The following is a 115,343-nucleotide window of genomic DNA, read 5'->3' on the forward strand; positions in this document are numbered from 1 at the left end:
TTTTTTTCTTGCCTATGACGATCGCCTTCGTGCTGCTTTGAGCAACAATGGTTTATGCATTGTGCAGAGAAAGGAAAGAGCTAGTGGATTTTCAATCAATAATTTTGGAGTTACATCGTTTTTGGCGCGATCGCGGTTGTTTAATCGCCCAGCCCTACGACATGGAAAAGGGAGCCGGAACTAAGAATCCCCACACTTTTTTAAGGGCTTTGGGACCAGAGCCTTGGGCTGTCGCATATATAGAACCTTGTCGTCGTCCCACAGATGGACGCTATGGCGAAAACCCAAATCGGTTTCAACATTATTATCAGTATCAAGTTTTGATCAAACCTTCCCCGGATAACATCCAAGAAATTTATTTAGATTCCCTCAGAGTATTGGGAATTCATCCTGAAGACCATGATGTGCGCTTTGTCGAAGATAATTGGGAAGATGCAACAGTAGGTGCTTGGGGTACTGGTTGGGAAGTTTGGTTGGATGGGATGGAAATTACCCAGTTTACTTATTTCCAGCAGTGTGGAGGAATTGATTGTCGTCCGGTTTCAATTGAAATCACCTATGGTTTGGAACGATTGGCGATGTATCTTCAAGGTGTAGATGCGATGACTAAAATCCAATGGGCGGAGAATATTACCTATGGGGATATTCACTTGCAAGGTGAGATTGAGCAGTGTGTGTATAATTTTGAAGCATCAAATCCGGAGATGCTGTTAAATCTATTTAATTTGTATGAAGAGGAAGCACAGCAATTAAATAATCGGGGTTTAGTTTTACCAAGTTTGGACTATGTCATTAAATGTTCGCATATGTTTAATTTACTGGATGCAAGAGGTGTAATTTCAGTAACAGAACGAACACGATACATCGGTAGAATTAGACATTTGGCGCGAAAGGTTGCCCAAATGTATGTGGAACAGCGCGAAAAGCTTGGTTATCCATTGCTCAAAAATACAGCTAGTTAGAAATTATTGGATGTGCCCTTTTCCAATGGAAGAGGGTTATTTATTCAGATATTGTCGAATCTGCTGACTTTTCGTACAAATAAATTCAAGATGTAAAAATTAATACAGTTTCCCTGAGAAGAAGACTCAAAAATACCTGGTACAGAGGTATGGAGAGATATAGGGAGATGGATGTCAGCATATCTTGGAGAAGTTTCGTCAGAGGTTCTCGCTTGCAAAATCTCCATATAAGAATCTATGCTGTTTACTGGGATTAAGTTTTATTACAGAAATTTGAGAGCAGAATGGGTACTAAGTTAGCTGATATTTTAGAACCGATCGCAGCATGGTTTCGCAGTTTCAATGTTCCGGAACCGATTATCCATTGGGGACATCCAGTCATGATGGGTATTGTGATTTTTGTTTTGGGTAGTTACGTGGTTTATGCGGGTTGGCAAGGAAGATTGCTCGAAGATAAGGAAGTGGCAATTAAAAGTCGTAGTGAGCATCGCAAACTTGCTCCTTTAATGTTTACGTTTATGGCTTTAGGCTATACGGGTGGTTTGTTATCTTTAGTGATGCAAAAACAGCCGATTCTGGAGAGTCCACATTTTTGGACTGCTTCAGGTGTTTTGGTATTATTAGCAATTAATGGTGCGATTTCTAAATTTTTTGCTGGAAATGCTGGTTTACGCAACCTTCATGCTTATTTGGGTAGTACAGCATTTTTAGTTTTGATTGTACATGCTGTATTTGGGTTGAAGTTAAGTATTAGTATTTAGGTTGAACAGTAGCATTATGTATAATAAAATTCACCAACTCAAAATTTAAGGTTGGTTTGAGGGTACTTTGAGATTATAGAGATTAAGCCTGCTTGTGCAGGCTGATTTTTTTGATAGTGACAATAAGGCTCAAATTTTTGAGATAAGAAGTCCCATGATTCAGGCGAGTGGTGTAATTATATGTCTTGGCTATATTCTCGGATTGCTATTTAGTGCAATTCCTGGGGGTGGTTTTTGGATATTCGGTTTGGGTTTGATAGGTGTAATTCTCTTTAGAAGAGGGCGAAATCATAGCCGTACAATACCACCCAGTAAAACAAGAGGATTGGAAAAATCAAGACATGTACCCTCATTACCACGAGTTTATCCGCATCCGAGAATATGGTTAATTGCAGGTTTACTGGGTTTGTTGGCAAGTTTTTATCTACAGTATCGGGTTCCCCAACCAACAACTAATGATGTAAGTAAGTCGGTGCCTCCAGGGAATAATAGCAATCAAGAGCAACTTTTTGTAGTACGGGGGACTGTAACTAGCACTCCACGTTTGACTCGTACTTCCAAGGGACAGTTTTGGATGGAAGCAAAGCAGTTAGATGAGGTGAAAAATGCAGATGGTGGTGGAGGTAAGGGAGTTTCGGGCAAATTATATGTAACTCTACCTTTACTACAGGCAACTGGATTATATCCGGGACAGCAAATTGCTGTGACTGGTGTTTTGTATAAACCAAAAGCTGCTGCCAACCCTGGTGCTTTTGATTTTCGAGAATATTTACAGAAAGAAGGTGTGTTTGCGGGGTTAAGTGGACGACAGGTAAATATTCTGAATGAAGATAAAAAGTGGGGATGGTGGAAGTTTCGTGAGCAAATTGTGAAATCTCAAGTTAGTTTTTTGGGTGTTCCCGAAGGTCCACTTGTCAGTGCTATGGTTTTAGGTAGTAAAGCTGTAGATTTACCTTATGATATTCGCGATGGATTTGTGCAGGTAGGTTTAGCCCATGCCTTAGCGGCTTCTGGGTTCCAAACTTCGTTAATTTTGGGTATTGTCTTAGGCTTAACGAAACGTGCTACAAGGAAAACTCAATTTACAGTAGGGTGTTTAGCTTTACTAACGTTTTTATGTTTAACTGGGTTTCAACCGGCGGTATTGCGTGCCGTGGTGATGGGGTTTGCAGCTTTAATAGCTTTACTGTTAGGTAAAAAAGTTAGACAGCTAGGTTCTTTATTAGTAGCGGCAACTTTATTATTAATCTTTAATCCTTTATGGATTTGGGATTTGGGTTTTCAATTGAGTTTTTTGGCAACCTTAGGGTTAATTGTCACAGTTCCCGCAATCACGACAAGATTGGGATGGCTACCACCAACGATCGCATCTTTGATTTCTGTGCCTTTAGCTGCTACAATCTGGACTTTACCCTTACAGTTGCATGTTTTTGGGGTTGTACCATCCTATAGTTTGGTGTTAAATATTGCCAGTACACCATTGATTTCGGTAATTAGTATTGGTGGATTTATTAGTGCGATCGCATCTTTGATTGTACCTGGGATTGGGAGTGCGATCGCGGGTATTTTGCATTATCCAACTGACTGGTTGTTGAGACTAGTAGATTTTTTTAGTAATTTACGAGGAAATTCATTTGCTGTTGGTAGCATCACTGTTACGCAAATGTTTATTATCTATATAATATTAATTTTGATTTGGTTGGTACGTTGGTGGCAACGTCGTTGGTGGATAGGATTAGGAATTGCACTAACTTTAGTATTAATTCCAGCTTGGCATCAAGCCAATACGTTATTTCGAGTGACGATGTTAGCGGCTAGTAGTGAACCGGTTTTAGTAATTCAAGACCAAGGCAAGGTAACGTTAATTAATAGCGGTGATGAAGGTACGGGACGCTTCACAATATTACCTTTTTTGCAACAGCAGGGTGTGAATCAAATTGATTGGGCTGTTGCTTCTGATTTTCAAGGGAATGGAAGTAGGGGTTGGCTAGAGTTATTGCCAAAATTACCAGTTAAAGTATTCTATGATTATGCAGCTAGAGCTGATAATGTTCTGACTAGTGGAGTCATTCAGAAGCAATTACAACAAAACCAAGCTACATATCAAATTCTTAGTGTTGGTCAAAGTATAAACATCGGTTCTGCGATTCTGCAACTAGTTAATGAACAATTACCGATTTTACAGATGCGAATTCACGATAAAGATTGGTTATTTGTCGGGAATCTCAAACCAACTGAATTACGACAATTAATTAAAGCTGGAAATTTACCTCGTCCTCAAGTATTGTGGTGTCAACCGCGATCGCTTAAGGAACTGGTTCCATTATTGCAGCCGGAGGTGACAATTACAACTAGTGCTGACATTGAGCCTAATATTGTCTCTGCATTAGGTGATGTGAAGACACAATTATTATTTACAGGTAAAGATGGAGCAATTCAATGGACACCAAATGGACAATTTGAAGCATTTATTCAAGCAATGGAAAATAAATCTTCTGTTTTTTAAAAGTTTTTGGCTGTCAGAAAACTAAAATTAAATTACTTTTGCCTGATTTATGGCAGCATCTACTGATTTCAAGAGCATTTCCAAACTTCGCGAATTATCCAAGACAACATCAGCAAGCTTTATTTTCTCTGATAAAGGCATTTGGCTCTGAATTCTGGCTTGCGCTTGTTCTAAAGTTAAATTATTTCTCTGCATTAATCTGGCTAATTGCTGTGCTTCAGAGCAACTCACAACCCAAGTTTCTGTAACTAAATTAGTCAAACCAACCTCAAACAACAAAGGAATCACTAAAATTAATGTTTCGCAAGTAAATTTAGTAATTTCTTGATTGAATTTTTCTCTCACATAAGGATGAATTAAGCTTTCAATCCAAACACGTTCATTATGGTTTTTAAAAACTATTTCTCCTAACTTTTGACGATTCAAACTATTATCTGCAAGTAAAATATTGTCATATCTTTGAGAAATTTGTTTTAATATTGGCGAATCAACAGCAACTGCATCCCGTGCATAAATATCAGCATCTAGAATCGGTAATTGATATTTTTCGGCAAGATACTTAGACACAGTGCTTTTACCCGTTGCAATCCCACCTGTTAAGCCAATCAGACGTTTTTTCATTAGTTATTTTTGTGAGACTAAGAGTGGGACGCACAATAATTTCATTGACATCAACATACAAATGCGATCGCACCTGCGGAAACCCTACATCTCTCCAATTCGACTTGTGCGCCCCTAAAAGCTATGATGATTAGATGATCGCGATCGCCTCACCAATTTTATTTTACTGACTTGCCCATTTAATCAAAGCTTGCGTTAATCCTGGCAAAGTGTATTCCTCAGCTTCAACATCAACACGTCCAATTAAATCTTGACAGCTTTTGGAAGTTTGGGGACCAATTGAAGCAATACAGATACCTTCCAAATAACTGCCCAACACATTTTCAGGGAACACTCTTGTTGCTAACTGGCAGAAAAATTTGACAGTTTTGGAACTTGCAAATGTAATGATATCGACATTTCCACTTTGCAAAGCCAATTCCGCCGAAGGAGGTATATGACTAGGACAGCAAGATTGGTAAGCTGCAACTTCAATCACTTCTGCACCTTTTTGTGTTAATTCTTTCACCAAAACTTCCCGTCCACCACTTTCGACACGGGGAAATAAAATCTTGAGATTAACCAGTTCTTCGGGAAAATTCTCAACTAACGAGTCAGCAACAAAATTAGGAGGGATAAAATCGGCTTGTATGCTATGTTTCTGCAAAGACTGAGCAGTTTTTTCACCCACAACAGCTATTTTTATACCAGTCAATGCACGCGCATCTTTACCTTGGGCAAATAATCGTTCAAAGAAATATTCAACGCCATTGCTAGAAGCCAAAACTAACCAGTTAAAACTCGATAAATTTGCGATCGCATTATCCAATTTATCCCAATTTGATGGGGGACCAATTTCTAATGCTGGCATTTCGACAACGTTTGCACCGGATTCAATCAGCAATTCACTAAAATAACTCGATTGTCCTGCTGAACGTGTCACCAATACTGTTTTACCAGCTAGAGGTTGCTGGGTAGAGGGAATAGGGGGCGTAAAGATGTTGGTAGGCATGATTTTGGAGTGTTGATTACCTAATTACCTATCAGAGTTTCATCTACCTCTATATTCTCAGGTTGAAGATATTTGCGTAACCCCACAACTTCACCAATTATAATTACTGTTGGCGAAAGCGACACACCTGCTGTAATTTCCAGTATTGTTTCTAATGTTCCCGTCCATATTTGCTGACGCGCTGTTCCACAATAACGCACCACAGCTACAGGCGTACTCCGGCTTTTACCATGTTTAACTAATTGGTGTACTACTTCTGGAAGATTTTTTCCCCCCATTAAAACCACCAGTGTCTCAATTCCCGCCAATGCTTCCCAATTCAAAGCTTCGGGTTCGTGTGCTGTCACTACTGCAAAACCTCGACTCAAGACTGCATCTGTCAAAGGAATACTGGCAAATAATGGGGCTGCCAATGCTGAAGAAATGCCTGGCACAATTTCAAAAGTACATTTTGCTGTTTTCAATGCTTCAATTTCTGAGGTACAGCGTCCAAAGATAAATGGATCACCTGATTTTAAGCGAATTACTTGTTTACCCTCTTGGCAATAATTAACTAGCAACTGATTAATTTCAGTTTGCGGTGTACTTGGTTTACCTCCACGCTTCCCTACTTCTAACTGTAAACAGTCTAAAGGTACTAAATTCAGCAATTCAGTATCCACGAGCGCATCGTAAATCAATACTTCAGCTTTCTCCAACAGTTTGTAAGCCTTGATTGTTAGGTAGGCAATATTACCAGGTCCAGCGCCGACAAGATAAACTTTACCTTTTTGCGAAGTCATTTTTTTTAGATTTAAAAGCCACACAAGTCAATTTTGATCAATCTATCACTGCCTAAATCTGTCTATATCTAATAGAGTTATTTAGAACAGTTACTTACAGCAGTTACTGGGTTTTTATCTACAGGAAAAGGCGAATTTAGTTAGAATATTTAGTTTTGATTAGTTTTCAGCTTTTGCAACAGTTGATTAACTTGTTCAGCTTGCTGCGGTTGTTTTTGTGTTTGGAATAAATCACGAGATTTTTCTAGATTAGTAATAGCTTCAGTCCTATTTCCCTGAGCAATAAAAGCGTTACTCAAACGTAAATAGGCATCAACTTTTTTGGGTGCGCGTTGAATTACATCCTGAAACTCTTTCATTGCCTCTTTGACTCTATCTTGTTGCATTAAGCAGTCACCTAATAACAGATGGACAACATCATTAGTGGAGTTAATTGCAATGACTTGTCGAAAAGTCGCTTCCGCAGCTTCGTAGTCTTTTTTTTGATAGAGTGTTACCCCTTTCTGATAGAGGTTTGAGGTAATTAAAGTTTTCCAGGCAAAATAAATCAGGATGGCAGCAGCAAAAAATACAATAGTCGCTGCTATTAAATTAGTAGGGCTTTGAAAAATTTCCATCGTTTGTCCTTAATTATGCTTTGATTTGCATATATGCTAATTCTTCGCAGTGTCAGTATATTAGCAGTTCTTAACAACTGCATAAACTGACTTTAATGACACCCATAACATGAGTAAGGCAGATATATGACTTGAGATGGTTGCAAATTCTTTTACTTTCGTGAATTATGTAAATTTTCAGGTTGCTACGGGAGAAGAGAAACACAAGGTTCAGCAGGTAGATTGAATTAAATATCAAACTAGAAGTGAGTGTGCTACAGACGCTTGATTGGTTTTGAGTGTAAACAGGTACTTAATATACTTCAGAGATATTAAATATTGGAAAGATGGAGATACAACGATATGTTGACATCTATTTGGCTATGGATTGGTTTATTCGCGTATTTTGCAGGAGTTGCGATCGCTTGGCGGGAATTTCAAGCTAGAATTCAAGAATGGGAGGAATATAGTAATTTTCCGATTATTTGGACAGCTAAGATAGTGATGACAGCTTGGTATTTTCTGAAATCTTTGATTTGGTTTTATGACTTGCTTTTGGAAGATGATAAAGCAGTTGATACAGTCATCAATAATTAGGAGCCAAAATAAATTAGACTTATCAAAGTTTTTTCAGTCTAATAAACAAGCGACAGGAAAAATTAAATACTCTAGAAAAAACAGTTTCCAAATAAACTGATAAAAACTAGCTATTGAAATTCTATCTTCTAAGTTAACTTGCTGACTACGCCACCACATTGCCACTAACGGAATTATATGGCTAAAAATTAGAAAATTTGAATTGATACCAGTAATTTGTAATAAACCAGCAAAAATTATGCCTAAATAACAAACAGTAATTACCCAAAGAGAAAGTTTAAAAACTGACTCCTTACCGAGTTTGATTGAGAGGGTAGATATATTATATTGTGCATCTCCTTCCATATCAGGAATATCTTTAAAAATGGCGATCGCAAATGTAAAGACTATTACAAATACTGTCAGCAACCAGACAGATACAGGAATATTAGGAATATTGATTGTTTGTTGGAAAAGAGAATTATAGTGCAAATACAATCCTAAATTAACAATTGCTCCCCGCACCGAAAAAATACAAATAGCAGCCCAAAATGGAAACCTTTTTAAACGAATCGGTGGCAAAGAGTAAGCAGTACCAATCGCCAAACTAACGGCAACCATCCCGAATAAATATTTACCTTGAGTCATGGCAATAATCAGCGCCAAAACTCCTGTGATTGCTACAATTAATTTTCCAGTTAGTAATGAAAAATCGCCCGATGCTAAAGGTAAATGGGGTTTATTGATTTTATCGATCGCAATATCTTCAAGTTGATTCAAGCCGACAATATAAACATTGCCGCACAAACAGGCAATCCACGCACCTAATAAAGGAATCACAGTAAAGCTAGCATCAGCTAAACCAATTGCTATCAAATATAATCCTAATGCACTTAAAGTAGTGCCAATAATCGTATGCGGACGTGAAAACTTCCACAAAGAATATAACCAAGCACCCTGAGATTGAAGTCCGAAAACATTGCTCATAAAAATACGTAATTTGTAATTTTTAATGACTAATATCTAACAGCAAACAGTAAATAATCAGCGATGAATAGTATCACTATCCCACATACAAATCATCCCAATCGCAAATGGCTTCCCTCTGTAACATCAAAAGCTGTTGAATACCTTTTTCAGAAAAATCCATAATTTGATTGAATTGTTGCCTGCTCAAATAGCCATCCTCAGCAGTTCCCTGAACTTCAATAATTCCCAAATGCTGATTCATCACTACATTAAAATCAGCCGTAGCAGTCACATCTTCAACATAATTTAAATCTAAAAACGCTTCCCCTTGCAATAACCCTACCGATATCGCCGCAATCTGTCCAATCAAAGGAGAACGTTCTAAAATTCCTTGCTGTAACAATTTAGAAATTGCATTCGCTAACGCCACAAACCCACCCGTAATTGCTGTTGTACGTGTGCCTGCGTCAGCCTGTAGCACGTCTGCATCGACTGTCAAGGTCTTTTCGCCCAAAATACTAAAATCTAGCGCAGCTCGCAAACTGCGCCCAATTAATCTTTGAATTTCCTGTGTCCGTCCCGATAACTTCATTAACTCGCGATCGCTCCGTTGCTGCGTTGCTGACGGCAACATCCGATACTCAGCAGTTAACCAACCTTTGCCACTACCTTCAAGAAACCTGGGTACTCCTTGACTCAGACTCACAGTGCAGAGTACATGGGTATCGCCACATTTAGCGAGTACGGAACCAGGCGCATACCGAGTAAAGTTTTGCTCAAAACTGACGGGACGAAGTTGTAATGGTTGTCTACCGTCGGGACGTTGCCAATTCATCGGATTTGCCTCCAATTTCTGCTTGATTTTAGGAGAATACAACCTGAAGGCGAAACTGTAAAATAAGGTTATAAGAATATTTATAAAAGACTAATCAAAGACTTTTATTCTATCTTCAATGACTATTGCATCATCTTTGGAAATTAGTTTGAATAATAATTCCTTAATCTTACAAGCAAAAGGTCGATCCGTAGAATCATATCAAACCACAAAACTTTTCTCGATATCAATTTCAACCCACAAGAGAAATAATCTTTTCCAAAACCATATCCGGTGATTGATCCCCATTGATGGTTAACAAACGGCGGCGACGGTCATAATATTCCAAAATGGGAATAGTCCTGTCATAAAACAATTCTATGCGACGCTGGACAATCTCCGGCTGGTCATCGGGTAAAGAACGCCCCAAGGAACGACTCACCATTACTGCTTCCGGAACCTGTAAATAAATTGCCCAATTTAACTTTTGTCCCAAATGATCAAGTAAAAAATCTAACTCCTCCGCTTGAAACGCAGTACGCGGATAACCCTCCAAAATCCAACCACGCCCAACATCAGCCTCCTTGAGACGCGATCGCACAAATTCTATCATCAACTCATCTGGTACAAGTTCCCCTCTCTCAATAAAAGGTTGAGCCAACTGACCTAATTCCGAATTACTGGCAATCGCAGCGCGTAAAACATCACCAGTAGCAACTAAAGGAATTTCCAAGTGACTACCAAGGTGTTGTGCCTGCGTACTCTTTCCTGAACCCGAACCCCCTAAAATCACTAATCTCACAAAAACACTCCTCTGATTCCAGTCAAAATTACAACGTTCTCAATCTGTTGTGCCCAAACAAACAGCAAATGTAACATTGACTAATTAGCTGCTACCACTCCCAGCTTGAATCAAATATTTACTTACAGAGATTAGTTTTTATTTTTACTCGCACTGATTGAGAAAAGTATCCAGAAAATGCGAATATATATCTTTACCACTCTTGACTTAGGTCCGAGCCTAATGTTTGACTAAGAATGCAACATGGTCAATAAACCATTTCTTCGCAAAATTACAGAAAACTTCAGATTTATAGGTAAGTTTTCCATGCAAATATCAGCAAATTCGCTTTAACTTATTGTGTATTTTTAAACATTTAGATATGGCTGTGCAGTTAGAGACTCCTAGCGTAAATTCGACCCTAAAATTACCGTATACCGTTGAGGGTCTTATACAAGTTTTTACTACCTCGCATCGTGACTTTTTTACTTCTGTAATGGCACAATCACTGAGAATTGCCGGACAAGGTACTTCTGTACTAGTTGTGCAGTTTCTCAAAGGTGGTATTAATCAAGGGCATGAAAAGCCAATACAATTAGGACAAAAATTAGATTGGATTCGTTGCGATTTGCCCCGTTGTATTGATACACCACACCTTGAAGAAAATGAAACCGAATCTTTACAGAAGTTGTGGCAACATACACAAAAAGTGGTATTGCAGGGTAAGTATTCTCTCGTTGTCTTAGACGAACTCAGTTTAGCGATTAATCTCGGTCTAATTTTAGAAACCGAAGTTTTATCATTTTTAGCCCAACGTCCTACCAATGTGGATATTATTCTCACTGGACCCGAAATGCCCAAATCGATTTTGGATGTGGCTGATCAAATTACTGAAATTCGCCGTAGCCAAAGACCTTGAAACCAATAGATTATGAGAGAGTATGAGTTGATTTTCCAATATTTCCACAAATATTTTAGAAATATATTGGCGATCGCTCCATTGCTTCCCCCATATTTCCACAAGTTTGCTATGGGCACACTCCCCAGTGACAACATTCGCAAGGTATTCTAATAACTCTATTCGGATACTTCGAGCCACTTGAAATTATTAAACGTGATTAAGAACGATATTTGGATTAAGGCAATGGCTCAACAGGGCATGATAACCCCCTTCGAGCCAAGTTTGATTCGCGAAACCAACGAAAATGATGTTACACGTCGTGTCATCAGCTACGGATTATCTTCCTATGGATACGATATTCGTCTCTCCCCTAAAGAGTTCCGTATTTTTCGTCATATTCCTGGAACTGTTATCGATCCCAAAAATTTTAACCCCCAAAATCTGGAATCAAGTCAACTTCATACTGATACTCAAGGTAGTTACTTTATACTTCCCGCTCATTCCTATGGTTTGGGTGTAGCCCTAGAAAAACTGGCAGTACCAGGTAATATTACGGTTATCTGTATCGGTAAAAGCACATTTGCTAGATGTGGAATCATTGCCAACCTCACCCCAGCTGAGGCTGCTTGGAGAGGTCATTTAACCCTAGAATTTTCCAATTCTTCGAGTGCTGACTGTCGCATTTACGCAAATGAGGGTGTGGTGCAATTACTATTTTTAGAAGGGGAGCCTTGTGAAACTAGCTATGATGCCCGCCAAGGTAAATATCAAGACCAAGATGAGATTGTGACGTTAGCCAAAGTTTAATCAGGATTATTCTACTGACTATATTTCGGAGGTGAGAAAATGACTGCATCGCATTAACCTGCGTCACAGATCAACCCTCCGAAGACTTCTTAAGGGGAAAGCCTAGCTTTACCCAGACGACTAGATTTATACCAAGCCGCAATAGCAGGTGTCCATTCCTCAAGGTGGGGAAACATCATTTCGCACAGTTTTTGAATTTCCAGTTGTGCGTCTTTTTTGTAGCGTAAATCGAGGAAGTGCAAAAGCGATCGCAAATTAAAGCTGACGACAAAATGCTGGCGATAATCAAAAGGAACTTTTCCCCTTGCGTGTTCTTCGGACATCCCCGCTTCAAAATCCGCTTTGTAACGTTTTGCAGCTTCCCAACACCACTGTAAATCTGCTGAACGCTGTTCGGGGGAATAATAATATTTTTTGCCTTGGCGATCGCTATAGTAACCGACTGGGCGCAGGTAGAAAACATCCTCAATATCTTTTTTACCATCAACTACATCGATTACTTGAATACCCGTATATCTATAGGACTGCACATCAAATGATACGCCCGTGCGATGCGTCCGTGCTTGCTGCATAACGCTGTGAGGAAAGTAACCACAGTTGAATACTATTTGGGGATGTTCAGTACATCCAAAGTGTCCTCTATCACCCGCCAATAAGCGTTTGACAATAATCTCGCCACATTTCTCTTCACTCGGAAAGCGATCGCGTTCATCATATACAAATGCCTCCGTGTAGTCTTGGTGCATGGCGGCATATATCACTTGCTGGGGATTTAGGGTTTTGGCAAGAACTTCTACACGGAATCGCTGCATGACCTACCTGGAAATTGGTTTTATCTAAATATTTTTCTCAGTCCTCCATCATATAACTCAAGCAGGAAACGGGAAAGAGGAAAACCCGGAAGAAAAATAATGATTAATCTTCTTTACAAAAAGATACAGTTTGCTTTACAATTAGTTACATAAAGAAAAAATATTTCAGGAAATCCCATGACTTATAAAGGTGCTATTGTTGACGAGACTGGTAAATTAAATAATTTTGCGGTTGAACCTAAGGTATATGTAGACGTTCAAGGCGATCGCACAGGCTTTACTCCCTATGCAGAGTTACTTAACGGACGTTTGGCGATGATTGGTTTTATCTCGCTGATTGCCTTGGAAGTATTTACCGGACATGGTATTTTTGGTTTTTTACAAAATCTGTAAGATGCAGATGGCGGATGGAAAAATTTAATAGAGCAAATTCTAGGGGTGCAAGAAATTGCGCCCACGTTTATTTATTAACCTTGATTTAGTTTTGTTAAGCTCCTCATCCCATAATTTGTGGATGTTCTCCTAGTGGGAAGATAATAAATAACAAGTGAAGTCTTTAAGACTGATAAGCTAGAGATTATGAATAAATCTAGATTATTGGATTAATTTATGGCTTTAACTGCGTCTACAATGCTGTCACTGGGAACAAAAGCATTAGATTTTGATTTACCTAATGTGGTGGCGGGAGAAAGAATTTCGCTGGCTAGTTTTGCCGATAAACAAGCAATCCTAGTCATGTTTATTTGCCAGCATTGTCCTTTTGTCAAGCATATTCAAAACGAATTATCAAAATTAGGAAAAGATTATTTGCATAGCAGTTTGGGTATTGTGGCTATCAGCGCCAACGATGCCGAGAAATACCCAGATGATGCACCCGCAGCTTTAAAAAAGATGGCGATAGAACTTGATTTGCAATATCCTATTTGCTACGACGAGACACAGGATATTGCCAAACTGTATACAGCAGCATGTACACCAGATTTCTTTTTATTTGATAGACAAAGAAAATTAGCGTATCGCGGACAATTAGATGACAGTCGTCCCAGTAATGGTTTACCTGTAACGGGTTCAGATTTACGTGCCGCAATCGATGCTGTACTTGCGGGTAAAGAAATAGTCAGGGAGCAAAAGCCAAGTATTGGTTGTAATATCAAATGGAAACCCGGCAATGAACCTAGTTATTTTGGCTAATTGTGAATAGGTGAACAGCCATGATTACTAGTGAATAGTTCATTAGTAATGGTTAACTAGGTCATAAGTAACGAGTAATAGGTAATAAGTCATGATTATTGGTTAATAGCAAATTATTGTAGTAGTCTTAAATTATACGTAAAAAAGAAATGATTCTGGAGGCAGTTATAGCCTCCAACATCTAGCTTTACGGACAATTTTTGCCTTATTAACTATTAACTATTAACCATTAACATCTAATGTTTAATTTCCAAATTCAAAATATAGCTACCCAATTGGAGTTCTCCAGACCATAATTCGTATTCAACTCGTAAATGTTCTGGTAGAGGATGTCCGCTTAAGCAAAGGCTACGGGTAAAGTTTCGCAAACGAATGGGTTCGTGGGGTTGGAATGATTCACTTGGTAGCCAATACCTGCTAATACCGTAAACTCCCTCTTCCCAGAAGTGACGGTAACTTAGCTGTGTATTCCCTTGCATTGTCATTGTGACACGATAGGGGGATATTTCTAGCCACAAGATTCTCGGACTACCGGGTGTAGGTATGTTACAGCTTGGATATAATTCATTTTGCGATCGTGAACTAGGGTTTTCGCTATTTTTTTGGTGCGGTGCGGTTAAAAGTAAATGAAAGCGATCGCTATCTTTTTGATACAATGTTGCGGCAGTTTCGACTACAGACCACACGGGTAAGTCTGTAGAAATAAGCGAAAGGCACACGGGTTTGCGTTGGTGAGTCAGCATGGGAGCGATACCGGCAATTAAATTCCAAGTTGGTGAGTATGCAAAATCGAACTAGTAGAGATAAAATCCAGACTTTGGCAAGCATCCTGATGACTTGGGTGATACCAGAAGATTGCAGAACAAGCTTCAAGCAAAGCAAAAATAAATTCAAATTAGGTAGAGCGTCACGGTCAAATAAAACGGTAGGATACTAGCGCAGTCACACGCCAGTTTATCCTAATGTCGCCTTCTGTTATAACCGTAGAAACAAAAGAAGACGTTTCGCAAGATTTAATTATTAACCTGTCACCTTCTGGAGTATCCTTACGAGGTTGCATCCGAGTACCGGGAGATAAATCTATATCTCATCGTGCCTTAATGTTAGGTGCATTGGCACAAGGTGAAACGAAAATTCAAGGATTACTTTTGGGAGAAGATCCTCGTAGCACCGCAAATTGCTTTCAGGCAATGGGAGCCGAGATTTCGCCACTGAATACTGAATTAGTCACCGTCAAAGGCATTGGCTTAGGAAATTTGCAAGAACCTCTTGATATCTTAAATGCAGGTAATTCCGGTACAACTTTGCGGTTGATGCTGGGAATTTTAGCTTCACACCCCGATAGGTTTTTTACTGTTACCGGAGATGACTCACTGCGTAGTCGTCCGATGTCACGGGTTGTCAAACCGTTACAGCAAATGGGGGCTGAAATTTGGGGACGCAAAAACAATTCTCTAGCACCGTTAGCAATACGGGGCAACTCACTCACACCTATCCACTACCATTCTCCCATTGCTTCGGCACAAGTCAAATCTTGTATTCTTTTAGCTGGGTTAATGACAGAGGGTAAAACCACTGTTACCGAACCAGCCCTTTCCCGCGATCATAGTGAAAGAATGCTACGTGCGTTTGGTGCTGAATTATCGGTAGACCCCGATAGTAAAAGTGTAACCGTCACGGGTGGCAAAACGCTATATGGTCAGTCAGTGATTGTACCCGGAGACATTAGTTCCGCAGCTTTTTGGTTGGTGGCTGGGGCAATTGTTCCTGGTGCGGAGTTGGTAGTTGAAAATGTGGGTGTTAACCCGACGCGCACGGGTGTTTTAGAAGCCTTGGCAATGATGGGGGCGGATATCCAACCAGAGAATCAACGGGAGGTTGCTGGAGAGCCTGTAGCTGATTTACGAGTGCGTTGTGTTGGCAGATTAAAAGCTTGTACTATTACTGGCGATATTATTCCGCGTTTGATCGATGAAATTCCCATTCTTGCAGTTGCTGCCGTATTTGCCGAGGGTACAACTGTAATTAAAAATGCAGAAGAGTTGCGGGTAAAAGAGAGCGATCGCATCACTGTTATGGCTCAACAATTGACAAAAATGGGTGCAAAGATTACGGAATTACCTGATGGTATGGAAATTACTGGCGGTACTCCGTTAACTGGTGCTGATGTAGATAGTTATACAGACCATCGAATTGCGATGAGTTTGGCGATCGCATCTCTGAATGCATCCGGAAAAACTACGATTCATCGTGCGGAGGCTGCGAGTATTTCCTATCCAGATTTTGTCACCACACTACAACAAATTTGTTTGTAGTTGATTTTTACCACACTTCAAAACCGGGTTTTTCTATAAATAAATGATGATACTTTTTGTATCTCATATTCATAGAAGCTCGGTTTTGCCAAAATTTAATCAAACGCGAATTCGACGAATAAAATATGACTTTTCTCCTGCAAAAATACTATTAATAATCATGTAAAAACAAGTAGTGCAAGCGTCTCGCTTGCTATTTCCCAAAGTAGTGCAAACGTCTCACTTACTATTTCCCAAAGGTGGGCAAGATGTCCCGGAGTTTTCCGTGAAGAACATCTTCCCGGAAACTCCTCTCCACACGATTTGTCCAATTTATCTTTACACGAACACTTAGTCAATTGCCTGCGGTTTAAGCATTCTGCTATAAATTTGCTATAAATTCTTGATTTGGCATTGCTCATCCGTCCGAAAATAAATTTCGGGCTAATAGCTCAAGTTTCTAAAAACGCGATAAAACTGCGGAAATTTAAGACAAATGTGAACTGACGGGTTAGACACCTTTATTACTTTTTAAGAAGTAGGAATAAATACAATTACACCTTTTTTAACAAAAAGTAACTGCTAAGAGAAGTATTTCTGAATGAATCTTTAGCTAATCTGATGATTAAATAACCTTGACTACAGAATTAACGTTAAATTTTACGCAAACTGAAATGTAATTAGCATCAAAATTATTGCACTTCAGGAACAAAATCAGTGTTGAAGAAAGTAATGATGATAGGAGCGATCGCCATGTTATTTCTTGGTAGTCCCCTAGTCGGTAATGCCTTGGCTCAAACAGTCACTGTCGAAGACCTGAAAAAAGTAGCAGATGCCGCCGCCGCCGCTCAAACTTCAGGAGATACAGCTTTTATGCTGGTATCATCAGCGCTGGTGTTGTTAATGACACCAGGATTAGCTTTCTTCTACGGTGGATTTGTGCGATCGCGTAACGTTCTCAATACTCTAATCATGAGTTTCGTCTTAATGGCGATTGTAGGTGTAACTTGGATTTTATGGGGATACAGTCTGGCATTTGCTCCTGGAAATCCAATTATTGGCGGTTTACAATGGTTGGGACTAAATGGGGTGGGGGTAGAAACCACTAATTATTTGCAGGGTTCAAATCCGGTTGAAGTGCTTTCCTATGCCCCAACTATTCCCCACCAGGCATTTATGATTTATCAGGCAATGTTTGCCATAATTACTCCCGCATTGATTTCCGGTGCGATCGCGGAGAGAATGAGTTTTACCGGATACTCATTGTTTGTATTACTGTGGTCAACATTTATTTATTCCCCTTTGGCGCATATGGTTTGGGCGAAAGGTGGATTGTTAAGTTTATACGGGGGAATTGGGGCGTTAGATTTTGCAGGTGGTACGGTAGTTCACATTAGCTCTGGCGTTTCTGCACTAGTTGCAGCGATCGTTCTTGGACCTCGCAAAACCTATCCCGACAGACTTAGCCCTCCCCATAATGTACCCTTTATCTTGTTGGGTGCAAGTTTATTATGGTTTGGTTGGTTTGGCTTCAATGCGGGTAGCGCTTTAGCTTCTGGTAGTTTAGCAACCACAGCATTTGTGAATACTAATACTTCTGCTGCTGCTGGTGCTTTAATGTGGTTGATTTTAGAAAAGGTATTACGCGGTAAGCCGACAGCTGTTGGTGCTGCAACTGGCGCTGTCACAGGTTTAGTTGGGATTACCCCCGCAGCCGGGTTTGTGACACCGCTAGCGGCGATTTTGATGGGTGCAATTACTGCTTTTGTCTGTTTCTATGCAGTTAGTTTGAAGCACAAAGTTCAAATAGATGACGCTTTAGATACCTATCCCATTCACGGTGTTGGTGGTACAGTCGGCGCGGTTCTCACAGGTGTATTTGCAACTACAGCCGTCAACTCAAGCGGCAAAAATGGCTTGTTAGCTGGCAATCCTCAAGAAATATTGGTAGAGTTAGCTGCGATCGCGATCGCTTATGTTATTGCTGGTGTTGGGACTTGGGTTATTCTCAAGATTGTTGATGCTACTGTTGGTTTGCGTGTCGCGGAAGAAGCTGAATATCAGGGTATGGATATTCACGAACATGGTGAAGAAGGTTATAACGAGGAATTTGGTGACAGAATTTCAATTACCGAAAAATATTAATGTTTAATAATTAGTAGTCAGCATAAAAATCTGGTTTGATTTCTGAATAACGTCAATTTGATGAACCTAACCCCAACTCCTTCCCTATTAGGTTGATTATTAATTATTAACAAATAATTTTGATGCGGGCATCCTACCCGTATTTTTTTGTATAATCGCTGAGACCTAGCGTAAACTCAATATCTCCGACTACTTTCAGAAATCAGGGATAAATAAGTTACATTTTTTGACAAATCAAATAGAATTACTATATTTCAGATATTAAATTAGATGTGAAACCAATTGTTAAAAATTTAACATCAACATGTTATATCAAAGATATTGACTTTTTTGAATCAATATGGAATAAAATCAATTCCATCTTCCAACACTCTCAACAACAACCAGCAGCGTGTCTACTTCTCTAAAAAATCCACAAGATTCCAACACTTCCCAAGCTGTAAATAGCTCAAAAATCATGCCTATTTGGGGATTTTTATCATTACTATCTAACGTGATATTAATTGGGGCTATTATACTACTGTATTGGCGACAACAGAGTGCAAATGGTTTATTCAGTCCAACTTCAACTCCTACATTAGCTCCTATCGACAACCCCTCACCAAGTCCCACGCCTGAACTTGGGAAACGTCATAAACTCACCTATAAGCAATGGGAAGATATTCTCAAACGTGAAGCCAATGTTGCAGCAACAAAACGTCCCCAACATCTGACTATTTTGGCTGGAGATTCTCTTTCTTTATGGTTTCCTACTCAATTATTACCTGAACAAAGAGAATGGTTAAATCAAGGAATTTCTGGGGAAACTAGTCAGGGTTTATGGAAACGGTTGAAGTTATTTGCTCAGACAGAACCAGAAACAATTTTGGTAATGATTGGTATTAATGATTTGATTAAGGGAATTAGCAATCAAGAAATTTTAGAAAATCATCGGCGAATTATCACTTATTTGCAAAAAGCACATCCCAAAACACAAATTGTCATTCAATCAATTTTGCCGCATGGTGGGGAAAATGCCACTTGGGAAGGAAAAGAAAAATTACTAGCTATTTCTAATAATACTATTCGCCAATTAAATCAAGAATTACAGAATTTAGCCGCTAAAGAAAATATCAAATATTTGGATTTACATCCATTATTTATTGATAATCAAGGCAATCTCAGCCCTGAATTGAGTACAGATGGTTTACATTTAAATTCTCAAGGGTATTTAGTGTGGCGATCGGCACTACAACTGTATAGTGATATGGTGTTAACAAGAGAAAAGTTGTTATCAGTTACTAACCAAAAGAATCCCTAAATTACAAATTTACAAATATTGTTAATAAATCTCATAAATATACCGAACTTTTCAAAAAAATTAGGTATATAAACTTTGAATCTCCAGGGATAAGTTTTGATGAAATTTTTGATTGGGTGTGCTGTTTGGTCGTATAAAGGTTGGCTTGGTGATTTTTATCCGAAAGGAACTCGTAATGCTGATTTTTTGAAATTATACAGCCGACGTTTTAATGCAGTTGAAGGAAACACAACATTCTATGCAGTTCCAAATACGGAAACAGTAAAAAAATGGGCAAGTGAAACACCAGAAAATTTTCGGTTTTGCCTCAAATTGCCACGCGCTATTACCCACAACGGTATCCTTCAACCATATATCCCCAAAGCATTAGAATTTGCCGAACAAATGCGTCCTCTCGGTACGAGGTTAGCGCCCATGTTTTTGCAATTACCACCCAGCTACTCACCAAAATTAATCGATGATTTAGGACTATTTTTAGAAGCTTGGCAACAGACAAAACTACCCTTAGCTGTTGAAGTTCGTCACCGTGATTGGTTTCAAGAAATAGATGCGATCGCATTGAATAAACTTTTAGAAAGCTTTAATATTGGTAGAGTATTGTTAGATAGCCGTCCTATTTATACTGGAGATGATGATCCACAATTAGAATCAGAAAGACGTAAGCCTAAATTACCTGTACAATTTACAATCACCTCAAACTTTAGTTTAATCAGATTTATCTCACATCCCAAATTAGAGATGAATCAGCAATTTATGGCAGAGTGGGTAACGCAAATTCAAAATTGGTTACAACAAAATAAAGAAATTTACTTTTTTGTTCACTGTCCAATTGAAGATTATTCTCCTCGAAATGCACGACATTTTTATCAAAATTTTTATCAAAAATTACAAGAAAATGGTTTAAATATTTCCCCTTTACCGTGGGATGAAGTTGAGCAAGAACCTAATCAATTGAGTTTATGGTAAATAAGTGTTAGAGGTTATGTATATAAACCTGAAGACTCAAGAAACCCGGTTTCTTAGATTTACGTATCGAGCATCATCTGAAGTTTTGATGAGAAACCGGGTTTCTCCCTGCGCGACAGTCCTTAATATTTACTTTCTAAATAGTCTCTAAGTAGGGTGTATTACGCTGTCGCGAACACACCCATCTGTCAATTTTCAGTCTATCAACCTCAATTTTTACAGTTTTAAAAGTAACTCCTGCGTTAACTGTACAAAAGCTTTAGAACCTGCCGATTGTGGATTATTTAACACCACAGGCATAAAAGTATCAACAGCCTTCGCCACATTTGTATCTACAGGTACTTGACTATTAAAGATTTTCTCATTCCCAAAATCTTGATAAACACGATTCATTACCTGCTTATAATATCTGCCACTGAGTAAATTATTACTAAACATAGTAAAGACAATACCTAGCATTTTTATATCTATCTTTGCTTCTTGTTCATGACTATCTTTTAACTGTCCAATCCGTCTTTCTAATAACTGAATTCCAACAACAGAAAGCGGTTCTGGCTTCGCAGGAAGTAAATAATAATTACTGGTTGCCAATGCACTACGAGTCAGTAAATTATAACCAGGAGCGCAATCTAAGATAATAAAATCATAATCATTGCGAATCGGTTCTAAAATCTTCCCTAACAAAACCCGTTCAAAACGATTCCAAATAGTTTCAAAATCTTTTTCACCTAATTGAATAGCTTGTTGGTGTAACAGTTCTGACACAACAAATTCATCATATAAATCAATATCGCCAGGAACTAAATTTAAACCTGGGACATTACAAACCTGTGTTTGAATAATATCTTGAATTGTGTGGGTTGGTGCATCTTCTGGGGTAATAATTTGGTCAATTAAATAGCGAAAAGTCTTGCGTTGTTTGCGACGATTAGCAAATTCTACAGGTGACATCAAGCTGAGTGTCGCACTAATTTGTGTATCCAAATCGAGTACAAGTACCTTCTTACCATGATTTTTTGCCAAACATGTTGCTATGTTCACAGTGAGGGTTGTTTTCCCCACACCACCTTTCATATTTGCTGTTGCAATTACATGTCCCATTGATTAAATCCTTGGAAAAAGCTTCCCATCTAAGTAGCGTACAAATCTAGTTATGAGTTGGAAATTTTTGCTTGATTTAATATTTGCCACAACTCACTTTCATTTTTTTTGGCAGTCAGATTATATCAATGAAGTGCGTATTTTTAGCCTTTAGAAAAATATGTAACATTTAAATTAGTGGACGTAGTAGCATTAAAATATACCAACAAAAATGTAGTAATGCTTGTTCACCTCTAGTTATCTAAGTAAGTATTATTACTTGAATTATGTTTGTAGAGCAACTATAATTATTACAATAATCGAAGTGATATAAATCACTTAGCAATCCCTGATAATCTGTAATTATTGATACTAGTATATTTTAAGAGGTATAAAACCATTGACATTCAATGCTGAACTTTGCCGTAATGAAAGCGAAGTGGAGAGTAAGCTCATTGTTCAATACTTGTTGCCAGAGTTAGGGTATACTCCTGACACATGGCATCAAGAAGTAGCAGTTGGAAGCATCCGCTTAGATTTTTTGGCTTTTGCAGCACAAGTTGTACCCTTTGTCTTGGATGCAAACTCACCTTTGAGCGTAGTCATGGAAGCAAAGCATCCCAAGCAAAACTTAAATAATCATGTTCCTCGACTCAGGCATTATTTAACAAGCTTGAATGTGAGATATGGATTATTAACTAATGGAAAGGAAATTAGGATTTATGAGACACTAGCAAACGATATTTATCTAAAATTTCAGTGTACTGGGGATGAAATCGATACGAAATTAGATGAAATAAAAAAAATAATTGGGAGAAATAGTTTAAAAGCTATAGAACAAAAAACATTTGAGACACAATATCCAGACGTAACTAAACAGCCGATACCAATAAATTCGCATTCTATTATTGAGCCTAAAAGGAAAAATTTGATGAAAGTAATTGCAGTTTATCATCACAAAGGTGGTGTAGGTAAAACAACTATAGCTATTAATTTAGCAGCCGCATTGAGAAAAAAAGGGAAGCGAGTTCTTCTAATTGACATAGATGCTCAGGCAAATTCTACTTTTGCGACTGGTCTAATTAAATTTCAATTTGAAGAAGATGATGATTTAAAAGACCGTAATGTATATCATTTATTAGAAAAAAGCGAATCTAATTTTATTCCAGATATTGTTCGTCAATCTAAATTTTTTAATAATCCAGAAATCGACGTAATACCTTCACACATAAATTTAATCGCTAATCAAACAAAATTAGTTGGATTTGGAGCCAGCCGAATCAGATTAGCAAGAAAATTAGAAAAAGTACAACATGACTATGATGTAGTTATTATTGATACTCCCCCTTCTTTAGACGTTTATGCAGAAGCTGCATTAACTGCTGCTGATTATCTGATTATTCCTTCAGACTTAAAACCATTCTCAAATCAAGGATTATTAAGTGTACAAAACTTTATTAAACAGCAAATCAATGAAAACAAAGAAGGTTTAGGTAAAAATCCTATTACTATTATGGGTATTCTACCATCCAAAATTTCAACCAATGCTCAGTATTTAAAGCATACATTTACTAAACACAAAAATGTCATTACCGAACGTTATAATTTACCATTGATGGATAGCATCATTTCTGAAAGAACAGCTTTATCTGCTTGTCTTAATAGAACTATACTACTTGGAAACATGGAAATTCCTGATCCTAAATCAATCATAGATTTCGCAGTTCTCGAAACTTCTGCGAATCAAGCTGCTACTGAATTTGAATTTCTAGCACTTGAAGTATTAAATAAAATGGAGATGTAATTATGACTAATTTTTTAATGATAGATGTTTCTAGTATTAATTCCAATATTTCTCGTTCAAGTTTTCAAGAAGAAGATTTGGCTACTCTTGCGGATATGATATTAGAGTCTGGTGGTCTTTTGAAGCCTCTTGTTTTGCGAAAAATAGGTTTTGAAAAATATGAAGTCGTAGATGGACACTTTGAATACTATGCAGCAGTAAAAGCGAGAGAAAAAAATCCTAGTGAAGGTGAAATGGTGAATGCTTTTGTTATTGTACCAGAGGAGGAAGATTTAGCATTAAACCAGCTTTCAGTCCTGAAACAAGTAGATTTTTCAGAGCAAACGCTTCAAACCCCAGATAGAAATTCTAATTTTCAACAAATATCAACTAATTACGAACTTAGCTCATTAGAAAAACAAGTTAGCGAGTTAAGAATCGAACTGATGCAAGAAAGACAAAATCTATACGATAGTATTCAAAGTCTTCAAAACAAAGCACCAAGAAATATTACACCTTTAGAAGTGTTTAATACTTTAACAGTTTTGGACTTAGTTTTCAGACTCAGAACAGGTGGTTTTAATGATAAAAAAGCGGTTCAAATTGCTGAAATTATCGAAAAAGAGCGCAACAAGAAACAATTTGAATCTTTAAGTGATGTTATTACCAGAGTTAAAATAAAAACTGGTAAAAGATTACTTAAAGGTATCAGTGCTGACAAAATGGTACAAATAGTTGATACCTGGTCTCGCGTTCAATACTAAATGATAGTAGTCATTTTTGCAGCAGGATATATCAATAAAATAATTTAGTGTGATTAAGTAATCACTAACCTGATCAATGTATACTTTTGCTTGTTATGAATTTTATAATCTGATCGCACCTCAGTCCCATTCCCTATTTAAAATATCTCAAATAACCCATCATCCAAGTCATAACCCAATAATTGTGCCATTGATTTCAAGCGAGATTGGTGGGGTATACCCTGCTGTTTGAGCCAATCACCCAAAACGAAAATCTTATGCATTAAAAATATCTCTAATGCTTCGGGATTATACTGAATCCCTTCTTTAGAAAATTGGTGTGGTACAAGCATCGCGCTATAGCGAGCAAATTCGCCTTCCTTCCAATCAAGTAAAAACGGCAACCAAGGATAACGCGAATCAAGGCGTATAAACCACAGACGCACTTCCGGTATTTCCGATAGTTCTCTAGGGTCGCCCACTTCTCTGGGATAATCAATATTAAAGCTTAACTGTTGTTCTGAAGAGGGAAGTTTACCCTCAGCCAGAATTGGCTCGATTACCTCAGTCGCAGGTGATAAATCGAGGGTATTGATGTGATTAGAATTAAGTGCGATCGCTATTGGAGCCATTTGCTAGTCATTAAGCAGGTTCGAGAATTTAGCGTAGCAGGAAAGGGGGAAAGGCGAAAGAGGAAGGCAAAAATAAAAAAAACGCGACATCATTACGATATCGCGTCTATCCATCACGCATCTAACATCTATAAAGTCGAGTTGTTGTAGGGATTGGAACTCGATCGCAAATTCTGAACAATTAGGGAATCAATAGGGAAATATAAGGAATTGAAACCGGAAACAAGGATTAAAGATTGTATGGGCAAATAATATTTGCCCCTACCTATCACTTCTCACACCACACAAATCACGAACCCACCCACCCATCCTTGAAAACTATTTAGCTGTTTTTGCTTTTCGGGACTAACACAGATTTGTTAGTCCAATATCAAAATCTATAGAGAAATCTAGCTGAAAGAATTGCGGTAAATCGAGTTATCACCACCCACCACAAACACATCTAGCTCTTTCTCACCACGGGAAACAGCAGCTGGTGCAGAAATACTGATGCCGCCAATTTTCTCCCAGGAACTCCAGGTGACTCCATCGGAATATTTGCGATAGACAGCGTTATCTGTACCTACTGCAAATACATCCAAATGGTTTGCACCCCAGGAAGTAACAGCAGGTGCATACAACCACAAACCACCTAAGCTTGTCCATTCACTCCAAGCTGTACCATTCCAATACTTGTGGTAAATTGCATGATCACTACCGCGTACACACAAATCAATTCTATTTTCGCCCCCAGAGACTGCCGCAGGTGCAGAAAGTGCAAATCCACCTAAGCTTGTCCATTCACTCCAAGCTGTACCATTCCAAGTCATTTGGTACACAGCATTGTCTGCACCAATTGTAAATACATCCTGACGCTGTTCACCTAAAGTTGAGACTGCAATACCTTGTTTGCAGAAACCACCCAAGTTTTCCCATTCACCCCAAGCTGCATCATTCCCAGTTTTTCGCATCAGTTGACGTTCTTTCCCAATAATAAAGGTATCGATGCGTTTAGCTCCGGCACTAGAACTAATAGACACGGCAGCAGGTGCAGATAAGCTAAAACCACCTAAATTTTGCCATTCGCTACTCCAAGTTGTGCCATCCCATGTTTTTTGATACAGGGCACTGTCAGCAGCAATTACAAATGCATCGAGGTGTTTTTCACCTAAAGTCACGGCAGCAGGAGCCGAGAAGCCATTTCCACCCAAGCTTTCCCATTCTCCCCACTTAGGTACATTGGGATTCAGAGCATCAAAAGCAACTTTAGGCTGAATGACACCCGCCCCTGTATGTTGGTCAAATCCAGGTTCACCAATATTTTTGGCGGTTTGTTTGAGCAGATTCTTTAATTCTTCTTGTTTGATGCTGGGTTTTGCTTGTTTGAGTAATGCTGCCACGCCAGCAGCAATTGGGCAAGCTGCTGAAGTACCGTTATCGCTGCCAAAATATCCTCGGAAATGGGTTACAGAACAAAAATCAGGTTTGTTGGGGTCGAGTGCTGCTGGTCCTTGGCTACTGTAGCCGACAAATTGCTCTTCTTTATTCACAGCACCAACTGTGATTGCCATTGGGTGTCCGTTGGCACCCCAAATACTTTTACCTTGACCGGTATCACCACCGCAACGGTCGGCTGGGCAGGTGTTGCCACAGTTTCCGGCTGCAAATAGAACTATGATACCTTCGTTGATGGCTTCAACTACTTTACGGGTGAAGGGGTGATCGGGGTTTGTGGCGTAAAATTCATCCCAGTTTTTTTGGTATATACCCCAGCTATTAGAAAGGATGTGGGGTGTACCATCGGTGCGGTATTGATTAATTGCCCAGTTGAAAACATTTATGGCATTGGAGATGGAGTCACCACCAGCAATCCGACAGTCGTATAACTTTGCCTCTGGTGCCATACCCAAGATATCGGTGGCGCACATATTACCATGTTCACCCCAAGAACGGGCTTTGGTTCCCCAGTCTGCTGCTGGTCCGCCGATAACATTGGGTATGCGACGAATCCCTTCCATGGGTTCGACATTACGACCTTCGGCTGTAATACCACCATCAACTACGCCGACGACAATGCCTTGCCCACGAAATCCAGCCGCCCAAATTTGGTCTACACCAAAGTATTTTGCCACATCTGCGATCGTTCCTTTGGCGGTGGTGGGGGAACAATCACATGTGCCAACGGGACAATTTCCTTTCCCATTCATTGGCTTAACTAAATCGTTGGTTGCTTTTTCCAGAACTGTGGGATTAAAGGCTGCAATTGGGGTGTCTTTGTAGACTTTAACAACGTTGGGTTGTGCTTCGAGTTCGCGGATGCTGGATTCTTCGATTTCGCCGCGAATAATGTAAGTTTCCTGGTTAGCAGCCAAAAGACTTGGAGTAAGGTTACTAGTTGCAGTAACTGGTACTGGTTCGTAATTGGTATCGAGTCGAAAACTGGCGACGTTGGCGTTAACTCCTTCAGATACGCCCATTACACCTTGGCTTCTAGATACTCGCAATTCTACGAGGACTTTTTGCATGGCGCTGTAGTTATCCGCAGAGTTCATGTCGCTATTTGCCATGTCACTTCTACTGCGTGGTGCATCCATGTTTAGGGATGGCATATTGTTGCTATTTCCCGGTGGTGTTGGCTGTTTTGCCTTGCCGTTACCGTTCCCATTGCCATTACCATTGGGAGCATTAAGTTCGTGATTCTGCATATTTTTACCCTTGTAAAGCTTGATTTTGTGGAAACATCGATGTCTGGTGATGTCTCAACAGATATTGATTGGCATTGATTGGATATTGCCAAGATTGCGATCGCACGCATGAAATCACAGCAAAATCCCGGTTATAAGATTGCTAATTGATATTGCTATATGACATTTGCTTGTAATGCTTCTATTTGTATAACTTGGCTCGCCGGCAATATTTACCTAAAAGCCCTGTCACCTAGCTGGAAATAAAGATAAAAGATGAGTTTCAGAAATAAGACAAAAAATTATAGTCAGAAAAATATAGGTAAGGAAAGTTACCTAAGTTTACCTTTATTTTTCCGGGCTGTATTTATTGATCTCAAATCCTCATTAACTCACCTTTTACCTAAAATGATAGGCTTTTCGACTTGTCAGGGAGGAATTCACTCCTCAGTTTTTACTGAGTTGCTTTGCATGACATTATGAGCATTTTTAATGCTGATGTGAATACGTGTATACACTGAATATTCTGCTGATGCCTTTTGCAAGTTCAGTGTAAATCACAGTATCATTATGAAATTGAAGCGCTATGCAGCTTTTATAGAGACTCAAACTAGTCAAGGGGTCTTGCCCCTAAGTGTTTTCACCCCTGCTGCCTTTGACCCCTACATTATGACACCCCCTATTAGCATTGGCAACTTTTTTCATATCTGAGCAGAAGACAAATTAGACTAAGCTGAAATACTGACGACAAAATTGATGCGAAGAGTCTTTAATCACCAGTGTCGATTCTGAGCTAAGATATAAAACCTGACTCTGCCCGTCTGCTGTGCCGATATCTGCGGTTAATTATCTCAAAAGCAAAAAAGTTACTGTGTGGTGAGCAACCCATTTTTTGCTTATGATGCTTTAGTGTGTAAATATCTCTCTATGATCAAAGCGAGATCATTCAGTGCTTGACATTTTTCCGCAACGGGTTTACTGAAATTATTGAGATCAACTTGATGTCGGACTCTGTTTTTATTAATTTTTTCAACTAAATCATCTTGACCTACATATAATGTCACGTTCGATAATTACCTATTGGTAGACGTTTTCTAGTTTTTTAAGCTAAAGTTGTAATGAGTATGAATTAGATATACAACTAACAAAAGCAACTACTCAAACCTGGTACGGGTAATTTAATCTTGACTGAATGTCGCCTAAGTTGAAATACAGGTAGCGATAGAATTAGTAATAGTTGCAAAATGGTTGCATATATAAAATAAAAACCATTCTCGTAGTCAAAAATATCCCAACGTTAACAAATTCACATATGCAAAACTCGGCGACATCGACAACTTCCAAACCTATTCGTTCGCTCGAAGATGCACTAGAGCGGTGTCAAAATCTGGGTATGCGCGTTAGCCGCCAGCGTCGCTTTATTTTAGAGCTATTGTGGCAGGCGCAAGAGCATCTTTCGGCGCGCGAAATTTACGATCGCCTCAATCATCAAGGTAAGGGTATCGGTCACACTTCAGTCTATCAGAACCTAGAAGCATTATCCTCGCAAGGAATTATTGAATGTGTCGAGCGTTGTGACGGGCGTTTGTATGGAAATATTAGTGATTCCCACAGTCATGTGAATTGTTTAGATACGAATCAAATCCTCGATGTGCATGTAGAATTACCCGAAGATTTAATTCGTCAAATTGAAGAACAAACTGGAGTTAAGATTACCGAGTACAGTATCAACTTTTTCGGATATAAGAACTCTTGAGAGATGAATATCAAGTTTGCCTAAATCATGAGGATAAGATCAACGGGGAAATGGGGCGATAGGGAAACTTGATTATAATTTCCCTTGTCCCTCAAGCAATCAAGACTGAAAATCTTCAGAAAGTGTACAGATTAATCCTAAAATTCTAGACGGGGAATCTAGTAGATGACCCAATCTTTGGATTAACATGAGGAGATTTGTTGTGGATTTGTCCCGTATTCCTGCCCAACCAAAACCAGGTATAATAAATGTTCTGATTGAAATCACAGGCGGGAGTAAAAATAAGTACGAATTCGATAAGGATATCAACGCATTTGCCTTAGACAGAGTGCTTTATTCGTCGGTAAAATACCCTTATGATTACGGATTCGTTCCCAATACCTTAGCTGATGATGGCGACCCTTTAGACGGGATGGTAATCATGGATGAGCCAACTTTCCCAGGGTGTGTAATTGCAGCAAGACCAATTGGGATGTTAGAGATGATTGATGGTGGCGATCGCGATGAAAAAATTCTTTGCGTTCCCGACAAAGACCCACGCTATGCCCACGTCAAATCACTCAAAGACATAGCACCGCACAAATTAGACGAGATTGCCGAATTTTTCCGCACTTATAAAAATTTGGAAAAGAAAGTCACAGAAATTCGCGGTTGGCAAGATGTTGAAACGGTTCAACCTTTAGTAGATAAGTGCATCAAAGCTGGCTCTAAATAATAATTTTAGGGCAAAGAGGAAGAGGGAAGGAAAGGGGATATGGGGCAAGGAACAGGAAAAAGATGATATCTTTCATTTTTTCCCTCTCCACCTCTGTATGTCTCTCCCTGAACCCTCTCCGACAATATTCAGTTTGCCCATTCCCTATTTCTAATTTCCAATGCACAGGACACTTCTCCTCGCAAAAATTCATAACTGCACCCTAACGGCAGCAAATATTAATTACGTTGGTAGTATCAGTATTGACCAAGCTTTATTAGATAAATCGGGAATTGTCCCTTTTGAACAGGTACATGTCGTCAACGTTACTAATGGTCAGCGTTTCACCACTTATGCAATTTCCGCGCCAGCCAATTCGGGGGCAATTGAGTTAAATGGGGCTGCCGCACGTCTAGGCATTTCCGGCGATCGCTTGATTATAATGTCTTACGGGCAGTTTACTTTAGATGAGTTAAAATCATACTCTCCTACAGTTGTCATCGTAGACGAAAACAACCGATTGTCAGAAGTGCGACGCTATGATGACCTGCTCAGTCAGACCTAAGATTTCCAAAAAAATGTCAAATTTTGAGCTGTCGCCTCCTCAAATTCACGTAAATCAAGCTGAAGTTTCTTCACTGGAAAGCCAAAAGGGAAATTTCGCCGTACAATTTTGGGGTGTACGGGGTTTAATTGCGACACCAAGTCACGACACCCGTCGTTACGGTGGCAATACCGCTTGTGTAGAAATGCTTGTAGCCGGAAAACGTCTAATTTTTGACGGTGGTACTGGTTTACGAATTTTGGGTAAGAGTTTGCGGAATCATCAGCAACTGCAAGCGCATTTGTTTTTTACGAATTCTCAATCTAACCGTATTCTCGGTTTTCCATTTTTTGCGCCAGCATTTATCCCCGAAAATCATCTTTATATTTACGGGACTGCGGCTTCTAATAGTGCTTCTATTAAACAATGTCTGTGTGATCAAATGCTGCAACCGTATTTTCCCTATCCGTTACAGTTAATGCAGGCTGAGTTACAGTTTCATAACCTGAATTTTGGGCAGGTAGTGAATATTGATGATGTGAGTATTAGTACCGCCCTTATTAATCAAAGCCAGAAGTCCATAGGTTATCGAGTTACATGGCAAGATTATAGTGTTGCTTATCTGACTGATTTGAGTAAAATCGTTGAAGAAAGTGATCGCCAACCAATTATCGAACTCAGTCAAGGGGTTGATTTATTGATTGCGAATGCCACCTATACAGAACTGACACCGAGAAAATATCAAAATGGGGATTTTTACTGGCAAACAGCCCTTGACTTAGCCAATGCTAGCGGAGTCAAAAAGTTAGTGATTTCTCAACACCATCCAGATGATGATGACGACTTTCTGGATGGAGTCGAAGCAAAAATTAAATCGATGTTTGCCGAAGCTGAATTAGCGCGAGAGGGTTTGATTGTATCAATTGATCAATAATTTTTGATTTCTGCATTCTTCTATTAGGAAAGAATTGTATGCAACATCAACCCCATAATCTCAGAGGTAATCAACCTAAATATGTTGTGTGCAGCCAAACCAATCAACGCCAAAATAACGAAGATAGTTTTCAGATTTTTTCTCTAACTCCAGTTATTGGTAAAACACCAGTAACAATTTTGACCATCGCTGATGGGATGGGAGGTCATGCCTATGGGGAACATGTCAGCGAACAGGCTTTACATAAGTTGAGTCTATCACTATTCGAGCAGTTAATTGTCAAATCATCTTTAAATTGTAATGTAATTAATGAGACATCAGTCTCCTCAGAATCTCTTGCTCAAATTCTGTGGCAAGCTATAGAACAAGCAAATGCCCATGTGAGAAGGATGATTGAGGTAAATAAATGGGGTAAAGCTGGCTCGACTATTTTAGTTACGGCTATTTTAGATCATCAGGCGATCGCACTTAATCTGGGTGATAGCCCCTTATTTCACTATCAGCAGGAAACTGGGAATTTAACGAAAGTTACGCAAGAGCATACCGTAGCGAATACTCTGGTAAATGCGCGTATGATTACTGAGGAGATGGCGCGATACCACGAAGGCAGAAATCGTTTGGAGTTTTATATCGGTTGCTCAGAATTACCCACAAAGCTTCCCTTGTATCAAATATCATTACAGCCGGGAGATTTATTACTTTTATGCACCGACGGTGTGAGTAGTTTGTTGTTGTTGGAAGAAATCAAGCAAATACTCGCAAATACCAATCAAGTGTTAGAAGAAATCGCTCAAAATTTGCTCCAAGCAGCACAAGCGGCAGGAGAAACAGATAATCAAACATTAATTTTGTGGCAAGTCGATTAGATAATTCTGAAATTCAGAAAATCTGAGTTCCTCAACTCATATCATGTCCGGTTGCATACTTATTATTAAAACTGACACGAAGACTTAGAGAAGCGGAGAGATTTTAATTGTAAGAAGTGATTAGCCGAACATGATATCAATACCTATGATGATGGAGCAATGGAACAACCTTTAGAAATCATGGTAGGTGGACGAATACCCGTAAATATTCCACCTGTTGTTGAAGTTGAATTGATAGAGTTGTTAGGTGTCGGTGGTTTTGGTTCGGTGTGGAAAGTGAAGGATATTACCACACATGATATCTATGTTCTGAAAGTCATTCAGAATATTCCACCTGGTAGCCTACTTGCCGATCGCGTGCGTTTGGAAGCTGAGGTTTCTATCCCTTCGGAGTATATAATACCAGTGCGGGGTTTGCGGCAGTGGGATGATAAAACTTATCTTTTATTGTTCGAGTATTTTGCCGGTAAGTCCTTAGATAAGGTTTTAGCTGTTGGCTCCCTATCATCACCGCAAAAGCGGAATATTTTTCAAGAAATTCTCATTGGTGTTGGCGATGCCCATCGCTGCAATATTATTCATCGTGACTTAAAACCTGCAAATATTTTGGTAAGTGATGCGGGGCAGGTTAAATTAATCGATTTTGGTATTTCTAAGTTTAAAGATTATCGCTTGACGGGGGATAGAGAACTTTTTGGAACTCTTCCTTACCTAGCGCCAGAAATCCTTATATACGGTGCGAAAGTTGCCGATGCCAGGGCTGATATTTATGCTTTGGGGCATATATTCTACCAGTTAGCGATGGGAGAGCATTTTTGGTACAGAAAGGGTTGGCGGGAGTTAGAGAATTTTATCAATTACCTGAGACAGATACCTGCACCAATTGAAGCAATTGATTTAAGTGATTTTCACTGCGATTTTTTCCCTAATGCTGCTTATGTGTTAGCACGCATGGTTAAGGTGGAACCGAATCAGCGTTTTACTTCGGTTGATGAAATTCTGGGGGAGTTGGGTTATGCAACTTATGTACCATCGATTCCCGATGATTTACATTTGCGGTATCCATTGTTAATTGTCGAATCGGGCAATAACAAGGGAACAAGGAGCTTGATAAATATTGGCGATGGCGGCGTATTATTAATGGGACGTGCAGAAATCGCCGGTGCCAATGACAGCATTAGTCGTAGCCACTTGGAGTTTAGCCGTAGAGGAAACGATTATTTTGTGCGAGATTTGGGCAGTAAAAACGGGACATTAGTGCGAGGTATTGCCCTAACTCCCCATGCTACCCCTACAAAAATTTTACATAGCGATCGCATTAAAGTCGGTGATGTTTTTTTAAGGTTTGTTTTCCTCCGTGAAATCTAGGGCGATCGGCATCTATACTGAGAGTTGCAGGCGAAAATAGCAACAAGATGAAGATTTGCAGTAATTGCGGAGCATCAAACCTTGAAGGCAACAATTTCTGTATCGAATGCGGTACAGCCCTTGCAGCCGTCGCCACTACAAATAAAAACCCAACGCCAGTACAAACACCGATTGCCCCGACTATATTACCAACAATACCCCCAACCCAGCCCCTATCCCCCAGCGAAATCAACGCCTACGGATTAGGACAACAGGTACAGCAAAAACTCCAACAACTGCAAAACAAACGTAGTGCCGATATTATGTTTGTGCTTGATTGTACGGGGAGTATGCAAGGGGAAATTGAAGCCATTAAAGACGCAATTATTGGCTTTGCCAACACCATCGAATCTGACGGCGTGCGGGTAAGAGTTGGTTTAATCGAATTTCGCGACAGGTTAATTCAAGAAGAACATCGTGTTCTCACTTTCAATGGGGAAATTTTCACCAGAGATGCCGTAGCATTTCGTCACGAAGTTGCCAAACTGCGTGCAGGGGGAGGAGGTGACGAACCCGAAAGTAGTCTTGATGCGATTTTACTAGCACTGCGTCAACCCTTCACCGACACAGGTAGTAAAGTCATTGTGCTTGTGACTGATGCACCGCCCCACATTCCCGACATCGACACCCAAAATATCAACCAAGTTGTCCAAGCAATTCGCAATACAGGTGTGCAGCAATTATATCTTGTGATTCGCACTCAAGAGCAGAGTAGTCAAGTTTATTTAAAACTATTGGAGGGGGCAAGAGGATTAGCTTTTGAATTAGGTAAAGGCGACGATTTTCGCCAACGTGCTGAAGATTTTAAACGAACTTTGATGTCTTTAGGTAAAACAATTTCTCAAGCAACAAGGTAATCTTAACTGAATTGTATTATGGAAGATTGATTCGTTAAAATTGGGATTATTTTTTTAGAATTGATTCTCAAATATTTTCTTAACTCAAGCGTATTGGATTATCACTGACTTCTATAATCAAAACGGCTAGAAACTGAAATCCCCATAGCACCTTCCGATTAGACTTACAGTATAAATCTGATACCTATCTAAATATAAATATCAATTGCATAGCTTACTTACCTGCCGAAATATTAGGAATTATCCCTCTCCTTAATCTCTCCCTAATTATGCGCTGTTTAAATTGTCGGCTTGATGGCATTCCCCAATCAACGCAAATCTGTCCGAGATGTGGCGTACATTTACCATCACTGTTGCGAGACTTACTACCTCCGGGAACTTTGCTACGTGGTGGTGATTATCAAATTGATTATCCTTTAGGAAGAGGTGGTTTTGGTGTTACTTACCGCGCTGCACATACTCGTTTAGAAAAATTAGTCGCCATTAAAGAATTCTATCCCCAAGAACAAGCCTTTCGGGAAGGTACAACCGGGCGCTTAACAGTGCCAACCACTTCAGAGGAGGCATATCAACGGGGATTACAAAGGTTTGAAAAAGAGGGGCGTACCCTTGCCAAACTTAACCATCCCAATGTGGTTCAAGTGATAGATTTCTTTCATGAACAAGGTACGGCGTATTTGGTAATGGAATTACTGGCAGGCGTTACGTTACGGGATGAATTAGATTCTCAACCAGATAAAAAGCTCACGATTCCACGAGTTAAAACCATTACCACAGCCTTAGTCAATGCTTTAAATGCAGTTCACCAGCAAGAAATTTATCACCTCGACCTCAAACCAGATAATGTAATTATTACAGGGGAAGGGCGGATAGTTTTGGTGGATTTTGGTGCATCTCGACAGCATCTTGATATGAATCCAACACGTAAAAGCACTTATGCATTCACAGAAGCCTATGCAGCCCCCGAAGTGATTGCGGGAAGAGAAGTAGGTGCAGAAAGCGATTTATTTGAATTGGGGATGATTTTACATGAAATGTTAACGGGTACTTTACCACCATCAGCCCTGAATCGGTTAATGAAGGATGAATGGTTTCCCGATAAATTAGATGAACCCTGGCAAGGAATGGTGATAGCTGCATTACAACTCCAGGCAAATTTTCGCCCGAAAAACGTACAACAGTGGTGGGCAACTGCATCGCAATTTGAACAGAGGCAGCCGCAAAACCAACAAAAACCATTGCAGCAAGCAGGGGTACAACAACAAGTAGCCACAGTACCATTGCTACAAAAAGACTCGCCCAAATTTTCGGGAGCTATTCCCATCGTTGCGATTGGAGTTTCGGCTTTGTCATTGGGATTACTGATGGTGACAAATGCGATTAATAGTAATTCAACATCACAGCCAACGCCAACAGCCAGCACAATTTCTAATTCTACAACTTCTTCTGCAACTAGCCCAACACCTGAGCTAACACCAAATATAGCGCCGATTCCAATTCCGACTTTTACACCCAATACTTTAACGCTACCACCACTGCCGACGGCGACACCTGCAACTACATTTGCTCCTCTACCTACATTCCCAACAAATAATTCCCAACCATTACAATTATCTGCGGGAAATTATGTAAATAGAGGCTTAAGTAAACATAATAAAAAAGACTATCAAGGCGCAATTGATGATTACAATCAAGCCCTAATTCTCAAACCTAATTATTCTCTTGCCCTTTACAATCGAGGTGTGGCACTCGACGATACAGGAGATAAACAAGGTGCAATCGCAGATTATACTAAAGCCATTCAAACTAATAAAGATTGGGGTTCTAGAAATCTTGCTGATGCTTATTACAATCGTGGCATTATTCGCAAGCAATTAGGGAATAAATTGTTAGCTTTAAGTGACTTTAATCAGGCAATAATTGTTAACCCAAAATTTACAAATGCCTATATTATTCGAGGCAACACTCATAAAGAATTAGGAAATAAACAAACAGCCCTTAAAGATTATCATCAAGCAGTAAATCTTGACTCTAATAGCGTTCTTGCTTATTACAATCGAGGACTGATTCACTACCTATTAGGAAATAATCGAGATGCGATAGATGATTATAGTCAAACCATCCGTCTTAACTCTCAATATACTGATGCTTATTACAATCGAGGATTAGCACATTCCAAAATTGGCAACAAAGCCGATGCCCTGGCAGATTTCCGCAAATCTGCTCAATTATATCAACAAGCTGGTAACACCCTATTCTATCAAGATGCACGCGATCGCATTAAAGAACTTGAATAAAATTCACATTTAATCATATTCCCTCCTCTATTCCATTTCCTTCCATGCGTTGCCTAAATTGCCACCAAAAAAACATTCCCATCTCCACAGAAATATGCCCTCGATGTGGAGTACATTTACCATCATTAATGCGAGATATATTACCCCAGAATACATTGCTGCAAAATGGTAATTATCGGATTGATTATCCTCTGGGTAGGGGAGGTTTTGGGATTACTTATCAAGCAATGCATACTTCTTTAGAAAAGTTAGTGGCAATCAAAGAATTTTATCCCCAAGAACATGCATTAAGAAATAGTGGCAGTGGTGAATTAATTGTACCGACAACTAAACAAGAGATTTATCAAAGAGGAATCGAAAAATTTTTGCGCGAGGGACAAACTTTAGCCAAAATCCAGAATCCTCATGTTGTGGGGGTTGAAAACTATTTTCAAGAACGCGGCACAGCATATTTAGTAATGGAATTAATTACTGGAAATACTTTACGTGAAGAATTAGAAGCACAAGTAAATAGAAGATTTTCGCCTGCACAAATTGAACAGATTATGTCAGCCTTGGTAGGAGCATTAACAGAAGTTCATCTCCAAGGAATTTATCATCTGGATTTAAAACCCGAAAATGTCTTAATCACCTCTGAAGGCAGACTCGTGTTAGTCGATTTTGGTGCATCAAGACAAGGATTGAGTAGTAGCACAACCAGCCAAGCGTTTACTCTGAGTTACGCACCTCTGGAGGTAATGTCTGGGAGAAACTTTGGAGCCGCTAGCGATATCTTTGAACTGGGAATGATGTTACACGAAATGCTAACGGGGGTACTACCTCCTAGTGCATTAGATAGGCTGGCGGGGAATACATGGAATCCTCAAGCTTTTGCAGAACCCTGGCAAACTTTATTAACATCAGCATTGAAATTACATCAAAAAGAGCGATCGCAAAATGTAAAATCATGGTGGGAAAGTCGAATTAGTGTCCAAGAATCAACTCAAAATCAGGAAATTAATACAAAAGTTTGTTTGGCTTGTGGAAATTTTAATTTAGTTACTCACAAATATTGTCAAAATTGCGGTACAAGTTTCAATTCAGCTATACATAACAAAGATTTATCAACAAAAGTAGCACTTGACAATGAAGTCAATAACAATAATCAAAAGGCTACTGATAATATTACTAATAAGATATCAAATCATAATATAAAAACTAATTCAGAAATTCATCCAGATGATTGGGCAAAATCCCAAAAAGGAGGTTTTTGGAAGTTCTTTGATTCCTTATTAGATGATAAATAATCCTCACTTAATTGTAACAAATAACATCAAAAAATGACAACATTAACATCAAATAATCAACAAAAAGATATTCGGATTTCATCAAGTATTATCCAACAAGCAATTCAAGATAATCCAGATGCGATCGCTACAATGTTTCAGCAATTTCTACCCGAAAATGAATCAATTCATTTAGTTCAATATCTTGGCTTACAAGGATTATGGGGTTTTGGAACTCACGAATTTGCTTGTTTAACAGACAGAAGAATTGCAGATATTACTGTTGGTCGTTTTGGTAAAATTAATTATCAAGATGGTTATTTGGAACATATTAATAGTAGTTATATTTTTCAACCATCGAAACTTAAGTTATATATAACAGTAGGCATTTTGTTTTCTTTCCCCCTTCTGTCTTTGATATCATTATTACCTCTTTTCCAATTTTTTGGAGCATTTCTTATTGCTTTAATTCTGTTCGGTGTGTCATTACTTTTATTACCATTAGTTGTCCAATGGTACTATCGTTTTAATAAATGTGGAATTGTGATTGCAGTTAGGGGAGGTATACCCATTTATATTTTTACTAATCGCAAGTTATTAACAAGAGCAAATACCCTTTGTCGCCAGATGACGATAAGTCGAGAAGAACGAATTAAATTGCGTGGTGTTGTTTAATAATTCATGAATTGAGAGTTGATATATTCTTTGTCAAAGAAAGAAAGAAAGGACGTAAAAACATTAACTTTAACTAAATAAGGCTGCTTTCATAATGTCAAAAACAATATCTAAAATCACTTTAGAATGGCAAGAAGGAAATCAAAATAAGTCTTGCACAATATCGTCAGCACAGCAAACAAAAGTACCAGGAATAATTCGGATTGGACGAGACCCTGCACAATGCGATATTATGATTCAAGACCCGACTAATAAAGTGTCCAGACTACACGCCGAAATAATTTTTAATGCCAATAATAATAGTTTTTATATTCGCAACGCAACTATAAATCAAGGTCAACCAAACATCATTTTAGTTAATGAAAAGCCAATTCAAGAAGAAGAGATTTTAGTCAGTCATAGCCAAATAAAATTACGAGATTTTCCAATTTTGATTAGTAGTGTTGAAGTTCAATCCAGTACCACTCTGCTCACTAAAAAAGAAAATAATCAAGCAAATCAGAGAATAAATAATACTAATTCAACCCGGCTAGTAGCAAATTATCAACATCACCAATATATTCACCAAAATGAATTAAATCATTCAGTGATTAATTATCAAAATCCGCAAGTAGTTAACCAAGAAGTTAATTACAATCAACAGTATGAAAATCAGCAAGTATCACCAAACAATATAAATACTATCAATACTGGTGAGATTAAACTTAATCAAAGCCTACTCCAAACTGCGTCACAAGATAATTTCGATGCAATTTCGGTGATGTTCAGACAGTTTATTCCTGAAGATGAAAAAATTCACTTTGCCCGATATTTAGGTATTCAAGGAATATGGGGTTTTGGCACTCGTCAGTTTGCTTGTGTTACAGATAGGCGAGTTGCAGATATTACAGTTGGACGCTTTGGAAATATCACTTATCAAGATGGGTATTTAGAACATATTCACAGTGGCGTAATTTACCAACCTTCTAAATTTTGGATATATTTTTTAATTGGTATATATTTAATAGTTGCTCTCAGTTATAGCCTGCAATTTATCAATGCTTTACTTTTTACAATTGGAGATTTCAATATATTTATCTTATTAAGTTCTGTAATATCATTATTTTTTAGTTTAGGATTTTTCTTTATCTTCCTTTTAACAATAGTACGCTGGTATTATCGAATTGTGAAATCGGGACTTGTCTTGACTGTTGCTGAAGGGGAACCACTTTTAACACCAATGGGAACTTATGCTTTTACCCAGCGCTTACTTTATATTTTCACAAATCGCCAATTGCTGACAAGAGCGAATGGACTTTATCGCTGTTTTATTATTCAGCGAGAAGCGCGATTAGATATTGTGAAAAAATATCCTCTGGGTAATTTGTAATTTTTTATCTTGCTTCCCAAAAAGTTTATGCTGGTTGAAATGTTAGTTTGGAAATTGCCGTTATTCTTTGGGAAATTTCTTGTAACTTTTGTGTTAATGAACCGCGAGAAATGATTTCTTCAGCTTTAGCAATACCAGTCTGTATATCTGGACAAATTCCGCTACGCCATAAATAAAATCCACCATTCCACAATGCACTTTGCATCATTTCTGAGGGTTTACCTGCAAGTGTTGCTTGAATTTCACTAACTAATTCTTCTGTAGTTCCTAAGCTTGTATTCTGGCTTGTAAAACCATATTCGCGTGGGTTTATATTTAATCTTTCTATAGGTACATTACCTTCATCATCGATTCCTAACCCATCACCCAAACCGATTATAGCAGTACGATCGCGCGGTAAATCACAACTACCTTCCAAACCCTTAATGGTAGTAAACTTTGTTACACCTCGCAAACTTAAGGCGATTTGAAACATTTTCTCTGTTGGCGGATGTACATAGCCAGCAATAATGTGAGAATCCCCGGCATAAGGACACCAAATCAACTCCATTGTTGCAAATGGCGGACGTTTCCCCAATTGATCGCGATAATCCCAGATTCTATTTGTTAAGGGAAAATGCTGAGGTGTATAGACAAAACCAATACCAGTTTCCTCAAAGACTTTCTGGGTTTTATGTAACGGTAATCCTGTCCAATCAACTCCCAAACCTTGCCACACCTCTACCAAAGGTAAACCATATTTTGTTGGCAAGCGATCGCCTCCATGCATCACCACAGGCTGTCCCACAGATGCCAGCAACAATGCTGTAATCGGGCTAATTGGAGCAGTGCGGGTTCTGCCATCGTAAGGTATGCCCAAAACCATAACCGGACGATCAAATGCTACAGCTTCTAGTTTGGCTCCTAATTCATCAAAGCCATCCAACATTCCCGCCAACTCTTCACCTGTGGGACGTTTAATCCGATGGGCAATCATAAATGCCCCAATTTGGGCTGGTGTTGCTTCACCCAGCAACATCATCTTGGTAGCACTTGCAGCTTCGATGCGAGTTAAACTTTCAGAAGTGTGAGTCCCACTGCCGACTTTTCGCAATAAATCCCGAAATACATTGCTCATCCCAGTTAAAAGTTAATGGTTAATTTAGGTTAGTGGTTAGCGGTTGGTTGTGCTTTGTCTCTCGTTTTTTGTTCTTGATCATTGGCAAAATAGGGTTTAATCACCAATGACGAATTCTTAACTCGCAGAACGCAGTGCTGTATCCGATTTTGGGGGAATATTATCTCGGACTAGTTGCCAAAAATGCTTGATGGGCGGAATTTGTAATCTGTCGTTAGTTGTCACCATAACGACTCGACGAGTCATGATTGCCGTATTATCAGGCGTAGTAGTATTACGCTCTGTCAGGGAACGAACTGCCAGCGTGGGGTCATTACGTGCTTCCACTAAAGCCGAATGGGGTAACAATGCCACAAATTCACCTTGACGGACAACACCGCGAAACGCATCGAGAGTATTTACCTCCAAGGCTGCTTGTAATGTTGCATCTAAACGCTCAAATTTATCTTGCACCAGCCTTTGCATTCCATAACCATCTTTGAAGACAACCTGTGAATAATGAATTAATTCCGACCAGGGAACATACTCATATTGTGCTAGTGGATGATTAGCAGCAATTAATAACTCGATTGGTTCTTCATAGAGGGTTTCCACCACCATTTCTCGACCTGTAGTTAAAAAGCGATTGTTCATGACAATTGCCAAATCTACAAGTCCATCTTTGAGAACTTTGAGAGCGCGATCGCTTCCTAGTGATGTCACCCGTAACTGCACTTCCGGATAATCATGACAAAACTGTTGCAATACAGGGGGCAAATAGTATGCACATAACGAATGAATCGCCGCTATGCATAATTCAGGTTGCCTTCCCGATACCAAATCGGAAATTTCCTGCGTCGCAATCTGCCACTCTTGAGCTATCTTCCGCGCCCGAGGGAATAATCGCTCACCAGCCAATGTTAGTTTTGCTTGGCTGGTACGGTGAAAAAGTTCCAGCCCCAAGTCCGATTCTAACGCTTGGATTTGTCTACTGACAGTCGATTGGGTGACACCGCATTTTCGCGCTGCCCCTTGAAAACTTCCGGTTTCCGCAATAGCCAGAAAAGCTTGCAACTGCTCTAGTCGCATGTTGTTATGTAGCCTGATTTACATTTGTGGCTGTGATTAACTTAACGGATTTCCCACTAAGTTTTGGTAGAGTTTGTTACATCTCGCACTCTCTGCTGTCATTATAAATTGGCAGCATCAATGTTTATTTATTTACGTTTTCCATCAGTTAAATGACTGAGTTGATTGTGAAATAGAACTATCAGAAAATTGTAATATTTCTTTAATCCAGAAATCCCTATCCCTAAAAAATTAATATTTCATCACATTTAAGTTAAATTCCGGTTAAAAAAAGAAGACCAGGGCATAGTGATACCGTTTCTCCAAAATATTGCGACACATTAATCCCCCCATCTCCCCATCTCCCCATCTCCCCATCTCCCCATCTCCCCATCTCCCCCTCTCTCAGTTAATTTTGCTGCGGTGCAATTTCCGGTGCGAGATTTTTGAGTGCCGCGATCGCATGTAAACGAACTTGAGGATCACGATCGCCTGAAAGTTGAATTAGTGTTTCGATGGCTTCTTTGGCTCCGAGTTGTCCCAAGGAAAGAGCGATCGCATTTTTGATGCTGCTCATCTCAGTCGCAGGATGCTGTCGATGCCAAATCCCCAATAATATCTCAGTTGCTTTTTGGCTTAAAAATGGTTCCTGGACTCGTCCCAGTACAACTACTATTTCCTGCCATAAAGTCGGTGAATCCAATTCATTAAAAGCTGTTTGTAAATATTCCAATCCAGAATCGACTCCCAACCAACTTAATGCCCGAATTGCTTCTGTTTGGAGTTTTGGATGCGTATTGGCAGATATTAAGACTTTATACAAATGGCTGGCAGCCGCATCACAACCCATCCGCGACAAGGACATCGCGGCGGCACAAGCCACATCAATGTCAATATCGTACAGCTTGGTTTGCAGGTGTGTAACTAGGTCGAATTCATCGCGCAATTCGGGACGAAATCCCAATCCCCTCACAGCTTCACATCTGACAGCATCCGATACATCTTTGAGGGCATGTAATAGCACTGGGACAATGCGGGCATCGTGGAAACTACTAAGAGCTTCAATTGCAGCCACACGAACAGCAACACGGGAATCTTGGACAACACTTAGTAATGGTGTAATGGTTTCTTTGTTGCGGATATAACATAGTGTTCGCGTTGCCAAAAGTCTGGTGTCCTCATTAGCCAGTAATTCAGTCAATGCCAAAATTGCTTCTTGACCAAGTTCCCCTAATGCGATCGCTGCCATTCCTCGCAGTTCTTCATTATCACTAGATTGAATTAATTCCACCAAAGGCGAAATCACTTCAGCTTGTTTTAATTCTCCCAAAATTCGCACAGCATACCATTGCAGTTCATCCTCTGCGGTATCATCTTCCAAAATGGCAATTAAAGCGGGAATTGCTATATTTCCCAAACGGATGAATATTTTAGAAATCTCCCAACGCTGTTGAAAATCGCCCTCTTCTAAAACTGATAATGCCAATTCCAGTAAATTTTCTTGGCATTCAACAACATCAAAATGTTGAGAATCAGTTTCCCAAATCAACTGCTGCAAGCATTGAGTTAATAACGACCATTCAGCAGCATCATAAGCCGCTTGTGCCTGCACCAAAAGCTGATTGATATTGTTCACAATTAGTAATGATTAATAATTAATGGTTAATAGTGGCAGGGAAAAAGAGAAAGCATATATTTTGACTTCTAACTTCTTCCTTCTCCTTACTCTGCAACTTCACAAGGGCTTTTTTTGCGAAGATTAAATGCAGCTTATGCAATAAAAACATAGCTGGAATGTCTTTTTCGCATGAATAAAAATATTTCGTAACAACTGATACGATTTTTCCACATATACGAGCTTAACTTAAGTTTATGTAAATTGTTACCAACCCAGTATCCGCAACTTCTTGACAAGTTTGCCAAATCGGAATTGCAAAACTAAAACTTATGTAATTTCTGTTGCTGACATTTGTGTCAGGTTGGGGAAATTAATTAGACCACTTGATTTTAGCTTTTAGATTTGAGATTGACTCTATTACCTATGCATAGGAAATGGAGGAATTTAATTTAGGGTATGCCATGTTTGTCAGCGATTTCTTGTCCAATCCTAAATCTAAAATTTGGTTACTGGGAAGGTAGAAACAAAAACTAAAACTAAAACTAAAACTTTTTAATTTGCGATCGCCTGCCCTAGCCCAAAACCTAACCCAAATCTAAAATCCCGAATTAATTTATATGACAGACGCAGCAACTACTACCACTAAAATCAGTCTGAACAAATTTGAGAAATTGAAATCAGAAAAAGATGGACTTGCGGTTAAGGCAGAAATCGAGAAATTTGCCTCGCAAGGGTGGGAAGCCATGGATGAAACAGATCGCGATTATCGACTGAAGTGGGTAGGCGTTTTCTTTCGTCCTGTCACTCCTGGTAAGTTCATGATGCGGTTGCGTTTGCCTAATGGTATTCTCACTTCTGCACAAATGCGAGTTTTGGGGGAAGTCATCCAACGTTACGGGGATGATGGTAGCGCTGATATTACCACTCGCCAAAATATGCAGTTGCGTGGTATCCGTATCGAAGATTTGCCAGAAATTTTCCACCGATTTCAAGCTGTAGGTTTAACCACTGTGCAGTCGGGGATGGATAACGTTCGTAACATCACAGGTGACGCAGTTGCTGGGTTAGATGCAGACGAGTTGTTTGACACTCGTGAGATAGTACAGCAAATCCAGGATATGATTACCAATTCTGGTCAAGGAAACTCTGAATTTAGCAACCTGCCGCGTAAGTTTAATATCGCCATTACTGGGGGACGTGACAACTCCGTCCACGCCGAAATCAACGATTTAGCATTTGTTCCCGCATTTAATTACAACCAAGATGGTGAAAAAATATTTGGTTTTAACATCCTAGTGGGCGGATTCTTCTCTGCCAAACGTTGCGATGCAGCGATTCCCTTAAATGTCTGGGTATCTCCTGAAAATGTCGTCGCTGTCTGTCGAGCCATCCTCGAAGTTTATCGAGACAATGGATTGCGTGCCAATCGCCAAAAATCCCGGTTGATGTGGCTAATTGATGAATGGGGTATAGACAAATTCCGTCAAGCAGTTGCCCAAAAATTAGCTAAATCCTTATTACCTGCCGTCGCCGATGACGAAATTAATTGGGAGAAACGCGACCATATTGGTGTATACAAACAAAAACAACCGGGCTTAAACTACGTAGGATTACATATTCCCGTCGGTCGTTTTCATGCCGAAGATATGTTTGAAATTGCCCGCATTGCTGAAGTTTACGGCAGTAGTGAGATTCGCTTAACTGTAGAGCAAAACGTGATTATTCCCAATATCTCCGACTCGCGTTTAGCATCATTTTATACAGAAGGTATTTTACAAAAGTTTAAGATTAATCCCAGTTTGTTAACGCGATCGCTCGTATCTTGCACAGGGGCGAAGTTTTGTAACTTTGCCATGATTGAAACCAAACAACAGGCGATCGCGATGATGGCAGCCTTGGAGTCAGATTTAGAACTAACTCGCCCAGTTCGTATTCATTGGACTGGGTGCCCTAACTCTTGCGGACAACCCCAAGTAGCCGACATTGGTTTGATGGGAACCAAAGCACGTAAAAATGGTAAACCCGTCGAAGGAGTTGATATTTACATGGGGGGCACAGTCGGTAAACATGCCAGCTTGGGAACATGCGTGACTAAAGGCGTTCCCTGTGAAGACTTACAACCAGTTTTACACGACTTACTCATCCAACATTTTGGTGCCAAACCCAAAGTATTAGTTAGTCAATAGCTAAGGGGAAGGAAGACAGAGGAACACCAAGACCAAAAAAAGTTTCTTCTCCACTCCCAGAATTAACCAATCAACAAAAATCAAAAATTAACAATGACTAACTTCTCTAGAAGAAAATTTATCATCACCGCAGGTATTACCGCAGCTAGCACTCTCATCGCCCACGGTTGTTCTTCCAATGGAACGAATACTGATAACTCTGCCGGAGAGACAACAAATTCGGCAAGTCCAGCATCAAACACTTCTACCAGTGCCAATGCCCTCAAAGTCGAGACAACCAAAGCCAGACTCGGATTTATCCCCTTAACCGACGCAGCACCTCTAATTATCGCCAAAGAAAAAGGATTCTTTGCCAAATACGGGATGACAGACGTGGAAGTGAGTAAACAAACATCCTGGCCCGTCACCCGCGATAATTTAAAATTAGGCTCATCGGGAGGCGGAATTGATGGAGCGCACATTCTCAGCCCCATGCCCTACCAAATTACCATCGTTGATAAAGTTCCAATGTATATTTTGGCACGATTAAATCTCAATGGTCAGGGTATTTCCGTAGCAAATAAATTTAAAGACTTAAAGGTGGGGATCGAAAGTAAAGCCCTGAAAGATGTTGCTAGCAAAGCTAAAGCTGAAAACAAAGCGACAAAGGTTGGTATCACTTTCCCCGGTGGAACTCACGATTTATGGATGCGCTACTGGTTGGCTGCTGGAGGTATTGATCCAGACAAAGACCTTGGTTTAGAACCCGTACCACCACCACAAATGGTTCAAAATATGAAAGTTGGTACAATAGATGCTTTTTGTGTAGGAGAACCTTGGAATGCCCAGTTAGTCAGCCAAAAATTGGGTTATACAGCCTTAGTTACAGGTGAGTTATGGAAAGATCACCCAGAAAAAGCCTTCGCGATGCGAAAAGATTGGGTAGATAAAAATCCCAATGCGGCACAGGCTTTGCTGATGGCTGTTATGGAAGCACAGCAATGGTGTGACAAACCGGAAAACCAAGAAGAGATGTGTAAAATATGTTCCAATCGTAAGTATTTTAACGTAGCTGTCTCTGATATTCTAGAGCGATTCCGAGGCAATATCGATTACGGTGATGGACGCAATGCCAAAAACGTTGACTTCCGCATGAAGTTCTGGGCTAATAACGCTTCCTACCCCTACAAGAGTCATGATAGTTGGTTCATAACTGAAAATATCCGTTGGGGCAAGTTACCAAAAAATACTAATATTCAGGCGATCGTCGATCAAGTCAACAAAGAAGATTTGTGGAAGAAAGCTGCTCAAGCTTTGAAATTGCCAGCTAACCAAATTCCCGCCAGTTCTTCCCGTGGAGTGGAAACTTTCTTTGATGGTGTCAAATTTGACCCCGAAAAACCAGAAGAGTATTTAAAGAGCTTAAAAATTAAAAGTGCCTAACTTCAGTTATCAAAATCATAGCCTTGCTGAATTGGAACCCAAAATTAAGAAATGAGGTTTTGGAAACTCCTAATCTCTGTAAATTTCTGCACAAGATTAATTTTTGAATTCAGCAACATTGAAATAATTGAATCACCAATAAATACCCCAAGCATAATCTCAAACCCATTACTCAATTACTGTTGGATATATTCAAAAAATGACAGCAACACTTGGCAGACGTACTCGAAAAAAAAGTATCCAGAACGATGTCATCAAAGTAATATCAAAAAAAGTATTACCACCATTAATTGCGCTGGCTGTCTTTTTAGCAATTTGGCAAATAGCTTGTTCTTTTCCCGGTTCAAAGTTACCTGGACCCATTGAAACTATCGCGGAAACTTGGGATCCATTTATCATTCAGCCATTTTTTGATAATGGTGAAAACGATAAAGGATTGGGATGGCAAATACTGAGTAGTTTAGGAAGGGTGAGTATTGGGTTTACTTTAGCCGGAACAATTGGTGTCATCTTAGGGATTTTAATTGGCTCAAATGTATTAGTTTATAATGCTGTAGACCCGATATTTCAAGTGTTGCGAACGGTTCCACCACTAGCATGGTTGCCAATTTCCTTAGCTGGATTTCAACAAGCAAATCCTAGCGCTATTTTCGTAATTTTTATCACTTCAATTTGGCCAATTCTCATTAACACGACGGTGGGTGTGCAACAATTACCACAAGATTATCGTAATGTTGCCAGAGTCTTAAAACTCAGTGGGATGAAGTATTTCTTAAAAATTCTTTTCCCGGCGACAGTTCCTTATATTTTCACTGGTTTAAGAATTGGAATTGGCTTATCTTGGTTAGCAATTGTGGCGGCAGAAATGTTGACTGGTGGTGTAGGAATTGGTTCATTTATTTGGAACGCTTATAATACAAACACTGAAACAAACTTGAGTGAAATTATCTTAGCCTTAGTTTATGTTGGTTTAGTTGGTTTATTACTCGATCGCCTGGTGGCATTTGTGGCTAGTAAAGTCGTCCCTGAAGGGGAAAAATAGGATTATTGAAACTAATTTAACTGTTGATAATAATCAAGTAGGACTAATCAATGACGACAACTTTTGTTGAAGTAGACCATATTGACCGTGTGTTTAATTTGCCTAATGGCAATCAATACATCGCCCTGAAAAATATTGAATTAAAAATTCAACAAGGCGAATTCATCTCATTGATTGGTCATTCTGGTTGCGGTAAATCAACTTTACTTAATATTATTGCGGGATTAGACCGAGCTAGTGTTGGTGGTGTCACCCTGGAAGGACGGGAGGTACGCGAACCAGGACCCGATCGCATGGTGGTGTTTCAAAATTACTCATTACTACCCTGGCTGAATGTCCGCGAAAATATTGGCTTGGCAGTCGATGAAGTATATAAAAACAAACCCAAAGGAGAACGTCGAGGAATTGTCGAACACCACATTGATTTAGTCGGACTTCGCAATGCTGCCAATAAACTCCCCCATGAATTATCAGGAGGGATGAAACAGCGTGTATCCATTGCCAGGGCATTGGCAATTCGTCCCAAATTACTCCTACTCGACGAACCTTTTGGGGCACTGGATGCTTTAACGCGCGGTAGTTTGCAGGAACAGTTAATGAAAATCTGCAATGACAACAACCTTACCTGCGTCATGGTGACACACGACGTTGACGAAGCATTATTATTAAGCGATCGCATTGTTATGCTTACCAATGGACCGGAAGCACATATCGGGCAAATTCTGGAAGTTCCCATCCCCCGTCCGCGTCAACGCTTAGAGGTGGTGAATCATCCCAATTACTACGGTTTGCGGAATGAAATAATTTATTTCCTTAACCAACAGAAACTTGCCAAGAAACGCGCTACGGCAAAACAATCTCCCCCTGTAGTGATTTCCCGCAATGGCTTAGAAAAAGTCAATCTCGACCTTGGTTTTATTCCCCTCACCGATGCTGCACCCCTAATTGTGGCGAAAGAAAAAGGCTTTTTTGCAGAGTTTGGATTAGAAGAAGTCACCCTGAGTCGGGAAGTTTCTTGGAAGGAAATAGCCAAAGGTGTGGGTACTGGTAGACTCGATGCCGCACAAATGGTGGCAGGGATGCCACTAGCTCTGACTTTAGGGGCTGGGGAGAAAACACCTGTGCCTGTAGTTTGTGCAATGATTCTCTCCCGGAATGGGAATGCGATTACTTTGAGCAAGAAACTCCAACAGCAAGGAGTTCACTCCCTCGCAGATTTAAAAGCCGCATTACAAGCAGATGAAAATCACAACCACGTTTTGGGAGTAGTGCATCCCGCCTCAATGCAAAACCTGCTCATGCGCTATTGGTTAGCTGCTGGTGGTATCAATCCCGACGAAGATGTGAATTTAACCGTTGTTCCGCCACCACAAATGGTAGCAGCCCTCAAATCGGGTGCGATCGATGGTTATTGTGTCGGTGGTCCCTGGAATACCCGTGCTGTCAATGACGAAATTGGTTTTGTTGCTGCTACTGCCTTAGAAATTTGGTCGGGACATCCCGAAAAAGTTTTAGGGGTGCGGGAAGATTGGGCTGAACAATATCCGCAAACCCACATAGCTTTAGTCAAAGCCTTATTATCTGCCTGCGAATATTGCGACGACTTACGTAATCGTGACGAAATTGTCGAAATTCTCTCCCGCCCCGAATATCTCGGTACAAATCCTGAATCAATTCGTCCTGGCTTTATCGATGCCTATGACAAAGGTGACGGGCAAGCAGCACAATTTTTACCTGCATATAATCAGTTTTTTGTCAATAAAGCGAATTATCCCGATCGCACAGAAATGTTATGGATTTTGACGCAGTTAGCGCGGTGGGGGATGGTTTCCTTCCCGAAAAACTGGGTAGATATTATCGAACGAGTCTGCCGCACCGATATATTTGGTGAAGCTGCCCGTGAATTAGAAATTATTGATATTGGACGTGATGCTCCGATTAGTTTATTCGATGGTAAAGTCTTTAACCCTTCCGAACCGATTGAATATATCCGCAGTTTTGAAATCAAGCATCCACTGAGTGTTGAAGAAATGTTTATTTAATCCAGGAAAAAGGAATTAGTGGGAGCATCCTAAATGTGTAAATTGTTTTTTTGTAGTGCGGGCTTCTAGCCCGCTTCCTAGAAATTAGGGAGCTTTCCGGCTCCCACTACAAATTGTATTTTTGCAAAATTGGGATGCTCCCGAATTAGTAACTTCCAGTTTCCTCACTTATAAAAACTACCCATTACCAAAAGTTATGATTATGCAAGCACCACAGCGCGTCCCCAAGAGAATGCCACTTCAGTCACCACTCAATCACAATCAAAATTTCCTCACCATCAAAGGTGTGAGCAAAATCTACCCAACTGCGAATGGACCCTACACCGTTTTAGATGGAATTGATTTAAATGTGCAGGAAGGTGAATTTATTTGCATAATTGGGCATTCTGGCTGCGGCAAATCGACTTTGTTGAATATGGTTTCTGGGTTTAATACTCCCAGTGACGGGGTAGTGTTACTACAAGATCAACCAATTACCGAACCGGGACCCGATCGCATGATGGTGTTCCAAAATTATTGCCTGCTACCTTGGATGTCGGTATTTGACAATGTTTATACTGCGGTTGATGCCGTATTTCCCCATAAACCCCAAGCCGAAAAACGTGCCATTGTCAAGGAACATTTAGCGATGGTGGGATTGACTGAAGCTATGGATAAAAAGCCCGGTCAAATTTCTGGAGGGATGAAACAACGAGTGGCGATCGCTCGTGCTTTGTCTATCCGTCCCCAAGTTTTGATTCTTGATGAGCCTTTTGGGGCGTTGGATGCCATTACTAAGGAAGAACTCCAGGAAGAACTCTTAAAAATTTGGCGTGAGCATCGAGTCACAGTATTAATGATTACTCACGATATTGACGAAGCCTTATTTATGGCAGACCGTCTCGTAATGATGACAAATGGTCCGGCAGCAAAGATTGGCGAGATATTAGACATACCTTTCTCCCGTCCTCGCAACCGTTCCCGGATTATGGAAGACCCCAAATATTACGAGTTACGCAACTATACACTAGACTTTTTATACAATAAGTTCGCCCACGACGATGCCGCAGAATAATTAGCAAAAATCAGGAAAGATATCAAAGGGGATATATAGCAACAGGGTTTTATTTCTTCATATCCCCGCGTCCCCGCGTCTCCTCTTCTCCGTGTCTTCCCCTCTTCCCCTTCCACTTTAAAATTACCAGGGTTTCTAGACTGTGACTGAGATTATTAACACTGTTAAAACTCTTTGCCCATATTGTGGTGTTGGATGTGGTTTAGAGGTTGCTTCTAGTTCGACAGATAATCCCCAATCTAAACCAAAAGTCAGAGGCGATCGCACCCATCCATCGAGTCAAGGTATGGTTTGTGTTAAGGGAGCAACTGTGGCTGAATCCCTTGATCAAGATAGATTATTGTACCCAATGGTGCGGGATTCCCTCGATGAAGAATTTCGACGGGTGAGTTGGGATGAAGTATTGAATTTGATTTGCGATCGCATTCACATGATTCGCACAACCTTTGGTGCTGATGGTTTGTGTATGTATGGTTCTGGGCAAATGCAGACTGAGGACTATTACGTTGCTCAAAAGTTACTCAAAGGCTGTTTGGGAACAAATAATTTTGACTCGAATTCGCGTTTGTGCATGTCGAGTGCAGTCAAAGGTTACAGCCAAAGCCTTGGTTCTGATGGACCACCTTGCTGTTACGAAGATTTAGAATTGACTGATTGTGCCTTTATTATTGGCTCCAATACTGCCGAATGTCATCCGATTGTCTTTAATCGGTTTGCTAAATACCATAAGAAAAATCCCCAAGTAAAATTAATTGTTGTTGATCCTCGTCGGACTCCAACTGCGGAAATAGCAGATTTACATTTAGCTATTCGTCCGGGAACAGACATCAATTTACTCAATGGCATTGCCCATTTATTATTGCGTTGGGGTAAAATCGACGCTGCATTTATTGAAGATTGCACCAACGACTTTCACGAATTTGCCCAACTCCTCCAATATTATCCGCCTGAAGCAGTTGCCGAAACCTGCGGTATTTCCCTTCCAGAATTAGAAACCGCAGCACGTTACTGGGCAGAATCAAAAAATATCCTATCCCTGTGGTCGATGGGTGTTAATCAATCGCGGGAAGGTACAGCTAAAGTCAACAGCATTATTAATTTACACTTATTGACCGGACAAATTGGCAAACCTGGTGCTGGTCCTTTTTCCCTCACCGGACAACCAAATGCAATGGGTGGCAGGGAAACGGGGGGATTAGCAAATCTATTACCAGGTTATCGATTAATTACCAATCCTCAACACCGGACTGAAGTCGAACAATTCTGGGGAGTAAGCTCTGGCAGCATATCACCTCACAATGGTCGCACAGCTTGGGATATGATTACTGGATTGGAAATTGGGGATGTGCAAATGCTTTGGGTGGTGGCAACGAACCCAGCAGTCAGTTTACCTGACTTGGAACGTACCAAAGCAGCATTGAGAAAATCACCTTTTACCATTTGCCAAGACGCTTATTACCCGACAGAAACCGCAGCATTTGCCCATGTTTTATTACCTGCTGCCCAATGGGGTGAGAAAACCGGGACAATGACCAATTCCGAGAGAGTTGTCACCTTATGTCAAGCATTTCGCCAACCACCTGGAGAAGCGAAACCCGACTGGGAAATATTCGCCGAAGTTGCCCGTCGTTTAGGTTTTGCCGATAAATTCGCATTTCCTCATGCTGCCGCAGTTCATCGCGAATTTGTCCAACTCACTAAAAATAGTGTCTGTGACATGAGCGATATTAATCATGACAGACTCAAGCAAGAAGGTGCAATTCAATGGGGCACCTCAAAACGTCTCTACACCAACCACATTTTTCCCACACCCAACCAACGGGCAAATTTTGTTCCTCGTCATGCCCTGGGATTAGCAGAACCACCCGACCCCAATTTCCCCTTTATATTGACAACAGGTCGAGTTTATGGACATTGGCACACCCAAACCCGCACAGGAAGAATCGAGAAAATTCGCCAAATGTATCCCGAACCCTTTATCGAGATTCATCCTCTTGATGCCAATGATTTGGGTATTATTCATGGTAACTGGGTAGAAGTGCGATCGCGCCGTGGCAATGCCAAATTTTGCGCCAAAGTCACTCGTTCCATAGCTCCCGGCACGGTGTTTGTCCCCATCCACTGGGGTGCGATTTGGGCAGAAAATGCCGAAGCTAATGCACTTACCCATCCCCAATCTTGTCCCGACTCGCTGCAACCAGAATTAAAAGCCTGTGCTGTCCAACTTATCCCCATTGCGATCGAGTTAACAGTTAAAACAGTTAACAGCTATCAATTGCAACCCTCTGAATGTTAAGCTGCTAATATATTCAATCTGAAAATAATAATTACGATTAGGAGTGCGATCGCCTTTATCAATTGCGCTCTAATTACCAGTTTGTGATTATTTATAAATCACATGATATGCATTAACTTCTGTCGATGCATCTAAACAGATTTTTTGTATTTTACTGCTGATTCTATAAAATTGCTTTATATAATCAATGCATAAAATATAACTTTTCCGGTTGAATTTACATTTACTTAAATTCAGCAATGCAACGGAAGCACAAGGAATCATTAGTAACCCAAAAGAAAAATAAATTTGATTTCTCAACAAATATTTTCTTTTATTTTTTGACTTTTGATTTGTTACTTCAGAGAGGGGCAAAGCAAATGCGGAGATTATTCAAAACTTTTCGAGAGTTAACTACAGACGAAAATTTTATCCACATCATCGAAAATATTGAGGTGGTAGTTGCAAAAATTCTTTCATTTTGCATGTTATTTGTGATTTTAGCAGCTATCGGTGATTTAATTATTTTCATGTTTAGAGAATTGCTCTCATTCGGCAACTATGGAAATTTTTATAAAACATTATTTAAAGTATTTGGATTATTTTTAAATGTGTTAATTGCCTTAGAGATTTTAGAAAATATCACCGGCTATCTCAAAAAGCATGTGTTACAAGTTGAATTAGTTATTGTTACTTCCTTAATCGCAGTTGCTCGGAAAATTATTATTTTAGACCTTGATAAAGTCTCAGGGATAGATATTATCGGTCTTGGGATTGCTGTTTTATCTTTATCCGTCAGTTATTTAATTATTCGTAGTAGTAATTCCAAAACCAAATAATAAAAATAAATTCCCAATAAATTCCTAATTTCTAATTCTGAATTCAGAATAATTAAATTTTCCAACAAGATTATAGATATATAATTATTTTTCAACCAAAATGGCAACTTTCTTTATATTTGAAGCTGATTTTGTTGATTCCCTGCGTTGTATACCTATGCAAGTAAGATATAACCTTGACACCTGCGGTATTAAGTTAAAATTAGCTGACTGGAATCAGATTAATTCAGATGAACGTCAAACGTTAGTTGATATGGCATGTACAAATGAAAAGGAGGTACAAGCATTTCGTGAATATTTGCAAAATCTTATCCTTCAGCGTACTGGAAAAGCACCTTCAGAATTACCAATTGAGCAATATCCAGATTGGCTAAATACAGATAAAATTCCGGAAGAAATTCAAAAAAAGGCATCTGAATTTAGTGTCAGAATTACACAACAACAGTGGAGAGATTTATCTCCATTGCAAAGATTTGCGTTAATCAAGCTTAGTCGTTCAGGACATGAAAATAAAAATTTTCCACAAGCATTAAAAGAATTTAATTTAATTTCTTCTTCAGCTTAAGATTATAAATATTTGAGTAAAATTACGAATAAATAAATTTGGATAAATAGTTATGTATCATTTGTTAAACTACAAAAAAACTATTTAATTCCTGAAATAAAATATAGATTCAATAAATGTAAAGAACATAAAAAAACCAAAGAGAGTAATGAGATGTCTACAAAAAAATATTAATGCTCGTTGGTGACTACGTTGAAGATTACGAAGTCATGGTTCCTTTCCAAGCTTTACAAATGGTTGGTTACACTGTCCATGCCATTTGTCCTCACAAGAAAGCTGGAGACAAAATCCGTACAGCAATTCATGATTTTGAAGGAGATCAAACTTACAGCGAAAAACCTGGTCATAATTTTACCCTTAACGCTACTTTCGATGAAATTCAAGCAGAAAATTATGACGGCTTGGTAATTCCAGGAGGAAGAGCGCCTGAGTATATTCGCTTAAATAATAAAGTTATTGAAATTACACGTCATTTTGCGGAAACAAAAAAGCCGATCGCAGCTATTTGCCACTGACTACAATTACTTGCCGCAGCTAATGTATTAAAAAATAAAAATTGTACTGCTTATCCTGCTTGCAGTCCTGATGTAAGTAACGCAGGTGGAAACTATATAGAAACTTCATTCGATGGGACAATTGTTGATGGTAATTTAGTTACTGCACCTGCTTGGACTGCCCATCCACTGTGGTTAGCAGAATTTCTCAAATTGCTTGGGACTAAAATTGAGCATTTGGAAATGGCGGAAATTAATTAATGATAAGTGTGATACCAAAATCATCACTAACATGAATTTGTGATAAAGATAGCAATAGCCATTAGCAGCATTTGCTAGTGGTGTTTCTATTTTTAATTTTTAATTTCTAATTCTCTAATAGAGAGTAAAGCTATAGTGTATTTAGCAATCCTGCTGATGCGGTTGGGGTTAGTCCTACTGCCAAATTCGTTTCAAAAAATGTTTAGATTTATCCCGTAACTCGATGACAGCCAAAAACGCAAGACAGAATGCATTTCTCCGGCTAGTGTCTGCTAATGGGACAGCTTTGGAGTCGGAGTCTGGCTACTCGCTGCTCGCTCATAGGGAGGTAGTAATTGGACGTGATCCTGGTTGTCAAATTGTTTTGGATGCGACCAAATATCGAATGGTGTCGCGTCGCCATGCAGTAGTTCGCCCATTATCTCCATCCCCCGATGGCGGGAATACCTGGGTCATTTGTGATTTGAGTAGTGCTAACGGTACTTACTTAAACGATCACCGAATTGAAGGTTGTCAGGAATTACAAAATGGCGATCGCATTTCTCTGGCACAAGATGGTCCACAATTCTTGTTTGAGTATGAAGTTAACTACGAAGCAACAGTTGTCGGTTCTCCTGCTGCTGTGTCTCTCACACCCGCCAGTAGATATGAAGCCGATACACAAATTGATTCGGTCAGTTTTACACAATTGTTTCCCATTATTTCCACAGGTAAAGATTTAACCAGTAAAGCTTATTTAGTTCCGGGAATACTCACTGTAATATTTGTCGTATTAATGTTTGCGACAGTTGGTCAAGCACGACCACATCCAATTTTTAATACCAACAATATTGTCGGTACTTATATTGCTTCGGCTGCATATTACTTTATTTATCGATTATGTGGTAGACACAAACCTTGGTGGGTGCTTGTTACCGTTGCCTTATCGACAGCAATCATTTTAAAAAGTCCAATTCTGGATTTATTTATTTATGTTTTTCGCGACACATTGGGAGGTCGTTTACCCAGAGATAACCAGCCAATTACCCTCACCGATTTGTTATGGCGAATGTTTGTAGGTGCAGGATTAATGGAGGAATTGCTCAAAGCTTTACCTGTACTCGCTGCCTATGGGATTGGTCGATTTTTACCCCATCCTTGGCGCGATCGCGTGGGTGTTTGGGAACCACTGGATGGTATTTTGCTGGGAACAGCTTCAGCTGTTGGTTTCACCTTATCAGAAACTCTAGGACAATATGTACCCCAGATTGCTTTCAATGTTGCTCAACAATCAGGTGCAGATGCAGGACAGTTGGTGGGATTACAACTGCTAATTCCCCGAATTTTAGGTATAGTTGCCGGGCATATGGCTTATAGCGGTTATTTGGGCTATTTCATCGGTTTAGCTGTACTCAAACCCAGTAAAGGCTGGCAAATTCTCTTAGTAGGTTATTTAACTGCGTCTGGGCTTCATGCCCTGTGGAATGCGACTGGTGCAATTAGTGCTTTATTATTAGTTGCTGTTGGGGTTATTTCTTACGCTTTTTTGATGGCTGCAATCCTCAAAGCAAGGGCACTTTCACCCAATCGGGCACAAAATTTTGCGACTCGTTTTTTGGAAAGGAAATAGAAGTTACACCTACACACTCAAGACACACAAAAGATTAAATATCTCGGTAAAACTTAGATGAATATAGATTTAATTGAACTCATTTTAGTTCTAGCTACAGTAGTGGGTGTTACGGGTGGAAATCAAATTATTGTTAAAGAGAATGGGGGGAAAAAAACTACAGTAAATCTGGTTTGTATTCAGACCCAGAGTTGGTATAATTCAATTGCGACACAAAAGCTAAAACAGCTACTACCAGACGCGACTCCTATTGTGATTAGGAATATTGAAACAGATGAAAATGGCAACAAGTTGGGTGAAGTGTTTCTAGATAATCGTTCTGTCAATCTGCAAATGGTGGCAAATGGTCATGCAATCGTTGAAACAAATTCTTTGCATCATTGTCTGGAGAATAAAAGCCAATTTTTAATAGCAGAAGCAAATGCCAAGAATAAGCGACTGGGACTTTGGCAGCAATCAAAAAATAATTCTAACTCCAATCTACATAATTCCTATATCAAAACTTTACAAGGTAAATTAATTTATGAAGAACTACCTTCTACAAGGTCTGTTAGAGCCTATCGAGGTGAAGAGTTTTTTCTGATTACTAATTCTCCAAATGTAAATCGATTATTACTACGCCCTTCAGAAAAAATTAACCGTGATCGCTTAAAATCTTGGCATAATCAATCAGTCGAAATCACCGCAATTTATGCGGAAGGAACTCGTCCTTCATCTGCTAAAACACCTTGCCCTATCAATGCTAATGGTGAATGTCTACCACAAGGAGATGGATATCAAGTTCTTTCGATCAAGCGGTTAAGTTCACCTAGCAAATAACTATATATGTGAAGGCAAAAAAATAAAGAGTGTTTCATAAGCTTTTCAACCATTTTAGATGGTAGCTTTATTGTTGCCGTTGTGTACTAATTGGAATACATATAAATCTAAATCAAGTTTGAATAAATAAAAATCGCGAGCAAAACTCGCGATTTTTGAGTAGGTTTTCAATCGATACTTTGCATAAGTACATATGTTGAATACAAAATGTATGTATTTCACAAATTCTTCTCTGGAAACTTTATCCTGCTGTTCTACCTTTTGATAGATGGCGCTTAATTGGTAAGAACCTATAGTTAGATTTAGACTGGCACACTATTACCTTCTCATAATTCTCATAATACTTTCTCTGAAAATTATTTTCTTCAGTTAAACAGCACCAAGACTAAACATAGACGAATTGCCACATCAGCACTATCCCCTATCAAACAGCACAAATAAACTATTATTTAAGTCTAGAATTAACTCTAATCTTCTGTTGCTTCAGCTTGAAACTTGTTCAACTGACGTAGAGCGTAATATGCAACTGCCAAACTAACTCTTGCTTGCTCGATTTCCGATAAATTGTTCCATTCGTGTTCGCCAACTTTATTCAGCGCAGACTCAAGGCTTTGTGTTTCGCCATTCCGCATTGCATAAGAATACGGACGCGCTAAAACTAATAAGTCATCAGCCCCCAAGTTTGGCAATACTGCCTTTGCACACAACACCAGTTGCTCTCCCATTGATTGTGTTGGGTTAAATATTTCCGCAGCTTTTTCAGCTATCTTCTCAATCCAATTTTGAGGGACACGAGATGTCATTGCTGCTTGTAAACTTTCTTTAAGACTAGCAATTATGTTGATACTTGTATTACATTTGTAGTGTTGAGTGTTTGTGGCACTTGACCATAGATGATCAAGTGTTTCATAAAAAGCTTGCGATCGCGTAGGTAGTTCTGCGTCGAGTAATTCACGCATAGCAAACTGCGATTCGACGTGATGAAAAAAATCTTCTGTTTCGCCCTCTGCGGGATTCCAAGGATAATTGATGTCTTCGGAATCTAGTAGTGCTTCGAGGAGTTCTAATTGAATAGGTGAAGTTTGGATATTTTCTTGGTTATTAAAATAGGTCATTGTTGCCTCCAGGTGATTCATTTAGTAGTATTGACAGCTACAGCATCAAGTTTTGAGTTTCCGCAAAAAGAATATGATTTTGCTTAGTTTGGCATATTTTTTTGGAGTTAGTCGTTACATTTAAAAATCCAGTTAAGTCAACGGTATATCTACGGTTTGTGCCACTGATTTTTATCGCTCATCGATGATAAATTCCCAGATTTCATTGCGGCTACTACCGAACTTTAGCTGCATTCCAGATTCGAGGGGTATTTCCTGATGATGGATTCGCTGCCAATTCCCCGCCTTCAAAATTAAAGTTCCACCCGTTGAGTCATCACGTAGAAAATAATTTAGGACTGGCGTTGAGGCGCTGAAGTTATCACGACAGATAATTTGAGCATGTTGTCTCGACACTGATAAATCAGGAATTACAATATGATTATCTGTAGTCCGACCAATACGAGTAATTGGATTTTGTAATAAAGAAATTTTATCTTCACCGTTAAGTAATCGCAGGCAAGCACTGGGAATTTTGGTATATTCCGGTAGCGACGTGGGTAGTTCGGTGATGCTTTCATCCAAACTACGAAGAATTTGCCCATCAAATTGTGGATGCATATACAGCACAGGCAAAGTCCAGGATGGATAATTAAATCCGAACCTAGTTAGTAATTTTTGTCTTGCTTCGGCGACAGCTTCATCAATCGTTTTACGCGATCGCAAGGCTTCAGAAAATGCTTGAATAAAACTTAGGCTTTCGCGATCGGCAATTTCGTCACGCATTCCTAATACAGCCGGAACCCCATGTCGAATCAAAACCTCAGCTAAACTGCTATAGGGTATTGATTGATGATTTACTGATGCTGGTTGCGCCCCCCAACAGGAATTAAATAGGGCTAGTTTCACTCCAGTTCGAGTTAATACTTGGGCAAGTTCAATCCCATTCAGCCTAGCTTCGGGGTGTAAATTTAAAATACCACCATCGGGGTGTCGCAACCCATGTCCAGCGTAGAAAAATACATTGTAGGATTGGGTTTCTAAGGCAGCAATCAATTCTTCTGGCGTGGGTTGAATCAGAGTAGTCACCATACAGGGAGCATACCCACGCGCACTGCTAGCAACGGCGACTCCCTGAGTTAGAGTTTCTCTTAATACTTCGGCTTCTTCCCTGAGTTTCAGGTTATCATCTTCACCTAATACCAGTAAAATGTTTAATCCAGGGTCTTTGCGGAAATCAGGGAGAGGCTCCACATCGCTGGTAGTGCGACTAAATATTACATTTTGACTCAGAGAAATTACGGGTTGACCTGGGCGCTGCATAATTTCCCAGGGGACAGCGACTAAATAGGGGTCACGTAATTCCAAACGTAGGCGGAGACTTTTACCTAATGCTGTCGCCGCACCCCGATTATGTTCCAAACTATTAAGAATTGGTCCATCAAAAACCCATTGCCATAAACTATTACCAAAATACTGCATTAAGCGACTAGCGTAGTTAATCGGCTGTCCTGAAGTTGACGCAGGTAATTCAATGGTCATGACATTTACGGGCTGGGATGAAGCCTCTTCTTCGGAAGGATGGGGAGATATATCCAGGTTGCTATGTCCCGCAAACAATTGCTGCCACTCTCGCCAAACTTGTGTCAAAGCTGGTGTCCAGACACAATCATGGATAACGCGACCACTGGGATAGGGAGCTTCCACAACCACAATCGCGAAATTGTTAGTGCCAGCGTGGACAAGACGGGCGATCGCCAGGTTTAAGGATGGCATGGATTCATTAAACTTAAAGGTTAAAGCAAGTTATGTCAAAGAACTATATTTAAATAGCAAACCTAAATGGCAAACCTAAATGGCAAACCTGTTTGTAGAAACACAAAATTGTTGTTTCTTCCTTGCTGGTTAGGCGTTGGAGCGTTTACCTCCTTTTTATATTCACCAATTTATATTCACCAAGCTAATATCTGAATTATTTCAGGTTTGTTACCAGTTTATATTAATTGATTCCGAAAGAACTCAAGAATACTTCTAGTAGTAAGATTTTGCAAAAGTGAATTCCTGGCTGCCGAATATGGTAATGAAGGGTATCCAGAGCCAGCCAATTTTAGACTTCGGGGTTTTTGATTAACTTGACTTTTCGTTACATAACTTTTTTGTGTCTTGCTAATAGCGCAGGTATAACGGCGATCGCAGCTTGATTTTTGTAGTTACACTTCCAGGGTTGGAAAGGGTTCAATTATTTCGACTAGGAGGATTGGAACTTCTCCTGGGAGGTAGAGTATTTGAGGGAGTTGGTGGAGATGTATCGACTGCTGGGGAATCATCTTCAGTCGCATCCCCACAGGGATTTACGCCAGCTGCGGGTTTGCTGACGGAGGAGCCACTGGCTTTGATTTGCGAGGCTTGAATCCAGATTTTATCTTTTGGTCGAAGTTTAATTGCTTCCACTGGTGATGGTCCCAGGATTTGTGAATTGACTGAACAAACTAATACCTGGAGGCTGTCACTTTGGTTTGTGTCTTCGGGAATTTCTGCGGATGTATTGAGAATTTTGAGAATTGTTCCTGAAGGAATTAAACCACTCTCGGTAAAGGGTGAGGGTGTTTGGCTAAATGCGATCGCTTCTTTGACACTTATTAATGAACCTACTTGTGTTTGCTTTTCAGCGTTTGATAAAATTGGCGGGTTCGGTAAATTTGTTGGTGTGACAACAGGTTGTGTCGGTAATGGAATTTTGAATAGTGAATTTTGCGACTGCGATAGTATGTAGCCCATAGCTCCAGCTAAGACCAGAAAAATTGGTACTGCAATCAGATATAAGGGAAATTTCTGATTTTTGGCTGGTTCTGTATCGGGCATTACTTGGGTTCTGACCCTGGAAGAGTTGAACTGGCTACTGGGAGTCTCCTTCGTCGGTAAATCACTAGTATTTGACAAGTATAAATCCGATATTTTGGGTGTCATGATTGATTCTGGTTCTGTATATTTGATTTGATAATGAACCAGGGCAATAGTGACGTTATCGTGACCATTTTGGGTGTTGGCAATATCGATTAACCTATCTGCGACAATGCTCATATCAACACCATCAGTAAAATCGTTGTTGAGAATTGGTAAAATCTCGCTCTCCCAATATTGCTCAACACGATCAAAATCGCTCAATCCATCTGAACACAACAAAAACACACAGTCTTCATCAAGTACAAATCTCTGGGCGCTGGGGTGTAATGAGTTACTGCTACCCATTCCCAAGGCTTGGACTAGGGAACCACTCGCCCCTTGATTAATGGCATCACGGTAAACTGCATAGCCTAAGCGAACTTCTCGTGAGGCAACATCATCATCCAAGGTAACTTGATAGCAACCTTGACGGGTAATCAAGTAAGCGCGACTATCACCAACATGGGTGATATACATTTCGTGGGCAATTGGTAGCGCCATCACCAGGGTTGTCCCCATACGCTGTCGTCCTTGTCTACCCTCTGTATCGTTTCGCTGGCTGATTTTTTCGTTAGCGACGGCGACGGCTTGTTCCAAGTCTGCCAGTAAAATTGTCGGATCGATGCGATCGCGTGCTTCTCTGGCAAGTAAATTAACTTGTTGCTGAATCACTTCGATCGCAATATTTGAGGCGACATTCCCTCCCTCGTGTCCACCAATCCCATCACAAACAATTGCCAAGGCTGTCGGTTGGGGAGGTTTACTAACCTTGCTACCACTGACGGGATAACAGGCATCTTCGTTGCGTTGGCGGCTTGGTCCTGTGTCAGTCCTGGTAACAATTTTGACTGATGAGTTAAAAATTGCGGCACTGCTATTTTCGGCACGCCCAACTTCAATTAATCCTTGGTCTAAAATTGCGACTAATTGTTCGCCGGAGCGGATTTCACCGTTGATGAGCGAGTCACAAACTTGAGCTAGAAATTCCGCGATCGCATTTTTAGTTTTCTGGAGTAAATGACTGCGCCAAAATTCTCCTAAATCAGCTAAGCTCAGTTTTTTCTCGCCATCATGACGTAATTCTAATAATTTAACGACAGAACCTTCTGGTCGAATTAATGAAGCTTCTAACAAACTGGATGCTACACCCTCACTTGCCAAGGGTTGCCAGAGATTAGCAATTTGCCATAACCAGTTGAGTTGCCGCATCGATGTGGCTTCACCCCAAACCACGTCAATCGATTTGTATAGTTGCACTTCGGTTACTGATTCGACATTAGTCCGTAGTGGAGGTTTCTCTAATAACAAAATTTCTTGTTGATTTTCCTCACCTGCGGGGATAACTCCATAAACTTGAGGAACATGGAGTCGGTAAGGAAATAAACGTAAATAAGATTTTAACTTCTGTAACTTTTCCATTTCCGGCACTACAGGAACAAGTCCGGGTCTGGTATCAAAAAGGACAGACTGGCTAATGATTAAATAGCGATCGGCTAAAATATTCCCAGCAACGCCTAAATTTTTTCCTTCTGCCACTGCCCATAAATAACGTTTCGGCAACGGCGTTCGACACTGCTGACAAAAATGATGATTAAGCGGATTGGCTGTCTGACAAGCTTCATTGGGACAGTTGAGCATTGCCGCGTCTTTTTCCATATTTTTCGCACCGATCAGCTTTACTTAGCAATTTTAGTTAACAGGAGGTATGGCGGCACTCTCAACCGCTATTTTTTTAAGTTTAGATATATTTAAGTTACATATATCCTATTTTGGATCGCTATTGTAGCAATGTGGATACAATCAGCTAACTAAAAATCGACGTATTCGCGTCCAAAAATAAGTATATTAAGTTAAATAAACAGTCCCGGCGATACTCGCTAATTCTAATTATTAGTGGGTGCTTGACTGCATTCTAAACAGTTATTCACCATGCTTTTAGGAATTGTGCAAGGCTGTCTTCAGTTTATCGGAGTAGAGGCAATAAAAAACTTAATTTAAACCTAAAAATTAATGATGCTAATTCCAGGGTCTCAAGTTTCATGAGTTACGCTGTCGCTAACACGCCCTACCTGTCTTTTCAAAAATTAAATAGTAATCCTATATCTTGTAGGGGTGGAGATTTTGATAATTAGATCATTCATTCATGATTTATCTGGCGGATAATCTTTAATCTTTCCTTTCCAGCCTCTTATAGCTACTGTCAGGATAAAACCGAACTTTCCCAACAGTAGATTTTGATTCTTCGCAATTCTTAAAGTCACAGGTTAAAGGTTAAGTATTTAACAGTCTACAGAGTTAAGAGTTGGCGATCGCGAGCAGATTTAATACCCATGAAATCTCCAGCAACCATGAATCATTAACTAATTAACTAATTAACTAAATAACCCATTAACCCAATTAACCAATGATAAAAATCTTGCTTATTCAGCTTCAACACGGGGAAGTCCCATACTGTAATTAGCCACACGAGCGTTGAGATTATAGCTAATTTCAGCATTTTGCAAAAGCGATCGCACAAAATGTTCTAAGTCGGAACCGATACGGCGCAAGTTGTAGTCGGTTAAATCAGCACCGCTCGAAGCTTCTACTAAGTCATCAAACTTACGATAAACCTTTTGCAGTGCATCTTCATTCCAAATAAACTCATTATCAGGGTCAATATCCAAGGTTAAAACCCGATCATGGGGAACTAATTCGCCATCTTTGTCTAATTCCGCCGCAAAAATGCGGATGTGGCGGGTTGTAGACTTAAGCAGCATTGCATTGTCCATAATTTGAAGATGTTCAGGATAGAGGTTTCTCACCAACATTGTAGACTTTATCCCGCAGTCGCAATAGCCATCAATTCGCCAATGAATTGTATGGGGAAGTGAATTAATTACTTACTTTCTAAGTAAAAATCAAATTTGCTGGTGCTTAAAGTAATATTCTCAATTTTTACACACCGAAGCACAGGGTCAGAAGCAAGAGATAGTTATATAGGGATAAATAAATAGATATAGATGTATATATTCAAAGTTTACCGTTGCAGATTTTTTCCAGTACGTGTTGATTTATCCTTACCCATTGTCTTGATTCCTTGACCTTTTTTTGGGGAACTAGAAATTTAGTGTCATAGTCAGCTTGTTCTAGCGAAAACATGCTTTCCCAATTTCTCGTTCCTGTTTTTCTTGGCGCGAAAAAATAACAATTATTTTGCTGGAAATAATTTATCTTCATCAATAGGAATTGTTTCACGGCAAAAATCCCCTAATTTCTTTACCCAATTATGACGCTTTGGCACTGAAATGAATAAATCATACATCTAGTATTTTTACGTAAAAACGGTGCATTAGGCTCCAGCATCAGGATATTAACAGTAATTTCAGCGATATTACTTACGTATAAATACTGCGTATTTAGTAAAAACAAAAACTGTTGTTGACGTTAATATCAAGTTGATGTAAAAACCTTTAAAAAGCACTAGCAACTTCTTACAGAATCTTTATCGTATGGAATCTTAAAAATTGAATAATAGTTATGGTTTACCTAAATGGGGCATAGGGTCAAAACTCAGACTAAATCTGGTTTAACTAGAAGAAACACACAGGAGAGAAAGATGAGATATAACTTAATTTGACTGCAAGGGATTATTGATTCAAACTAGAGGGATTTAAAAAAGTATTAAGAATTTTGGCTTGAAACATAGCTCCTCACTCCGAAGACTACCAACTGAAGGAATCCTAGAAATTATGAACTCTAAAGCCTTACCACGCCAAGTTAATAATGCCGAAGTCGGTGTTTATGAGTGCGAGATTCATCTCAAATTTCGTCTCGTTGAGGAGAAAAGTTTATTTGGCGATCGCGATCAACTTTTGCAAGTGTTATTAGAAGCACTAGCTGAAGGTTCAGATGATTTTCTGGAAATGCTACAAGCATCAGTGAAAGCTCATGAATCATCGGAGTTTAAAGCTTCACCACAAATGCGTCGCCAATTAATGCGCTTACGCAATTCTGCTGATACTTGTCAGTAAATTTTTGAGTAGAGCAAGAGTTTATCTAGTAGAGAAAACAGAAAATTTGGTAAATATTATTACAAATTAGCTGTTTGAACTGTACTTGATTTGAGAATGAGTCGGCTGATGTAATTGGACACCACAACGTCTATCTCCGTTCAAACCTTTGGAAAGAGGCTGCATATATTTTTAGCCAACCGTTGCGAATAAAAAGGAAAACTCAGTTTTAGTTTGAGTGAGCTATTCCCAAACTATCGACGGTAAACGCTTCGCTTAATTAACCAAGCCGAATAAACCATTCTGAAGGAATTTGCGGAAAAGTCGTCGTCGCGTCTACAGTAGCCCTCACCCATTGCACTACAGAGAATCATATTGGGTGCCTACTACTAACAAAAAATCTTTACTTGTTTTTAAGCTAGTTGAGATTGACTAATTTTTATTTTGCATTTCAGGGTAATCGCTAAAACTAAATCTTTTTTCCTTTCAGACACGAGTTAAGAGAAAGGGTAAAGGGAAAAAGATGAAAACTAATGATGACAGCCAATCAGCTAATGTTTTTGGCATCATCAAACAGTATGGGGGAAAGGTGAAAAGTTGTTTTTTGATCCTTTCTCCCTTTTCTTCCAAATTCGACCGACATTAATTACTAATTATTTTGCTAAACCATGTTCAAGAGCAAAGCGTACTAATTCTGTCCGGCTATTTGTACCTGTCTTGCTAAACAGACGACTAACGTATTTTTCTACATTACGGACGCTTGTCTCTAAACGACGGGCAATTTCCTTATTCATTAACCCTTCTGCAACCAGATTTAAAACACTTTGTTCTCTAGGAGTCAAATCAATCGTAAAGGGCGCAGGAGATTGAGCGATCGCATTTTTTTGCGTCAATAAAGCTTTAATTTGAGCAATTTGTTTGGCAAGTTCGGCGATATCGGGTGTTTCCCCGTCTTCGGTAGTCAGTTGTAAACTCGTAGAACGTCGGGCGAGGAGATTTTCGATTATAGCCACCAACTCATCAGGATCGAATGGTTTTGGTAAATAAGCATCAACACCAGCCTGATATCCTTGAATGCGATCGCCTGTCATTCCCTTTGCTGTTAAAAATATAACTGGTAGCGTTTTGAAACGAGCATCTTCGCGTACCTGTTTCAGAAATTGATAGCCATCAACTTGAGGCATCATAATATCTGATATCAGTAAATCCGGTATGTTTTGCTGCATCAAATCCCACCCTTCACGGGCGTTACTGGCAACTTGAACGCTGAAGCCACTATCCTGCAAATAATCCCTCACGGCTTCACGCAGTCCCGGTTCATCATCTACCAGTAACAATTGTGCTGACATCTAAATCTATCCTTATCCCTTACTTTTCTCCAATTTAGCGAACTTTCGGTACATGGGAAAGGGGAAGTGTTCAAGGGGAAAGATTAATTGCCCAATTTGCACTCCCAAAATATACAATCCAAAATCCAAAATCCATAAACCCACAAGCGGTTTCTCGGAGAGTAATCCCCACTCATATCATATTCGGCTAATCACTTATAATTAAGATTTCTCCGCGTCCCCGCGTCTCTAATACCATTTCACGAAAAATCTGATACAGATGTAAATCCTGAAAGCTTTGCTGCATCTAAGTTTTTTAATTGCGAATTGCGACTTGCGAATTGTGAATTGGTATAAGTCCCCGTCTCAGTCTTAATAATAAATATTCAACCGGAGATGGTATCATCCCCAATCCAAAATCCCTACAACCAATCAATAATTTTTGCTTTCTCTGGTAATTGAGCTTGCATTTGCCCACAGTAACGCGCTCTGGCGGTAAACAAACCAAGTGGGGTAGCTAATATGTCTAAGAGGCTAGCTTTGCCTAATATTGCCTTAAAACTGAATTTGGGCACTTCTTTCAAAATCCATCTGACTAGGCGAAAACTACATTCTTTGACGGTAATCGCCCGCATTAAATCAATACCATACAACTCGTGTAAATAACGATTGGAACGCCCGTAGCGCCGCCATTGACTAGCGAATTCTGGCAAGGTGGCACGATGGCGATGTTGCACAATCGCATTGGCTGCAAATTCCAAACTACCAATTCCCTCTTGCTGAATCCGCCAGCAGATATCCGCATCACCTCCTGTTGTTAGGTAAGGACGGAATAAACCCGCTTTTTCTAAAGCGATGCGGCGAATCGCTAAATTTGCAGTTTGGGCATAGGGGCAAAATTTATTCGCCAAGGTATGCTTTTGTGATAATGTTTCTTCGCGATCGGCAAATTTTTCCAAAAATGTTGTGCCTGGAAGTGCCTTGATTTCTCCGGCTACCATCGCCACATGGGGCTTCACAAAATCTTGTACTAATAATTCTAGCCATTGTGGTTGCGGACGACAGTCAGCATCGGTGAAGGCGATAATCTCACCAGTAGCGGCGCGAATCCCGGTATTTCGGGCTGCATAGGAGCTTTGTATTTGGATTTCGCTTAAAGGACGAATCTGAATTGGACAATGTTCGGCGGCTGTTTGCAGGCATGTGAGGGTGCGATCGCTACTATTATTATCTACTAGCAAATACTCGACATTTTCTTTGGGGTAGGTTTGCGCCAATAAGCAAGGGATTAGTTCGTATAAATCCTCTTCCCCGTTATAAATAGGTATAACTACCGTAACTTTAGGAAAATAGTTATGAGAACTATCAGAGGCATGAGATTCATGGGATTTATGGTTAGATTTGTAACTCATAAAAATTAGGATTTTGAATATTGGGATTTACTAATTAGTATTCCCATTTCAAAATCCTAAATCAGTAGTACAGTCCTGTTTGACTATACAAAAATCTTTGCCGTGCATGTATAATTTGCAACTAAAAAATACAACTATAATTTCAAATTACTAGCACCATTACTCATTGTTCGCTGGGAAGTTGGATTTTGCTGTGGTGTAGGTAGAGCAAATGTGTTTGATAGAGCAGCTAAAGCTCGTACATACTGAGGGTCACTGGGAGTTCCTAACATATCTGGATTAGTTGCCAATTGACGCTGCTGTGACTCAGACAAGTCCAGTTTGATATCCGGGGTAATCCCTTTATGGTTAATATCAGTGCCTTGGGGAGTGTAATAGTGGGCAATAGTAATTGCCACGCCCGAACCATCTCCCAACTCATGTACCGACTGCACCAATGCTTTACCAAAACTTTGAGAGCCAATCACAACTGCCCGTTTATTGTCTTTGAGGGCACCAGTTAAAATCTCACTAGCACTAGCAGAATTACCATCAATTAATACAGCCAGAGGACGTTTTGTCAGTGCTGTCTTATTGGCTTTGAAAGTTTCATCGCTGATGCCGCCGCGATCGACTGTACGCACAATCGAACCGCTATCCATCCACATCCGCGCAATTTCGATACTGGCTTGCAATAAACCGCCAGGGTTTCCACGTAAATCGAGGACGTAGCTATCAACATTTTTGCCATTCAAATCACGGATAGCTCTTCGCATTTGATCTGCGGCATGGGCGCTAAATTCGCGCAAGCGGATATAGCCAATGCGCTTGTCTCCCTCTTGACGCAAAGCATAACGAACGGTGGGAACCTCAATTGTTGCTCGTGTTAACTTCAACTCGAATTCGCTTTGTCCATTGCGTCCTAAACGCAGCGTAATTAGAGAACCAGCCTTACCACGAATCAATTTTGAGGCATCATCAACCTTCATTGACTGGGTGAGCTTACCATCGATCGCCAAAATTTGGTCGCCAGCTCTGACACCAGCTTTGAGCGCCGGTGAATTTTCGATTGCTTCAACAACAGTTAGCCGTTTAGTTTTTTCATTTACCTCCATGCGGATACCAATCCCCGATACTTCGCCCGAAGTTTGACTGGTGAGGGCTTCATATTGCTTGGGGTCCATAAACCGGGTGTAGGGGTCACCCAATTTCTGTAATGCTTCGCGAATGGCGGTGTAGGCTTCCTCACGGGATGAGTAATTTTTATTCAACAACTGTTGTCGAATTGCAACCCAATTTTGTTGATTAAATTTACCATCTACATATTCGCGGTTTACAAGTTGCCATACTTGGTCAACAATGGCTTTGGGGCTATCTTGTAGTGCAGCGCGAACCGAGCGACACCAAGCTGGACCAAATACAGAGAACAGAGCTGTGGAGGCGATCGCTCCACCAATCAAAGCTACTTGCAGTGGCGAGTAACGTTTCGCAGATTGGTTCATGTATATCAGCTGGAATAATTTTAGTTATGTTAACAGTTTAGCAATCAGCTTTTGAGAGAAGTTGCTAGTGAGCGAGTTCTGTGGAGGATTGATTCCTCTCAAACAACTAGCACGCTTTTAGGGATAATGCTCCCTTGAGCCAACTTAGGAGAAATAACTATTTTAAGTCTCTATACTCGCTTCAGAAGGCTTGAATCCGATATATTTACGGAAACTTCATGCTTAAAAAGGTTTTTGACCCTCGTTACATTATTTTTACTAGTTAAATCAATTTCTTCCGGAGATAGAAAGAGAATAATCTGACACTTTTGAGCGTCTCCTAGTACGCAGTTTATTTATTTTTAGGATAACACTGGAATGTATTTATCTGTAGGCATCTAATAATTTTTCGAGTTTAGCAGAGCTACTGCAATTCAGCTACGCAATCAGATGAAAAGTTACACATTATGAAATCAGTGAGAAGCTCTCAAAGTTACTCGAAATGGCGGCACTTTTTACAAAAAATTACTTTTGGGCTATGCCTGCTCCTTAGCGTTTGGCTGGTTCTTAACACTATAACTCTAATTTATGCATCTTCCCAGGCAGTGGATGCCAATTTTGTGCTAGGTGGCAGCATTAAACGGGAAATATATGCCGCAGAATTGGCAACAAACAACCCCAAAATACCAACTTTAATTTCCCAAGGTTCACAAGACCCTTGTATCTTGCGAATTTTTCAGAAAAAAGCAGTTAATTTGTCGAATGTTTGGTTAGAAAAGTGTGCAAATTCAACTTTTGGAAATTTTTTCTACAGTTTACCAATTTTGCAGAAATGGAAAGTTCACAAAGTGAGGTTAATTACCTCTAGTAGCCATTTACCAAGAGCAAAATGGATGGCACAGATTATTTTAGGAAGTCATGGTATCTGGGTAGAACTAGATATTGCCAAGGAAACAGGAGTTCCTGGAAACCGCGAGTCCTGGTTCAAAACAGGCTTGGATGTGACACGAAGTATGTTTTGGGCTGGCTTAAGTCATTTTATCCGACCACAATGTGCTGATGTAATTGAGTTAATTGATGTAGATATGAAAGCTTGGCAGCAAAGAGGTTTCAATTGTGAACGTCAGGGAAGAGAGTTATAGCTGTTAGTAGTTAGCAATTTCAGGGATTCTGGTATATTCGGCGACTTAATAATACATTCAATTGCATATAAGCTAAGTAATTAACTCTTCCCAATTTCCAGAAATAGAAAAAGCCTCCATTTATGAGGAGGCTAATGTGTCTTATCGAAAAAATCTCAATTACTGTCTAGAAACAATTGCCAACTAAATTTAAACCAAGCTTAGTCCAAAACAACATGCAGCTAGGATTGCTGCAATTACATAGAAGACTGCAACCACCTGTAATTCAGACCATCCCGAAAGCTCGAGGTGATGGTGAAGTGGTGCCATTTTTAACAACCGCTTACCTTTACCATCAGGACCTTTTGTAGCCTTGTAATATCCCACCTGTGCCATTACAGACAATGTCTCGACAAAAAAGATACCACTGAGAATGAACAACGCCACTAGACTATTGGAAACTAATGCCACAGCAGCTAATCCACCACCCAGCGCTAGGGAACCGGTATCACCCATAAATACGCGGGCAGGATTGCGGTTGTGTGCCAGAAAACCTAAACAACTACCACTCATGGCAGCGCAAAAAATCATCAGGGGAACTGAAGTCGGTGCCACCAATACACCTAACGCTAACATTGCGATCGCAACTGTTCCGCCAGCCAAACCATCGATACCATCAGTTAAATTAGTCGCATTACTTTCTGCCACTAGTACAAATCCAGCTAGGGGCCAAAATAACAATCCCAGAGGCAAAGAAAAACCTAGAGGCAGGGCTATCTTTGTAATGTCAAATGAATTAGAATATTGATTGACAATTAACCAGCAACAAAACATTAGTGCAAAGGTGATTTGCAACATCAGTTTCATCTTCGGTGAAATGCCTTTATTTGACTTGCGGCGTAGAATTTGCCAGTCGTCTAGCCAACCGATAAAGCCATAACTCAGTGTTAAAGCGGCAACCGCAAGAACTGTACCATCAAAACCAGACCAAACACAGGCAACAACTGTAGCGACTGGGATAAAAAAGATTCCACCCATTGTTGGAGTACCAGCCTTCTTGAGATGAGCCTGAGGTCCATCTTCACGAATAATTTGTCCAGCTTTGAGGGCTTGCAGCCAAGGTACAACCCAATAACCGATTCCGGCAGAAATTAGGGCACAGAAGAGGAGTGGCATAGTTAAGGATGTCGCCAACCAAGGCATCCGACCTGCTACCACATCAAATACGATCGCGGCAATACCGAGTCCGATACCTAATAATGAGACTAAACCAATGCCAGTAATACTTAATCCTTGGTCAGGAGATAATTTTGCGTCCACGGAAATTTCCCTTCACTCCACACTCTTTTAAGCTTTTGCTTTAATTAATAGGGACTATGTGTCACCAAATAGTCCTTTTAGAAAAGCTATGATTCTTCGATGTCGCCGTCATCGTCGTCATCGATATCATAGCCATCCTCACCACCTAAAAACTCCGATATCTCCTCTTCGCCCTCGTCACTGTAATCTTGTTCGTGATGGTCGCGTGCGATTAGACGACCGCTTGCTTGTAACCAATCTAAGAGGGAGGTTTCTTGCTTTAATGGAATTACAGCAGCGCGTTGATTGCGAGGTGCTTCACGTAATGGAGAATTCAGCATATCGACAAAGACACGAAAATTAATGTAACTGGACAATAAGAGTCTATCACTTGATACAAGAGATTTTAGTTCTTCATTCAACTCTTTGATCGGAAAATCCGACAACAAATTTGATTATTTAACATCTGTAGGAAAATCACAGCGTTATCTTGAGTTTTTGGTATTGGGCTGAACATTTTTAGTTTTTTATTCTTAATAACGACAATTTACTGATATTTTCTCAGGTTTAAAGCAATGATAAGAAAAAGTGAACTCATCAGTGCGATCGCATCTACGAATCGAGGCTTATTAGCAACAGAATCAGATAAACAGGTAATTTTATCTGCGATCGCCAATCTGGAAGACCTGAACCCGACGCCCAGTCCGCTCTTAAATAGCGAATTACTCGAAGGTGATTGGCGACTACTCTATACCACCAGCAAAGCTTTGCTAAACCTCGACCGTTTCCCTTTATATAGGTTGGGTCAAATATACCAGTGTATCCGCGTAAAGACCAACAGTATTTACAACATTGCGGAAATCAATGGATTGCCATACTTAGAAGGCATTATCAGTGTAGCCGCTAAATTTGAACCGATTTCGCCGCATAATTAACTACACATCACCTTCTGACTATATCCAACAAATCGAAAATGGCAAAAAATTTACCGCCATTGACTTTCCTATTCAAAGTAGTGGCAACCAAGGTTGGCTCGACATTACATATATAGATAGTGATTTGCGAATCGGTCGTGGAAATGAAGGTAGTGTATTTGTATTAACTAAAACTAACTAAAACATCGGTACTCCTCAGAAATGTACTCGCGTCCAAAAAAGTATTCTATCTTTGGTGTATTGTCAAGGAGGAGGTGATACCTTTTTTTGAAATTGGGGATAACTGCGTATGAAGTTAAAGCCTAATCAGCATTCTCTCCATGGCTATGCGTCTTTACAGCATCGTAGAGAATCTCAATTCCAGGCGTTCCCACTTTTGAAGTATTACTTTCCTTGACCCTGACTTTGTTTCAAATAACTTAATAAAACAACATTGCACTCCAAGGTAGTTTTATAGTGAATCAATAAGCCCTATATATTTGGCAATTCATAACTAAAAGGGAAAAAACTCATGGTTCAACGTGGTTCTAAAGTACGTATTCTTCGCCGCGAGTCCTACTGGTATCAAGATGTAGGAACCGTAGTATCGGTTGACCAAAGCGGTATCAAATACCCAGTTATTGTCCGTTTTGAGAAAGTCAACTACGCTGGCATCAACACCAATAACTTTGCAGCTGACGAGTTGATTGAAACTGAAGCACCTAAAGCCAAGCCAAAAGCAGCTGCGAAGTAACTATTTAGTATTCTTGAGTGGTCTTTAGCTGTTTTTCGTTGTGTGATACGTCGTTGGCGATCGCACGATGATAAATTAATTTCGGATGGGGTAACAGGTAGGTAAAGGAAATTTCCTCAAATTTTCTTACTTTTCTGTCACCCCATTTTTGAATTTGGGATTTTTAGATGGCAAGAAGTTGCTAGGCTGAAAGAATACAGAGTGCCATTGTCTTTATCACTGCAAAATGCCAGAATTGCCTGAAGTTGAAACAGTCCGTCGGGGATTAAATCAATTAACCCTCAACCAAAAAATTACGGGTGGAGATGTACTTCTACATCGCACCATCGCCTACCCATGCAACATAGAAGAATTTTTAACTGGAATCCAAGGATATCAAATTACTACTTGGTATCGTCGTGGTAAGTATCTTTTGGCTGAGTTACTGGAAAGGCAAGAAAAAGTTACTGGAATCAGCAAACAAGCGGACAAAGAAGAAGTTTCTCTATCCCTCGCCCCCTCCACATCTACTTACCTGGGTGTACATTTACGAATGACAGGTCAATTACTATACCTGCACCGTGATGAACCACTACATAAACATACACGGGTACGCATATTCTTGGAGAATGAGCAAGAATTACGTTTTGTTGATCAACGTACTTTTGGGCAAATGTGGTGGGTTCCACCAAAGATTAAAGTTGAAAATGTCATGACTGGTTTGGCTAAACTGGCTGTAGACCCATTTTCAAGTGAATTTACTGTTGATTATCTAGCCAACAAGCTAAAAAACAGTCGTCGTCCCATCAAAACCGCTTTACTCGACCAATCTAATATTGCCGGATTGGGAAATATTTATGCCGACGAGGCATTATTTTTAAGTCATATTCGCCCGGAAACACCCTGTTCTCATTTACAGCCTTCGCAAATTGCCAAGCTACATCCAGCCATTATTGAAGTGTTAACAAAAAGTATTGAAGCTGGCGGTACTACTTTTAGTAATTTCTTGAATGTCAAAGGTGTTAATGGTAATTATGGCGGTGTGGCATGGGTATATAATCGCACTGGTGAGCCTTGTCGAGTATGTAATAGTCCAATTCAGAGAATCAGGTTAGGTGGGCGTTCCAGCCATTTCTGCTTAGAGTGTCAGCAATAAAGATAAGTGCTGGAAACATAATTTTGTCACCTCCTCACTAGTAAAAATTAAATATTGCGATCGCCACAACTAACTAGAATTCAAAGGTGAGAAAATAAAAATATAAAAATCTATCGGTAGTTTCCAACATTGACTCAAATTTGGAAATAGTTAGCCCTTAACTATTGCTTAAACATATCACCATAATTAAAAAATCCCAGAGCAGTGAGGACTTAGTGCAAGCTAAAATCCTGAAAGAAACAATATATAGATATAGGCTCAAAAGGGAAACTCATGGCAGTCAAGAAAGGTGACATGGTTCGCGTTGTTCGCGAGAAGTTGGAAAACAGCACCGAAGCAAAAGCTAGCGATACTCGTTTTCCTTCCTACTTGTTTGAAAGTCAAGGCGAAATAGTTGATATCAAAGGTGATTACGCCTTTGTCAAGTTTGGAAAAGTACCTACACCGAATATTTGGCTGCGTTTAGACCAACTTGAAAATTTTAGTTAAGTAATTGGGGTAAAGAATAGGGAAGACAAAAGTGGGAAGCATTTCCATGTCGCCCACAGAATCCTAACTCTTTGTACAAACGAGGAGGGAGTTAAATCTTCCCCTCGCTGATGAAGAGCCAAGGAAAGTTGAGGATTCCCGAATACCCCATTCCCCATATACGGAGGAATTTCTACTATGTCTTATTCCCCTTCCTTACCGATTTGCAATTCATCTCGCGTTACCGTCATCGGCGCTGGTAGAGTTGGCAGTACCCTGGCACAACGCATCGCGGAGAAGAATTTAGCAGATGTGGTGTTACTCGATATCGTACCGGGAATGCCCCAAGGATTGGCACTAGATTTAATCGAAGCCAGAGGCATCGAATCACACGATCGCCGAATTATTGGTACAAATAATTATGCCGATACATCTGCCTCGGAGATTGTCGTCATCACAGCAGGTTTTCCCCGCAAACCGGGAATGAGTCGCGATGATTTGCTATTAACGAATGCAAAAATAGTAGTTGAAGCAGCAAAAAATGCCATTAAATATTCTCCCCAAGCGATTTTTATCATTGTCACCAACCCATTGGATGTGATGACATATTTAGCTTGGCAAGCGACAGATTTACCCAGAGAGAGAATTATGGGTATGGCTGGGGTATTAGATTCCGCTCGATTTGAAACTTTTATTGCTTTGGAATTGAGGGTTGCACCCAAAGATGTCAAAGCGATGGTGATGGGTAGTCATGGCGATTTAATGGTGCCTTTACCGCGCTATTCTACAGTGAATGGCGTGCCCATCACGGAGTTATTGGATGCAGAAACAATCGAAAAATTGGTACAACGTACTCGTAATGGTGGTGCAGAGATTGTAGAACTGATGCAAACTGGTGGTGCATTTTTCGCTCCTGCTTCGGCAACTTGCGTGATGGTAGAATCAATTTTGCACAATCAGTCACGGATGTTACCAGCAGCAGCCTTGATGAAAGGTGAATATGGTTTAAATGATGTGTTTATTGGAGTTCCCTGTCGCCTCAGTTGTGGAGGAATCGAAAAGATTGTTGAGTTGAAGTTGACTGATATTGAATTGGAAGAGTTACATGCTTCTGCCGCTAACGTACGTAAGAATATAGATAGGGCGCAAGAAATATTAATAGCGGGCGTTTAGGTTGAATATCCCTCTTTCATTGCTTTCGGTAACGTAAAATATGAAACCCCCCAAGTAATTTCTAGAATAAAATTACCAATAAATATCATTATTCAACTTGGTCAATTTTTATGCTTAAGCGATCAATATGGGAAGACTTTAGAGCTTCATTAGTAATCTGTGAGGTAGAAAAAGTATTTCCCCTTCTTACAAGGTTTTTAAAAAAGTTAAACTTCTCAAACTGGTAGTAAAATTTTTCTGATTTGGTGAAGATTAACTCACCCCGAATTTACAACTTTTATACTTGAGCTTTAAACCCATTTTCATCTTTTGACACTCTGACATCAAATATAGGCGTTTGGACAAGATGTACAGTCGTTGATGCAATACTTACTCGTCCCTCTGTTCGGTCAATCTCATCGAGGATATTGGTGAAAAGTTCATCTTTCTTCCCTCGACGTTTCTTGTAGTCAACTACATATCTGAGTGTAAATTCCATCCAGTTGTCATTGGCAATTAAAGTCACTGATGGCTCAATTCTGGCATCTTCAATTAAATACTTACGTACCATATTTTGCCATCTCTCTCTGGCATCAGGTACATACTCACCCACAACATAATCTGCAACTCGCTGGATAATTTCCTTTGTTAAGCGGCGATCGCTTCCGTATTTTACTGGTACAGTAATCTCATCCCAGACAAAAGGAAAATCAGCAGAATAATTAAACACGGGTTCTTTGAAGACAAAGCTATTCGCAATCCTCACAATGCGTCCATTATAAAGATCAGCTTTTACCCAGTCGCCACACTCCATCAGAGTACTACGAAGAATACTAATATCTATTACGTCCCCCATAATACCACCTAGCAGCACCCGGTCTCCAGGTTTATAAAATTGACCAAAAGAGATAGCAACCCAGCCTGCAAAACTTGCAATTACTTCTTGCAAAGCAAAAGCGATACCAGCACCAATAACCCCAAAAATCACTGTTAACTGTCGGAAGTTGTCACTGAAAATACTAGCAGCGAACAGAAAAATCAACCCATAGCCAATGAAATTAATTGCTTTACGAAGATGATAACGAATGTCATTGTCTTGTATATAGCGAGGTACAGAGTTACTTAAGACACGGATGACAAGAGTAATAACTAAAATACCTATGCAAACTTGGATAATTTTGATAATGAAAGGGTCTTTTAGCCAGTTTTGAATTGTATTTATAATGTCCATCGACAGCAATCCTGATATTTTTTTAGTAATGAATATCATTCAATATACGCATCTGAGGAGTAATTTGATGATACGTCTTCAGGTAATTGAGATTGTGGTTGTGATGGTTGCAACATCTGGAGTTGATGGCTTACTTCTGTTAGTTGACGATTGAGTTCTTTATTTTCGTAGGTCTGTTGTTCGATTTTCCGCATGAGTTCAGACCTCTTTCTCATATTTTTGATAGCTGGAAATAATGAGACGATGAAGCCAAATAATACGCCAAAACTAAAGGTAATCAGAAGTATTAGCGCCATTGACAATTCTAGCGATCGCCACCCTAGAAATTGTACCGCTACCGGGGCTGAGTTTTGCAGTGCGAAAGTCACAGCGGCGATCGCAATTATTAATGCTAGCAAAGTCAGTATTCGCATGGTATATCTCCATCAATCAAATTCATATTATTGCTGAGTTTCTGAAGAGTGTTTTCCATTTGATAGATGCTCAAGGTAAGAGAGGCGAAATCCTGGAGCTTTATAGTCTTTGGGTAAATAGTTTTCCGGGATAGTGATCTGATTTCCATCTCGAATCGCTGAATAATGAGGAGAAAGAATTTCAATATCTGATTCGTTGCATTTATCTTGGATGTTTTGATGGAGTTCCGAGTAAATTCTCGCCATTAAACTAGACTCATTTGTATATGCGTTGATTTCATAACTCACATAAAAATCATCCAGACTTGTTTGTAAGATGAACGGGGCAGGTTCTTGAAGGATACGTGGCGTTGCTAGTGCCGCATCAATTAGCACCTGATGAACTTTTCGCCACGGTACGTCGTAGCCAAGAGTCACTGTCGTATGTAGGACTAAATAATAGTTGGGGTCTTCTGCAAGAGCGCTATAGTTGTTAATTTGGCTAGTTAATACCGTTCCATTGGGAATAGTGATAACTACATTTTTGATTGTGCGAATCCGTGTGACAAACAAAGTTTTCTCAACGATATCACCAACAGCATCATTAATTTTAATGCGATCGCCAATCCGAAAAGCACGGGTATAAATGAGAATAACCCCGGCAACAATGTTAGCGACAGCTGCTGATGAACCGAGTGATAACAGAACACCCAAGAAAACCGAAATTCCCTGAAATGCTGGTGAACCGAACCCAGGTAGGAAAGGCAAAGCCACTACTAATGCCAAAGCAATGATTAAAAATAACGCCAGTTTAAAAGTCGGTTCTGCCCATTCTGGATAAAACCCAGGCAAAGATAAGTTTCCGTTACCTAATTCTCTGAAAATCGGTCGAATAAATTTAATAATATAGTATGCACAGATAATTATTATCGTTAGATAAATCAGTTTAGGTACATAACTAACGAATCCTTGTACCGCACCTTCTAAAGCGAAGAATAAATAATTCAGCAAGTTTTTACTGGTTTGCCGAGTCCAAGGGAAAAAACTCAATACTAATGGAATATAAATAGAGAGAATTCCCAGCACTGAAAAAAAGCGAATTATTTTAATAATGCTATTGAAAATATAGGTTATTCGTGATGCAGGCAAAAGCTCCACATTTTGAATACGTATGGCTGGTATAGTTCTTCCTTGCCAATTGCTGACCAAATTAAAGATTTTATTAAATATCTGATTTAAAACCTTGAGACTTATTAAAAGGGCAACTGTCGAAATAACTGTGTAAAGAACTCCAAAGAGAATATTTTTTAGACTCCGTTCTTGTCTATATTTTGTGATAGCACTACTAATTTTTTGCACATATTCATTGGCAAGTTCTTGTCTTGTTTGAACTGCGGCTTTGGCATCACCATCTGTAATCGTAAATATGACTTTATCACCAGATAATATATTCGTCGTGCTTGACTCTTCAGCAGTTTTTAAAGAATTAACTTGAATTGTTAGGTCTTGAGCCATTACTTCAATTCGGTTTGTCACTGCCTGCGATCGCTCTTCGGCAGAAAACGAGCCAACACTTGCTTTAATGACAAATAATGTTTGATCTCCTAAAACGACAGGAGCACCATCTATCTTGCTAACGGCTGGAGCCTTATCAGTGGGTGGAGCTTTGTCTTGGGAATAAGCAAAAGGAATAGTGATGGTGAGCGTAAATACCATCAAAGCCAAAATTAGAAGTTTATTTAAGAGATATTTTTTACCACTTTTCATATTTTTTTATTAGTTGAAAATAAAGATGGTAAATTTGTTACCATACATCTAAACAAAGAATACATTTAGCAATCATTTTTGACACCAATAAACATAAAAATTTACCTATTTTAAATCAAGTTAATAAGCAGACTAAGCTAAAACGCACTTACTTTGTAAACCCGAAAACTTTACAGCAAGACTTTCAGGTTCCAAAAGATGTCACTTAGATGCGTCCAAGCTTAGTAATCTAATAACTAACAATTATTACAAAAGTCAAACCAACGATGGATTTTATATTGCCTTTGCTAAAGGTATAGTGAGCTTTAGTTTAGCAAGGAGCCTACTATTTATGGCTTACTCATGCGAGTTAGACACGGGGCTTAAAATCTATCTGGATCATCAAGAAACGCAAACAATTATCGCTACCTTTGGTTGTGGTCCTGGACAAATGGAAAAATCCCATCAGGACTTTCAAATTGGTAGCTGGACTTCGCAACCTGTAATCTTCCAGACTCCTGAAGGTGCTGTGTTAAACATAAAAACGACAGAGGACGAGTACTATATTCAAATCCGAGGCAGGAACATAAGTTTACTGAGTGAAGCGCCTTCTCTCAGTAGTTCCCAACAGATTCAAGTCTTTGAAGTCTCCTGTATGCCAAGCTTGGAACCCATACAACCTTAGAGTATTTAGCACCTGTCTCCAAACGTAAACGTTTAAGCTAACACCTGATATCGATGAATCACTGGTGGTGTAGCTAGCAAATTCCCTAGCTCTCGAAAGATTTCTTGGACATGAATAGAGTCTATATGCCCCATCAAGGCAACTTCACTTTCCCATTCCTCTATAAAAACAAACTCTGTCGGTTCTACATGGTTCTGTAGCAATTCGTAGCGGATGCAGCCTTCTTCTTGTCGGCTTGGTCCAACAAGTTGCAGTAGCAGCGACGTGACTTCCTTTTCTTTGCCAGGGAGTGCGGCAACACTCACCAGAACTTGAACATTCGAATTAGCCATTGAATTTTCCTAACGTTAGGGTGGCAAAAATTAAGACTGCTATGCCAGCTATGACTTCATAATTTTGCCTGCAAAGCTTGCCTGCAAAGCTTACAATCCAAGATCACAAACCACTTTCTATTAATCCTAATTATAGTCCTAAAGGGATAACCTCTGTTTCCAGCAACTAGTACATATTAGATTAAAGTTTCAAAGCTTTCATTTTCAGTGTTATATTGCGGCTAGAGGCAGTTTTCCCCGGAGATATATTAATTTGATTTGTCGCGATTTTTGCTTGTTTATTAAGGTATTGTTTAATTACCTCAACTCTTTTTTTGACAACACTATTTGGATATTGATTTGACAAATCCGCAGTGATTTCTAATTGCAAATTTGGCTGTAATTGTATAATTCTCCCAATCCGGTCTAGTAACTGTGTGCTGCCAGACTGGAGTTCTGGACTATCTGGAGCAAATTTAATAATTCCTTGATCAACAGATATTCTTTGAAACCTTACATTTGCCCTTGGAAAAGATAGTCTGTTTCTAATATCATCAACCAGCAATTTTTTTGCATCAGCACTAATTTCACGCTCACTAAGATAAACCATATTTAGACCTAGCGGTTCTAATATGCTATTTGTAATTATCACCTCATAACGTAATAACTGGGCTGGCGACGGAAGTTGTATATCACGCAAAGCAACCTCCGTAATTTGTAAAAAAGCAGTTTGATATTCTGTGATGGTTGGCTGTGGTTTTTCCTCTGGTGGCAATTCTTTTTTATCTGATTCTGCCAATTGGGCAATGATATCTTTAGAAGCTGTAGGAATTTCAATTAATTGCAATAAGACTGTATCAAGCTAAATCAAGGATTTAAGTATCTATGACTGAGTGTTTAAAATTCCATCAAATTTTCTTGGTGCAATATGTCAGTAGAGCTAATCTTATATCCATAGGGCTTACGCAAACGTCACAATATAAGGTCAACTGGCACATATTTTTCAATCTGAGTTTAATGTTTGTAACCCTTAATTTATAAATATTACAGCTAAATTAAGCTAATGTGCCAGTTGCGTAAGTCCTGTTCCAAAATAAAAAGCAGAGACAATGCAAAAATGTCTCTGCTTAAGCCTATGCTCTCTTTGTTTTCCTAAAATCCTGCTTTTCAAACAGGTTTAAGCTTCTACTCTCGTTTGCAATCCGGGAACCATCAATGTGATCATTTCTAAAATTGCGGCTCTATCTCCCGTTTTGCAACGCTCGAATAATTTTTTGACATCTATCTGATGATTTCTGGCACTGGCTCTCGATACTTCCAGCGCATTCTCTCTGGCATTTTGATTGTTATTTGCACAGGCAGTATAAAGTATCAATCCTGCCATTGTGTACAAATCCAACATCGGTTCATCACCGTTAACATTCGCTACGTAGGGAAACTGCGAGCGTGGGTGGATAAATTGGCTGAAATTTAGTTGAGTCATGCCTTTTGTTGCTTGAGATGGATGTGGAATCTGAAGAATTAGAAGTGACGGGATACTTTTATAACAAATAACATCTCGAAAAGTCACGGGAGTTATCTGCAACTTCCGCCGGGAAACTTAGTCATAATAAAGACAAGGTCATTTGTTTTACTAGTATGTTTACCAATCAGTCGAAACACTGGAAAATGACTTTAAAAGCTCTTTATATACATGAAGTTACGATAATGGAAATTACGATTATTCCTTTTTCGTCAAAAAAAATGGGTACTTAAGTTGACAGCTATTGCGTAAGTAAGTGACAGCATATATACTGGTACATATCAGGGACAAAACCTCGGATTCCTTGCTTAATCAATTGCTAGCCAAAGGTAAGGTGCTAGCTGTTAGGGTCTCTACCATTCTTTATTCTTCGGTGGCTTATTACTCCACACCTTTATACTAGCGCTTGTCATTTTTTAATGTCAATATGTCATTTAAAAATGGTGGTACAAAATGCCTTGCTTTTTAAATGTCATGAGAGAAAATAGAAACTAGCGTTAGATTCTACATCAGGTGAAAAAGTCGAAATTATGACTGACAGAAGGCGTTCAGACGATTACAAGCAGGTGAGTGGCTACGTTCCGAATTCCCTGGTACGGGAATTTAAAGTCATCTGCGCTCGTGAAGGGATGTCCCAAAGTGACGCAATAGAAGAGATGTTGTACGAGTGGGTTGCCAAACGAGGGGGTGCAGGTTGCTTAGAAGAAGAGGAATCTCCCAAGACAGTAGCCGACTTAGTGCGGGTGAATATGGCGAAATTGAAGCGCTGTGGGGTCAAAAACTTGCAGGCGATCGCCAAGGGTGAAGTTTTACCAACACCTGGGGACTTTGCGATCATTACATCGTATTTAGCCATCCCAGAGGAAGAACGAAAAACAATTTGGCAAGAAACTTTTAAAATTTCCGTGGAAAGGGGTTCTACTGGTGTAAAAGTATATAAATACTCTGGAGGTATCAAAAAAGGTGAGTGCGAGTATTCTTAGTATCCTGAACTTACCAGGCTGGAACTATAAAATCTCCTACGAAGGAGTTTCTATCTTTGCTCCGACAAAGCGTGATGCGACTCATCTGGCACAAAGCTACGGAGATGCACTGAGCGAAACTGCGGCAAAATTTAATGGTAAGGTGCGAATTGGATGGAGACGATGCAAACAGCCGATTGAGTTTTACGCCTGGATGTCATCAGGTGAAGCTCCCGCGCCATCAGAAACAGCCGAACGCATCATGCGTAATGGTAGTTCTGTTTTTTGTAGTCAAGCAGAACTCCCAGTGGAATTATTGCGGCGAATGATAGTTGCTGCGGAGAGCGATCGCCCCGTGAGTATTGTTCGCCAAGACAACCGTAAGCAAATCATCGTCAATCAAGCAATGGCTGATATGTTGGAAACACCCCCTGAGGTTGCGACTCAGAGGGTGATGACAAGATTTTGGCTACCGGAGGACTTAGCAGAACTGGAAAGCAGACTGCATCAAGACAGACAGTTTACTTGGACTTATTCTGCTGGACTCAATGAACAAGCTTGGGCGATTTTGACAACTAAGTTTGAAGCTTTTGAAGCCGATGGAATTTGGTATAGACAGGGGACTTGTATCTCGACTCCTCAATTAGTCGCAACTCCCCCAGGTGCATTTGCTGCCTCTTAAGCTAAAGTGAACTATTTACCTTTTAGTGATTACTTTAGTTATTTCTATAATCGGCATCTACCCAACAACGAGGCAAATTTTCACCAGAAGGAAATACGAGGTTTTGTTTCTGATAATTGGTGGGGTCTTGTTCTTCTTCCCCAAATTGATTTTGTCCTTGAACTGTGTTGCTAACAGGATTGATTAATTCTTGGATATCAAGAATTTTAATGATGCTACCATTGTCTTTTGCTTGTAATAACATTAATTTTTCTCCGTTAATTTTGGGATTGGGTTAATTGTTATCAATTAAAAATTATTCGTCATTATCACAATTTGAACAATAATTTAACGCCATGATGGAGGCGCGGCATTGCCGTGCCTCTACTGTATTGAACAGGGATACAAAAGTTTTTCCTGTAGATGCTGTTGATTACCAGTAAATAATCTCAGAAAAACTAATTATCAATTAACAGCTTTAAATTCAGATAATTACACTTCGTCCTGATATTTTTCGAGGATATCTACTAGATTTACTTGGCATTGCAGAGGTAATAAGTCAATCAAAGTAAGTTCGTGTCTACCGCCACCAATTTTGACTTTGATGGATTCGAGAACTTGAACCACCTGCTCTTCCCTAACAGATTTTGATGTTAACAAAGGATACATTTTTTCAGCGACGACCTTGTGCAATTTGGCATCTGCCAGGTATAGATGCCATTTTGCAATGTCAATGTATACGTTTTCGCCAATTTCAGCAGCCAGGGATTCGAGGATTTCTGTGGTGCTTATCTTTGCCATAAAAATAACCTCATTAAATTACGCGATCGCATCAATTCTATATAAAAATAATATATGTAAATTTTATAGAAAACAAATTAGATATAAAATTTAAATATAAATTGAGTGCAAATTTTTAGATAGTTTGATCTAGATAATTGCATCTAGATTACTCAATATTATGGCGCAACTAATCAGATTGACTCTACCACCGGAAGTTACAATTGCTTAAGCTTTATCATTACATCTTCAGGTAGATTTAGGTGGAGTATCTGAATAATCAGCAATGACTCCGATGTAGAGAAGGTGCGCCAGCAACACCACCAGCCAAGCCAAAGTGACTGGAGGCAACCATTCCCAATCGGTCTTCAGAAAATTATGAAAAAACCACATTCCAGAATTAGTGGCACCAAAAACTGCCACATGCACAGCAAAATTCATGCGATCGTCTAATTTACGGAAATCAGCATCCTGGCGGGTGGGAATACGAGACCAACGGGGAGGCATAAGCGATAGTTACAGAAGTTTACAGTTAATTTATTCTACGATTGTTCTAGCTGTTGGCGCAGCTAAAATTCAGGTAGTTTTTGATTTAATTGCCGGAATCTCCATCAACAAATTCAGTCCTCTAAATTCAGACTATAGTCTCCTGATTTGCCACCCGTTTTCCTGATGAGATGAATCGATTCAATTTTAATTGACTTTTCTAAGGCTTTTGCCATGTCGTATAAAGTCAAAGCGGCGATGGAAACCGCAGTTAAGGCTTCCATTTCCACGCCAGTTTCCGCCTTAGTTTTAACTGTGGCTTGAATTTCGTAGCCTGGTAAATCTGGTTGGGGTATTACCAGGACTTCTACTTTTTGAATTGGTAGGGGATGACATAGAGGAATTAAATTTGCGGTTTGCTTGGCTGCCATAATTCCAGCGATTCTTGCAATTCCCAACACATCACCTTTAGGGGTGTTTCCAGTTTCTATCGCCGCAAAGGTTTCTGGCAACATACGTACTGTTGCAGATGCCACAGCTTGACGCAGGGTGGCAGTTTTCGCCGAAACATCTACCATTTGGGCTTGTCCCTCACCATCAAGATGGGAAAGATTCGCTAAATGTGAGTGGGGAAAATTTGCTGGAGAATTTTCTTGCATTATCTGGTGGAAGTCTGCTAATATAATTTTCTTGTGGGGGTTAATTACCCGCGAGGGCGTGTAGCTCAGTGGACTAGAGCACGTGGCTACGGACCACGGTGTCAGGGGTTCGAATCCCTTCCCGCCCGTTTTGGATTAGTAATGTTTTTAAACTTTGCAAGTTAGGAAATATCTTTCTTAACTTGTATTTGTTTATCCATTGATTGATTGATTGGGTAAGCATGATTCATCCCAAGATTAATCCAAAGCATAACTATCTTTACTTTTACCCAAGGCAAAACGCACTGAACTAGATAAATCTTGACTTGATTGGGTGACAAAAACAATTATTGCAATGAGAGTTAATATTCCTGCAAAAGCAAACATATTCCGATAGCCAACGCTTTCTGCTGCTGCACCAAAAACTGGTCCAGCGATCGCTATTCCCACATCAAACCCGGCAACGCAGAGGGCAAATATTTTACCCCGTTCTTGCGGGTACGAGCGGTCTGCCATCATCGCCACAATCATGGGAATCATTGTCCCACCACCAATACCTTCGATCGCACCTGCAACTAAAAATGCTGTGGCAGTATTGGCTTGCCATAGTAAAAACATCGACCAACTATAACAAGCAATACCAATGGTAATAAATAATCCTCGCCCAATGCGATCGCTAATTTTTCCAGTGATGAAGCGTGTACTAAAGCTCGTCAGCGCTGCTGCTGTATAAAACAATCCAGGGTTCAAATTAACTCTGGTAGATTTAATAAATAACGGTACAAAGGTACTCAAAGTCCCAAATGCTAATCCCACCAGCAGCATGACGATTGCTGGGACTCTGACACGGGGACTGAATAAAATCTGCCAAGAACCCTCGCTATTTTTTTGGTGAGGGAAAGCCTCTATTAAAGCTGGATTTGATATCTGTAGAGTACACAAAAACCCTAATGTGGCGATCGCTGTAGAGGTGAAAAACAATGGAACATAGCCAAATTTCGCCTGTAAATACCCACCTAAGGCTGGTCCAATTGCCATGCCCACAGGGTTAACTAGGCTCATGTAACCAAGAACTTCACCCCGCTTTTCTCGTGGTGCCATATCAGCGACTAATGCACTATACGCAGTTGTAAAAGCTGCAATACTAATACCGTGAAAAGCACGTAATGCCATTAACATCGGCACTGATTTGACTACTGCATAACCCAAAGGTGCAAGGGCAGCAACTGACAACCCAATCATCAACACCAGCTTGCGACTTCTTTCATCTGCCATTTTCCCCAAATAAGGACGGAAAATCAACAAACCAATCGCAAAGCTACCCATGACAATCCCGATTTGTTGCTTATTTGCCCCGATATACTCAGCGTACAAAGGCAGGGTTGGCAACAAGGAAGCCATGCTTGACCAAAATAATAAACCTGTTGCAAATAACACAACTAAGTTGCGTCGCAACTGCGAATCAATTGTCTGAAAAGCGTTCACGGTAGATGCAAGGAAGGGATAATTGAGTCATAGGTAAATGGGCAATGGGCAAATGGGTGAATAAATAATCAATGACTAATTTACAATTCCCAATCGCTTACACCCCATATCCTATTCCTTATTGTATTGTTACATTACTTTACATTTTTGGTGATCACTTCGCGAATTCTGTATATTGGTCTTCCTTGTGATTCATGGTAGGTACGCATAAGTAATTCAGCGAGTAAACCGAAGCAAAATAGTTGTACGCCCGTGACTACAAGTAATACCGCAAGAATTAATAAAGGACGGTTGCCAATATCCTCATTCAGAGCTAGTTTGACAATCGTTAAGTAAACACCAATGGCACCTCCAGATGTCATCGAAACCAAACCCAATAATCCAAACACATGCATCGGGCGGGTGAGAAATTTTTTCATAAAGGCGATGGTTAATAAATCCATCATGACGCGGAAGGTACGCGATAAGCCATATTTACTGCTACCAAAGCGACGGGCATGATGTCGCACAGGCATTTCGGTAATTCGTGCCCCTTCAATATATGCAAGTGCGGGTAAAAACCGATGTAATTCCCCATATAAATTCATATCCGCCACAAGTTCAGCACGGTATGCCTTTAGCGAACAACCGTAATCGTGGATACGTACATCAGTAATATGGCGAATTATCCAGTTAGCGATTTTAGAAGGTAGCAAACGTGTCAATGCCTTATCTTGGCGTTTTTGTCGCCAACCGCTTACCATGTCGAAACCTTCATCCAACTTTGCGAGCAACATCAGTATATCTGCGGGGTCATTTTGCAAGTCTGCATCTAAAGTAACAATTTTTTTTCCGCGTGAATGATTAAATCCGGCTGACATTGCTGCCGTTTGTCCATAGTTGCGACGTAAAATAATGACCTTGAGATCGTGACGAATTTGCGCCTGTTGTTGGAGTAACTGCGCCGAACCATCGGTAGAACCATCATCAACTAAAATGATTTCGTAACTTAATGGGCTATCTGCAAAAACCGATGCGATCGCTTCTAGCAAATGTGGAATACTTTCCACTTCGTTATATACTGGCGCAACAACTGACACATCGAGAACAAGCGGGGAAGCAGCCCCATTTTGTTCATTTTTCATATTATCGGAAACTAACCCACTCCTCATAAGCCAAGCCACAACTATAGAAACACAACATTTTGACACTCCTCGACAATCATAGGTACGAGGATTCTTTACCCTAATAACTCTTCACAACCCTACCAGCGCCGCGCAGTTGTTTAAAATATGACTGACTAACTGCATCACCTTGTTCCGAGAGAATATCAATACCGATACCATTACGTCCTTGTTCTTTTCCCGAACTGTGAATGTAGCGATCGCTTCCTAAATAGAGTCCCACATGGGTTGCCTTTTGGGGAGTTCCAAAAAAGATTAAATCACCTGGTTCTAATTCTCCAATAGAAATGGACAACAGAAAAGCTTCCTGTTGGTAGGCATCACGAGGTAGACGAATCCCCACCGATGCAAATGCTGCTTGCATCAATCCGGAACAATCATAATTTGGGGCAACTGTACCTCCCCAGAGGTAATAATTGGGTTGTTGCATAGCTTTTTGGGTAAAGTTAATTATTTCCGGCAACAGTTTTTTGATTTGTTCTGGCGAAAATGATTTAGCCTGATAAGGTAAGGTAGCTGGTCGTAGCGAACTTAAATCTGATTTTGCTAACCAACCGGGGTAATTATCTTCGCAGAGACATATTTCTACGGCTGTATTTTGCGAATTAGATGTCGAATTAGATGTTAGTCTTAGATGTCGTCCGATGGCTGCTTGAGTAGCAAGACGGTTACATTCGGGAGAATCGTATATATTTAGGTTCGTTAAGCATTCGTACTCTTGAAATTGAGGATGAGTGATTTTTGGTTTTGCATTTGAGGACATCATTCGGATTATTTTTCTGTATGGATTTTTTTAGTAAAGACGAACAATTAGAGAAACTCGGTAATGGAATTTTAGAGACTACGTGGGCTAAATTTCCCACGTTAGCACGTAACCAAATTTCCATGACTTGGATTGTCTACGACCCTCCAGTGCTTGTAAATACTGGTGGGGCACTAACTCCTGATGCTTTTTGGACTCATCCGGTGCGTGGGTTTGCATATCGGGGTGTAGAACGAATTTATCCTGCTAGTATTGTCAAATTATTTTATTTGGTTGCTGCCCACGAATGGCTAGAAAAGGGCATGACACAGCCCTCGCAGGAGTTAGAGCGGGCAATGCGTGATGCAATTGTTGAGTCTAGTAATGATGCAATTAGTTTAATTGTCGATGTATTAAGTGGTACAACATCGGGACCAGAACTACCAGCAGGACCTTTTGATACATGGAAGTATCAACGTCAGATTGTCAATCGCTACTATAAATCTTTAGGTTGGACTGAGTTAGAAACTATTAATATTTGTCAAAAAACTTGGTGTGATGGTCCCTACGGACGGGAAAGGGCTTTTTACGGACAAATGTTAGAAAATCGGAATATGCTGACTACGAATGCAACCGCTCGGCTATTACATAGTATTGTTGGTGGGGTAGCAGTTTCCAGTGTGCGATCGCAGTCTATGATGGGACTACTCAAGCGCGATATTGACCCGAAGTTGTTACCTCAAGAAGTTGAAGAAGACCAAGTTACAGGGTTTTTGGGTGCTGGCTTGCCAGAAAATGCTCAACTTTGGTCAAAAGCTGGTTGGACAAGTCAAGTCCGTCATGATGCAGCTTATATTGAAGTTCCCGATTTACGTCCTTATTCGTTGGTTGTATTCACAGAAGGGAAAGCCCAAGCAAAAAGCCGCGAGATATTACCGTTTGTTTCGCAGCAAGTGGTTGAGGCTATTCGTAGTATTGAGTGAGAATTTTAGTTTCGCCGAAATATCAAGTTCAAAGCGATGGGGAGATGACGCGGAAAAAAGGAATGATAACTGATTAGCCAATTAGCCAAGTTTGATATGATTTGGAATAATGGCTCCGCGTCAAAGCATATCTCTCCAAAATATTTTTAATCCTGATGAATCTATAGTCATTATGCTGAGAACAAAAAGCAGACAACGATATTAACTGTTCACTCAGCACTCCTACATCAACACCTTCTATCGCTTCTTCCCAAATACATATCGAGTTGTCCAAAGTGAGAATAGTGGTAAACAAACTAAATGTGCAATGAAAACTGCTGCCGCAACTCCTAATATATTCCACTTAACTCCTATGACTAAAGCAATTCCGAATACTGTGGTAAATATTGCATTCCAAATTAAATCTAACTGGGGTTTACCAACTGCCACAAGTAATTGTGAAGCCGCATCTGCAAAGGGTCTAGGAATTGCGGAAAGACAAATTAATACAACTATGGGAATTGCAGGTATCCACTTTTGATCTATGATTGGGATATAAAACTGTGCCACACTCGATTGAAAAATCACAAAAGGAATAATAATTAAAGAAATTATTTTCAGGCTCTTGAAGTAGGTATTTTCAAATTCTTTTTCATCAGTGCGTACTGAACATAAGTGCGGTAAAATAGCAGAATTTATCGCATTAATAATACTTAAGCTAATGCCTAATCCAGCATTAAACCCAAAAAAGTAAGTTCCTAATTCTTTGACTCCCAACAGGCTGAAAATAACAATATAATCAAGATTATTTCTAAAGGTTTTCAGTAACCCAATCCCTAAAATATTCTTGCCAAAATCCCATATTTCCCGCCAATTTTTTGTGGTAAATTTATTGCTAGGTCGCCAACGATGGTATTTATGGTAAACAAAAATTTCTAGTGGAGCAACGATAACTGCGGGCAGGGCAAATGACCATACTCCCATACCATTAACAGCAAAAGCCGCAGACAAAATGCTAGCTAGTGAAAATTGCAAGCTATCTGTGAGTGCAATAACTTTGAAGTTATTTTCTTTTTGAATTAGGGTTTTTTGAATGCTCGCAAGAGGCCAAACTAAATAAGGAATAGCTGATACGCAGATTGGCAGAATAATTTCCGGTGTATTTTTAATTAAAGCAACTGGATATGCGATCGAGCATTGAATCAGAAACAAACTGATAAATATTACCCAGTTTAAACAATAGGCTGAATGACATAAGTCTTTGAGTTCTTTTTCTTCAGCCTGAATTATTTTTGCACCAATGCCGAAGTTACTAAAAGTAATGGCAAATTCGCGCACCGTCATCAAAATGGCACCTAAACCGTAATCATATTCGGTTAAATATTTCGCCATAATAATGACGATCGCAAACCGCATTGCCCGGTAAATAATCTCGGCGACTCCCAGCCAACTAAGGTTGCGAATAAACTGATTTGACAGTTTTTTTCTAATTTCTACTGTTATTTGTTGAATGACACTCACTATAGTTTATTTTTGTGAAGAACAAAGCTCAGTTGATTCGCTCAATAGCAAAATTACATCTTCCATCTGCCAGAATAACCTTTTTTATTTCTTGCTCATACCTAAATTGCCGAAAATTAGCTTTCTAAATTATTTGTCACCATGCCTAAAATTCCGACCTTTCTGCCTTTCAATTCTTCTATTGCTTGTTTGAAGTTAGGACGGGCTGTTTTACCCAGTCCGACTACTAGCAATATCCCATCAGTGTGATTTGCCAAAGCATTAGTATCCAAACGACCAAGCAAATTTGGTGTGTCGTAAATAATTAAGTCAAACTTGGTTTGTGACTTTTCGACAAAATTCTCCATGTTGCTGGAGGTAAATAGTTTATTCGGATTTGCCTTAGCTTTTCCGGCAGTCAAGACAAAGAGATTTTCATCGTTGGGAGAACTTTGAATCGCTTGATTAATATCTAAGTCTTGAGACAATACTTCGCTCAAACCTTCGTTATTTGTCATCCCAAAATGGGAATGTAATTGTGGGTGTCGCAAATTCGCATCAACGAGTAGAACTTTTTGTCCGGCTTCAGCAGCTATCTGCGCTAAATTAGCCGCAACAGTTGTTCTTCCTTCACCAACTGTCGCCGATGTGACGGCTATAGAACGAATCGATGCTTCCCGACTGAGGGATTGGAAACGGTTGTAAAGAGAGCAAAAAGCCTGTGCAAACACCACATTTTTATCATTTCGTTGCTTCAATGCCACATTGGATTCGATCTCGCGGTTATCTCTGCTTTCCAGCATGACAACATTGTTAACCACAGGAATGTGAATATTTCGACAAAAAGGAATCGAACCTAAAACGGGTAATTTGGCTGTACGTTGAACTTCATCGGGTTCGTAGAAAACATTTTTCTTGTTTTCCAAGAGGAAAGCCGCAGCAGTTCCCAGAAGTAGTCCAGCAATCCCGCCCAGCATAATATTTCGTGAAGGCTGGGGTGATACAGGAATAAGATTACCCTTGGCATTCCGGGGTATAGTGGGAGGCATAATAATCTCCCAAGGCACTTCCTGCTGTGCGGCATCCACTCTTAGAGCTTCCTGCTTCGATTTCAACTGGGTGAGGGTATCACTGGCAACTTGTAAATCACGCTGTAAGTTGGCATATTGGCGCGAAACTACAGGATATTGCTTAATTTGCTCATTGATCTGAAACTCAGTTTGGACTAATGCTTGCAAACTTGTTTCCAATGACTGCACTTGGTTGTTAGCATCAGCAAGTTGCTTGGTTAAATCACGTCTGACTGAGTTTTGATAGGTGACGACTTCGGGTGAAATGTTTTCCTGAACCGCACGATTACCTAGGGCGAGACGCGCTTCTTGGTTTAACAGGGGTTGGAGTTGGCGACGTTCTTCACGTAACGACTGAATCACCGGGCTAGCTTCATTGAAACGTACTGATTCTTGGGCGATTTTGGCATCGATTTCGCCGATACGAGTGCGTATTTGTTGATATTGGGGTGATTCACTTAATGCTGATGCTGCGATCGCAGCATTCTGTTGCATTCCCAATTGGTTTTGTAGGGAGGCATAGAGCGATCGAGATTCTAAATATTTGCGCTCAGTATCTAGTCGCTGTACTTTTGTATCATCAAGGCGTTTTAATAACTGCTCGCCTTGTAGTTGGGGATTGTAGAAATTGTAACGCTGCTGAAATGCCTGTAGTTGTCCTTGCAGGGTGTTAACACGCATTTCGAGTTTGGGTATTTGTTGCTCAACAAATTTGATACCCTGACGCACACTACTCTGTTGCTGTTCGCTACTATACTTGCGATAAGCTTGGGATACTTTATCTAAAATAAATTCAATTTTTTGGGGATTAGTATCACGGTAACGCACTTCAATGACTCGCGACTCGTCTTTACCTTTGGCAATACGGGTCATGATTAATGTTTTCTCGCGTCCACTAGCAACTTTACCGCCAGCATCATTACCAACTAGTTGATCGTAATTGATGTCGGGATATTTGACCTTTAACTCATCAACTACTGGGTTAATGATTTTCGGGCTTTTGAGTATCTCCATTAAGGCGTTATAGTCCAGAGTTGTGTTATTTTGCCTCGTAATTTCGTTGATATTTTGTTGAAGCGTAGCAGATAGCAATTTCAATAATTCGCTATCGGTTGTCTTCAGGGGTTCTACCATGATTTGGACGCGACCTTCATACCTTTCGTCTTGATTGGCAGTCAATACGGCTGCTGTTGTGGTTATTGCCACAGTGACACCTGCAATCAAAGCTACTTGTCGTCGCAAAACTCCCAAGGCTGGACTAAATGATTTGGGACTTTCTTCTTCAGGTTCTGGTTTTTTCCAGACCCAAAAGGCTTCTCGCGTTGAGGGATGGGGATTTTTGAGGTGTTGTATGCTTGTTTCTTTTACTGGTATGTGTGTTCCCATGAAAACCCGTTTAGTTTAATTTTTGGTTGCTCAAATTTTCAGTCACTTAAAGTTAATCGCTAAATAGATTTTTACAAATCAAGGAAGTTTGCCACAGGGGCGAGATCAAATGATAAGACTATTTAAAACTGTTCACAATGGTTGATGCGGTACTATGAAAATATATTACAGGCAAGAAGACAACTTCAATCAATCCTTCTGATGACAACTTCACTAACAAAATTAACCTATATTATCCAGCTATCTGCCTGATTACAGTGTTTGACTCTTTATCTTAGATACTCTACAAAGTCAAACTTGTCTAGGCGATCGCATTCAAGATTTTCCATTGCGACTTCACATATTTTGACGAGGATACAGCGAGAACGATACTAAAGATAAAATCCCACTGCCTACCTGTTTTTAACATATCTTGCTAATCCCAACTATTTAAGAGGCTTTACGGAAATTTTGTCAGATAGACATACAAATGAAGATTGAGTAAAGCTTTCTCAATTGACTTAAATCAACAGTTATTCTTTTAAAAATAATATTTCTCAGGATATAAACCCACAGTTCCAGTCCAGCTATCCCAACATCCTCAGCTTGTTGGAACAACTCAACTCTTAACAATATAAAACATGAAGTTGTAGTTGTCTGAATCCGATTACCTTTATGATACTCAATGAAATGGAAAAATGATTGTTTTTATATCAGTATTTTTATCTATACAGGAATAATAAAATATGCAACATAAACTACCATGTCAAAATATCCAACCTTAGCCGAAAAGTGTTTTGTAGTTGTTTCGCTATTCTTTTCCACCAGTGCATTAATACCAGTTCTGTTAGATAGTCAAGAATCCAGCACTACGGCATCAGACCCCTATAGTCCAATATTATTTTTGGGGATTTACGCTATCACTGGTCTATTAATTGCACAGCAATGGCAGAGTTTTGTGCAGGTGGCGAGGAAAAATATTTGGATTTGGTTGATTGTAGCAATTGCGATCGCATCTGTCTATTGGACGGTGGCATCAGATATTACCTCGCGTCGGAGTATTTTGCTACTGGGGACAAGTCTATTTGGCACATACATGGCAATGCGGTTTACCCTACGAGAGCAATTACATTTACTGGCGATCGCTTTAGGATTAGTCGCAGTCCTTTCTCTGATATTTGCGATCGCATTACCATTTTACGGTGTCATGAGTATCCAGGAAGGAGGTGTTCATGAAGGTGCTTGGCGGGGTGTCATGACCCATAAAAACGTCTTCGGTAGAGTGATGGTTCTGAGTAATTTAGTATTTCTCTTCGTTGCCCTGGGTAAACCCATATCACCGACATCGAAGCAGTCTTGGCAGTGGTTAGCTTGGCTATGTTACGGTTTGTCGATCGCATTAATCATTCTTTCGACATCGAAAACGGCACTGATTTCCACTATTGTGTTGACGGTTGTACTCTTACTATATAGAACTTGGCGGTTGAGTTATTCTCAATTAATACCCTTGACTATTGTGATTGTCTTGGTTTTGGGAAATGCCGCCATCCTCGTCTTTGATAATATCAATGCCATTTCCGGAGCCATTGGACGGGATTTAACCCTGACTGGACGTACCGATATTTGGGCAGTAATGCTGGATAAACTTGCCGAGCGTCCCCTCATTGGTTACGGATTTAACGCATTTTGGCGTGACTGGAATAGCCCTGTCACCGCAGAGGTGTGGCGAATTTTGGCATGGGAATGTCCCTACGGTCATAACGGCTTTATGGATTTGCTGGTGGAGTTGGGAATACCTGCATTAGTCATATTTATGATTAGCTACATTATCGCGATTCTGCGGGGGGTAAAGTTGTTGCAAAGTACCCGTAACATCGAGGGTATATGGCACTTGATGTTTTTGACTTTTATATTGATTTACAACATTAGCGAAAGTTCTCTACTAGCAACAAATAGTATTTTTTGGATACTTTATGTATCTACAGTGTTTTCGTTGGCTGCCAAGTCCCAACCATCGCCAGTTTATCAATTTGTAACTGCATTAAGTGAAGATGAACGCCTGGAATTAGAAGTATCAAGGGATTGGGACTTACGAAATTAAACCAGAAATGAGAGTAAGTTGCAGACAAATCTAAAGAGATAGGAGGGAAGAAAATGTTAGTTTCGGTTTGTATTGCCAGTTATCAACGCCCAGAAGGATTAAAGCGTTTGCTTTTGGGACTAAATCAATTAACTTTCAATCAGAGTGAAGTTCCAGATATCGAAGTTATTGTCATTGATAACGATTTTAAAGGCTCTGCTCGCGGAATTTGTCGCCAGATTGAAACTGATTTTCAGTGGCAACTGAAATATTATATTGAAGCCCAGCGAGGTATTTCCTTCGCACGTAATCGGGCGATCGCATCTGTGAGTCAAGATTCTCAGTTTGTTGCATTCATTGATGATGATGAAGTTCCCGAAAACAATTGGTTAGACGAGTTGCTTTCTGTGCAAAAAGCCTATAGGGCAGATGTTGTTGCTGGACCAGTGATACCAAACTTCATCAAAGATGTTCCCCAATGGGTTGCCAAAGGTAAATTTTTTGAGCCACGTCGTTATCCCACTGGGCATCCAATTGAGATTGCATTTGCGGGTAATGTCTTGATTCGTACTGAGATATTGCAAAAAATTGATCCAGTTTTTGACGAACGCTTTGCCATCACTGGTGGAGAAGATACAAACCTATTTATGAGGTTGCGTCGTGCTGGTTACAAGTTTGTTTGGGCAAATGAGGCGATCGTTCACGAATGGATACCTCAAAGCCGTACCAATATCAAATGGGTACTACAACGTGGTTACTTTGGTTGGAGTGTTCATAGCTGGTGTGAATCAGAACTCTACCCATCAATTCCCGTAATTGCAATTCGTATTCTCAAAGGTTTGACACTAATTATTAAAGGTTTATTTTTGATACTGCCTTCTCTATTTTTGGGACAACATGCCTTGATTAAGGCATTACTGAATATTTATCGGGGTGCAGGGACTTTAGCAGGTCTGATTGGCATTCGTTATCAAGCCTACAAAGTTACCCACGGAGTATGAATACTGACTGAAAAAAACTTATGAAAATTCTCTATTTAACTACTGTAATTCCGACTTCTCGAAAAACCGGAGGTGAAATAGCTTCGCAAAACTTTATTGATGCACTTAAACGAAATGGACATGATGTTGTAGTAATTGCCTATCAACGGCTTGGCGACATTCAACAGGAAAGTAAAAATGAAATTATTGTTGGTAAACGCCATATAGAAAGTAATAAATCGCGCTTGTATCCACTTTTGTGGATGGGAGATAGTCTGCTGAGAAAATATCCCTATTCTGCTGCTAAATATTATTCACTTAATTATGTAAAATCTGTCAAAAATATCCTGAGCAATGATACTTACGATGCTGTAATTGTTGACCACGCTCAAATTTGCTGGATAGCTGATTTATTGAGCAAAAAAATCAAAAAAATTATCTTTATTGCCCATAATATCGAGCATGAAGTTTATCTAACACAGTGTCAGAATACACATAATCCTCTAACTAAATATATATATCAACGCGAAGCAACTCTGATTCAAACTTGTGAAGATTATTTAGCTAGTCTGGCAATACAAGTCTGGACTTTGACTCCCCACGATTCCAAGTATTTTTGGAAACTTAATCCAAATACACAAGCATTTGATTTACCTTCTAGTTTGAACATTAGATTTAATTCATGGCAACATCCAGTCTCCAGCAAAAAGTTTGATATTGGGATAATCGGTAGCTGGACTTGGAATGCGAATATGTTGGGCTTGAAGTGGTTTTTTCAGCAGGTTTATCCCCACTTGCCTAAAAATTTATCGATACATGTAGCAGGTAAAGGTGCTGAATGGCTGTCTGGGGAGTATGACAATGTTCATTACTGCGGCTTTGTACCCGATGTCCAAGAATTTATGTCACAGGCAAAAGCGATCGCCATTCCGTCGGTTGCTGGTGGAGGTATCCAAATCAAAACTTTAGATGCGATCGCATCTGGTTTACCCATTGTGGCAACTCCCACCGCATTACGGGGAATTTTTGAATACCCTGCTGGCATTGAAGTTGCAGAACAAGCAGATAAATTTGCCGATATTCTGACTGATTTGGTGACAAAGACTGATTTTACCGAAAATTCTCGGATTAGCCTTTTAGAGGAACGAAAGCAATGGTTGCAATTAAGACAACAGCAGTTTACAACAAAGGTTAATAATGCCATCAATTCTTTGGGGTATTAGTTAAATTTATTTGATTACTTAAGAATATTAATTAAGGCTATTGAAAATGTCAGAAACTCATAGTCAAATGATTTTCGAGCAAAAAGTACATCAATTAATAGAAAATCAATATAGTCACAATCAGCAAACACCACGTATTTTAATTGCATCAATGCGAAAAATGCATTTGGAAGCATTTCGTTCGCCAGAATTTGAGTTTGAAGACTTAATTTGTCAACTCGATCACGTTGACATACTTTTACCTCAGTTTGATTACAGTCGTAGTCAGAAAACGAAAAAAAGATTGGCAAATTATCTGGCTCTGAAAACGAATAGAAAAGAACTTCTGAATTCTGGCTGTATTCCCACAAAAGTCTCAAAAAATTACGATTTATTCTTTTTTATCTGCCAAGGTTGTTGGGATATTACAACAATTAATTCAATTCAAGGATGGCGAAATCAATGCCAAAAATCAGTAGCTTGGGTTGATGAAATCTGGATTAAAGAACTGAGCGATCGCAAAACAAAACTCTGTGTAGAACTTCTCCAAAGTTTTGACTATATTTTCACTCCCCACAACGAGAGTGCGAAAGCAGTCGCTAATTTAACTAATCGACCTTGCTATTCACTGGCATATGGGATTGATGCCATCAAATTTTGTCCTTTTCCGAATCCTAAACCTAGAAATATTGATATTTATAGTATCGGTAGGCGATCGCCTATAGTCCACCAATCGCTACTCAAATTTGCAGAGGATAAAAACTTACTGTATTTGCACGACACCCTTAAAGGTTTGCACATGAATAACTATAAGGAACATCGTCATCTTTATAGTAATTTAATTAAGCGTAGCCGCTATTTCATTTCTAACAAAGCAAAATTTGATACACCGGAACAAACAGATGGACAAGAAGAATTAGGTTCGCGGTTTTTTGAAGGGGCTGCAAGTGGTGCAGTAATGATTGGAATTCCTCCAAAGTGCGAAACTTTTGCAACACACTTTAACTGGACTGATTCTGTAATCCCAATTTGTTACGATACCAATAATTTAGGTGAACTGATAACCGAACTTGATCAACAACCCGAAAGACTGGAGCAAATTCGTAAGCATAATGTGGTTAATTCACTTTTACGGCATGACTGGGTATACCGTTGGGAACAGATTCTGGAAACAGTGGGAATTGACCCGACACCAACAATTTTATCTAGAAAGAATCAATTACAAAATTTAGCAGAATTAGTCGGTTGTATGAAATTTTCTGCTGATTTACAATTAATTTAATATGAGTTCTATATATCTAAATTTAACCCCTTCCTGATTTGGGAAGGGGTTAAAAGTCTAATCAATTAGAAACAGAAAATCAAGCTGTTTAAGCTATCTTCTAGCGGCGGGAAAATGATTAATTTAATATCAATATCTGCTTAACTTTGTATATTTTGATAAGTCAAGTATAGAGATACTTAATATATTTTAAATTAAAATTTGTCTGCCATTTTCCAAAAGTTTCGATTTTGTTTCTTTTTCTTATGGCTATAAAAATTAAATTTTTGCTGCACAATTAGAAATAAGAAAGGAAGATTTTCCACTAAATACCTTTTCCAAAGCCGCTTTGGTTCACAATATAGTCGAAATAGCCATTCTAGACCAATTTGGCTAATCCATTTTGGCGATCGCTGCAATTTCCCGGCTTCAAAATCGATAGTTGCACCTAATGCCATAAATATTTTGATATTCGGCAATTGTTCCCTATACTTATATATCCATTTTTCTTGTTTGGGAGCGCCAACTCCAATAACTAAAACTGTCGCATCGGATTGATTAATCATATTAATGATTTGACGACATTCCTGTTCATTATTTTCAAATCCGAAACTGGGAGAATAGGAATCAACAACAATCTTCCTACCAATTTTATAATTGATTTTTTGTTGTGCCTGCCGAGCAATTCCTTCTCTTGCACCTAAGAGAAATATTTTAATATGTTCGTGATGCTTATGATAGTTACAGAAGGCTGGTAACAAATCAGAACCGGATATTTTTTCCTTGATAGGAGTACCTAAAAATTTTGCTGCATATAAGAGAATTTGACTATCACAGACTTTGTAATTGCTAATTCCATAAGCTTGGACAAAATCAGAGTCATGTTGAAGTTTCATCAAATGGTCAACATTTGGTGTAAATACTATACCAGATTCTAAATCTGCTAGAAATTCTGACTGTGACAAATTATCAATTTCTAGGTTCAGAACTTTAATTTTTTTCATAGTACAACCCTGCCAAATGATAACCTAAGTTGAAAATTTTGAAATTACCAATTAATGCAAACGGAAAAAATTGAACCATTCTTCCAAGTCTTTAATAGCTATCTTTGAACAATTCAGTGAATGTATAGAAGTTAACTTAGACAATTACTCTAATTTTGTTGATGCTGCGACAAGTATGTAAAGATACTTTGAATCCCATTTTCATAATTTCATCTTGACTGAATTCATTTGTTTGATTTTGTAGTTTTAGTACAAATCAATTAAATGCACTAACAATCCAGTCAGTTACAATTAGAAAACAATAGACAAGGTAATTGGAGAGATTGTTGGGCGATATTCTCCGTGGATATGAATATCGCGATCGCGATTTTTTCTTTACCGTCACTACATTGCCATTACTAATAGAGAAACTGTAATTTGTACCTCAACATTTTTATATCTAAATGCAAGTTATCATAATCTGCTGCCATATCATAGTAGATTCATCGACTTTTCATAAAAGATATATGATATCAAAAATCAATTACGGACGTAATGAACTGGATTGCCTATTCTTGCTATTATTTATCTAATGACTTCTACTTATAAGTATATGAAAATTAGATAAAGGTTTCATCTAATCTGCCCATTCTCACCAAGTTTAGACAGCGACTTAATAGCTGAATAATGGCTGGATAACATGTAACTATATTGTTCTTAATCTGTTTTTAACATCATCCATTAACGTAGATTTATCTTGAAATCAATTTGATAGTCCACTATTTTGATTAACCGAATATTTAGACAATTCTCCAAATGACTAGAATTCTGGAAATAAACTTAGCTATGTAACAAAAGATAAACTTCAGACTTGATTACAATAATCTTCAGAGCCAGTTCTCATCAAAATTATTGGAATAAACCGCAGATGTCGATGGCAATGCCTACTTAAAACCCATAGAACATGATTTTTGCCAACCGTTTAATCAAGTAATCATTACAAATGACAATTGTAGCTATTTATCTACGTAACTATCTAATAGCGGATGTGTAAATTGGTTTTTTGTAGTTTAATGTGAGATGTCGCTAAAAATCGATGTCCAAAAATTGAACAGATTATTTAGTGTGGCAGTATTTTTTTAAGGAGTGAATGTGAACAATATTTTTTCTCGCCATCAAATCTTGTGCTTGCTGGGGTTTGTATCTGTGGCATTTCTAGGAACCCACTCTTCAGCAGTTGCTCAAAGTGCAACTATTGCTGCTGATAATAACGCTGTGCCTGTTCCAGGAAGTGCGGCAACCACTTCTGCGGCATTTGTTGACTATGAAGCGCCTATCGTTGTTAACACAAGCAAGCAAGCGGATAGCAGTCAAATTTTATCACAACAAGTTGCTCAAGCAGATATCAATCCAGGTCGCGTGACTCGTGGTGGTTCTAGCTATGTTGGCATTGCTGGCAATATTGGACTTGGTGGTGGAGATTCAGCCTTAGGTGATGGAAACTTTGCTGTCATGAGCAAAATTGGACTGACAAGAACCATTTCGGTACGTCCATCTGCCGTATTTGGTGACAATACAGCAATTCTCATCCCTGTCACCTATGATTTTTCTGTCCAGTCAGCAGAAGATCCATTTACCGAACCATTACCATTTGCGCCCTATGTGGGAGTTGGAGCAGCAATTAAAACTGGCGATGATTCACAAATTGGTTTTTTGGTATCTGGCGGCGTTGACATACCCCTAAATCGTCAATTTACAGCCACTGCTGCGATTAATGCTGGCTTTTTTGACCAAACAGATGTTGGTTTGCTGTTAGGAGTTGGCTATAATTTCCAGGGATTCTAGTTATTAATACATAAATATGTAGAGACGAGATGTTATTTCCCGTCTCTACTGCAAAAAGCTTAATTAAAATGAAAAATTTGGATTGAAAACGGAGAGGGAGGGATTCGAACCCTCGGTACGGAGTTACCTGCCGTACAACAGATTAGCAATCTGCCGCTTTCGACCACTCAGCCACCTCTCCAGGTGTACAAATAATAAATGTATCTTACTTGTCGGTATATGTCAACTAAATTAGTTGGGAAAATTGGGAATTGGGTATTAGGTATTTTCCCTTTCCCCTTTTCCCTCGATTAAAGGACTTGCGATCGCATCCATGCAACAGGTAAGCTGCGTAGTTTTTGCCACTGGGGTACGTAGGCACGTTTAGAAAAAACGTCATAGTCGTTTCGTTCTATTTTGCCTAAGATACGGCTGTAGTGAATGGTTGCAGCCCAGACAGGCAGTCGCGCATCTGAGGATAGATAGGTGATTCCCTGTTCTGCTTGAGCATAAAATTCACGGGCACGTTCGATTTGAAAACGCATTAAGGCGCGCCAGCGATCGTCGATTACCCCCCGATGGAGGTCATCTTCACTGTAATCAAACCGTGCTAAGTCTTCTTGAGGGAGATATATTCTCCCTCTTTGAGCATCCTCACCGACATCACGGAGGATATTAGTGAGTTGATTGGCGATACCGAGTGCTACAGCTTCTTGAATGGGAATATAGGGTTGGCGGTTAATATTCCAGGGGGCTGTATTTTGTTTATTATCGACACCCATCACCGCAGTGGACATTAAGCCAACTGTGCCAGCGACACGGTAGCAGTAAAGATACAATTGGTCAAAAGTATCATAGCGGCTGCGAAATAAGTCCATCCGTTGTCCGGCAATCATGTCGCGGAACGGTTCGATGTCAATTGGGAAAGATTCAAGCGTGTCCACCAGTGCGACATCCAAATCATCCCCTGGATGACCTGCAAAAATTGATTCCAGCTGCTTTTCCCATCGGTCGAGGGTTTCGGGTGTGGTCATTGCAGCTGCTGGACCATCAACTAATTCGTCGGTACGGCGACACCAAGCATAAATCGCCCAAATTGCTCGCCGTTTTGGCGGACTCATCAACAAAGTTCCAAGATAAAAGGTCTTGGCATATTTTGCCGTGAGATGGCGACATAAATTGTAGGACTCTTCCGCAGAGACGGAGGTTTTCATGCGTGGGGGGGAATTAGGCAGTTGCAGCATTCGTTGCAGGCTGGAGTGTTGGCTTTTGCTTGGTAGAGGTTTTTGCCTCTGGGGTTGCTTGGGCGTTAATCGCCTGCGCTGTCAGTTTACCAGAAAGTACGGCACCTTCCATACTGCCTAAGAATTGTTGCATTGTGTAACTTCCGGCGAGATAGAAGTTGGAAATTGGAGTTACTTGGGAAGGACGGTATTCTTGGCAACCTGGTATTGCTTTGTAAACGGAGCGCGGCGTTTTCACAATTTTGTGCTTGAGAAGCTTTGCCGGATTATCTCCACCAAAGTGTTGGGGGAAGAGTGTTTCCAACTCTACAAGTGTTGCTGCGAGGATTTCTGCTTCCGATTTATCGATCCAGTCTTTTGCTGGTGCGAAAACTAATTCCAGCATCGATCGCTCGCTATCAGCATATTCCTTACAGGCATTGCTCATATCCGCATAGACGCTGAGAAGTTGCGATCGCGAAAACAACAAGTTGTCAATCTCTGTTAGTTTCCGATCAAACCACAGATGGATGTTAATTACTGGAACCCCCTCTAAGCCATTGAGTTTTTGGAAGAACTCATTTTCCTGCCAAGGCTGGGGTAACATCACTTTGACTACGTCCACGGGCATGGCAGAAACGTATAAGTCAGCTGTGACTATTTCATCTTCCGCCCCATTTAGTCCCCGAATCAAGAAACCTCTAACGCTGCCATCTTCGTTAAGTAAGATTTCTTTTAAAGGAGCGTTTAGCTTGACTTCGCCGCCACGTTCTGTAATGTGGTCAACTATTGGCTGACACAAACGTTCGGTGGGAGAACCATCTAAAAATGCTACCTGCGAACCATTTTTTTGCTGGAGGAATTTATTTAATGCTGTCAATAACACTAAGGCAGATATTTCATCGGGGTCGATAAAATTGAGGGATTTTGCCGCCGCAATAAATATACCCTGCTCAACATCATCGCCGACACCCTGCTGCTTTAGCCATTGGGAAAATGTCAACCTATCGGTAGAGTCAACATATTTTTGTCCTCGCAACATCGCCGGAACCAAACCTTTCGCCAACTCGATTTTTTCGCCCCAACTGAGCATATCGTTGTTGCGTAAAATCGCAACAATCCCATTTAAGGGTGCTGGTAAGTTGGGAAAATCAAATCTACTGTAGGTTCCTGGTTTTTCCGGCTGATTGAAAATCATCGTATGTTCTTTCCATTGCAGCCTTTCTTCAATTCCTAATTCTTGGAAAAGTTGCAACATATTTGGGTATGCGCCAAAGAATACATGCAATCCGGTTTCGTACCAGTCGCCATCTTCGTCTTTCCAAGCTGCTACCAAGCCACCTAATACGTCTCGGCTTTCCAAAACGATGGGACTGTAACCTAAGTCGGTCAGATATTTAGCACAGGAAAGTCCTGCTAGACCCGCTCCGGCGATCGCTACTCGCATTTACTTTACTTTCTTCAATATTTCTTAACGGTTTTGCCGTTTTCATTATACGTTGCATTCCGTTACATTTGGAATTTTGTTTTTGGTAATGGGTAAGGGAGAAACGATAATTCTAGAGAAATTCTCCTTTGGCGACCATAATTACTTTTCCCCCCACATTCACCTCAATCCCTTCACTGGCAGATGTTTGGCTGGCTTTTAAGAGTATTAGAGATGGTCTGTTGATTTCATAACCCTGTTCGACTCGCAAATTAATTTCACTTTTTCCAAAATATGAATATTCGACTAAATAACCTGCCAAGCAACCATTCGCACTACCGGTCGCTGGGTCTTCTGGAATACCTAAATAGTGGCAGAATACACGCACATTTAAATCATTCTCAGGATAGTAAGTTTCTGGGCAAAATACGAGGATAGATTTGGCTTCAGTGTATTTTATCAAGTCGTTACATTTATCAAGATTGACTTTTATCCGCTTTAATGATTCTAAGTTCTTTAAGGGCACAATTATAAAAGGTAAACCAGTGGAAACTTCTTGAATTGGATAGTTAGCATCAATTTCATCAAGCCGCAAATGTAACACTTCTGCGATCGCATCTACAGCCAATATTTTCCCGAAAGTCGGTATTTTTTGCTGCATCCATAAATATTTATTATCACTATTGCTCGCGTCTATTTTCACAGGTATTTGTCCTACCTTGAGATTTAAAATCACCTCTTCGATAGATTGATTAATAATCTCTTGCTGGAGTATATAAGCTGTACCTAAGGTGGGATGACCTGCAAAGGGTATTTCTTGAGATGGAGTAAATATTTTTACATTGTAGCCACCTGATTCTACTTGCTCCGATAGAATAAATGTCGTTTCCGAATAATTAGTTTCCCTGGCGATCGCCTGCATTTGCTCTGGCTTTAGACCTCCTGCGTTGATGAAGACAGCTAATTGATTGCCAGTATATTTAGCTTCAGCAAAGACATCAACAATGTAATATTTTACTCGTGACATTGTAGTAGTTTCAGTATTAAGACTGTTGAAATTAAAGTAATTTTTGCATATTTTGCGACTAAAAAAAATTAAATAGATAAAAAATTTAAATAGAAAAATAGCTATTTTCAGGAACAATATCTAAAAGTTTTATTTGCTAGTTTTCTAAGGACAAGATATTATGAACTCTGCTGGGGATCATCCCAAATTTTAGTGTTTGGCTAGAGTTTGACTTTGTTTATTCAGATAAAGTGTGTTCTCGTCCAAGTCCAATTTGTAATATCCTTTGTCTGGAGTGCATCTGCATCAATTTTAGGTGTGATCGCGCTAAATACTAAATATGCCATGCTAACGTTTACAACATTTTTTGCCACATCTTGGGCTAGTTTTTTATTGTCATTAACTCAAGGTTTACACCCTAGTAATCCAGTAAAGTTTTCGACTGCAAATTCCAGCTTCAAGCTGTCATCGAGTTTGGCAGAATTTGCAAATCGCTCTAGCTATTTGCGGATTTTGCCCAAGCGGCAAATGCCAAAGATTCAGGCAACAATTTTGCCAAACAGGTTTTTTGATATTGATTGGGATAGCAACGAATCAGCAGCAAAAACAACTCAAATACCCAATCAAGTACAGGAGGTGCCTACAGCCAAAAATCAATTTTGTTCGACACTTGCGAATAACTCTTCTGAATCGAAAACAACGCCAAATATAAGCTTTGTGCCATCCTCAAATTATTTATCGAGTGATGTAGAGAATAATTTTTCCCATAGTTTTTCCAATCGCATACTGCGTTCCTTACAAAACTTTTTCCGCCTTCCTAGCCCTTTCGAGTCGCGCTTTACCTCATCCCCATCACCTGTGATATTAGTCCGGCGCAACGAAACGAATTACGAAATCTGGGTGAATAAACATTTGCTGGGAACTGTACCCAAGCAATCCAAAGCCAAAGAAATTCAGCAGCGTTTAATCAGACTCCTCAAGTCTCCCAATCTCGATCCTTTGCAGCTACGTCCAAGTTTGGTTGATGGGAAACCCGCATTAATGCTAGGAAACCGCTTTCTGTTTGCAATCTCTCCAGAGATGACTCAAAATACTACTCGCAGTGGAGATTTGATTGCGATTGATTGGGTAAATAATTTACGTTCCTCTCTAAATGTTCCCACCCTGTCACTAATTGAGGGACAACTAGAAATGTACGGCTTACAAGAATCAAATCAGAAGATGGCAGGTTTGGCTTCTTGGTATGGTGATTATTTTCATGGTCGGACGACTGCCAATGGGGAGATTTACAATCAGTATGCATTGACAGTTGCTCACAAAAGTTTACCTTTTAATACCTTTTTGCAAGTGAAAAATGTCAAAAATGGCAAAGCAGTAATCGTGCGAGTGAATGATAGGGGACCATATATACCTCCCCGGAGTCTTGATTTATCACGTACTGCTGTTCGTTGCCTTGATGGTGAGATTGCTGGTGTTGTCACCTATGAAGCGAAGATTTTGCAACCAAGTCAACCACAGATGACATTGAATGCAGCATTAGCAGAAAAAGACCGTAAGAACCCCCGACAAATGGCTGTGATTTCTGATTTTTAATCAGGATAGAGACGCGATATATCGCATCTCCAGACTTGTACTTCTATTCCCCAGTAATCGAAAGTCCCTCAACCCAAACACGAGGGCACACACCACCAGGAGTTAATTCAGGTTCTGGCTCAACAAAAATTATTGATGTGAGTACCGTGAGAAAATCTCCGGCAACGGTGGCAGATTCAATACTGGTTCTCACGCCTTTATTGACAATCCAGCCATCAAATGGTAGAGAAAAAGAACCTTGTAGAGCTTTCACACCTGCGTGTAAAGCCTGTAAATCATCAATTAAAATGACATTTTCGGCGGTTTCCAAGCTAAATTCCTTCTCTGCTTTGGCACCTGCATAAACGTGATAAAAGTTGGGACTAACACTAACTTTTGCGCCAATGCTGGCATTCCCTGTCGGTTTGGCATTCATGCGTTTTGCAGTGCCGGCACTATGGAGAAAACCACTTAAAACACCATTTTCAATCAAAGGAACTCGGCGGGTTGGAGTTCCTTCACCATCAAAAGATTCTGCGCCGACATTGGCAGGGTGTAAGGCATCATCGCAGACACATAGTAAAGGCGAAGCAATTTCCTTGCCAATATCATCGGGAGTCGAAAGACTTTGTTTATCGAGAATATTTTGAGCGTTATAAAGATTAGAAAATGCAGACAACAAACTTAAAAATGCATCTGGGGAAAAAACAACTGTATATTTTCCGGTTTGCACCTTTTGATAATTCAAATGGCTAATAGTTTTATCAGCAGTTTCCTGGATACAACCATTGATATCTAAATCTTTGACACCATGACTAATTCTAAACGCACCAGCACTGCGAGGTTTTCTGCCTTCCTCCTCAGTTTTACTGTACAAATACACCGAAGCGAGGGAATGAGATTCAGTTCTTAATGCACCATCACTATTTAAATAAAAGCGATCGACATCACGCTGTGCCAAATTATTATAAGGTACACCTTTAATAGCCGGATGTGCAGCCATTAATTCCTTTTCAGCACTCAGTAAACTATTAATTAGTTCCGTAACTCCTGCCTGTTCGACTTTTTCAGTCGCTTTCACATCTAGCGGCGCGATCGCTTCGGGGCTAAAATCGGGTACATTTTCTTTGACACCAAAAAAGCTGGCTTCATATGCTGTTTTCAGTGCTAATTCTAAACCCTTGGGGTCAACATCTGTAGTGCTGGTGACACCCATTGTATTTTCTTCGTTCCAGACGCGAACCGTAACACCTGATAAATTCGAGGCTTTGACTTGTCTAGGTTCACCTTGGTCTACTTGCACACTAGTAGAATCTACAGATGAACCGTAAATATCAAATTTTTTGATACCAAGAATATTGGCGCTTGATTTCGCCGCAGATGCGATTTCTTGAATATTTGCCATCGTTCAATTATTTGATTTGAGATTTTGGATTGATATCATGTTGGGCTAATCACTTCTAACTTACATATTTAAAAACCCTTGCCCAATAAGGATTTTAGCTTTAATCAAAATGTGTTAGTTTCATTTGTTACTAGTGGCGATAGCCCCTTGTCAGGCGCTTACAATGAAAATTTCTCCGCGTCTCCGCGTCTCGAAGTCTCCATGTCAGTCTGAATAATCAGTATTCAACCAGACATGATATGACTCACTCTGATGCTCTGCATAGGGGTATATGCAGGTAAGTGATAAACCTGTTGCAGTTGAGAATTTGCGGATGTTTTCACAGCAGGCGTTCCCACACAAAGCATGGGAACAAAAGCAAAGAGACAAATATAAGACTATCTACCACCGACAGTGATGGAGTCAACTTTGATGTGGGGCTGACCAACAGTAGTATAAATGCTACCGGATACCGAGCCACAGAATCCTGGAGCTAGTGACAAATCTTGGGAACACATAGAAATTTTATTCATGATTTCCTTTGCCTCACCAATCAAAGTCGCACCTTTCAATGGTTTGGTAATTTTACCGTTTTCAATTAAATAAGCTTCATCCACACCAAAATTAAATTGTCCGGTAGCGCCGACGCTACCACCACCCATTTTTTTACAGTAAATACCCTTATCAACGGAGGCAAAGACATCATCAAGGCTATATTCACCTGTAGCAATGTAAGTATTCCGCATCCGACTCGCTGCTGCAAAGGTGAAGTTTTGACGACGACCGCTACCTGTGCGAGGATGTCCTGTACGTGCAGAACCGGCTCTATCAGCTAAAAAGTTCTTGAGAACGCCTTTTTCAATCAACAGGGTACGCTGCGCTGGCATTCCTTCGTCGTCCATATCGATAGTGCCAAAGGCATTTTCAGAACGTCCTTCATCCCAAGCTGTCAAACTTTCGTGGGCAATTTTTTCACCTTTTTTATCAATAAACGGTGTGGTATTACGTTCGATTTGGGTTGTTTCCAACAAGTGTCCACAGGCTTCGTGGAAAATTACGCCACCAAAGTGGTTTGCCATGACAATGGGATAGTTCCCAGATTCGACATAATCTGCGTAAAGCATCTTGCCAGCAGACTCAGAAATTTGTTCCGCAGATTCCTTGTAGTCCCAACTACGGAGAAAATTCGGGTCACTTGTGTTACCAGCACGTTCGGCGATCGCAGTTCGATTTGCACCATCAGCACAAAGCAAGTTAAAACCTACCGACTGGGTAAGACGAATATCACGGGCAAATGTACCATCGCTAGCAGCAACTAAAACTTCTTGCCAGTCACGGAAATAGGTAGCGCGACGGGATTGAATGTGATTCGCTGTTTTTTGTAATTTTGCTGTGCCATCAAGGAGAACTTCGCCCATTTCGCGGATGGAGCTACACAAGGGCAACCAACCATCTTTACCGCGCTTGGTGGCATAGTCGCGTAATAGTTCTAAATTAATTTCGGGAATGAAGGCATTGGGCGCAGGTAGTTGTAAACCCATAATTCCCAGGGCTTTTTCTAAAGCTGCCTTTAAACCAGCAAATGATAAATCGTTTGTTGTCACGTAGCAGTCAGCTTTACCGCGAAAAACACGCACGCCTGCACCTGTAGAAAGTCGTGGGGTGATGCTGGTGATGGTGTCGTCTTCAGCGAGGCAACTGATATAGTTAACTCGTTCGAGGAAAAACTCGATAAAGTCAGCACCTGCGGCACGTCCTAACCCTAATAAAGTCGCTAGGGGAGCTTCCCAAGTTTCGTCAAATTTTTCCTGGGTTGAGGAATATTGGAGAGTGGGGAGTTGTTTAGAGATAAGTAAAGTATCTATGAGCATGAATGCCTCGCAAGTCCAGCTGGTTTCGGGGATTGAACTGAAATCCTGGTTGCCATGAGTGTAACAAATCTGCACAATCGATAACGGCAAGTGAGGGGTAGGGGATACCGAAAGTTTGGGTTTTTAGATGAAGGATTTGAGAATTGCTCGAAAATTGCCGTTGCTACCCCCCACTCACGGGTGGAATTAGGACTACTTCATCACCATGTTGGAGAATTGTGTCGGGTTCGACGAATAATAAATTCACGCCAAAGCGAGTCACATCACGCCATTTATTAAGTTCGGGATGTTCGCTGATGAGGTATTCTTGGACTGCTTTAACTGGTGTACCATCTGGAAAGGCTAGGTTTAGTTCTGGAATTCCTCCATATGCTTCTTGATATGCAGCGAATAGTTTGACGTTAATGGTGATGAGGGAGTTGGACATAAGCGATAAAACAAATGTTCTGCTGATTACCTTAATGATGGCGATAAAAACTGAACATTTTCATAATAGCGTTGAAAAAAAAGGAACATAGCGATCGCCATGTCCCTAGATTTAGGAAATTTGAGATTTATTTGTCTTCTGGTATATCGTTAATTATTGTTAGAAAATTTGTTCGAGTTTTTGAAAGTCACGCTCCACTTCATCAACTAAAGATTTGTTGTGGGGGTCAGTTTTTAATGCTTTTTTCAGATATATGCGCGCTTTGAGCCATTGTTTTTCGGCAATTAATGCACGTCCCCAAATTTGGTAGGAAATAGCCTGCCACTGACGTATTTCTGCATCTTCTGGCAAACGCTCCGCCAGTGCTTCTGCAAGTGCGATCGCTTGGGGAAATCGCCTTTCACGCAAGAAACGCTGTAATTGTTGATACGTATTCCACTTCAGCCGCCGTTCTACTTCTAATATATTTGGTGGCTTTGGTTTAGCTTGTTCTGGTGCTGCTACTTGTTGAGTTGTAGTTTTTGTTGAGTATGTTTTTGTTTGTGTTGTTGCTTTGTGGTGAGGTGTCGCAGTTTGTCTGGGACTTGACTTGACACTTGACTGCTGAGGTGTATCTGCTGCTGGGGTGACTGCTTGCAGAAGCAACTTATACGCCTCGGTCAAGGTAATAAACTTTTCTTTAGCTTTATGGTCATTGGGGTTAATATCAGGATGATACTGCTGTGCCAATCTTCGATAAGAAGCTTTGATATCGGCAAATGAAGCACCTGACCTCAAACCCAGTACACGATAGCAATCTACAACATCCATCTTCAGCCATCACAAGCGCGAATATTGGTTTACTTTGATTAGACACCCCTTGAGGAGTATTTACAACTTAAAGCGGAATTTAAGAATTGATTCAGAAGTCCGAAGTAACAAAGACTTTATATCTGGCTGTCAAGCTGAGATGTGGCACTTTATTTACTTGCAAACTACTGCAAAGTCTAGATTCAAGTTTATGAATTGAACTTTTAATTATAAATAGCTGCAATTTACTTTTGAGTTCACGATTGACAATTTCTTCTTTCCTGAAAATTACTTTTCCGGAAATTTAACCGTTTTTCCAACCATCAGTCAGTTTCAAGTCTCTCTCACCTTGTTGCCCAGACTTTATCTAAATTACGCTACATATACTATCGCCTGAAGCTCCTATTTGCAAAGATGTTGGAGATGAATCTAGTAGTCGTTAGGTGACTTAAAGTACATTAGTGTCAGAGTATTTACGCTGTCCAGAAATGACCATATAAAAATTGATAGAAAGATTTTAGCTCAAAATCCATTATCAGGGTTAACTTTAAGCAGCAGAAGGCTGATTTTTTAGCGCTGGGGTTTTGCCTCACCAAATTTAATTAACAGCGCGATCGCAATACTAACTAGCATAATTAAAGTCATACTCAAAGCCGAACCAAATCCCCAATTTTGGGTTGCCCCTAAAAATTGGTTGTAAATTAGCCTTGCTACCGTCATGCTGGAGGTTCCACCTAATAATTCTGGGTTGACAAAATCTCCTAAGGTGGTAATGAATACCAAAAATGAACTGGCTGCAATCCCCGTAATTACTTGAGGTATGGTAGCCTTCCAAAATACTTGCAGGGGGTTTGCGCCTAAATCTGCTGCGGCTTCCAAAAGCCGTTGATCGAGTTTTTCTAAGGAAGCATATAAAATTAAAACCATGTAGGGAAGGGAGTTATAGCTCATGCCAATAAATACGGCAGAATTATGATTGAGTAAATCTAGTGTTGGTAAACCAATGCTATTGAGGATGGTATTCAACAAACCAGTCGGACGAAGAATTGTAATCCAAGCATAGGTACGCAGTAGGGAAGAAGTCCACAGAGGTAAAACAAATCCTAACAGGAATAAGTTTCGCCAGCGTTGCGGTGCTAGTTGGGCAATCCAGTAGGCGACAGGGAAAGTAATCACTAAGCAAATAGCCGTAGTTCCAATTGCCAAAAAAAGCGATCGCGTAATCACTTGTAGGTAGAGAGGATCGAGAATACGGGCATAGTTGAGAGTTAGCGATTGCCAAATAGTTTGCCAGTTCTGAGGATTAAAAAACTGGCTGTAATCGCTGATTTTTCCCGGATTGACTATTTCTCCAGGTCTAATTCCTGGTACTAAACTTAATTCAAATATGATTAGCGTTGGTAAAATTAGGAATAGTATCAACCAAACACCAGATGGAGCCAGTAGTAGTAATGGTTCTAACCATTGAACTTTTGGACGATGATATTTTTCGACTTCAGTGATTTTGTTTAATGAATTAATTTGACGATTAGACATAATTTACAATTTATAAGTAGGTCGGTGTTAAAAATTGTCGTTATAACAAGGCAGGAGGCAGAAGGGAAGAGGGCTTTAGGTAACTTTACTTTTCGTTATATACTACTCTGCGAGAAGCCGCTCCGCGTCTATGGTCTATTTGCACCGTTCTACTTAATTCATAACTTAATAATTCATAATTCATAATCTATATGTAGTAACAAACGCTATTTATCCATGATTTCAGCATCCTTATTGACTTATTTTTCCTTAAATTTTAAGCACTAGTTAACTGAG

99 protein-coding genes, 2 tRNA genes and 3 pseudogenes (1 of these 104 running past the window's edge) are annotated in these 115,343 nt (G+C 39.8%); 55 read left to right on the forward strand and 49 right to left on the reverse strand.

The features are described from left to right. The 4 genes from VB733_RS05585 to VB733_RS05600 form a co-directional block, all read left to right on the forward strand. Positions 1 to 184, forward strand: a 184-nt coding sequence (locus tag VB733_RS05585; protein WP_323339111.1) for a hypothetical protein, incomplete at its 5' end; no start/stop codon positions are given. Beyond that, on the forward strand, positions 105 to 962 hold the full coding sequence (glyQ, locus tag VB733_RS05590) for a glycine--tRNA ligase subunit alpha (protein ID WP_323339112.1): 858 nt from the start codon (positions 105 to 107) through the stop codon (positions 960 to 962). The genes VB733_RS05585 and glyQ, both read left to right, overlap by 80 nt. A gap of 284 nt (positions 963 to 1,246) precedes the next feature. After that, positions 1,247 to 1,723, forward strand: a complete 477-nt coding sequence (locus VB733_RS05595) for a DUF4079 domain-containing protein (RefSeq protein WP_323339113.1) — start codon at positions 1,247 to 1,249, stop codon at positions 1,721 to 1,723. 154 nt (positions 1,724 to 1,877) lie between these two features. Continuing rightward, on the forward strand, positions 1,878 to 4,229 hold the full coding sequence (locus VB733_RS05600; RefSeq protein WP_323339114.1) for a ComEC/Rec2 family competence protein: 2,352 nt from the start codon (positions 1,878 to 1,880) through the stop codon (positions 4,227 to 4,229). A 27-nt stretch (positions 4,230 to 4,256) separates the two neighbouring features. On the opposite strand, the gene coaE is transcribed toward VB733_RS05600, so the two are convergent. The 3 genes and pseudogenes from coaE to VB733_RS05620 all read right to left on the reverse strand — a co-directional run bounded on the left by coaE (position 4,257) and on the right by VB733_RS05620 (position 7,240). After that, positions 4,257 to 4,850 carry a dephospho-CoA kinase gene (coaE, locus tag VB733_RS05605; RefSeq protein ID WP_323339115.1) on the reverse strand — a complete coding sequence of 198 codons (594 nt, stop codon included), beginning with the start codon at positions 4,848 to 4,850 and terminating at the stop codon, positions 4,257 to 4,259. A 163-nt stretch (positions 4,851 to 5,013) separates the two neighbouring features. Then, positions 5,014 to 6,623, reverse strand: a pseudogene (gene cobA, locus VB733_RS27495) (uroporphyrinogen-III C-methyltransferase). Between the two features lie 149 nt (positions 6,624 to 6,772). Continuing rightward, positions 6,773 to 7,240 (reverse strand): tetratricopeptide repeat protein, encoded by a 468-nt coding sequence (locus tag VB733_RS05620; protein WP_323339118.1) that lies wholly within the window; start codon positions 7,238 to 7,240, stop codon positions 6,773 to 6,775. Positions 7,241 to 7,582: 342 nt separating this feature from the next. Between VB733_RS05620 and VB733_RS05625 the strand changes: the two genes are divergently transcribed. Further along, positions 7,583 to 7,816: a hypothetical protein gene (locus tag VB733_RS05625; protein WP_323339119.1), complete on the forward strand. Its 234-nt coding sequence runs from the start codon at positions 7,583 to 7,585 to the stop codon at positions 7,814 to 7,816. 33 nt (positions 7,817 to 7,849) lie between these two features. Here the strand turns inward: VB733_RS05625 and VB733_RS05630 are convergent, their stop codons facing one another. From VB733_RS05630 to VB733_RS05640, 3 genes are all read right to left on the reverse strand, one after another. Next, entirely contained in the window at positions 7,850 to 8,782 is a 933-nt protein-coding gene (locus tag VB733_RS05630; RefSeq protein WP_323339120.1) for a homogentisate phytyltransferase, read from the reverse strand. A 76-nt stretch (positions 8,783 to 8,858) separates the two neighbouring features. Then, on the reverse strand, positions 8,859 to 9,599 hold the full coding sequence (rph, locus tag VB733_RS05635; RefSeq protein WP_323339121.1) for a ribonuclease PH: 741 nt from the start codon (positions 9,597 to 9,599) through the stop codon (positions 8,859 to 8,861). Positions 9,600 to 9,831: 232 nt separating this feature from the next. Next, a complete protein-coding gene (locus VB733_RS05640) occupies positions 9,832 to 10,380 on the reverse strand; it encodes a nucleoside monophosphate kinase (protein ID WP_323339122.1) in 549 nt (182 codons plus the stop codon). 361 nt (positions 10,381 to 10,741) lie between these two features. Here VB733_RS05640 and VB733_RS05645 point away from each other — a divergent pair, with 361 nt between their 5' ends. After that, entirely contained in the window at positions 10,742 to 11,278 is a 537-nt protein-coding gene (locus tag VB733_RS05645) for a P-loop NTPase family protein (protein ID WP_323339123.1), read from the forward strand. A gap of 195 nt (positions 11,279 to 11,473) precedes the next feature. Beyond that, entirely contained in the window at positions 11,474 to 12,067 is a 594-nt protein-coding gene (gene dcd, locus VB733_RS05650) for a dCTP deaminase (protein ID WP_416336293.1), read from the forward strand. 89 nt (positions 12,068 to 12,156) lie between these two features. Here the strand turns inward: dcd and thyX are convergent, their stop codons facing one another. Next, positions 12,157 to 12,879: an FAD-dependent thymidylate synthase gene (thyX, locus tag VB733_RS05655; protein WP_323339125.1), complete on the reverse strand. Its 723-nt coding sequence runs from the start codon at positions 12,877 to 12,879 to the stop codon at positions 12,157 to 12,159. A 177-nt stretch (positions 12,880 to 13,056) separates the two neighbouring features. Here thyX and VB733_RS05660 point away from each other — a divergent pair, with 177 nt between their 5' ends. Both VB733_RS05660 and VB733_RS05665 read left to right on the forward strand, forming a co-directional pair. Beyond that, positions 13,057 to 13,272, forward strand: coding sequence for a chlorophyll a/b-binding protein (locus tag VB733_RS05660; RefSeq protein ID WP_323339127.1), 216 nt, complete (start codon positions 13,057 to 13,059; stop codon positions 13,270 to 13,272). Between the two features lie 216 nt (positions 13,273 to 13,488). Next, positions 13,489 to 14,070 carry a thioredoxin family protein gene (locus tag VB733_RS05665; RefSeq protein ID WP_323339128.1) on the forward strand — a complete coding sequence of 194 codons (582 nt, stop codon included), beginning with the start codon at positions 13,489 to 13,491 and terminating at the stop codon, positions 14,068 to 14,070. 236 nt (positions 14,071 to 14,306) lie between these two features. Here VB733_RS05665 and VB733_RS05670 read toward each other — a convergent pair whose 3' ends face one another. Further along, positions 14,307 to 14,813, reverse strand: a complete 507-nt coding sequence (locus VB733_RS05670; RefSeq protein WP_323339129.1) for a hypothetical protein — start codon at positions 14,811 to 14,813, stop codon at positions 14,307 to 14,309. Positions 14,814 to 15,032: 219 nt separating this feature from the next. Between VB733_RS05670 and aroA the strand changes: the two genes are divergently transcribed. From aroA to VB733_RS05690, 4 genes are all read left to right on the forward strand, one after another. After that, on the forward strand, positions 15,033 to 16,385 hold the full coding sequence (gene aroA, locus VB733_RS05675; RefSeq protein ID WP_323339130.1) for a 3-phosphoshikimate 1-carboxyvinyltransferase: 1,353 nt from the start codon (positions 15,033 to 15,035) through the stop codon (positions 16,383 to 16,385). Positions 16,386 to 17,099: 714 nt separating this feature from the next. Further along, positions 17,100 to 18,509, forward strand: a complete 1,410-nt coding sequence (locus VB733_RS05680) for an ammonium transporter (RefSeq protein WP_416336295.1) — start codon at positions 17,100 to 17,102, stop codon at positions 18,507 to 18,509. Positions 18,510 to 18,966: 457 nt separating this feature from the next. Next, positions 18,967 to 19,809, forward strand: coding sequence for an SGNH/GDSL hydrolase family protein (locus VB733_RS05685; protein WP_323339284.1), 843 nt, complete (start codon positions 18,967 to 18,969; stop codon positions 19,807 to 19,809). Between the two features lie 99 nt (positions 19,810 to 19,908). Continuing rightward, positions 19,909 to 20,775 carry a DUF72 domain-containing protein gene (locus VB733_RS05690; RefSeq protein ID WP_323339132.1) on the forward strand — a complete coding sequence of 289 codons (867 nt, stop codon included), beginning with the start codon at positions 19,909 to 19,911 and terminating at the stop codon, positions 20,773 to 20,775. 216 nt (positions 20,776 to 20,991) lie between these two features. Here the strand turns inward: VB733_RS05690 and VB733_RS05695 are convergent, their stop codons facing one another. Then, on the reverse strand, positions 20,992 to 21,876 hold the full coding sequence (locus VB733_RS05695) for a ParA family protein (protein ID WP_323339133.1): 885 nt from the start codon (positions 21,874 to 21,876) through the stop codon (positions 20,992 to 20,994). Positions 21,877 to 22,255: 379 nt separating this feature from the next. Here VB733_RS05695 and VB733_RS05700 point away from each other — a divergent pair, with 379 nt between their 5' ends. Together VB733_RS05700 and VB733_RS05705 are read left to right on the forward strand one after the other, a co-directional pair. Next, positions 22,256 to 23,659, forward strand: a complete 1,404-nt coding sequence (locus tag VB733_RS05700; RefSeq protein ID WP_323339134.1) for an AAA family ATPase — start codon at positions 22,256 to 22,258, stop codon at positions 23,657 to 23,659. A gap of 2 nt (positions 23,660 to 23,661) precedes the next feature. Then, positions 23,662 to 24,402, forward strand: coding sequence for a chromosome partitioning protein ParB (locus VB733_RS05705; protein ID WP_323339135.1), 741 nt, complete (start codon positions 23,662 to 23,664; stop codon positions 24,400 to 24,402). Between the two features lie 137 nt (positions 24,403 to 24,539). Here VB733_RS05705 and VB733_RS05710 read toward each other — a convergent pair whose 3' ends face one another. Together VB733_RS05710 and VB733_RS05715 are read right to left on the reverse strand one after the other, a co-directional pair. Beyond that, positions 24,540 to 25,013, reverse strand: coding sequence for a CRR6 family NdhI maturation factor (locus tag VB733_RS05710; protein WP_323339136.1), 474 nt, complete (start codon positions 25,011 to 25,013; stop codon positions 24,540 to 24,542). A gap of 389 nt (positions 25,014 to 25,402) precedes the next feature. Continuing rightward, the gene (locus VB733_RS05715) at positions 25,403 to 27,697 is read right to left on the reverse strand and encodes a S8 family serine peptidase (protein ID WP_323339137.1); all 2,295 of its coding nucleotides are present in this window, start codon (positions 27,695 to 27,697) and stop codon (positions 25,403 to 25,405) included. Positions 27,698 to 28,988: 1,291 nt separating this feature from the next. Here VB733_RS05715 and VB733_RS05720 point away from each other — a divergent pair. The 11 genes from VB733_RS05720 (at position 28,989) to VB733_RS05770 (ending at position 40,340) form a co-directional block, all read left to right on the forward strand. Continuing rightward, complete coding sequence (locus tag VB733_RS05720; RefSeq protein WP_096615954.1) at positions 28,989 to 29,432, forward strand: Fur family transcriptional regulator; 444 nt, start codon at positions 28,989 to 28,991, stop codon at positions 29,430 to 29,432. 202 nt (positions 29,433 to 29,634) lie between these two features. Further along, positions 29,635 to 30,147 carry an inorganic diphosphatase gene (locus VB733_RS05725; protein ID WP_323339138.1) on the forward strand — a complete coding sequence of 171 codons (513 nt, stop codon included), beginning with the start codon at positions 29,635 to 29,637 and terminating at the stop codon, positions 30,145 to 30,147. A gap of 160 nt (positions 30,148 to 30,307) precedes the next feature. Continuing rightward, the gene (panD, locus tag VB733_RS05730; protein ID WP_096615956.1) at positions 30,308 to 30,691 is read left to right on the forward strand and encodes an aspartate 1-decarboxylase; all 384 of its coding nucleotides are present in this window, start codon (positions 30,308 to 30,310) and stop codon (positions 30,689 to 30,691) included. A 13-nt stretch (positions 30,692 to 30,704) separates the two neighbouring features. Then, positions 30,705 to 31,604 (forward strand): MBL fold metallo-hydrolase, encoded by a 900-nt coding sequence (locus tag VB733_RS05735; RefSeq protein ID WP_323339139.1) that lies wholly within the window; start codon positions 30,705 to 30,707, stop codon positions 31,602 to 31,604. Between the two features lie 38 nt (positions 31,605 to 31,642). Continuing rightward, positions 31,643 to 32,470 (forward strand): PP2C family protein-serine/threonine phosphatase, encoded by an 828-nt coding sequence (locus VB733_RS05740; RefSeq protein WP_323339140.1) that lies wholly within the window; start codon positions 31,643 to 31,645, stop codon positions 32,468 to 32,470. Positions 32,471 to 32,629: 159 nt separating this feature from the next. Continuing rightward, entirely contained in the window at positions 32,630 to 33,838 is a 1,209-nt protein-coding gene (locus VB733_RS05745) for an FHA domain-containing serine/threonine-protein kinase (RefSeq protein WP_323339141.1), read from the forward strand. A 47-nt stretch (positions 33,839 to 33,885) separates the two neighbouring features. Continuing rightward, entirely contained in the window at positions 33,886 to 34,734 is an 849-nt protein-coding gene (locus tag VB733_RS05750) for a VWA domain-containing protein (RefSeq protein WP_323339142.1), read from the forward strand. Positions 34,735 to 35,003: 269 nt separating this feature from the next. Next, positions 35,004 to 37,031: a serine/threonine-protein kinase gene (locus VB733_RS05755; protein ID WP_323339143.1), complete on the forward strand. Its 2,028-nt coding sequence runs from the start codon at positions 35,004 to 35,006 to the stop codon at positions 37,029 to 37,031. 44 nt (positions 37,032 to 37,075) lie between these two features. After that, entirely contained in the window at positions 37,076 to 38,317 is a 1,242-nt protein-coding gene (locus VB733_RS05760; protein WP_323339144.1) for a serine/threonine-protein kinase, read from the forward strand. 33 nt (positions 38,318 to 38,350) lie between these two features. Beyond that, entirely contained in the window at positions 38,351 to 38,971 is a 621-nt protein-coding gene (locus VB733_RS05765) for a hypothetical protein (protein WP_323339145.1), read from the forward strand. A 94-nt stretch (positions 38,972 to 39,065) separates the two neighbouring features. Continuing rightward, positions 39,066 to 40,340, forward strand: a complete 1,275-nt coding sequence (locus tag VB733_RS05770; RefSeq protein WP_323339146.1) for an FHA domain-containing protein — start codon at positions 39,066 to 39,068, stop codon at positions 40,338 to 40,340. A 25-nt stretch (positions 40,341 to 40,365) separates the two neighbouring features. Here the strand turns inward: VB733_RS05770 and VB733_RS05775 are convergent, their stop codons facing one another. The 3 genes from VB733_RS05775 to VB733_RS05785 form a co-directional block, all read right to left on the reverse strand. Next, positions 40,366 to 41,457, reverse strand: a complete 1,092-nt coding sequence (locus VB733_RS05775) for an anthranilate phosphoribosyltransferase family protein (protein ID WP_323339147.1) — start codon at positions 41,455 to 41,457, stop codon at positions 40,366 to 40,368. 117 nt (positions 41,458 to 41,574) lie between these two features. Continuing rightward, the gene (locus tag VB733_RS05780) at positions 41,575 to 42,525 is read right to left on the reverse strand and encodes a LysR family transcriptional regulator (RefSeq protein WP_323339148.1); all 951 of its coding nucleotides are present in this window, start codon (positions 42,523 to 42,525) and stop codon (positions 41,575 to 41,577) included. Positions 42,526 to 42,913: 388 nt separating this feature from the next. After that, positions 42,914 to 44,140: a HEAT repeat domain-containing protein gene (locus tag VB733_RS05785; RefSeq protein ID WP_323339149.1), complete on the reverse strand. Its 1,227-nt coding sequence runs from the start codon at positions 44,138 to 44,140 to the stop codon at positions 42,914 to 42,916. A gap of 599 nt (positions 44,141 to 44,739) precedes the next feature. Here VB733_RS05785 and VB733_RS05790 point away from each other — a divergent pair. The 11 genes and pseudogenes from VB733_RS05790 (at position 44,740) to VB733_RS05840 (ending at position 58,730) form a co-directional block, all read left to right on the forward strand. Further along, complete coding sequence (locus tag VB733_RS05790) at positions 44,740 to 46,308, forward strand: ferredoxin--nitrite reductase (protein WP_323339150.1); 1,569 nt, start codon at positions 44,740 to 44,742, stop codon at positions 46,306 to 46,308. Between the two features lie 93 nt (positions 46,309 to 46,401). Further along, a complete protein-coding gene (locus VB733_RS05795) occupies positions 46,402 to 47,730 on the forward strand; it encodes a CmpA/NrtA family ABC transporter substrate-binding protein (protein WP_323339151.1) in 1,329 nt (442 codons plus the stop codon). Positions 47,731 to 47,929: 199 nt separating this feature from the next. After that, positions 47,930 to 48,772 (forward strand): nitrate ABC transporter permease, encoded by an 843-nt coding sequence (ntrB, locus tag VB733_RS05800; protein ID WP_323339152.1) that lies wholly within the window; start codon positions 47,930 to 47,932, stop codon positions 48,770 to 48,772. Between the two features lie 50 nt (positions 48,773 to 48,822). After that, positions 48,823 to 50,814, forward strand: coding sequence for a nitrate ABC transporter ATP-binding protein (locus tag VB733_RS05805; protein WP_323339153.1), 1,992 nt, complete (start codon positions 48,823 to 48,825; stop codon positions 50,812 to 50,814). 232 nt (positions 50,815 to 51,046) lie between these two features. Continuing rightward, the gene (locus VB733_RS05810) at positions 51,047 to 51,868 is read left to right on the forward strand and encodes a nitrate ABC transporter ATP-binding protein (RefSeq protein ID WP_323339285.1); all 822 of its coding nucleotides are present in this window, start codon (positions 51,047 to 51,049) and stop codon (positions 51,866 to 51,868) included. 151 nt (positions 51,869 to 52,019) lie between these two features. Further along, positions 52,020 to 54,164: a molybdopterin oxidoreductase family protein gene (locus VB733_RS05815; RefSeq protein WP_416336296.1), complete on the forward strand. Its 2,145-nt coding sequence runs from the start codon at positions 52,020 to 52,022 to the stop codon at positions 54,162 to 54,164. A gap of 359 nt (positions 54,165 to 54,523) precedes the next feature. After that, positions 54,524 to 54,982: a phosphate-starvation-inducible PsiE family protein gene (locus VB733_RS05820; protein ID WP_323339155.1), complete on the forward strand. Its 459-nt coding sequence runs from the start codon at positions 54,524 to 54,526 to the stop codon at positions 54,980 to 54,982. A gap of 100 nt (positions 54,983 to 55,082) precedes the next feature. After that, entirely contained in the window at positions 55,083 to 55,547 is a 465-nt protein-coding gene (locus VB733_RS05825; RefSeq protein WP_323339156.1) for a nitrate reductase associated protein, read from the forward strand. A gap of 173 nt (positions 55,548 to 55,720) precedes the next feature. Beyond that, positions 55,721 to 56,302: pseudogene (locus VB733_RS05830) on the forward strand (DJ-1/PfpI family protein). 223 nt (positions 56,303 to 56,525) lie between these two features. Further along, on the forward strand, positions 56,526 to 57,911 hold the full coding sequence (locus tag VB733_RS05835; protein WP_323339157.1) for a PrsW family glutamic-type intramembrane protease: 1,386 nt from the start codon (positions 56,526 to 56,528) through the stop codon (positions 57,909 to 57,911). A gap of 57 nt (positions 57,912 to 57,968) precedes the next feature. Further along, positions 57,969 to 58,730, forward strand: coding sequence for a thermonuclease family protein (locus VB733_RS05840; RefSeq protein WP_323339158.1), 762 nt, complete (start codon positions 57,969 to 57,971; stop codon positions 58,728 to 58,730). A gap of 467 nt (positions 58,731 to 59,197) precedes the next feature. Here the strand turns inward: VB733_RS05840 and VB733_RS05845 are convergent, their stop codons facing one another. From VB733_RS05845 to VB733_RS05860, 4 genes are all read right to left on the reverse strand, one after another. Then, positions 59,198 to 59,845: a hypothetical protein gene (locus VB733_RS05845; RefSeq protein WP_323339159.1), complete on the reverse strand. Its 648-nt coding sequence runs from the start codon at positions 59,843 to 59,845 to the stop codon at positions 59,198 to 59,200. 171 nt (positions 59,846 to 60,016) lie between these two features. Next, positions 60,017 to 61,600 carry a CHAT domain-containing protein gene (locus tag VB733_RS05850; RefSeq protein ID WP_323339160.1) on the reverse strand — a complete coding sequence of 528 codons (1,584 nt, stop codon included), beginning with the start codon at positions 61,598 to 61,600 and terminating at the stop codon, positions 60,017 to 60,019. Between the two features lie 459 nt (positions 61,601 to 62,059). Beyond that, positions 62,060 to 64,423 (reverse strand): protein phosphatase 2C domain-containing protein, encoded by a 2,364-nt coding sequence (locus VB733_RS05855; RefSeq protein ID WP_323339161.1) that lies wholly within the window; start codon positions 64,421 to 64,423, stop codon positions 62,060 to 62,062. Positions 64,424 to 65,187: 764 nt separating this feature from the next. After that, positions 65,188 to 65,538 carry an NAD(P)H-quinone oxidoreductase subunit M gene (locus VB733_RS05860; protein ID WP_096615981.1) on the reverse strand — a complete coding sequence of 117 codons (351 nt, stop codon included), beginning with the start codon at positions 65,536 to 65,538 and terminating at the stop codon, positions 65,188 to 65,190. Positions 65,539 to 66,498: 960 nt separating this feature from the next. Between VB733_RS05860 and VB733_RS05865 the strand changes: the two genes are divergently transcribed. Then, positions 66,499 to 66,780 (forward strand): Npun_R1517 family heterocyst differentiation transcriptional regulator, encoded by a 282-nt coding sequence (locus VB733_RS05865; RefSeq protein WP_096615982.1) that lies wholly within the window; start codon positions 66,499 to 66,501, stop codon positions 66,778 to 66,780. A gap of 632 nt (positions 66,781 to 67,412) precedes the next feature. Here the strand turns inward: VB733_RS05865 and VB733_RS05870 are convergent. The 3 genes from VB733_RS05870 to ctpB all read right to left on the reverse strand — a co-directional run bounded on the left by VB733_RS05870 (position 67,413) and on the right by ctpB (position 70,980). Beyond that, positions 67,413 to 68,108 (reverse strand): response regulator transcription factor, encoded by a 696-nt coding sequence (locus VB733_RS05870; protein WP_323339162.1) that lies wholly within the window; start codon positions 68,106 to 68,108, stop codon positions 67,413 to 67,415. A 401-nt stretch (positions 68,109 to 68,509) separates the two neighbouring features. Beyond that, positions 68,510 to 69,499 (reverse strand): glycosyltransferase, encoded by a 990-nt coding sequence (locus VB733_RS05875; RefSeq protein WP_323339163.1) that lies wholly within the window; start codon positions 69,497 to 69,499, stop codon positions 68,510 to 68,512. A 134-nt stretch (positions 69,500 to 69,633) separates the two neighbouring features. Continuing rightward, complete coding sequence (gene ctpB / locus VB733_RS05880) at positions 69,634 to 70,980, reverse strand: carboxyl-terminal processing protease CtpB (protein WP_323339164.1); 1,347 nt, start codon at positions 70,978 to 70,980, stop codon at positions 69,634 to 69,636. A gap of 446 nt (positions 70,981 to 71,426) precedes the next feature. Between ctpB and VB733_RS05885 the strand changes: the two genes are divergently transcribed. Next, positions 71,427 to 72,101, forward strand: coding sequence for a YdcF family protein (locus VB733_RS05885; protein WP_323339165.1), 675 nt, complete (start codon positions 71,427 to 71,429; stop codon positions 72,099 to 72,101). A 189-nt stretch (positions 72,102 to 72,290) separates the two neighbouring features. Here the strand turns inward: VB733_RS05885 and mraY are convergent, their stop codons facing one another. Then, complete coding sequence (mraY, locus tag VB733_RS05890) at positions 72,291 to 73,400, reverse strand: phospho-N-acetylmuramoyl-pentapeptide-transferase (RefSeq protein WP_323339166.1); 1,110 nt, start codon at positions 73,398 to 73,400, stop codon at positions 72,291 to 72,293. 86 nt (positions 73,401 to 73,486) lie between these two features. Further along, entirely contained in the window at positions 73,487 to 73,720 is a 234-nt protein-coding gene (locus tag VB733_RS05895; protein WP_323339167.1) for a DUF3134 domain-containing protein, read from the reverse strand. 234 nt (positions 73,721 to 73,954) lie between these two features. Between VB733_RS05895 and VB733_RS05900 the strand changes: the two are divergent. The 5 genes and pseudogenes from VB733_RS05900 to mdh all read left to right on the forward strand — a co-directional run bounded on the left by VB733_RS05900 (position 73,955) and on the right by mdh (position 77,823). Next, positions 73,955 to 74,495 (forward strand): annotated as a pseudogene (locus VB733_RS05900) (PAP/fibrillin family protein). Between the two features lie 330 nt (positions 74,496 to 74,825). Continuing rightward, the gene (locus VB733_RS05905; RefSeq protein WP_096615998.1) at positions 74,826 to 75,047 is read left to right on the forward strand and encodes a photosystem I reaction center subunit IV; all 222 of its coding nucleotides are present in this window, start codon (positions 74,826 to 74,828) and stop codon (positions 75,045 to 75,047) included. 226 nt (positions 75,048 to 75,273) lie between these two features. After that, complete coding sequence (locus VB733_RS05910) at positions 75,274 to 76,182, forward strand: DNA-formamidopyrimidine glycosylase (RefSeq protein WP_323339168.1); 909 nt, start codon at positions 75,274 to 75,276, stop codon at positions 76,180 to 76,182. Between the two features lie 273 nt (positions 76,183 to 76,455). Next, complete coding sequence (locus VB733_RS05915; protein WP_096616002.1) at positions 76,456 to 76,671, forward strand: NAD(P)H-quinone oxidoreductase subunit O; 216 nt, start codon at positions 76,456 to 76,458, stop codon at positions 76,669 to 76,671. A gap of 177 nt (positions 76,672 to 76,848) precedes the next feature. Continuing rightward, positions 76,849 to 77,823, forward strand: a complete 975-nt coding sequence (gene mdh / locus VB733_RS05920; protein WP_323339169.1) for a malate dehydrogenase — start codon at positions 76,849 to 76,851, stop codon at positions 77,821 to 77,823. Between the two features lie 277 nt (positions 77,824 to 78,100). Here the strand turns inward: mdh and VB733_RS05925 are convergent, their stop codons facing one another. The 3 genes from VB733_RS05925 to VB733_RS05935 are packed head-to-tail and all read right to left on the reverse strand — an operon-like array spanning position 78,101 to position 81,192. Further along, positions 78,101 to 79,033: a mechanosensitive ion channel family protein gene (locus VB733_RS05925; RefSeq protein WP_323339170.1), complete on the reverse strand. Its 933-nt coding sequence runs from the start codon at positions 79,031 to 79,033 to the stop codon at positions 78,101 to 78,103. Positions 79,034 to 79,068: 35 nt separating this feature from the next. Next, positions 79,069 to 79,446 (reverse strand): LapA family protein, encoded by a 378-nt coding sequence (locus VB733_RS05930; protein ID WP_323339171.1) that lies wholly within the window; start codon positions 79,444 to 79,446, stop codon positions 79,069 to 79,071. A 27-nt stretch (positions 79,447 to 79,473) separates the two neighbouring features. Then, positions 79,474 to 81,192, reverse strand: coding sequence for a mechanosensitive ion channel family protein (locus VB733_RS05935; protein ID WP_323339172.1), 1,719 nt, complete (start codon positions 81,190 to 81,192; stop codon positions 79,474 to 79,476). 331 nt (positions 81,193 to 81,523) lie between these two features. Between VB733_RS05935 and VB733_RS05940 the strand changes: the two genes are divergently transcribed. Next, positions 81,524 to 81,856 (forward strand): hypothetical protein, encoded by a 333-nt coding sequence (locus VB733_RS05940; RefSeq protein ID WP_323339173.1) that lies wholly within the window; start codon positions 81,524 to 81,526, stop codon positions 81,854 to 81,856. A 32-nt stretch (positions 81,857 to 81,888) separates the two neighbouring features. Here VB733_RS05940 and VB733_RS05945 read toward each other — a convergent pair whose 3' ends face one another. The 3 genes from VB733_RS05945 to VB733_RS05955 form a co-directional block, all read right to left on the reverse strand. Next, positions 81,889 to 82,188, reverse strand: coding sequence for a putative quinol monooxygenase (locus VB733_RS05945; RefSeq protein WP_323339174.1), 300 nt, complete (start codon positions 82,186 to 82,188; stop codon positions 81,889 to 81,891). Between the two features lie 181 nt (positions 82,189 to 82,369). Then, positions 82,370 to 83,014, reverse strand: a complete 645-nt coding sequence (locus VB733_RS05950) for a hypothetical protein (RefSeq protein ID WP_323339175.1) — start codon at positions 83,012 to 83,014, stop codon at positions 82,370 to 82,372. 330 nt (positions 83,015 to 83,344) lie between these two features. Then, entirely contained in the window at positions 83,345 to 83,650 is a 306-nt protein-coding gene (locus tag VB733_RS05955; protein WP_323339176.1) for a hypothetical protein, read from the reverse strand. 569 nt (positions 83,651 to 84,219) lie between these two features. Between VB733_RS05955 and VB733_RS05960 the strand changes: the two genes are divergently transcribed. After that, positions 84,220 to 84,672, forward strand: a complete 453-nt coding sequence (locus VB733_RS05960) for a ribbon-helix-helix protein, CopG family (RefSeq protein ID WP_323339177.1) — start codon at positions 84,220 to 84,222, stop codon at positions 84,670 to 84,672. Continuing rightward, positions 84,653 to 85,333, forward strand: a complete 681-nt coding sequence (locus tag VB733_RS05965) for a PAS domain-containing protein (RefSeq protein ID WP_096616010.1) — start codon at positions 84,653 to 84,655, stop codon at positions 85,331 to 85,333. The genes VB733_RS05960 and VB733_RS05965 overlap by 20 nt, the downstream gene beginning before the upstream one ends. Before the next feature lie 34 nt (positions 85,334 to 85,367). On the opposite strand, the gene VB733_RS05970 is transcribed toward VB733_RS05965, so the two are convergent. The 4 genes from VB733_RS05970 to moaC form a co-directional block, all read right to left on the reverse strand. Then, positions 85,368 to 85,577, reverse strand: a complete 210-nt coding sequence (locus tag VB733_RS05970) for an acetyltransferase (protein ID WP_323339178.1) — start codon at positions 85,575 to 85,577, stop codon at positions 85,368 to 85,370. 227 nt (positions 85,578 to 85,804) lie between these two features. After that, positions 85,805 to 86,113, reverse strand: coding sequence for a DUF3181 family protein (locus VB733_RS05975; RefSeq protein ID WP_323339179.1), 309 nt, complete (start codon positions 86,111 to 86,113; stop codon positions 85,805 to 85,807). A gap of 228 nt (positions 86,114 to 86,341) precedes the next feature. Then, entirely contained in the window at positions 86,342 to 86,599 is a 258-nt protein-coding gene (locus VB733_RS05980; RefSeq protein WP_323339180.1) for a hypothetical protein, read from the reverse strand. 113 nt (positions 86,600 to 86,712) lie between these two features. Continuing rightward, complete coding sequence (gene moaC, locus VB733_RS05985) at positions 86,713 to 87,237, reverse strand: cyclic pyranopterin monophosphate synthase MoaC (protein ID WP_323339181.1); 525 nt, start codon at positions 87,235 to 87,237, stop codon at positions 86,713 to 86,715. Between the two features lie 54 nt (positions 87,238 to 87,291). Here moaC and VB733_RS05990 point away from each other — a divergent pair. Continuing rightward, positions 87,292 to 87,365, forward strand: a tRNA-Arg gene (locus tag VB733_RS05990). A gap of 109 nt (positions 87,366 to 87,474) precedes the next feature. Here the strand turns inward: VB733_RS05990 and VB733_RS05995 are convergent. The 3 genes from VB733_RS05995 to VB733_RS06005 all read right to left on the reverse strand — a co-directional run bounded on the left by VB733_RS05995 (position 87,475) and on the right by VB733_RS06005 (position 90,627). Next, the gene (locus VB733_RS05995) at positions 87,475 to 88,701 is read right to left on the reverse strand and encodes an MFS transporter (protein WP_323339182.1); all 1,227 of its coding nucleotides are present in this window, start codon (positions 88,699 to 88,701) and stop codon (positions 87,475 to 87,477) included. Between the two features lie 134 nt (positions 88,702 to 88,835). After that, positions 88,836 to 89,852, reverse strand: a complete 1,017-nt coding sequence (locus VB733_RS06000; RefSeq protein ID WP_323339183.1) for a glycosyltransferase family 2 protein — start codon at positions 89,850 to 89,852, stop codon at positions 88,836 to 88,838. 73 nt (positions 89,853 to 89,925) lie between these two features. Next, on the reverse strand, positions 89,926 to 90,627 hold the full coding sequence (locus tag VB733_RS06005) for an NlpC/P60 family protein (RefSeq protein ID WP_323339286.1): 702 nt from the start codon (positions 90,625 to 90,627) through the stop codon (positions 89,926 to 89,928). Positions 90,628 to 90,647: 20 nt separating this feature from the next. Here VB733_RS06005 and VB733_RS06010 point away from each other — a divergent pair, with 20 nt between their 5' ends. After that, positions 90,648 to 91,589 (forward strand): serine hydrolase, encoded by a 942-nt coding sequence (locus tag VB733_RS06010; protein WP_323339184.1) that lies wholly within the window; start codon positions 90,648 to 90,650, stop codon positions 91,587 to 91,589. 237 nt (positions 91,590 to 91,826) lie between these two features. Here VB733_RS06010 and VB733_RS06015 read toward each other — a convergent pair whose 3' ends face one another. Further along, positions 91,827 to 93,089: a lipopolysaccharide biosynthesis protein gene (locus VB733_RS06015; RefSeq protein WP_323339185.1), complete on the reverse strand. Its 1,263-nt coding sequence runs from the start codon at positions 93,087 to 93,089 to the stop codon at positions 91,827 to 91,829. Between the two features lie 116 nt (positions 93,090 to 93,205). Next, complete coding sequence (locus VB733_RS06020) at positions 93,206 to 95,524, reverse strand: GumC family protein (RefSeq protein ID WP_323339186.1); 2,319 nt, start codon at positions 95,522 to 95,524, stop codon at positions 93,206 to 93,208. 742 nt (positions 95,525 to 96,266) lie between these two features. Between VB733_RS06020 and VB733_RS06025 the strand changes: the two genes are divergently transcribed. The 4 genes from VB733_RS06025 to VB733_RS06040 are packed head-to-tail and all read left to right on the forward strand — an operon-like array spanning position 96,267 to position 101,047. Further along, positions 96,267 to 97,604 (forward strand): O-antigen ligase, encoded by a 1,338-nt coding sequence (locus VB733_RS06025; protein ID WP_323339187.1) that lies wholly within the window; start codon positions 96,267 to 96,269, stop codon positions 97,602 to 97,604. Between the two features lie 53 nt (positions 97,605 to 97,657). Continuing rightward, positions 97,658 to 98,584, forward strand: a complete 927-nt coding sequence (locus VB733_RS06030; protein WP_323339188.1) for a glycosyltransferase family 2 protein — start codon at positions 97,658 to 97,660, stop codon at positions 98,582 to 98,584. A gap of 20 nt (positions 98,585 to 98,604) precedes the next feature. Beyond that, positions 98,605 to 99,786: a glycosyltransferase family 4 protein gene (locus VB733_RS06035; RefSeq protein ID WP_323339189.1), complete on the forward strand. Its 1,182-nt coding sequence runs from the start codon at positions 98,605 to 98,607 to the stop codon at positions 99,784 to 99,786. A gap of 46 nt (positions 99,787 to 99,832) precedes the next feature. Continuing rightward, on the forward strand, positions 99,833 to 101,047 hold the full coding sequence (locus VB733_RS06040) for a glycosyltransferase (protein WP_323339190.1): 1,215 nt from the start codon (positions 99,833 to 99,835) through the stop codon (positions 101,045 to 101,047). Between the two features lie 194 nt (positions 101,048 to 101,241). On the opposite strand, the gene VB733_RS06045 is transcribed toward VB733_RS06040, so the two are convergent. Continuing rightward, complete coding sequence (locus tag VB733_RS06045) at positions 101,242 to 102,030, reverse strand: WecB/TagA/CpsF family glycosyltransferase (protein ID WP_323339191.1); 789 nt, start codon at positions 102,028 to 102,030, stop codon at positions 101,242 to 101,244. Between the two features lie 1,131 nt (positions 102,031 to 103,161). Between VB733_RS06045 and VB733_RS06050 the strand changes: the two genes are divergently transcribed. Next, positions 103,162 to 103,854: a hypothetical protein gene (locus VB733_RS06050; RefSeq protein ID WP_323339192.1), complete on the forward strand. Its 693-nt coding sequence runs from the start codon at positions 103,162 to 103,164 to the stop codon at positions 103,852 to 103,854. Between the two features lie 89 nt (positions 103,855 to 103,943). On the opposite strand, the gene VB733_RS06055 is transcribed toward VB733_RS06050, so the two are convergent. From VB733_RS06055 to VB733_RS06070, 4 genes are all read right to left on the reverse strand, one after another. Beyond that, positions 103,944 to 104,035, reverse strand: a tRNA-Ser gene (locus VB733_RS06055). Positions 104,036 to 104,144: 109 nt separating this feature from the next. Next, positions 104,145 to 105,077: a 15-cis-phytoene synthase CrtB gene (gene crtB, locus VB733_RS06060; RefSeq protein ID WP_323339193.1), complete on the reverse strand. Its 933-nt coding sequence runs from the start codon at positions 105,075 to 105,077 to the stop codon at positions 104,145 to 104,147. Then, a complete protein-coding gene (gene pds, locus VB733_RS06065) occupies positions 105,061 to 106,503 on the reverse strand; it encodes a 15-cis-phytoene desaturase (protein WP_323339194.1) in 1,443 nt (480 codons plus the stop codon). The genes crtB and pds overlap by 17 nt, the downstream gene beginning before the upstream one ends. 112 nt (positions 106,504 to 106,615) lie before the next feature. Then, entirely contained in the window at positions 106,616 to 107,509 is an 894-nt protein-coding gene (locus VB733_RS06070) for a PhzF family phenazine biosynthesis protein (protein ID WP_323339195.1), read from the reverse strand. 324 nt (positions 107,510 to 107,833) lie between these two features. Here VB733_RS06070 and VB733_RS06075 point away from each other — a divergent pair, with 324 nt between their 5' ends. After that, positions 107,834 to 109,081 carry a septal ring lytic transglycosylase RlpA family protein gene (locus VB733_RS06075; RefSeq protein ID WP_323339196.1) on the forward strand — a complete coding sequence of 416 codons (1,248 nt, stop codon included), beginning with the start codon at positions 107,834 to 107,836 and terminating at the stop codon, positions 109,079 to 109,081. A gap of 43 nt (positions 109,082 to 109,124) precedes the next feature. On the opposite strand, the gene VB733_RS06080 is transcribed toward VB733_RS06075, so the two are convergent. From VB733_RS06080 to VB733_RS06105, 6 genes are all read right to left on the reverse strand, one after another. Next, the gene (locus tag VB733_RS06080; protein ID WP_323339197.1) at positions 109,125 to 110,465 is read right to left on the reverse strand and encodes a TldD/PmbA family protein; all 1,341 of its coding nucleotides are present in this window, start codon (positions 110,463 to 110,465) and stop codon (positions 109,125 to 109,127) included. 377 nt (positions 110,466 to 110,842) lie between these two features. Beyond that, positions 110,843 to 112,315 carry a TldD/PmbA family protein gene (locus VB733_RS06085; protein ID WP_323339198.1) on the reverse strand — a complete coding sequence of 491 codons (1,473 nt, stop codon included), beginning with the start codon at positions 112,313 to 112,315 and terminating at the stop codon, positions 110,843 to 110,845. 163 nt (positions 112,316 to 112,478) lie between these two features. Beyond that, positions 112,479 to 112,742: a MoaD/ThiS family protein gene (locus tag VB733_RS06090; protein ID WP_323339199.1), complete on the reverse strand. Its 264-nt coding sequence runs from the start codon at positions 112,740 to 112,742 to the stop codon at positions 112,479 to 112,481. Positions 112,743 to 112,901: 159 nt separating this feature from the next. Then, positions 112,902 to 113,552 (reverse strand): J domain-containing protein, encoded by a 651-nt coding sequence (locus tag VB733_RS06095; RefSeq protein WP_323339200.1) that lies wholly within the window; start codon positions 113,550 to 113,552, stop codon positions 112,902 to 112,904. A gap of 549 nt (positions 113,553 to 114,101) precedes the next feature. Beyond that, positions 114,102 to 115,067, reverse strand: coding sequence for an ABC transporter permease (locus VB733_RS06100; protein WP_323339201.1), 966 nt, complete (start codon positions 115,065 to 115,067; stop codon positions 114,102 to 114,104). A gap of 256 nt (positions 115,068 to 115,323) precedes the next feature. Next, positions 115,324 to 115,343 carry the final stretch of a spermidine/putrescine ABC transporter substrate-binding protein gene (locus VB733_RS06105; protein WP_323339202.1) on the reverse strand. It continues 1,069 nt past the right edge of the window, so the window shows 20 of its 1,089 coding nt (coding positions 1,070-1,089); its start codon lies beyond the right edge, outside the window; it ends in the stop codon at positions 115,324 to 115,326.

The sequence above is a fragment of the Calothrix sp. UHCC 0171 genome (genome assembly GCF_034931845.1).
Taxonomy (GTDB): Bacteria; Cyanobacteriota; Cyanobacteriia; order Cyanobacteriales; family Nostocaceae; genus Brunnivagina.

Coding starts and splice junctions, on each gene's coding strand:
- VB733_RS06075 (WP_323339196.1), top strand. CDS start 107,834: ATGCTAACGTTTACAACATTTTTTGCCACATCTTGGGCTAGTTTTTTA.
- VB733_RS06100 (WP_323339201.1), bottom strand. CDS start 115,067: ATGTCTAATCGTCAAATTAATTCATTAAACAAAATCACTGAAGTCGAA.
- VB733_RS05940 (WP_323339173.1), top strand. CDS start 81,524: ATGGCTTACTCATGCGAGTTAGACACGGGGCTTAAAATCTATCTGGAT.
- VB733_RS05930 (WP_323339171.1), bottom strand. CDS start 79,446: ATGCGAATACTGACTTTGCTAGCATTAATAATTGCGATCGCCGCTGTG.
- VB733_RS05935 (WP_323339172.1), bottom strand. CDS start 81,192: ATGAAAAGTGGTAAAAAATATCTCTTAAATAAACTTCTAATTTTGGCT.
- panD (WP_096615956.1), top strand. CDS start 30,308: ATGCACAGGACACTTCTCCTCGCAAAAATTCATAACTGCACCCTAACG.
- VB733_RS05955 (WP_323339176.1), bottom strand. CDS start 83,650: ATGACTCAACTAAATTTCAGCCAATTTATCCACCCACGCTCGCAGTTT.
- VB733_RS05960 (WP_323339177.1), top strand. CDS start 84,220: ATGACTGACAGAAGGCGTTCAGACGATTACAAGCAGGTGAGTGGCTAC.
- VB733_RS05820 (WP_323339155.1), top strand. CDS start 54,524: ATGCGGAGATTATTCAAAACTTTTCGAGAGTTAACTACAGACGAAAAT.
- VB733_RS06085 (WP_323339198.1), bottom strand. CDS start 112,315: ATGCTCATAGATACTTTACTTATCTCTAAACAACTCCCCACTCTCCAA.
- VB733_RS05905 (WP_096615998.1), top strand. CDS start 74,826: ATGGTTCAACGTGGTTCTAAAGTACGTATTCTTCGCCGCGAGTCCTAC.
- VB733_RS05715 (WP_323339137.1), bottom strand. CDS start 27,697: ATGCAGAATCACGAACTTAATGCTCCCAATGGTAATGGCAATGGGAAC.
- VB733_RS06090 (WP_323339199.1), bottom strand. CDS start 112,742: ATGTCCAACTCCCTCATCACCATTAACGTCAAACTATTCGCTGCATAT.
- VB733_RS05645 (WP_323339123.1), top strand. CDS start 10,742: ATGGCTGTGCAGTTAGAGACTCCTAGCGTAAATTCGACCCTAAAATTA.
- VB733_RS06010 (WP_323339184.1), top strand. CDS start 90,648: ATGGATTTTTTTAGTAAAGACGAACAATTAGAGAAACTCGGTAATGGA.
- VB733_RS05765 (WP_323339145.1), top strand. CDS start 38,351: ATGACAACATTAACATCAAATAATCAACAAAAAGATATTCGGATTTCA.
- VB733_RS05755 (WP_323339143.1), top strand. CDS start 35,004: ATGCGCTGTTTAAATTGTCGGCTTGATGGCATTCCCCAATCAACGCAA.
- VB733_RS06080 (WP_323339197.1), bottom strand. CDS start 110,465: ATGGCAAATATTCAAGAAATCGCATCTGCGGCGAAATCAAGCGCCAAT.
- VB733_RS05835 (WP_323339157.1), top strand. CDS start 56,526: ATGACAGCCAAAAACGCAAGACAGAATGCATTTCTCCGGCTAGTGTCT.
- VB733_RS06000 (WP_323339183.1), bottom strand. CDS start 89,852: ATGAGGAGTGGGTTAGTTTCCGATAATATGAAAAATGAACAAAATGGG.
- VB733_RS05620 (WP_323339118.1), bottom strand. CDS start 7,240: ATGGAAATTTTTCAAAGCCCTACTAATTTAATAGCAGCGACTATTGTA.
- VB733_RS05860 (WP_096615981.1), bottom strand. CDS start 65,538: ATGGACAATGCAATGCTGCTTAAGTCTACAACCCGCCACATCCGCATT.
- VB733_RS05895 (WP_323339167.1), bottom strand. CDS start 73,720: ATGCTGAATTCTCCATTACGTGAAGCACCTCGCAATCAACGCGCTGCT.
- VB733_RS06035 (WP_323339189.1), top strand. CDS start 98,605: ATGAAAATTCTCTATTTAACTACTGTAATTCCGACTTCTCGAAAAACC.
- VB733_RS05735 (WP_323339139.1), top strand. CDS start 30,705: ATGTCAAATTTTGAGCTGTCGCCTCCTCAAATTCACGTAAATCAAGCT.
- VB733_RS05630 (WP_323339120.1), bottom strand. CDS start 8,782: ATGAGCAATGTTTTCGGACTTCAATCTCAGGGTGCTTGGTTATATTCT.
- VB733_RS05845 (WP_323339159.1), bottom strand. CDS start 59,845: ATGACCTATTTTAATAACCAAGAAAATATCCAAACTTCACCTATTCAA.
- crtB (WP_323339193.1), bottom strand. CDS start 105,077: ATGCTGCAACTGCCTAATTCCCCCCCACGCATGAAAACCTCCGTCTCT.
- VB733_RS06025 (WP_323339187.1), top strand. CDS start 96,267: ATGTCAAAATATCCAACCTTAGCCGAAAAGTGTTTTGTAGTTGTTTCG.
- VB733_RS05680 (WP_416336295.1), top strand. CDS start 17,100: ATGATAGGAGCGATCGCCATGTTATTTCTTGGTAGTCCCCTAGTCGGT.
- VB733_RS05705 (WP_323339135.1), top strand. CDS start 23,662: ATGACTAATTTTTTAATGATAGATGTTTCTAGTATTAATTCCAATATT.
- VB733_RS05790 (WP_323339150.1), top strand. CDS start 44,740: ATGACAGACGCAGCAACTACTACCACTAAAATCAGTCTGAACAAATTT.
- VB733_RS05710 (WP_323339136.1), bottom strand. CDS start 25,013: ATGGCTCCAATAGCGATCGCACTTAATTCTAATCACATCAATACCCTC.
- VB733_RS05885 (WP_323339165.1), top strand. CDS start 71,427: ATGAAATCAGTGAGAAGCTCTCAAAGTTACTCGAAATGGCGGCACTTT.
- coaE (WP_323339115.1), bottom strand. CDS start 4,850: ATGAAAAAACGTCTGATTGGCTTAACAGGTGGGATTGCAACGGGTAAA.
- VB733_RS05855 (WP_323339161.1), bottom strand. CDS start 64,423: ATGGAAAAAGACGCGGCAATGCTCAACTGTCCCAATGAAGCTTGTCAG.
- VB733_RS06005 (WP_323339286.1), bottom strand. CDS start 90,627: ATGTCCTCAAATGCAAAACCAAAAATCACTCATCCTCAATTTCAAGAG.
- VB733_RS05665 (WP_323339128.1), top strand. CDS start 13,489: ATGGCTTTAACTGCGTCTACAATGCTGTCACTGGGAACAAAAGCATTA.
- VB733_RS05875 (WP_323339163.1), bottom strand. CDS start 69,499: ATGAGTTACAAATCTAACCATAAATCCCATGAATCTCATGCCTCTGAT.
- VB733_RS05775 (WP_323339147.1), bottom strand. CDS start 41,457: ATGAGCAATGTATTTCGGGATTTATTGCGAAAAGTCGGCAGTGGGACT.
- VB733_RS05740 (WP_323339140.1), top strand. CDS start 31,643: ATGCAACATCAACCCCATAATCTCAGAGGTAATCAACCTAAATATGTT.
- VB733_RS05685 (WP_323339284.1), top strand. CDS start 18,967: ATGCCTATTTGGGGATTTTTATCATTACTATCTAACGTGATATTAATT.
- VB733_RS05750 (WP_323339142.1), top strand. CDS start 33,886: ATGAAGATTTGCAGTAATTGCGGAGCATCAAACCTTGAAGGCAACAAT.
- VB733_RS05850 (WP_323339160.1), bottom strand. CDS start 61,600: ATGCCATCCTTAAACCTGGCGATCGCCCGTCTTGTCCACGCTGGCACT.
- VB733_RS05840 (WP_323339158.1), top strand. CDS start 57,969: ATGAATATAGATTTAATTGAACTCATTTTAGTTCTAGCTACAGTAGTG.
- VB733_RS05870 (WP_323339162.1), bottom strand. CDS start 68,108: ATGTCAGCACAATTGTTACTGGTAGATGATGAACCGGGACTGCGTGAA.
- thyX (WP_323339125.1), bottom strand. CDS start 12,879: ATGCAGCGATTCCGTGTAGAAGTTCTTGCCAAAACCCTAAATCCCCAG.
- VB733_RS05925 (WP_323339170.1), bottom strand. CDS start 79,033: ATGGACATTATAAATACAATTCAAAACTGGCTAAAAGACCCTTTCATT.
- VB733_RS05810 (WP_323339285.1), top strand. CDS start 51,047: ATGCCACTTCAGTCACCACTCAATCACAATCAAAATTTCCTCACCATC.
- aroA (WP_323339130.1), top strand. CDS start 15,033: ATGTCGCCTTCTGTTATAACCGTAGAAACAAAAGAAGACGTTTCGCAA.
- VB733_RS05760 (WP_323339144.1), top strand. CDS start 37,076: ATGCGTTGCCTAAATTGCCACCAAAAAAACATTCCCATCTCCACAGAA.
- VB733_RS05980 (WP_323339180.1), bottom strand. CDS start 86,599: ATGCCTCCCCGTTGGTCTCGTATTCCCACCCGCCAGGATGCTGATTTC.
- VB733_RS05770 (WP_323339146.1), top strand. CDS start 39,066: ATGTCAAAAACAATATCTAAAATCACTTTAGAATGGCAAGAAGGAAAT.
- VB733_RS05695 (WP_323339133.1), bottom strand. CDS start 21,876: ATGGGACATGTAATTGCAACAGCAAATATGAAAGGTGGTGTGGGGAAA.
- mdh (WP_323339169.1), top strand. CDS start 76,849: ATGTCTTATTCCCCTTCCTTACCGATTTGCAATTCATCTCGCGTTACC.
- VB733_RS05625 (WP_323339119.1), top strand. CDS start 7,583: ATGTTGACATCTATTTGGCTATGGATTGGTTTATTCGCGTATTTTGCA.
- VB733_RS06040 (WP_323339190.1), top strand. CDS start 99,833: ATGTCAGAAACTCATAGTCAAATGATTTTCGAGCAAAAAGTACATCAA.
- VB733_RS05795 (WP_323339151.1), top strand. CDS start 46,402: ATGACTAACTTCTCTAGAAGAAAATTTATCATCACCGCAGGTATTACC.
- VB733_RS05915 (WP_096616002.1), top strand. CDS start 76,456: ATGGCAGTCAAGAAAGGTGACATGGTTCGCGTTGTTCGCGAGAAGTTG.
- VB733_RS05865 (WP_096615982.1), top strand. CDS start 66,499: ATGAACTCTAAAGCCTTACCACGCCAAGTTAATAATGCCGAAGTCGGT.
- VB733_RS05690 (WP_323339132.1), top strand. CDS start 19,909: ATGAAATTTTTGATTGGGTGTGCTGTTTGGTCGTATAAAGGTTGGCTT.
- VB733_RS05595 (WP_323339113.1), top strand. CDS start 1,247: ATGGGTACTAAGTTAGCTGATATTTTAGAACCGATCGCAGCATGGTTT.
- VB733_RS06070 (WP_323339195.1), bottom strand. CDS start 107,509: ATGTCACGAGTAAAATATTACATTGTTGATGTCTTTGCTGAAGCTAAA.
- VB733_RS05780 (WP_323339148.1), bottom strand. CDS start 42,525: ATGCGACTAGAGCAGTTGCAAGCTTTTCTGGCTATTGCGGAAACCGGA.
- VB733_RS05670 (WP_323339129.1), bottom strand. CDS start 14,813: ATGCTGACTCACCAACGCAAACCCGTGTGCCTTTCGCTTATTTCTACA.
- ntrB (WP_323339152.1), top strand. CDS start 47,930: ATGACAGCAACACTTGGCAGACGTACTCGAAAAAAAAGTATCCAGAAC.
- ctpB (WP_323339164.1), bottom strand. CDS start 70,980: ATGAACCAATCTGCGAAACGTTACTCGCCACTGCAAGTAGCTTTGATT.
- moaC (WP_323339181.1), bottom strand. CDS start 87,237: ATGCAAGAAAATTCTCCAGCAAATTTTCCCCACTCACATTTAGCGAAT.
- VB733_RS05910 (WP_323339168.1), top strand. CDS start 75,274: ATGCCAGAATTGCCTGAAGTTGAAACAGTCCGTCGGGGATTAAATCAA.
- VB733_RS05660 (WP_323339127.1), top strand. CDS start 13,057: ATGACTTATAAAGGTGCTATTGTTGACGAGACTGGTAAATTAAATAAT.
- VB733_RS05805 (WP_323339153.1), top strand. CDS start 48,823: ATGACGACAACTTTTGTTGAAGTAGACCATATTGACCGTGTGTTTAAT.
- VB733_RS06045 (WP_323339191.1), bottom strand. CDS start 102,030: ATGAAAAAAATTAAAGTTCTGAACCTAGAAATTGATAATTTGTCACAG.
- VB733_RS05945 (WP_323339174.1), bottom strand. CDS start 82,188: ATGGCTAATTCGAATGTTCAAGTTCTGGTGAGTGTTGCCGCACTCCCT.
- pds (WP_323339194.1), bottom strand. CDS start 106,503: ATGCGAGTAGCGATCGCCGGAGCGGGTCTAGCAGGACTTTCCTGTGCT.
- VB733_RS06030 (WP_323339188.1), top strand. CDS start 97,658: ATGTTAGTTTCGGTTTGTATTGCCAGTTATCAACGCCCAGAAGGATTA.
- VB733_RS06020 (WP_323339186.1), bottom strand. CDS start 95,524: ATGGGAACACACATACCAGTAAAAGAAACAAGCATACAACACCTCAAA.
- VB733_RS05600 (WP_323339114.1), top strand. CDS start 1,878: ATGATTCAGGCGAGTGGTGTAATTATATGTCTTGGCTATATTCTCGGA.
- VB733_RS06095 (WP_323339200.1), bottom strand. CDS start 113,552: ATGGATGTTGTAGATTGCTATCGTGTACTGGGTTTGAGGTCAGGTGCT.
- rph (WP_323339121.1), bottom strand. CDS start 9,599: ATGAATTGGCAACGTCCCGACGGTAGACAACCATTACAACTTCGTCCC.
- VB733_RS05720 (WP_096615954.1), top strand. CDS start 28,989: ATGCAAAACTCGGCGACATCGACAACTTCCAAACCTATTCGTTCGCTC.
- VB733_RS05825 (WP_323339156.1), top strand. CDS start 55,083: ATGGCAACTTTCTTTATATTTGAAGCTGATTTTGTTGATTCCCTGCGT.
- VB733_RS05745 (WP_323339141.1), top strand. CDS start 32,630: ATGGAACAACCTTTAGAAATCATGGTAGGTGGACGAATACCCGTAAAT.
- VB733_RS05970 (WP_323339178.1), bottom strand. CDS start 85,577: ATGTTATTACAAGCAAAAGACAATGGTAGCATCATTAAAATTCTTGAT.
- VB733_RS05975 (WP_323339179.1), bottom strand. CDS start 86,113: ATGGCAAAGATAAGCACCACAGAAATCCTCGAATCCCTGGCTGCTGAA.